The sequence below is a fragment of the Brevibacillus choshinensis genome (assembly GCF_016811915.1).
In the GTDB taxonomy this organism is placed as follows: Bacteria; Bacillota; Bacilli; order Brevibacillales; family Brevibacillaceae; genus Brevibacillus; species Brevibacillus choshinensis_A.
The window spans coordinates 3639401-3754743 of the sequence record NZ_CP069127.1; the positions used below are offsets into that span (position 1 = coordinate 3639401).

The window sequence follows — 115343 nt, forward strand, 5'->3', positions numbered from 1 at the left end:
ACTTCCGCCACTGTCCTGTTGATGTCTTCCGGCCTTGCTCACATCACACTCCAGTGCCAAGTTTCTGACTCCCATTTCCTCTAGCTCCGTGGCGATCTGCTGGCAGTTATCCAGCTTGTGTGAACAGACTACGACCTCAGCACCGGCTTCGGCAAACGCTTTTGCGATATGCTCGCCTAGCCCTCTTCCTCCGCCAGTAACCAACGCTACTTTTCCTTTCAGGCCAAAACTTTGATGGATATGCATCATGAAACCTCCTCATAATCAATGATTTGGGTAAGGTTTGACATGCGATTCCAGACTTGTTGTCCATTTTCCCTTTTATTTCATTATTATTATCAGAATTTTTGAACTATAATTCCGAGAGAATATACTCTAGAAGAGGCAAATTCTATGAATCTGATTGTTCATCATCCGTTATTTTCAACAAGACCTGGACACATAATCCTTGTTGCGAAGAAGGAATGACTGTGATGCTTCCATCATGGTCTTCAACTATCGCTTGAGCAATCGCTAATCCGATTCCATTCCCTCCCCTTTTTCGGGTACGTGATTTGTCTACTCGATAAAATCGTTTGAATAGATGGGGAATCTCCTTCTCTAAGATACCGATCCCTGTATCCTCTACATGAATGTGAACCCATCTGCCATCGCGGTAAGCACGGACCCTTACTTGCCCTTCATCTGTGTATTTACGAGCATTGTCCAATAAAATGTCTAATAGCTGGCGAATGCGCTCACGATCCATGAGCAAGGATAGTGATTCTTCCCACTCAAAAGACAGCTTAATTTGATCAGGGAAGATCGGGAGCCAGGCTTGTTTTACTTCGAGAAGGAGTGGCGTTAATGGCTGCACTACTTTCGCTGAACCAAGATAAGATGCGTCCTGCAATTTTGCAAGAGACAACAGGTCATCAATGAGTTTAAAAAGTCGTTTACACTCCTGACTCAAAGCAGCAAGCGCTTCCTCTCTTACCTCAGGCTTGTTCTTCCCCCACCTCTGCAGAAGATGCACATATCCTTCGATGATAGCAAGCGGGGTACGCAACTCGTGGGAGGCATCTGTCACGAACTGCTGCTGGGATACCAAAGCTTCTTCCATACGATCCAACAACAAGTTAAAAGCGTTGATTAATTCATTGATCTCACTCTCCACATGATGATGATGAATTCTCTGTGTTAATTGCTTCGGGAAAATGGAATGGATTTGTTGGATCAGTTGATCGAGAGGCTTCAATCCCCACTTGCTTAACAGATAACCACCAATCCCTGAGAGGAGCAGAGTAAAAAAGGATGAGAGAAGAATGATCGTAAGCAAAATAGAAAAATACCACTCTAACGCTTCAGTCGTTGTGGTAATTTGTACAAACAGAAGTTCCGAATCGAAAGGTAGCTGAACGGACTCTCTAGCTACCAGGGTTCTTTCATAAAAATCTTGGGGTTCTTTATTCCAATTGGCCCCTTGTATAGAAGCGAGCTGCTTGCCACTTTGATCAGTAAGGATAATAAATTGATTGACATCAGCGTAATTGGTCAATAACCGAGTCAAATAAGTAACCCTGAGTGATGCTTCCTCGTTAATTTCCGTTTCTAGATCGGATGCGATTGCAGTGGCTTTTTGATTAAGCAACTTCTGCTCATGTTGGTAAACCAGATTGGAGGTACTAAAAAATATAAAAATGGACAAAAAGAGAACCAAAACCAGCATACCGGAGCTAAATAACAGTGTGAGTCTCGACTTTAGCGAGTGTCTCCGATTTTTGCGCACTGTGATCACCCTAATTATCAGATTTTTTATTCTCGTAGCGTATACCCAATGCCTCGAACGGTATGAATCAGTTTTATCGATGCATCGGTTTCAATTTTGTTACGCAAATACCGGATATACACGTCCACAATGTTTGTGTTTCCCATAAAGTCAAATCCCCAAACGGAGGTTAAGATTTGTTCCCGCGAAAGGGCCTGCTCCTTGTGCTGCACCAGGTAATCAAGCAAATCAAATTCGCGTGGTGTTAACATGATTTCCTCTTCTGCAAGGTACACGCGCCGAGCTTTTGGCTGGATACGCAAATTGCCAACCAGAATCTCTTGGTTCGCTTTTGATTCCAAATGCCTCAATAATACCCTGATACGGGCAAACAGTTCTTCGATAGCAAAGGGCTTTGCGAGATAATCGTTAGCACCACTATCTAATCCCGTAACAATGTCAGGAACTTCACCACGAGCGGTAATCATAATAACTGGCACATCCTTGACTTCCCGGAGCCGTCGGCATATCTCTATCCCTGATAACTCGGGCAGCATGACATCCAAGAGGATTAGGTTATAATCATTCGCTAGGGCTTTTTCTAATCCAGTCGGCCCATCATACTCCACATCCATAGAAAACCCTTCGTTCTCTAGCTCTAGCTGTAAGTATCTTGCCAAGTTCCTTTCATCTTCAACTAGTAACAAGTAGCCTTTGCTAGCTTGCAACGACATGTGAATCATCTCCGTCAGAATATCTTACCAACAGTCTTCTCATGAAACTCTCATGATATTCTACTGGGACTCTTAGTTTTCTTCTATACGATAAAAATCGTGGATGAGAAACACACAACTAGACCACACATTCAGAAGGAGGAACATGATGACCAAGCGAAACTGGAAAGGTAAAACTAGCACGGTAGTAGCCCTTTTAATGGGAACTTCTCTTCTAATGGGCGGACAAGCCTATGCGGCTTCTGAGAAAATCCATCACTCCACTACGCAGCATAAACAGCAGAAACATTCCAAGACGCATCAGAAGAATCACCTAAAGAAGGACGTCAAACAATCAAATAACCAAGCTGAGCAAAACGTGGATGATGGTCAAGACAACGACCAGGCTAAGTATCAGGTCCATGATATCAACCATCTCGAGAAGAGGCAGAATAACAATCCAACAAACGATAATAGCAATACCGAGAAAAGGCAGAATGACAATCCAACAAACGATAATAGCAATACCGAAAAGATGCAGAATGACAATCCAACAAACGATAACAAAAATACACAGAATAATCAGAGCAAAAAAGGTGCAGCTCCATTGAATCTAGACACCAGCATCGCAAATAATGCAGATCAAGCGTCAGGTGCAATCGCAGATACTTCTATTCCAACAACTACAAAGAGCTTTGCTACGTCCACTGCCAGTTCTTCTTCCAAAACGGCCGACCAAGTGATCTCGGACGGACTGAAATACAAAGGCGTTCCCTATAAGTTCGGTTCTAGCAAAAATACAACGCGTTCATTCGATTGTTCTTCCTTTACTCAGCGTGTTTTTAAACAGGCAGGAATTAATCTACCACGAGATTCTCGCCAACAGTCTAAAGTAGGCAAGCAAGTATCGAAGAATCAGCTGCAAAAGGGAGATCTTATTTTCTTCCGCAGCTATGGGAGTTCTTCTTCCCGGATTACTCACGTTGCGATCTACGCAGGAAATAACACATTGCTTCACACTTATGGCAAAGGTGGAGTTACTACCTCAAAATTCGCAGGTACTTCCTGGGAGAAACGATTTGAGATTGCAAGACGCGTCATTTGATGATCATGATAGATACATGCAAAAAGGACAGCTGCAACGGCTGTCCTTTTGCGTATTTCGCTTCCTAACTCTTTTTTATCGTCCGATACTTTTGCGATAGCTTTCGCCAGGAAGTCCGCGTAATACTCAGAGCCCTCTGGATTGAGATGGACTCCGTCTTTATAAAAGAATGAATCCTCCAGTACTTGCTGCGTACCAGTCGAGCAAAATGGTTTGCGGGTAAGTGGCTGCCACCTGTGCCGTTGCGCCGGATTGGACGTACATCAGGAAACCATTGTAGCTTGTATGATGTATGAACCGTTGGATAAAAGGGCCAAAAAGGAAATTCGGACATTCGGTACAACAACAAAGGAACTTCTTCAACTGCAAGACTGGCTGACAGAATACAATTGCTCGGATATCGCTATGGAAAGTACAGGAGTCTACTGGAAGCCGATATGGAATATCCTCGAGGGTTCTTTTCATCTTTGGCTTGCCAATCCTCAGCGCATCAAAAACGTTCCCTGTCGTAAGACAGACATGAAGGATGCCGTTTGGATTGCCCAGTTACTTCGTTGTGGATTAATAGAAGCTAGCTTCGTTCCACCAGAAGACATTCGGGATCTACGAGATCTTACTCGGTATCGACGTAAATTGTTGGGCGACGCCACCGCAGAGAAAAATCGGGTTCATCGCATCCTTCAGGATGCGAATATTAAGCTAACTACGTACGTTTCCGATGTTTTTGGTATATCTGGACGAGCCCTGCTCGACTCCCTCGTCAACGGAGAAGTACTTGATCCTCAGCAAGTTGAACAAAAGGTAAAGACTAGTTTAAAAAAGAAAGTCCCCCAATTGATCGAAGCACTGAATGGTCGTATACGACTCCATCATCGCAAGATGATACAAAAACATCTCAATCACCTCGCATACTTGGAGAAAGAAATCGAAGTATTAGAGTCAGATATCGCACAACTTCTTTCTCCCTTACAAGAGGCTTTCGATCTATTAGTAACCATTCCCGGCATTCAAAAAGATGCAGCGGCGGGCATCCTTGCTGAAATCGGTTGCGATATGTCAATGTTTCCTTCGGAAGGGCATTTAACTTCATGGGCAGGAGTGAGTCCTGGAAATAACGAAAGTGCGGGCAAAAAGAAAAGTACCCGCACACGAAGTGGGAACAAGGGACTGAAGTCCAATCTTTGCCAAGCAGCGTGGGTCGCATCAAAAGCAAAAGGCTCGCGACTCTCCTCCTTTTACCATCGCTTAGTCAAACGACGAGGCCCTAAGAATGCCAACATGGTTGTATCCCATTTACTTTTAAGGATCATTTATCAAATGCTACTCCGTAACGAACCTTACAGTGAGTTGGGTTGGGATTACCTTCCGCAGAAAGAAAAGAGTGTGGACTACTGGGTTCAACGCATCAAAACTTTAGGTTATAGCCTGAGTCTTCAAATCGAAACTGCTTAAAAAATGCCTTGCGATTCGATTTTTCTCTCGAAATAGGAGAGCTTTTTTGCTGTGCCTATTTCCGGATATTCATTTTCGTATAAAACTTTATTTTCTCCGAACAACTACCCCATTAGGGAGATCCTTACTTGGAACCCGGTACAAATTTGGAGCAAAACCTTATCCCCGTACCCATCGATTTGATTGTTCGTCTGTATCCAATATATTTTCGGCCAAAACGGGGTTCATCTGCCTAGAACAAGTAGAGCACAAGCAAGAATTGGCAGGTTAATCAGACAAAATCAAATGAACCTGGTGATCTCCTCTTTTTTAGACGGGACAGGTATTCTGGCAATCGTATTGGTCATGTTGGAATGGATATAGGCAATGGTAGAATGTTAAATACCTACAAGTCACCACCTGGAGTCACTATTTCTAGATGGAGCAGTCCATATTGGCAGAGAAGATACGCGAGGGCAAGCGAAGTTCTATAAAAACGAATAAGCAGAGCCCGTTTCAAAGAGCTCTGCTTTCCTTTTCGTCCCCGTGCTGAAAATGAAGAAACACACTCGTTCCCTTATGCTCTTTGCTCTCCAAATGAATGGTTCCCTTCACAGCCTCCATCAATCGTTTTGCGATCGATAAACCCAGACCGTTCCCACCCTCAGACGGCTCCTCGCCTTGTCCACGCGATAAAAGCGATCAAATACATGCGAGATTTCAGCAGCCGGTATTCCCTCTCCGTAATCGCTAATGATAATGAGCACTTCGGATTCCGTCAGCTTTCCCTTGATCTCAACTACTTTATTATCACATGAGTATTTGATTGCATTATCAATAACAATAGACAGCACCTGCTCCAGATGATTGGGATTGATGTTGATCTGAACATTCCTGATGCTTTCAATCTCCACATCGAAAGTATACTCAGGATAGAGCAACATGAAATTTTGAATCGTATGGGAAATCACCGAACCGGGATAGATGCGTGCTACCTGTTTTGCACCAAAATCTCCATCTGTTCGACTGAGCTCCAGCAATTCTTTGACCAATGCTTTTAGGCGCCTGCTTTCCGTGAGGGCAGCATTTATTGATTCGTCTAATATTTTCGGGTCGTTTTTCCCCCAACGCTGCAAGAGAGAAAGATGGCCTTCAATCACGGCCAGAGGGGTCCGCAATTCATGTGAGGCATCCTCTACAAACTGGTTTTGCTGCTTGAATGACAATTCCAGCCGATTCATCATTTCGTTGAAGATGGTGGCCAGCTGCGACAGTTCATCCCCGTTATCCGTAAACTCAACTCGGTGAGTATGTCCTGTCTTTCTTACGATGTTCATCGTCTCAGCCAGGGACTGCACTGGCTTAATAACCTGTCGTGCAATGAGAAAGCCTCCTGCTGCACTAAGTACGATCGATCCGCTCCCTGCAAATAACATCGTCAACAGCAAGAGATTATTCAGTGAATCGAAGCTCTCCAGGTTGCGAACAATTTCAATCGTTCCTTGAAATGGACTTGATCCGAATGGACAGCGAATGACAAGCAACTTATCCTCTCCGTAACGGATTAGTTCAAAGGTTTGCGTAACCACTGTCCGGGGAGCTACCCAATTGGCAGGAACGTTTTGACTTAGCGTGATTAGGGGCTGACCTGTGTGATCGAGGATCCGGATCAGCTGGTTTTCTTCATTCAGCCTTTCGAGAAATGAGGTGGTCTTTTGAAGCTGGGAGGGTGACAAGGAATATGCTTGATCATCCATGTAACCTACGATTTCAACAGCCAGCTTTCGTATATTTTTTTCCTCGAGATTATTCACCCATACATTCGTGACGATATACTGAATCCCGCTGTAAAAAAGAAAAAGCGAAAATAGAATCAAGGAGCTTCCTATTGTGATTTTCCACTTTAATGGCATTTGCATGAATTTGAAAAGTGCCTTTTTCATTGTCTCATTACATACCCTGTTCCACGTACTGTCTGAATGATGCTTTCCTCTTCGGGAAGGTCCAGTTTGTGCCGTAGATAACGTACATAGACATCCACTACATTGGTTTCGACCTGAGTTACATACCCCCAGACCTGCTCCAGCAAAATCTCTCTTGTCAGAACGCGGTTGATATTTTTAAGAAATACCAACAACAGTTCATATTCCCTCTTCGTCAGCTCGACTGCCTCATCATTTCGCTTGATGATTCTCGCATCCATATCGATGATCAGATGCTTGTACAATAAAACGGCCTGTTCGTGACGATTCTCTGTGCCCAACCGACGAAATAGGGAGCGGATACGAGCAAACAGTTCCTCGATCGCAAATGGTTTGGATATATAATCATCTGCGCCGCTATCAAGACCGGAAACGAGATCCATAACGTTATCCCGTGCTGTCAAAATAATAATAGGCGTTTTTTTATTGGAACGAATGCGCCGACAAATCTCCATTCCGTTTAAACCAGGCAGCATGAGATCAAGCAAAATAAGATCCCATTCCTCCTGCAGCGCCTTGTCCAATCCCTCCCGACCATCGTGGACGACTGTTACCTTATAGCCTTCATGATTGAGCTCCAGCTCGATAAACCGGGCAATGTTCAGTTCGTCTTCGATTACTAATACCTTTTTCCTGTCTACCATTTCCACTCCTCCCCTTCACTCGGTCAAGCCATGTATAGCTTCACCGGATACAGAAACTGGAATACAAAAAGGCCAAAAGCAAGAAAAACATCTCCGGGACTTGTTCTCAGTCCCCGGAGATGTTTGCCCACGACTCAATTAGTCTTGATCTTCCTGTTCCTCATTTTCACCCTTGTCATCCTGCTTGTCTTGCTCTACCTTGAGAATTGCTCCCGAATTGGCATCTACTTTTACTTCGTACTCTTGTTTGTTGTCAGTGAACACAGCAACGGTATAAACAATGGTTCCATCTTCGTCTTCCAGCTCAATAGAGTCCAACGTACCTGGTTGTTTCTTCATGGCAGCATCGATTGCCTGCTGGAGGGTAAGCTTTGCAGCCTGAACGACTTGCAGACGTTCTGTGTTGTCATCCACTTCTTGATCGTTGTCTTTTGAGTCTGTCGCTTTGTCGTCCTTGATGACCTGTTCATCATCATGGTCGGTTTCCGCCAGACCGATGTTCACGATCAAATCGGTTTCCACATCTACATCTACCTCATAGGCTTGACCATTTTGAGCCGTAATTTCTACGCGATACACTGGCAAATCTCCCAGATCGCCTTTTCCAATAGCACCCTCAAAAGAGGCGGAAGCTATTTTTTGCGCTTCTTCTAGGGAAATAGCCGCTTCCTGATCATCGTCAGCTTCTAGTTGATCCGTTTCGCCCATGTCATCATTGGTTTCAGTATCCACGTCAGCTTGCGCCTTCAGGACCTTTCCCTTTTTGGCATCAACTTGAACCTCGTATTTTTTTCCAGCTACATCCACTGCGTCCAAATGGTAGGTCGGGATATGTTCCAGCTCAGCACCGGTTACGGTCCCATTTAACAGCTTTGAAGCAACCTCAATTCCGTGCTGCAGATCACTCGCCGCTTTCTCCTCTGCAAAAGCATTGTTCAGGGCAGCCCCACCAATGCCGCCGCCAGCAACCACTGCGGTTGCTAACGCGGTAACAAGCCATTTCTTATTCATGTTTCTTCCTCCTCCATTTCTGTAGAAAGGTTTTTTCCTACAAGTCATAGAGTACATGCCCAAAATGAATCTATAAGGAAAAACAGATTAGAATTCAATGAGAAATGAAATATTACTGTTCAAGTCGCCAATAAAATAATAGAGCTTTTTTGCTGTGCCTATTTCCGGATATTCATTTTCGTATAAATACTTATTTTTAGAAGACTGGCAATTTTCAATCTCATAAACCGCGTTATATCAAGCACCTCAGTCTAAAACTTTATTTTCACTGGACAATTACCACATTAGAATCATTGCAGCAGTTGAACCAAGTTTAGCAATAAAGCAGATTAACACCTTAGCGTGGTAAAAACTGGATTTATCGTATGGCTATACCCCCTTGTGTCAGCAAATCTACGTTATGTTGGCCGTACAATTCCATTTTATCGGGCTCGTATCAGTTGCCAAGTTACCCCCATTTGCATCTTATATATCAAATAGAGCAAAGTGAGGTGATTAAAATGGCTCGAATTGCAACTGACATTGTAGTAATCGAGTTTACCCGTAGTACTGTGAATGGGCGACGGGTACGGACTATCTCGGCAGTTTGTATCATCGGTACTGCTTCACCGTGTAGGGTAGTAGTCGGTCGAGGTGTGGGCCCTGTTCGTCGTTGTTTGTTAAGGAACGGATTCCGTATTGTAGCAACGCATCGAAATGCGCTGGTCTTTGAACGTAGGAACTAAAATACAACGGTATCCCCACCGGTGTACCGTTGTACTCGAGTTTATGAGGTAGTTCGATTAAAACAAGGCGATCTTTCTGGTTCCTGACGATATCATTAAACATAAATTGAGAATGGAACAAGTTTGTCGTTCCATTTACTCTAACCCTATTTTAGTCCCTTCATAATGAAGGGACTATTTCGTTTGAATTAGACTTTATACATTGAAAACAATTTCTACACAAGCACCTATTGTAACGGTGAACATATAGTGTGAGTAGGAGTGCTGCCTATCCAATCCAAGTGAAAATGCCGATGACTTGGGTCCCTTCTGTGTAGAAGGGTTTTTTTTGCCTTCTCGAGTAAATGATACACAAAAGCGCCTACAGGGGTAACGACAACAAAACGCGAATTTCGAGCGATAAGGACTCGAACCACTAATAAACTTGGTTATTACATCGCCAAGACAAATCCGCTAATTGTATTAGGAGACATTAATAAGATTTAAAGTCAAACATGGATGTTCGACAAATGTAAATAAAGGCGAGGCAATGAACGCTCTTGCCAGAGCACTCTTTTTTGGCAAACGGAGAATTGTCAACATCAGTTTAAATTTCCCCAAATACATCAATTCAATTTTCCCCACTAGAGGGGACCGACAGGTCCCTAATCTAGAGATTGATCTTTTTCCCCAGGTATTTCTGATCTGAAGAATCATGCTTTCTTTTTTTCCTTGATCCGATAACTTTCTCCCTTTATATTGACCGTAATGATCAAGAGATCAGGCTTTGTAAAGAGACTTAGCTTGCGGCGAATCGTATTGGTTCGGTGTGCTTCTTGTAAGCTTTGTACCAAGTCATGAGCTGTAATAAAGTAAACGGAATATCGTTTCGAAATGGCTTCCATCGCTAAGACGACAGCTAAATGAGTTTTCCCAACGCCTGGCGGTCCCAAAAGGACAATGTTTTCTTGGTGTTCGATAAACTGCAGCGTAGCAAAGTCACGTATTCTTCTCTCATCAATGGATGGTTGGAACGAGAATTCAAACTGTGAAAGCGTCTTATGATACGGGAGTCGAGCTAAACGTGTTCGAGTGCGTATATACCGATCATTTTTGGCGAAGATTTCTTCCTGTAGTAGTTTGTCTAGGAATTCTAAATAGGATATATTTTGTTTTAGAAGCCTCTTCTGCATGTTGGTGGAGTACGTCTGGTACACGTACCCATCCGAGCTGCTGAAAGGCTAGTTGAAGTCGTTCTTGGAGGATCATTGAAGCTTCACCTCCTCGTCCGTCAATGCTTCATACACGGATAAAGAACGCTGAATCACTTCGGGTGTTGAATCGGAAACGAGACGGGGGAGAGGTTTGGGAACCATTTGACCGTTCGTTTTTCGAATCCCCTCGAAGTGTTTATTATTAACCGCTACGTGATACAGACCATCGCTTGCTTTTACATGTTCAGTGATGAGAGTGTTATCGTAAAAGAACCGTAAAACGCCATTTTTCTCATCTTGAATATGAACAAGGTACCCAATGTATTGAAACGGCACAGAGTAACGGTTTCCTTGATAAGAAACCAGGGAATCATTCGAAACCTTACGAGTATGTCTTTCGACATATTCATAGGGAATAGGATTTGCCCTTTTTAGTGTTTCCTTTCGAAGACGCTTCGATGGCATTTCATGTGTTGTGCCATGCATGCGTACATTTGTGACCGTATCAAGCCAGTGACGGACTTGCTGATTTAGGTCATTCAAGCCGTTGAATGTTCGGATACGTGGCCAAAAATTTTTTCTTATGTATGCGACACCATTCTCGACTTTTCCCTTCGTCCGAGCACGGTAGGGTCTGCAACGCTGCAAGATAAATCCATGATGGGTAGCAAGCCGAGCAAAGCGTTCATTCCAAATCACTTGCCCTCGCTCATCCTGGCCGATTACAACTGTCTTCATGTTGTCACATAAGCAAGTTTCCGTTATTCCCTCGAAGTATTCCATTGCTCGGGTATGGCATCCCATCAGCGTCTCCAGTTTCTCATTCTCTGTAAATTCGACGTACATCATACGAGAGTATCCAAGGACCATTACAAAAGCGTAGATCCGCTTTTTCTGTCCCATCCAATCAACACGGAATGTTCCCCAGTCTACTTGGGCTTGTTTACCTGGTGGTGTTTCAAAACGCTCAGTTGCCTTGGAAACGACCGTAGGTCGAATGGGATTCATGAACAGACCTAGAGTGGTTATTCCTCCCGAACACCCTTGCTCCTTGATTTCATCCAATAACACGATTGCGTTCAGACAACCTTCCTGCATTCTTTGGCGAATATAGGTCTTGAAAGGGTCTAGTATGCATCTATTCGATGGTTTTCGCTTGTAGATCTTTGCCTCTGATTCCTTCAGCCATTTACGGATTGTCTTTCGGTCTCTCCCTAACTCGTTAGAAATCTGAGTGATCGTCATTCCTCTCTGTTTCATATCCTTAATCACAAAAAACTCCCCATTCTTGACCAAGTTTCTCTCTCCTCTCGGAGAGATTGTCTGATGTAAGTGGGGAATTTTCAAATGATTATATTGAGGATTTTACAACTGATGTTCACAGAATTACGTGAGCGTGCCCTACAAGATCAGATTCACCGGGCAAGTGCGTTGAATTTTCTTAGCAATGCAATTCGCGTCTGGAATACGATTTATCTTATAGAAGCATCGAATGTGCTGAAGCAAAAGGGATCACTTCTGGAAAATCTGTTAAGCCACATTTCGCCTTTAGGATGGGAACATATCAACTTTCTTGGTGAGTACACATTTGATCAAAAGCGAAATGCTGACCTAAACTCATTCGAACCGCTCATACCAGTAAAAATCGAAGCCGGTAATCCTTGACGTACAGGATTCCGGCGTTTTTTCCGTCAAACATGGCTTAGCATACAAGATCCGCACTTATGCTGTACCCCCTCTTACCCTTTTAAATCGCCCTGGTGACGTACTCGTGGCGGCGGCCAAAGAGGAACACAGTAAGTAGTTTAGAAGGAGGAAATTATGTTCATTAGGTTAAGTGATACAGAACGAATGAACACATATCTAAGAGCAAAGGAGATAAGTTGTGACTCCCCCTTTAATTCTTAATTGTGGGAAGAACTTATACAAAGCAAAGGGAACTTTTCTTGAAAATGGGCTAAGAAAGCCATTTACTAAAGTTAAGTAATTGGCTTAATTATTTGTTTATAGAAAGGAGACGCTGCTTATGCGCCTACTGCGCTGCCATCTTCCTCACAAAACTTCTCTGGCGGTGACATACTTTCCCAACCAATAAGGACTTCTCCACCTTGTTATCGTTACGCCTGGCGGCGATTTGTAGGTATTTAACATTCTGCCATTTCCAATATCCATTCCCACGTGACCGATCCGATTATCGGAATATCTATTCCTTCTAAAAAAAATTAAATCACCTGGTTCTATGTCACGTTGCCTTCTAAATATACCAATTCGAGCTTGTGCTCTGCTCGTTCTGGGTAATGCCTCTCCATTTCGACCATAAATATATTGCATGTACGAAGAACAGTCGAATACTCCGGTCTTTCTATATGGTCCTGCTCCAAATTTATAACGAGTACCTTTCAAGGTTTTACCTAAATTGATAATCGGCCCTGCTTCAACATGAAATGTTATCTTACCTTTTTTAGGCTTAGATCGATTCATCTTTTGCATCCCTGTCCTAAAGGGAGTTGTAGGAATAGTCACCCGAATTCCTGATGATATCGGTTCTCTCAAATTTTTGTTAACAGAAAGAAGCCTCTTTACGGACGTATTTAATAAAGCGGCAATACTCCTGAGATCATCGCCCTTTAAAGTTACAAAAAAGCGTCCGGGCTGTCTAATGAAGACAGTTTTGTTGCGAATGTTTACTATTAAATCTACATCGAATAAGCGATTAACGGATCGAAGACTGATGAACTGTCTATTGTTGACATGAATAATCGTATCAATTGGAAAATGTATTCCTTCTCTTCTGGCAACTGGTCCTTTTTTAGGGATCGTTACAAACTCTGATCCATCTGTTACTGTAAAATTGTTTCTTGTACGATTTTTAATATCATATTCCAATATTTCCAAAACAGCATTCACTGGCAAATAATTGAGATTATTCCTTCTGACTAAATTAATGTTGCTAAATACCCTTCTTCGCCTTGTGAAATAATCCCTTTGAAATAATATTATTTTGATGTTTAACCGCCGTGTAAACGCCACCAGTACCCCTCCCCTGATAAAGTTCGCTCCATTTTATGAACAGAAGAACAAGTTCTCCACAGTATTATGGATATTTGGGTCGATTGACCGAGCCTCTTTCTAAGGAATGAGAAGACTTATGACCTGTAGAGGTTAGGGGAGAATAACCACCTAGGATAGGAGGGGAATAAATGCAGGGACGAAATAAATTACAGTATGTTGGGGTAGAGTTGTACCTTCCAAACGAGTCAATTAATAGGGTATAAAAATGCCCCTTCCTCAAAGAAGGGGCTTGGGGTGAATGGAATGAAACAGTAGAAGCACTGTTCCTCTTGCATGATATGAAGAAGGAATTAATAAAGAAACTGATCAATTGCCCAATTTATTGAAGTGAATATTTAAACTTCCGCTGAGCAGCGGAAGTAATGGAAAAGAGCAACGGACAGATAAAACCTTGTTTTGTAATCTGATCTGTAGGTTTTATACGGATTGTGGATTGACTTACCTTGTTTGCGCAGTACCAGTGTAGCCAAGGCTGAGGGCAAAGTATTTTGATGTGCTATGATATAAAAATGCTCCAAGTTTGTTTTTGGAATCATTTCAACATGCCAAATCCCCAAGCCATTAGATGGAAACAGCATTGTGACGCTTGATTTTGTTCCGAGACTCACACTTTGCAGACTTTTAGCATCGATTTTCTAATTTTTTACAGACGTTTGCGGATGGTAACAGCGAAGCAGGTATCACCCCGAAAACTCAGAAAGTGCACACTTCATAATCAACAATCAAAATCGACACGGAATGATAGTGGAGGGCCATCGATAAAGAAAAAACAATAGATTCAAAATATGTTCAGCAACATCTTACTTATGAACGTACATATCTTGCTAGGGTTCGGACCAGCATTACAATGGTTGGATTAGGATTCTTAGCTGCAGGAGTCGTGTTTCGTTCCAGTCCTTATACTCATTGGGGACATCTTCTTGCCGCTATCATTGGAATTGGATCTGTGATTTGTGGAAGTTTGCTTACGATTTTAGCTACTAAAGATTATTTCAAGAAGAGAGCTGGAATCAATCAAGAATCGTTTCGTTCCATTAAATTTACTGTCGTTATCGTTTCGATTGGGTTAACCCTTATTAATCTATTACTAATCGTACTGGTTATAATTCTCTAGTTATACTAACTATAAAGAAAGAAGTTAATTGGTTTGCATCAATACATTACATATCTAGGTACTTTCCCCATCCGTTTGTGCAGCATCCTTTTTGTTTTAGCGATTATTCTGAGTGTTGGGGCTACTCTCACTTTAGCCAAACTGCAGAAAAAAAGATCATCTGGCCGATCATCTGATGAACTTAATTGTCCCGATGATGATTGGAGCTATAATTGGTTCAAGATTTTGGGCTGTTTCTTCTTCGATTGGGAGTTTTATTCCAAGCATCCTGAGGAGATTATCGCCGTTTGGCATGGAGGATTATCTATTCAGGGGGGAATTGTGGAAGCGATTTTAGTAGGGATCTGGTATGTTAGAAAACACAAAATATCGTTTTGGAAACTGGCTGATTTATGTGCGCCAGGTCTCATCCTTGCCCAAAGTATTGGTCGTGATGCGAATCTAATAAATGGAGATGCTTTTGGAGATCCAACAGGAAGTAATTTTGGTATTTTGTATCCTGAAGGAACAAACTCCAGAACAACTTACGTAGATAAACCATTATGGCCAGCAGAAGTATGGGAAGGACAGATGGATATCATTATTTTCGCTCTTCTGATGATTCTTTTGCGAAAAAAATTAAAGTAAGGTTATTAATTCCTTGCTTACAATATCTTATATAACATTAGATGCTTTTTGTTAGAGATGTTGCATGGAGACTCTCCACGATACTTATTTCAGTGGACAGCAGCACAATGGACGTCAGTGTCTATCATCGTCGTTTCATTAGTGGCAGGCGCTTATCTTCATTTACGACTATCAAAACCTAAAGAAAGTGCTTCATAGCCATTTTACCTCAGCCGGTATTCCTTATCGAATAGGATGCCGGCTATTTGGGGGGAGAATGTGGGTTAGCGTACAAAATCCAAGTTTTTGTTGGCGGTACCCCCTATTAAACTTTGGCGCTACAAAAGTCGAAAATGCAAAATGAGAGTTGGTTTCCATGACGGTGAAAATAAAAACCGTTGCCCCGACTATGGTGACGACGGTTACTTTATGTTTACGTCATGTTCGTTTCTTTAGAGACTTTTCTTTTATATACGAGAAAGCCTCTAGGTAATCCCCTAAGCTAGTCAAGCTTTGCTTCCTTCTATTCAATCCCGCACTGCTCTTTCCTACGTGAATCTCATCTATAATGCTATGTGAGTTACCGATTCGCAATTCCTGTTCAAGAGCGATCGCATGCGCTAATGGAGGGATGTGTAAATGATGGAAACCGATCGTGGCAGCCGCTGGCTGCTTGATCGCGAAAGGAAGATCGTTCATCGATGAGACTCCTAGCTCATGGCGGTCGAATAAGCTATTGAGATACCTCCTGGCCAGTACTAAAGTAGAGATCTCCCTGGTTTCAGATAGGGGGATTTTGTTGGTCTTTCGCAATGCAACATCAACATCGCGATAACAAGCACTGGCAAAAGGCTGCAGCTCCTCCGCGCGTATCACCTTGTCTCCACATAGAAACAGCAAGACATCTCCGGTAGCCTCCTGTGCTCCGATCGCCCTCCACATATCTTGGCCTAATGGAAAGGGGTAAACGTAGGTCGTCATCGAATAAAAAGAATGGTTTAAGATGATATCTAAGGAACGGTCGTGACAGCCATTGACTACAAACAAAATTTCTTTCGGATATAGTCGCTTCGCCTGTTGGAGAACTCTTTTGATGGTGGCTTCATCCTGTTGAACAGAAATGATGACGCTAAGCCTGGTGCGATTTTCGATTTTTTGAGAGGAAGTGATTCGCTTCTTGTTATTTCTTATTGCCGGTTCGTGTCCGTTTCGCTTGGTATTTGCTCCCCCTCTCCCTCCCATTCATTCGGTTCCTGAAGGTAAACCGACCGTAAATGAAGTGACCCGGGCACTTTCAACATATTTCTGTAGCGTTCACCATCCAGCAATCCGCCTCGGGAGCCCTTGCCATTCGTCAGAAGGGCGATCGCCTCCATGTGATCAGCTAAGATTCTACTGGTGTTTTTTATCATGGTCTGGACAGGAGCCTGATTCCAAACCAAGGGGCAGCTTGGCTGGATCCATTTGACGGAAAGGTTACGAACGATTGCCTTCACTTGCGCAAGAGGTGGAACGGCCAACGATTCATACCCAACCTGCTCGAATGCCTTCCTATTTAGTGCGTAGGGAATCTTGTACATCGATCCGGTTCTCATATCCGCATTTCCTGTCAAGTGGTTTAACAGCTGGAACGCCAGTTTCTCCGGCGTACGTTTCTCTTGAGAACAAGGACAGGAATCCGAGGTTATGACCACGTCCCAGCCCTGTTTGATTGCCTTTACATATTTTCTCAAGACTTGCAACGGTACGGACAGCCTCTCGTCCAGAAAGAGCAGTTCGTCTCCTCTGGCGTGATACCCACCGATGGCTCTCCCTTCGTCATAGGTGAAGTGTGAACCTACATGAATGACCCGTGCTCCAGAGCCATGTGCCAACAAAGACGTAATAGGTGCATCACCCGTGCAAACCACGATCACTTCAATAGAAGTAGATAGTTTTTTTACCAAATTGATCAAATGTGGTATCTTAACTGCCTCGTCGCTCGCTGGGATGATAACGGACAGTTCAGGTCTTTCGGTTTCAACGTTTTCCATCTCGTCTCCCCCGGCAATGAAATGGATTTCTCCTCCTACTGTACGCGCATGGCACCTAGTTGGACACGGCACCTATCCTCTTATTGACGTGTGTAGGGGAAAAAAACCGTCATGGCACCCTGTTGTAAACGGTATATAATGCTGCTACTCTGGCAGATGTATCCGGGAGACGAATCACATCATCCTTCAGCGTGAATTTTACAGATGTTACTCTGGAAGCCCATTTTACAGTAAGTTCTGACTGCTCCCTTAGATATATCAGGGATGTGATGTAGATATAGCCGCAAAAGGTTGGTTACGGTGGGATAATGCAGAGTTATTCATAAGAAATCAAGGAAAGGATTTATTTTGTCAAAGCAAATTCGAAGAATTAGTTAATCACGAGAAGTCACTTTACAAAAGAGCAGGAGAAATTAGTCCCTTTCAATACCAAATTAGTATTGAAAAAAGGAAACTTGAAGGTTCGAAGGAAACGGATAAACTCTGGTTTGATTTACTTGTAATTATTTTCTCTTCCTCAGTTGGCGTAATTTGGCCGGTAACGTTACTTCCATATAGTCTTAAAGTGCATAATAATGTGATTACAAATTGGCTCGCAATCGGGTGTTTTATTTATGTACTGGTAGCTTTATTTACTTTTCTTATCTGGTCTTCCTGTCAGTGCCACGAAGATGATTAGTCTCATTAACTATATGTCCACCGTTGGATTCAAAACCCTAATATGCACCTATTCTCGATTGAGAAACATCGGATGCCCTTTAAATTATGATGAACAACAATCGATAAGTAAAAATCCCTTCGTATACAGAAGAGACTTTTACAAGAGGTGGATGGAATGGAACAGTGGAACTGTGTTCCTAAATCAATATATGAAACCCGTAGCTTGATGGACTGGATAAAATGACCATGACCATTTATTACATTAAGCTGACGAAAGGCTACCCAGTTCTCATTCGGCTAGGAGTGGGCAAAATAAATTTGGAACAACGCTAAATCGTGGTAGTTACGATCGGTGTTGCTGAGATGCTATTATCAAACTACTTTGCGCTGGGTGTCAGCTACGGTGGTACTTGGCCACTTAGAAAAAATGCCCCCTCGATAACAAAGGGAGCAAATACGGGAAAGTTCCAAAAAGACCATCATCATAACAATATGAAAATAGATTGCTTTCTGTGTGTGAATAAAAAATTTTTCCAAGCTAAGTATTTGAGTAAATAAACTTTAGCTTCAAGGGATCGATGGCAGGCACGGGGATGCTCCTTGCGGTGGATACCATCATAAGGTGCTTGCTGATGGCCAGGGAGCGCGATCAGAACCGAAGCACAACCCGGAAGAACGATGTCTTGCAAGCACCATCCACCGCCCTATCTGTGATTCTATCCACTGGCATTCCCCGTCGTTCACTAGTTTGATAGGTCGGCCATTCTGAACCATTTCCTTAATGTTGATACAAAGCATGTTATAACGATTGCAATGGTCTTAGGCTGCCAAAAGACCGTAGTCTTTCTTAATGACCAAATACCGGCGCAACACCGAGTTAATACAAACTTGTGAACTTTTACCGGTACGTGATCGACATTTTCTGTTAGTCAAATCACAAGTTGAAATAGCTTGGCAGGTCACAATCACGCCTGTAATTACATGTGTATTATGATTTTCGAAGAATAAATGTTAAATTAAATAAGATAATGAACATATTTATAAACACATATAAACACCTTATAAACCGTCCAAGATGACAGAAACGCCATGGAAATAACTGGAAATATCAGCGATTTCCGGGTAATGAAGCGTGCGCTCGTTCTGCTTGCGGTTGAACAGCCTCACTTCCTGTCCGTCGTAATACGTCAAGACGCGTACGCCGTCCCACTTTACTTGCGCGACCCACTGCGTGCCTTCTGGAAACACATCCGTACTGATTGGTTCAAACGGGAACACCGGGGTTAAATCCATCGCTGCCATTCCTTTATTGTATTTTTGAGAACTGCTTCTTACGCTCGACTGACAGGTGTTCCAGGCTACTGGCGGAACGATCCGGAGGCTTTCCCTTTTCCTAGCTTCTGCTTGCCGTGATTCAATGCTTGCATCTCCGCATAGCTGGCTAACAGAGTAATGAAAAAGAAAATGATAAATGCCACCGCAGTAACGATTCCTCCCATCTCAGACTTATTTAAAAATACATCCCCCAACAGAATGGTTACTATGCTGGCTCCCAGCGAAATCGCCCCCAGCCAAACACAGAACCTGTAAAAACGGAAAAGCTTGGTCCCCTCAGGAATGCTCACTTGCACTTCCACTTTTCGATTGGATCGAGCCTTGATATACAAGATAGACAACAACGGAATCTGGACGATCATTGCAAGTAACGGCAAGCTGTAGCTGAGGAATGCATCCAGATCCGGAATCCTCTGAAAAACCAGCAACGAAGTGACGGCAATAAGCCAGCCTGTAGGGAAATTGTAAACAGGATAGTGATCCTGCCCGCCAAAAGAGCCTAACCCGACTAAAAGTGCCAGGTAAGCGACGATAACTTTGATCGTAAAGGCCGGGAACCACAGGCTGAACAGCACGATTTCTACCCTGTCCAAGAAGTCTGTGACATGGATTTGCTGAACCAAAATGAACATCGGGAAATTGAGCCGACTCGCAATCGTATATCCCATGACCCCCAGCAAGATGAACAAGAGAAGCGTGGCGGAAAATCCAACGATGAAAATGCCGTGTTTCATAGCCGCAAAAAACAGTCGCGGATGAGTGGATGCGTGGAGGAAGGCGCCGAACAACAGAATGTCTCCATAGATTCCGATAGGCACGAAGTTGCTGACGATAATCCGATTCAAATTGGTGCTCAGGATCGGTTCGAGTCGTTCAATGCTGTACTCGTTGGTCAATAAAAAGTACATCCCAATCGACATAAGAAAAAAAGCAGGAAAATAAATTTCATTGACCCTCGCCGCTACTTCCAGGCTGGTTCTTCCGTAATACATGATCAGCAGAACAAACACGATCAGTATGATTTCCAACGGTGTCTGTGGGAGCAGCGTGGCATGAAAGAACTTGCAGGCACCTTTGACATCGAGGCAAATGATGAGCCAGATATACAGGAGCAGAATGATGTTGACGAAGCCGCCAACCCATTTCCCAAACACAATGAAGACAATCTCAAAGATGTTTTTTCCCGGGTAAGCTCTGGTCAACTCAGCGAGAACGAAAGCGATCACGATCGCAAAACAGACCGGAATGATCTGGGAGAACCAAGCATCCATCCTTCCAATTGCCGCCAATGTCCGGAAAAACGAAATCATCATTCCTGTCAGCAATACGGTTCCCACCAGCCAAGCCACTTGCCGGTGGTTGATCACTTGTTTGTGAATCATTCGTGCCCTCCTTTACAACAACTGATCTACCCACCCTTTAATTCGTGGGGATAGGATGTTTAGAAAATGGCCAATGGGAAGCAGTTGCGTTTGTTGAAATTGAAGAATCACAAAAAAGAAGATCGTGAAACCGTATAAGATGAAAATAACCGCCTGCTGTTTTGCTGGCATTTGTTTTCTTTTCCGGAGAAAAAGGAACAGCTTTACAACCAGAATGCTGCAAAAAAACAACATGAACAGTCGATTCATCAAGGATCTTCCTTTGTAATGTTCGTTGTGGTTTGCCCTACGTTGGAGATTTGAACCTGAGTCTTTACGCTGTAAGTAATCCGAGGCAATTCATCGTGCCATACTTCGCGGTATTTTGATTTCCAGAGATCCGGATAATTACGTGCAAGGACGATCCCGAGCCCGATGGTATCCGCCTTCGTCTTTTTCGTTCTTTCCAGAATCGTGACGATTCCCTTCGTGACTTCTTTCGCCAGATGATTTTCAAGCATGGTGTTTATTTTTCTTTCTTCCAGATCGAGATCGCTCATATTTTCAACGATGCCCGCAGTGGTGTACACCCGAATGTCAAAATGAATCTTTCCATTTTTCAACACAGGCTTGATATCGGCCTTACCCTTTTGTAAATAGAGACTAAACCGTCCCTTTTTCCCCAGATCCAAGATGACGCTAAAGGGATCAAATGTGCGTTGAAACCAACGAAGCCCTTTGGCTTCTTCCGCCGTGTATGTGGTGACGAGCCTTTCTCCCCGGAAAGCAGCGATTCCGGTGGATTGAATCTCTTTTGACTTTCCCTTAGGCTGCGAGTTTACGGCTTCAAAAATCGGCAGAAATGGATCCACACCCGGCGTGTTCAGCATTTGGGAGACGTCCTTGATCGTCACCGGAATCGCGACCGCCTTTACGAGCTCCCGAATGGCTTCCCCTGAAAAGCGTTCAAATTGGGGCTGCGCTTCCAAGAGGCTGATCGCCTTTCCTTTTGTCGCAACAATATAGGCTGTCAGGCGATTTTCTGGAAATCGGGAAATGATATCGAGCGATTCGCGAAACCCGTCTTTTGCCAGGCTCTCTCCGATTACGACGATTCGATGGTGCGCGTAGTAGATATGCCTCGACATCCTGGACTGCATTTTGTTATGAGCATCACGCATGGTTTTGCCGACGGCTGAGTCCACATAATAGCTCTTCTCACCGCTTGTCCCACCGCCACCACCCGATGTTCCCCCCATATGACTGACAAGGGGAACCTGTACGGATAGGCGGACGCCCTCCGCCTCTTTGTCAACCGCCATCGCAATGACGATCGCAATGTCATTGACTTCACGGCGGTCCCAACAACCAGAGACTGTCAGCATGCACAGTACGATCGTGAGAAGCAGTGCCATGCGCTTCACGATTTCCCCTCCTCGTTCGAATGACTGTTGCCCTTGATCCCCTCCTGCCCTTTGTCTTGATTAATGGAAGCTACGAATCCGGCATCCATTCTCCTCGCATTTTGAATCCCCATAAAGCTTGGTCGCTTTTCGAGCTGCGACCACGGAGAGCGCAGGAAGACATCCTTTAGATCCCCGACTGACATGGGTGCGATAGGAGAGAGATAGGGAACGCCAAACGATCGCAGGTTCGCCATATGTCCCACAATAATGAGGAGTACGACCAATATTCCGTAGATACCCAAGATGGAAGCAGCGATCATGATCGGAAACCGCAGCATGCGCAGGGCGATCGCAGCGTTGAAATGAGGAATCGTAAAGGAGGCGATCCCAGTGATGGATACCACAATAACCATAGGGGCCGAGACGATCCCCGCTTGTACTGCTGCTTGACCTACAACGAGGGCACCCAATATACTGACAGCTTGGCCGACCGTCTTGGGAAGGCGAATGCCTGCTTCGCGCAACGCTTCAAAGGCAATCTCCATGAGAAGGGCCTCGACAATAGCAGGAAAAGGAATGGCCTCGCGAGCGGCGGCAATGCTGAGCAGCAGCGTCGTCGGAAGCATTTGTTGATGAAAGGTGGTGATCGCCACGTAGACCCCAGGTGTTAGGAGGGATACAAACAGGAACAAATAGCGCAGCCAGCGAACCAACGTCGCCATTTGGAAACGCTCGAAGTAGTCCTCGTTCGCTTGCAGCATCATCCAAAATGTAGTCGGCACCAGAAGCACCATGGGTGTACCATCTACAAAAATGGCAACCCTCCCTTCCAGAAGAGCGCCAGCTACCGTATCGGGGCGTTCCGAATACATAACCTGCGGAAACGGGGAATAGGTACTGTCTTGAATAAATTCTTCGATATATCCGCTTTCCAGTACGGCATCGATATCAATCTTCCCGATACGCTGAGAAACCTCATCCACGATTTGCGGATCGGTGATTCCTTCCAGGAACGACACTACGATATTTGTGTTTGACTCTCGACCGACCACCAGTGATTTCATCTTCAGTCGAGGGGTTTTCAGCTTCCTGCGCAGCATGGACGTATTCGTACGGATGTTTTCGATAAAGCCTTCCCGCGGCCCGCGGATGACTGCCTCTCCCTCTGGTTCATTCACAGAGCGCATTTCTGCTCCGCGGATCCCCAACGTGAGTGCCTCCGTATTGCCCTGAATCAGAATACCCGTATCCCCACTGAGCACGGCCTGCAGCAGCTTTTTATAATCCCTGACCTTGGATATCTGCGAGACGGGCAATAGCGCTTCCTCTATCACTTGAATATCGTCGTCGCCATCTTCCAAGACCATCAACGCTTTCAATGCCTGATTGACTTCTTTGGTGTCAATCAGGCCATCCACAAAAACGGCAACCGCGTGCACGCTGTTTCTTTGCTTGAACTCGCGAATGACGAAATCGGAGCAATCGGAGAACAAATTTTTCAGAAAGGAAATGTTATCTTCCAGCTCTTCAAAAAGCGGAATGCCTTCCAGCTCTGTCAAGCTGCAGGCATCGATCGTGTCAATGAGTTCTTGTGTCCTGTCTCTTTCTTTTCTCGGAAACTTCATCCCTTCACCAACCACTGGCAAGATATCCGTATTATGGATAACATCGCCCCATCCTATGCAGGCAGCCATTTCCTCGCATAAGGTACGCGCCAGTGGAGAAAGTAGGGGCAAGTAGACGACTGGGAAGAAGGTGCCTGTTTGCCAACCGCAGCCAAAGAGTACGAGCTGACCCTCGACGGCCACACGATGATGATTACGAACCCGTATAAACCGCTTTGGCCTGAGGCGAATGTCACCAAACTGGACTACATCCGGTATTTGCTGCTTGTCTCCTCCCCCCTTCTCGCCTATGCGAAGAACAGGCTTCTGACTGTCATTCGTTATCCGCACGGAATCCATGACAAGCATTTTTACCAAAAGAATGCTCCCGAGTACTCCCCGCCGTGGCTTATGACGAGTGTCTGGGAAAATACGCGCTACGTGCTGTGCAATGACCAAGCCACACTCATCTGGATGGCCAACCAAGCAGCACTGGAATGGCATGTTTCCTTTCACCACGCGCAGGATGAGATGCCTACCGAGCTGGTATTCGACTTGGATCCTTCTACAGATGATTTCTCCGTGGTAATCGAAGCGGCCCTGCTTCTAAAAGAGCTGCTCGACGAACTGCAGCTGCCGTCCATCGTAAAAACGTCGGGAGCGAGCGGTCTGCAAATCTACATTCCGATCGAGCTTCGCTATTCATTTGAGCAGACTCGGGAGGTCGGACAGTTCATCGCTTCTTATCTGGTGAGTAAACACCCGAAGCTGGTCACGATTGAAAGATTGATCAAAAATCGCGGAACGAAATTGTACATCGACTACCTGCAGCATTGGCGGGGAAAAACATTACCCGCTCCCTACTCGACGCGGGCAAAAATGCATGCAACGGTATCGACTCCTTTGCATTGGCGTGAAGTACCCCATATTCATCCGACTGATTTCACCGTACACAATGTGCCAGATCGACTAAAAAAAGAGGGAGATCTGTTTGCCGCCGTGTCTTTCCCCTCCCAACGAGCTTCGTTGGATGCGATCCTCTCGATCTTGCACCAGAGATGACGGTGATTTTTGAATCCTTGCTTCGGTTTATGCTATACTGTGCAGAGACGTTTAGAGGCAAGGAGGAACATTCATGATTGATCCGATAGCAATTGCACTCGGGCCCTTGAAGATTCACTGGTACGGCATCATTATGGGACTTGCATTTTTCCTAGGCACTTATCTCGCCCGGTACAATTCCAAACGTTCAGGCATCGATGCAGATCACATCCTGAACATGGTCGTATTGATCATACCTGCTGCGATTATTTGTGCCCGCCTTTACTATGTGATCTTTGAGTGGGATCAATATAAAAACAATTTGATGGACATTTTCGCGGTATGGAAAGGCGGACTTGCCATTCACGGCGGTCTGATCGGAGGCGTGCTGGCTGGGACCTGGTATATCCGCAAGCACAACTTGCCATTCCTCAAATTGGCGGACGTGATGATGCCGAGTGTCATTTTAGGGCAAGCCATCGGCCGTTGGGGCAACTTCATTAACCAGGAAGCGCATGGCGGTCCTGCAAGCGCGGAGTTCATGGCGAAATTCCCTGCCTTTATCCGCGATCAGATGTACATCGGCGGTCAATACTACCACCCGACCTTCTTGTATGAGTCGTTGTGGAACCTCGTTGTTTTTGGCATCCTGATCCTCATGCTTTACCGCTTCAAGAAATTCGATGGGCAAATCTTGTTCAGCTATATGATTTTGTACTCTATCGGTCGCTTCTTCATCGAAGGAATGCGTACAGACAGCTTGCTGATTGCGGACACGCTGCGTGTAGCCCAGCTGGTCAGCCTGAGCCTCATCGCTTTTGGACTGATCCTGATGCTCATCTTCGCTAGAAAAAGCAAGCAATCAGGTCAATCCCACAATTCCGTAGAATGACCAACGAAAACGTGCTCCCTTTCTGTTGAGAGGGGCACTTTTTTTGTTTCGCTTGTCTGAATTGTCACAAAGCCGGATATGATGGGAAGAAGAGATGGTAAACGGAAAGGAGAATGTGCGATGGATGAAGAAATGCTGGAAGAGTTTCTCGATCGTTCGGTTCGCATCCACTTTGCCCCGGATATGATAGGTCCTGGACTCTCTCCGCATGTGGACGGCAAACTGTATGACTACAGTGCAAATGGCATTATGCTGCAAGAAGCAGACGGCTCATTGGATTACATCCCCCTGTCATCGATACGGCTCGTACAGATCAAACCGAAGCCAGGTCTCTGGGAGAGATTGATTGGTTCTGCCTAGTGATCCTGCCATCAAAAAAAGACACCTTGCACCGGCTTGTCCACCGATGTCAGGTGTCTTTCTCATGTAACCAAAGCTTGCCCTACACCGTCCTTACAGGAACACGTCAAACACGACATAACAGGCTGCTGCGAGCAATGCGGTAACAGGCAGGGTAATGACCCATGTTACCAGAATGCGTCCAGCCAATCCCCATTTGACGGCGTTCAGCTTTTGGGATGCCCCTACCCCAAGGATCGCGGAAGTAATGACGTGTGTAGTACTCACTGGTAGCTTAAGCGTAGTAAAGATCGTAATGATCAGCGCAGAAGACAGGTCAGCCGAGAAACCGCTGATTGGCTTGATTTTCATAATCTTGCCACCCATTGTCTTGATGATGCGCCAGCCGCCAACCGAAGTACCGAGGGCCATAGCGATTGCAGCCGATAATTTCACCCAAAGCGGAATGGTAAACTCACCTGGCGCTTGATGCAAAAATCCTCCGGAAAGCAGGGCCAGCGTGATTACACCCATCGTTTTCTGAGCATCGTTCGCACCGTGGCTAAAGGATTGCCAGGAAGCGGACAGCACTTGCAGGGCACGGAAGTTGCGGTTTGTCCGATGATAGGCCGTATTGGCTACGATCGCAGACACGATCTTGATAACAATGAAACCGACAACGAAGGCCACGATCGGAGAAATAATCAGAGCTTTTACGATGTCAAGGAACCCTTCCATATTAATGGAGCCAAATCCTGCAGCACCTACCGCAGCACCGGCTACACCGCCGATAATAGCATGAGAGGAAGAGCTGGGAATCCCAAACCACCACGTGATCAGATTCCACAGGATTGCGGCGGTAAGTGCTGCAAGAACGACGAGCAATCCATTTTCTAATTTGAATGGATCTGTAATTTTTCCACCGATCGTCTTCGCTACCCCTGTATAGGTGAGGGCGCCAACCAGATTACATACAGATGCGATGATGATTGCCGTGCGAGGACTGAGCGCTCGTGTCGAAACAGATGTCGCGATTGCATTGGCCGTGTCGTGAAAGCCATTGATAAAGTCAAAGCTAAGCGCCATGATGACGACAAGTATGAGAATAATCACATCTGGCGAAAGATCAGGCATTCTTTAACACGATCCCTTCTACCAGGTTGGAAACGTCCTCTGCAAAGTCCGCACAGTCTTCAAGCTTGTCGTAAATCTCCTTCAGCTTGATCGCTTCAATCGGATTCGCATCAGGTGCGTTCAGCAGATCGGATACCATTTTCCGATAGTTCGAATCGGATTCATGTTCCAAGTCCTTGATTTCACGTGCGATTTTGGAAACGACCTGGTGATCCAGCTTGCGAAGAGTCCGGATCAGTTCGATTAGTTTCGCTGAGCATTTAACCAGAATATTAGCCTGAGCGAGGACGCGCGGATCCGGCTGTTTTACTTGGTAGAGATACATGCGATCTGCTACACCATCGATGTAATCGATCATCGAGTCCATCGTATGAGCCAATTGATGAATATCTTCGCGCTCAAGCGGAGTGATAAAAGTGGAGTTCAGCTCGTTCATGATGCGACGAACAATTTCATCCCCTTCTTTTTCCACAGCTTTGATTGCCTTGACCTTCGCTTCCAAATCCTGATAGTTTCCTATCATCTCATAGAACAGATGCGTTCCTTTGTGGACAGTGGCAATTTGCTGTTCGAACAGATCGAAGAAGATATACTTGTTAGATTTTAACATACGTTCCCTAGTCACTCCTTTGGAAAAATCACACCTAGATGATTATAACGAACATTAATGTGAACGTAAATTTAAAAACAAGGGAAAGTGTATGTATTTTTCTTTAACGTATTGTTAAGTTTTTGTAAATGCCCTTTACATGGCCACACAAAAACACTCGCATCCGCAAAAAGGTACGAGTGTCAGTGGCTTTCTTGTTTAATTCGTTGCGGCCAGCATGCAATCTTTCTGTTTCTTGGCTTCATACATGAGCGTGTCGGCTTTTTCCGTCAGCTGCATCGCATCCGCAGCATGAAGGGGAAACGATGCAACACCGATGCTTACCGTAACCCCATCGAGCTCTTCGCGGACTTGTTTTTGGATTCGCTCCCCGATCGCAAGCCCTCTATTCGTATCCGTATGAGGAAGGAGGACGACAAATTCTTCTCCCCCCCACCTGCCGACGGCATCTTGCCTACGTACGCAGGCTTGCAAAACCGTCGCAAATTGACATAATAGTCTGTCACCTTCCAAGTGTCCATGCCGGTCGTTGTATTTTTTGAAATTGTCTAAATCAATGAACAAAAGAGTCACTGGGTATTTCGATCTACGTGCTGTTTCTACTTCTTGATTCAATCTGCTGACAAAACGACGATTGACCAGGACTCCTGTGAGTGAATCATGGTATGCCATCTGCTGTAAGGAATGGACGTACTTGCCAACGTAATACCCGACTGCCAGCTGGACTGCTGCAGCCCATATAAACCAGCCCGTTTCATGATCATCTGCGGGTGCTCCAAAGGCAAGAAGCCACATTCCGATCATCAGACAGGATGCTCCCATGCTGATCCAGCGTGAATCCAAAGAAATCCCCCTCCGGTCCATGCAAACAACACGCGCCCTTCGTGATACATAAGACCTATCTCTATTATACAAAATTAGGACTTAATTCGTAATGATAGGAATATTTTACCTATCTTTTTTCTTGAGTTCAAGATAATTTCTCATGTTCATAGACCCAATTTTCACTCACTTGAAAGAATCCCTCCAAAAAACTTACTATTCACATTTATCCCAACCCTCTTTCTTTTTTTATGTCGCACCTTTATACTTACAAAAATATCCTTTATCGATAAGGAGGATTCTCCAAATGGTTTGGCTGTACAATCTCATCGCGCGTTATGACAGAGCCATCTGGATCCGCGTCATCGGGACCATTCTCACGACCTTCGCTGGTTTTATGCTCCGGCCGTTCCTCGCTTTCTACCTGTACGACCGGATGGATGGCAACCTCTTGCTAGCCGCGATGGTGACCAGCTTGCAACCGCTCACGAGCATCATTTCAGGTTACTTTGCGGGAAGCTTATCTGATCGTTATGGAAGAAAACCGTTGATGGTCGCAGCTCTCTTGATCGAATCGATTTCGATGATGGGCTACATCTGGGCCGATTCCATCTACACGTTTGCCTGTCTTACCATCCTCAACGGAATCGGTGCGTCCCTGTTTTGGCCAGCGGCCAGCGCACAGGTGACTGACATCGTCCCAGAGGAGAAGCGAAGCGAGGTTTTCGCATTGCTCCATACAGCTCTGAATCTGGGAGCGGCATCTGGCCCCTTAATCGGGGTTGCGCTGTATAAGATCAACCCTGGCATCGCATTCGGTATCTGCTCACTCGCACTCTTCATTTACTGCTTACTCATCGCTTGGCAGATACCGGAAACATTGCCTCAGGAAAAGCGGATTCAAGCCAGGAAGGGTGATGGCGAGAGTTCGGCGGGCCGGATGAAGCTTTTTGAACACAAGACCTTGATCTGGATGACACTCGCTGCTATCCCGGTGTCATTCCTCTATTCACAGGTTGAAATCATCCTGCCCCAGCACCTGCGTACCAAATACGATGACTTCCTCACCATCTTCGCCACCTTAATGACCATTAACGGAATCCTCGTCGTATGCTGTCAGATCGCTATCGCCAAATTCGCCGAACGCTTCCCAGCCCATCGCGTCATCCTGACGGCGTATTTATTCCTCGCGTGTGTCGGCTTCGGTTACGGCTGGGCACCAGGCCTGCTTGCTCTCATCCTCGCAGAGACACTGTTCACCATCGGGGAAATGCTGTACGGCCCCCAAATCCAGAAAGCCATTTCAGTCATGGCTCCTGAAGAATTCCGCGGGCGCTACTTCGCCATTTTTGGCGCTAACTGGGGAATTACCGGTACGATTGGCCCATCCGTCGGTGCCATCGCGTTTCGCGGCATAGGCGGCGCCTACTGGTTCTCTGTGTTAGGATTGCTGCTGCTCATCGGCGGACTCTTCCAATACCGTTTTGTCAAAAAAGCGATGCTCCGCCAAGCACCACCGTCCACTCAGCCCGAGCAGCAGGCTGTTTCCCCGTCCCTCTGACCGATCGCCCGTTCCTCGCAACAAAAGCCTGATGCGCACTTCTCGCACATCAGGCTTTCTTTTTGTCATTCACACTATTTCTATGGGATCACGAATTGGAACGAAATGGTAAGGGAAAACTGATGAGTACCTACTGAAAGACGGGAGTGAGAGACTGGATGCCCCGGATTGAAGCTGTTGCTACTGCAGTACCTCCCTATGTAATTACCCAAGAAGATTCGATGAAATTGGCGCGTCGCTTTTTTCAAGACGCTTTCCCTGATATTGACCGACTCCTGGGCGTATTCGGAAACAGTCAGATCCACAAGCGCCATCTTTGCATGCCATTGGATTGGTATGAAAGTGAACGGCATTTTGCTGAAAAGAACAAGCTGTACGTGGCTAACGCAGAAGAGCTGGCAGCCCAGGCAGCGCGCAATTGCTTGGGAAAAGCAAAGCTCTCCGCTGACTCTATCGACTGCCTGATGTTTGTATCCAGCACCGGAATCGCTACGCCCAGTCTGGATTCGCGCTTGGTCAACCGGTTAGGGATGCGCTCGGACGTCACCCGCGTACCTCTTTGGGGTCTCGGATGTGCAGGCGGTGCCATGGGACTCTCTCGTGCTTGCGAGTACGCTCGCGCTTATCCAGAACGCCGTGTGCTACTCGTCAGCGTCGAGCTGTGCGGCTTGACCTTTATCCGACAAGATATGTCCAAAAGCAATCTGGTCGCGACCTGTCTGTTTGGGGACGGCGCTGCTGCTGTTCTCATCGAAGGCGACCATGCAGGCTCGCAAGAACAAAGCTCCCCGCGGCCGTATTTCCGCGGTGCACGGACTACGACATGGCCTGATACGTTGGACGTCATGGGTTGGGAGGTGACAGAGCCTGGCCTCAAGGTCGTCTTTTCCCGCGACATTCCCAGCCTCATCCATCAATCCATGCGAGAAAATGTCGATACCTTTTTAACCCCTCATGACACCTCAGTCGACCGCTTGCGGCATTTCATTTTTCATCCGGGAGGAGCCAAGGTGCTGACTGCCTACCAGCGTTCATTGGGATTGTCAGCCGAAGCTACGCGTCTTTCCTCAGAGGTACTGAGGGACTTTGGCAACATGTCCTCTCCGACCGTGCTTTTCGTGCTGGAGAAGAGCATGGAGCGGAATTGGGAGCCAGGCGATTTAGGACTGCTCGCGGCACTCGGTCCTGGATTCAGCTCAGAAATGCTGCTTCTGGAAGCGAGGTGACGCAGGTGCTATTTTTTTGGATCGTCCTTGGAGTCCTACTCATGCAGCGAGTGTCTGAGCTTTTCCTCGCAGCCAGAAATGCGCGGATCGCGCGAGAGATGGGCGGATATGAAGTCGGTGCCGAGCATTACGTGTACATCGTCGCTTTGCATGTTCTCTTTTTCCTGAGTCTGACTGTCGAAGTGATGATGTCCCAGCCTGTTTCTCTTCCCGTGTGGTGGAAGGTTTCGTTTACAGTGTTTCTCTGTGCCCAGGCCCTGCGCTATTGGTGCATCTGGAGTCTGGGGAGCCGCTGGAATACCCGGATCTTGATCGTGCCTGACTCTCCTCCCGTTTTGCGCGGCCCTTACCGCTTTCTGCGTCATCCCAATTACCTGGTGGTCGCAACCGAGCTTTTCGTATTGCCGATGACGTTTGGCGCTATCTTCACCGCTTTCACTTTCTCACTGCTGAATGCATGGATGCTGCTTCGCGTTCGGATTCCTCTGGAAAACAGTGCTGTTTACCCGACGAAAGAATAAAACATAGCAAAAAAGTCCCGGTCATCATTCGACGACGGAGACTTTTTACACAATTTTAGGTTTATCTTTCTTCGTCTGGAGGTAGAAGATAGAGTACCTATCTTACTCGCGAGGTGACACTCATGAATCGGACCAGCGTATTTGAGCCTCTGGAGACGAGAAAAATGATCGTCCGTGAATTCTTTGACTTGATCGATACCATCCCAAACTCGGATGCACAGGAAACGGTACAAAAGTTTCTCCGTTACCTGCAGGGAGTCCTGCGGATCAAGCAAGTCGTTCCCCCGACTGTAGAAATCATGACCGTCGTCAAACAGAGCAAACCGTTTCTCTATCACGCTGCCAGAAGAAGCGTGCTGCGGTCAAGCAATCTATACATGCTCTTTCAAGTGGAGATGGATCTCGAACTCGCGAAAGAGCGCTTGGAGCAGTATACGCAGCAATAAAAGACGCTACGCTTTCAAATTCTCTGGGTTGAGGCATTCCAGCTCAGGGATGACAAAGACACCGTCTTTGCGAATCAATACGCCATCGAACCAGATTTCTCCACCGCCCCAATCTGGGCGCTGGATGGATACCATATCCCAGTGAACGGAAGACTTGTTGCCATTGTATGCTTCGTCATAGCATTGGCCTGGGGTGAAGTGGAAGCTTCCGTCGATTTTTTCATCAAACAGAATGTCTTTCATCGGGTTGCGAATGAATGGGTTTACGCCAATTGCGAATTCACCGATGTAACGCGCTCCCTCATCCGTGTCTAGAATCTGGTTGATTCGATCTGTATCATTCGCAGTCGCTTTGACAATTTTTCCGTTTTCAAAAGTGAGCTGTACATTTTCAAACACAAAACCGTGGTACGGTGTCGGCGCATTGTGAGTGATGGTTCCATTGACCGAATCCTTTACGGGAGCCGTGTACACTTCACCGTCCGGAATATTGCGGAGTCCTGCACATTTCACGGCAGGAATGTCTTTAATGGAGAAAGTCAGATCGGTACCCGGACCAACCAGGCGCACTTCATCGGTGCGATTCATCAGGTCTACGAGGCTATCCATCGCTTTGTCCATTTTTGCGTAGTCCAGATTGCACACCTGGAAGTAAAAGTCTTCAAATGCTGCCGTCGACATATTCGCGAGCTGCGCCATTGAAGCGTTCGGATAGCGAAGAACGACCCATTTGGTATGAGGTACGCGGACGTTCATCACGGGAAGCTCATACAGGCGGGAATACATGCCCAATTTGTCACCTGGCACATCTGCCATTTCATTGATGTTGCTTCCCGCACGAATCCCTATGTAACCGTCCATTTTTTCCATGAGCTTCACTTCATGCTCTACCATGACGGCCAGTTGTTCTTCATTGCAATTCATCGCCAATTCACGGCTCACTGCCGGATTGATCAGCTGAACGAAAGGATTCCCTTTTGCCTTGTAGATTTCACGCACCAGCGCCGCTACCAGATCTGGTGTCTCTCCTTTGGCATTTATCAGGATGTTTTCACCTGGCTGCACTCGTACGGAATAGTTAACGAGATTGTAAGCCAATTGCTCAAGACGCGGATCTCTCATGAATCACTCACCCTTTCCCAATTTTCTGATTCCTCTTGTATTTTTAACGATAAATCGCAATAAGTCAATAAAATATATTTTATCAATTGGATATAGGGAAGCACCAGCTCGTCTTGCAGCTGGACTCCCCTTTTGTGTCACTGCCTGTTTCCTCTGTCCTCGATCGTCCCCATCTTGTACATGTCGCTCACCTGTTCTTGGGTCGTCGCCATTCCATCTGCAAATTCATTTGTCCCTGACATCTCAGCGGCTTCTGCAGCTCCACCTTGCTCTGCCCATTCTTGTCTGCCCTGTTGTTGCTGAGTCATTCGTACTCCTCCTTTCCGGATTTCCGCTATAGTTTTTACCGGGAACTCCCTGTTTACCCATTCGCTTGCATCCGGATTGAAAAAGCACAAAGACGCTTTGCTCACTCTGAGCAAAGCGTCTCCTTCTATTTTTCCTTTATTTGTCGCTGTCTGACTCTGGTGCAGTCCAAGACCAGCCGCTGCCGCTTCCGGTATTTTGGAATGCGTCGGCATTGATGACAATCGTTTCATCCTCTACTGGACCAGTTACCCAGCCGCTTACTGTAGGAGCTGCCGATGCTGCTGCAGGATTCACCACGATGTATTGACCCTCTACAGGAGCTGCTACCCAGCCAGCGGAAGGCGCATTTACAGGAACCTGTTGGTTTTGGATAACGAATTGATCTTCTACAGGAGCTGCTACCCAGCCGCTTGCGGCATTGGTTGCTGCTGCTTGATCACCATTTACAATCACGAACTGATCTTCTACAGGACTGTTCGCCCATCCGGCAGATTTGGAAGTCACTTGCTCTTTTTGCGGGAGAACGTATTGATCTTCCACTGGCATGTTGACCCATCCCGCTTGACCGGAGGTTGTCGCTTGTGGTGCTGCAATCGGGGTTGCTGTTGGTGCAATCGGGGTTGCTGTTGGTGCAACCGGAGCTGCTGTTGGTGCGGCTGTGGCAGCAGGCTCCTCCGCACAGGCTGCTTGCGCAAACAGCGCTGCTCCCAGAATCATGCTTCCCATCATCCATGTGCTGCTTTTTCTCATCTTGTGTACACTCCCCATTGGTTGTACACACTGTCATCAGAAATGTCCCCCACCCGCTAACCTGACGGCTTGCTACAAACACTGCTTCATTTTCACCAGAAAATATGTAAACTGTGCAATCTCTTCGTCGCTCAGGTTTTCCAACAGCTTACTTAGTAGCACACACCGACGAGACAAAAGACTCTCAATCAATGGGATTGCTTTTTCGGATAAAGTAACCCATACGACACGACGGTCCTGTTCGTCTCGGATCCGATCAATGTAACCAGCTTTCACTAGCCTATTGAGCGCAATCGTTGTAGCGCTATTGGACTGCTTCAGTATATTCGCCAGCTCGGATACCGTACTTCGTCCACGTTCATGAAGCACTCGCAGCAAAATGAATTGCTTTGGGCTGATCTGCTCTTCTTCCTCCAGCCAATGGCTGATAAAATAGCGAGCCATCTCGACAAATACGCGATCCAATTCTTCGATTTTACTGGTGCGGGACATTTCGCTCACATCATCACCTGTTTTCAGAAATTTTTTACGATACTTTTACTATAAAACTATATAGTGTAAGTACGGGAAGAGCAAGTCTTACCCTTCAAAATCATTTTTCTGAGATACAGGTGCGTGAACTGTGACAATGTGTTTACGATTTAATATTTTTACTGTAAAAGTTATTTGCAACATCATCTTACCTCAAACAGGAAAAACTGACAATACCCGAAAATGGCAAAATCGTGACATGGATTTTACTCGCCAACTTTTTTCGCTCTCCCAACCTTTTCCTTGAATCTTCTTCCGTATTCAAACGTAAAGCATGTATAATGAAAGGGCAGGTTTTGACCAGAGTACTAGAAAAACCAATTACATAGGAGATCAGATCTATGGAACAAACGAATAGTGCAACCAAATGGAAAGTAGAACTGTTTGATTGGTTAAAATCGTTCTTACTGATTGGCGGATTGACCGTCTTTATCTACGTATTTGTGATGGCCCCATACGTGGTTCAAGGAAGATCGATGGAGAGCACGCTGCACGACCGCGAGCGCGTGATCGTAAACAAAGCCATCTATTATTTGAAAGACCCCCAACCAGGCGACATTGTGATCATTCATCCTGACGCCAGCGGAGACAACTGGATCAAACGCGTAGTCGCGAAAGCCGGAGATACCGTGGAAGCGAAGAATGATCAGCTGTATGTCAATGGACAACCACTGAGTGAAGAGTATTTGACGAACAATAAGTTGAAAGCTTCTGCAGCGGGTGTCACTCTAACCGAAGACTTCGGTCCGGTTACGATCCCTGAGGGCAGTGTTTTCGTGATGGGAGACAACCGCAACAACAGTATGGACAGCCGTGTCATCGGACCGGTAAAGCTGGACCATGTCGTAGGACGCGCAGAAGCCGTTTATTGGCCGCTCGCCGACATCCGTCTTCCCCGTTAAGCGAATAGCAAAAAGCCGCTCCTTATGAGCGGCTTTCTTTTTTGCAACGATTATTGCTTTTGAACGGATCCGGATTGGTCGAAATAATCCTCCAGGGTAATGCCTTTTTTCATGATCTCTTCTGCGATCTCTTTCCCCACATACCGCAAATGCCAAGGCTCGTAGGCATAACCTGTAATGTCTTCTTTCCCTTTTACATAGCGGATGATAAATCCGAATTCTGCACAGTTGGCCGCGAGCCACTGTCCTTCCGGCGTATCTGCGAATGACTCTTCCAATCGGGTCTTCGCGTCTACCCCGGATACATCCATCGCAAGGCCAGTCTGATGCTCACTTTTCCCAGGAACCGCGCTATAGGCAGCGGCGTGCTCTGCACCTTGCGTCTTCACATACGTATCAAACAACGATTTTTGTGTTCGGTAGGAACGATAGCCCGAGACGGCATACAGCTCGATCCCTTGCTCTTTCGCCTTTGCAAACAGTTTTTCAAGTGCACCCGCGGCTTCCGCGCGCATCATCCGTTTCTCTACTTTCTCATCGAATGGGAAGGGCACGTTCGGCTCTACCAGATCAGCAGGAACATAATCCGCCGGCAATGCACGCTGTTTATTTACGACTACTGTCATTTCCGTTGCATTGGTCACCGTAGGCACGCCATCCACCATTTGTATGGTCTCTTCCAAAGAAGGCCTATTATTTTGTACAGGGCTTGCCTCTTGCTGCGAAGGTGCGCCCGTCTGCCCCGGAGCCGGCTCTGTCGAAGCTTGCTGTTTTTCTCCTGACAGCAATTTTCCGAGCGATGGAGCTTCACATCCACCTAAAAGTGCTGCTGATAATGCTGCGACAATAGCAAGACCAGTAGTGTGTTTTCTTTTCATGTCTTGTCCTCCTGATTCCATGCAGACACATACGTTCTGCTCTACCTTACCACGGAGTTAGACAGAAAAAAAGCGTAGATTGTCACACTTTTGGCGTTGAAAGTTTTGTTGAAATCGTCTGAATAAGCTCGGGAAGCCACTCGTCCAGCTCCCGGAATGTGAACCCGGCTGCTTGGGCTTTTTGGTTATCCATATAGAAAGAAGCCGGAAACGCAAAGGGAGAAAAGTCAGCTGCATCCTGTTCAGCCACCAGCTCCACTGGCTTGCCGACGATCTGTGCGATGTTCTCCATTAAGCTCTGCTGGCGGATGGTTCCGTTGGAGCAAGCATTGATGGGGCCTGTCAAGGATGAAGTGCCTACCCAATGCAAAAACTCAGCTGCTTCTTGCGCATGAATGAAACACATGATGGCCTGGGGATTCGCGATGCCGATCGGGCGCTCCTGTTGAATGTGCTCGACGTGGAAATGCAGTCTCTGGGTATAGTCATCCTCTGCCAGAACGATCGGGAAACGAACTGCCGCAACCGGAAAGTCGCTTTGCTGGAAGAAGACTGCCTCTGCCTGACGCTTTCCCTCCTGATAGGTGACTTTCTCTCTTGTGGCGGGCAAAATCTCGTAGTGGAACGGGTCGAATGCCTCCTCTTTCAGACTCTCATCGGAAAAATCATAGACGGAGAGCGTGGAGGTCAACACATATTTCCCCACTTTCCCGCGAAACACGTCGCACGCATCCAGTGCATTTTGAGAGGAATAGCAGATGTTATCATAAACGATATCCCACGATTGCTCACCCGCAGCAGACAGGGATTCCCGATCATCGCGGTCCAAGGTCAATCGCTTGACCCCAGGCGGCAGCTCGACTTCGGCCAGTCCCCTTGTCGCCACCGTCACGTCCGCTCCTGCCTCAACCAGCCCATGCACCAATCTCTTTCCGAAAAAACGGGTTCCACCGAGTACGAGTACTTTCTTCAAGACGAGCACCTCTTCTCCCATTATTTTTGCAATTGCAGCGTGCGATCTGCTGCATTCCATTCCACGGTATATCCCAATGCCTCCGCCACCTTTTTGACAGGCAAAAAGCCTTTGCCGTCAATCGCCACTGCCTTATTTTTGAAGGTCGCAAAATCGGTGCCTAATCCAAGCACCAGCTTCTCTGCCTCAATATAAGCGGTTCCATTCACCACTCTCATCTGATCGGCCCTGTATGGATAGACGATGCCGTTCACTTTCAATTCAAATGGGCCAGAGGGCTGCACAGCCTGCTGCTCGGGCTCCGCCGTGGTGTACGCAACGGCATCGACACCCAGAACCGTTCCTTGGCGAGTGTTATCAGCTCCACCGTACATCTTTCCGTTCTCCAGATCATATACGACAGCTTGCACGTTCCCGATGTTTGTCGGTTTTTCGGCAAAGCCGTGTCCTTTGGCCAGAAGCTGCAGGATGACATCCTGATCAAAGCCGTTTTCCCATGTCACCGCCGGGTACGCACTTGAAAAGATTCGCGGAGCCTCGATCGCCTCCTGAACGTTCATGCCGTGATCAATGACATTTAGAATCGTTTGCGAGACAGACGCGATAATGGTCGACCCGCCCGGTGATCCGACTGCCAAAAACGGCTTTCCATCTTTCAAGACGATCGTCGGCGTCATGCTTGAACGCGGTCTTTTGCCAGGCTCGGCCTGGTTGACACCGCCTGGCATGGCATCGAAGTCAGTAAGCTCGTTATTCAGCATGAATCCGTAGCCCGGCACCATGATCCCGCTGCCAAAGACATCCTCGATCGTGGTCGTGTACGAGACGAGATTCCCCCATTGATCCATGACCGAGAAATGGGTGGTTTGCTTCACGGGAGAAGGATCGCGGAAGTTCATCGCAACGACCGGTTTTTTGCCCGGATCATATCTCCACGGATCTCCCGCCTGCACCTTGGAATTGACCGAATCATCCTTGATCAGCGCTCTCCTCTCCTGAATGTACCTGTCGTCGATCAAGCCTTGCTTAGGCACCGGATACACATCTTCATCCGCCATGTAGGCTGCCCGATCCGCATAGGCAAGGTGGTTGGCTTCGATCAAATGGTGCAGGTAGATGGCGGATCCAAAGCCGTCCTTTTGATTGTCGTAGCCCTCCATCAGCTTCAGGATTTGCAGCAAGGTCAATCCTCCAGAGCTCGGGGGCCCCATCGTCACCACCTCATACCCTCGGAAGGTGCCCCGAACAGGCTCTCTCTCCTTGACCGTATACGCTTTCAAATCTTCCAAGGTCATGGTTCCGCCTGTCCGTTGTACCGTACTCACAAGCGCTTGCCCAATTTCCCCTTTGTAAAAAACGTTCGTTCCTTTGTCGTGAATCAGCTGAAGGGTCTTCGCCAAATCCGGTTGAACCAGCAAATCTCCTTCCAGCAGCGGTACGCCTTGCGGGGCGAATACTTGTGCCGCTGTGACGTGCTTCCTCAGTTTGTCGAGTGAATTCTTGATGTTGTCTGCCGTTACCCAGTTTACCCGAACCCCTTCGGAAGCGAGCTCGATCGCGGGTTCGATGACCTCTGGCAGCTTCATGGTCCCATAGCTTTTCAAAGCCTTTTCTACACCGAGCAAAGTGCCGGGGATTCCCACAGCCTGGCCGTTTGTGTGCCGTTCTTCAAAGGGGATCGGCTGGCCATCCTCCTGCAGGAACATTTCCGGCCTGGCTCCAGCAGGCGCTACCTCCCTGCTGTCAATGACCGTGACCTTGTTTTGGTCCTTGAGGTAAATCATCATGAACCCGCCGCCGCCCATACCCGACATGTACGGCTCTGCTACGTTCAAGGCAAGCTGAATCGCTGCAGCTGCATCCACTGCATTCCCGCCCTTCGCCAGGATGTCCTTGCCTACCTGGGCTGCCGCCGGATGGGATACGGCCACGATGCCTTTTGTCGCGCCGTCTACACCTTCAGGAACACCGGGAACTTTGGCCTGTACGGGCATTGCGAAGGTGGCTGCAGTGAGAAGCGAAAGGGCAAATAGCCTTGCCTTTTTCATACGATCCCCCCTGACATTATTTTCTTGTTTCTTCTATTATTATAATTTTCAGGTTTTTTATCGGTCAACATGTCTATGGTCCTTTTGAAAAATTACTCGAAAAAAAAACACCTTTCCCGGTGAAATCTACCAGAAAAGGTGTATGTGCAGCTCTACGGCATAATGACCAAATTGCTTACAACGGGGCGCTCTTTGCCGCCAGATGGTTTATTCATCAATTTGCCTTTGTAATAAAATGCGCTCGAACCTCCACCATCGAGATTGTACGCGTCTACGACGTGGAACTCCTGCAGTTTCCGCTGAGCTTCTTCCAGCGTGACTCCATTGCTCCAACCTTCCCGTCTACCGTCAATCACGATCACCAGCAAATCTCCGTTGTCAAAGTGACCGATCAACGTACGCGGCTGACGAGCATTCGCCCACTCGCGAGGAATCGCCAAGCGCTTGCCATCCTGCAAAAGGCGCGGCAGAAAGCTTGCACCCTGCAAGATGCCTTGCTGCGTAATTTGCTGTTGAGTCGTTATTTTGGTGCCGACCAGATGACCCTTGCTGTTAAATCCGACAAAGCTCAGCTTTGAGTTGTTGGAAAACGTGCGAATCTTTCCGTCCACCACCGTGATCCCCAAAGGAGTGACATATCCGCTCTTGTCGGTCATGAATCCGCCGGCATTGATAGCCAGGACCGCTCCCGTGCGTTTTCCTGCGTGGCTGGTCGTCTCCCCCTTGCTCTTGACCGAGTTGTTCGCGAGGACCATCTTCAGAGCCTGAGGATTGTTCAAGCGTACTTTGGCCATATAACCACGGTATCCGGCCTCCTCCAGCGAGTACACTTTCACTGTAGAGTTTTTGCCGAACGATTGTCCGATGGGATTCCCGAGCATATTGGACAGGATCGTATCCAGGACGCCTGCCGATTTTTGCGTTTGCGATTTACTCGCAGCCAGCAGGTTGTCGATGTGCTCATTTTGCTTTTCAAAATCTTTTTTCTCTTTTTCCGTACGGTCCCGGATATCATCGATGAGTTCTTCGGCATGATCGATCTGCTCACGGGTCTCATCCAGTTTTTCGCGAAGCGCTGTCGCCTGCGCATGAGACTGCTCGGCTGGCAGCTTCAATGCCTCTACCTGGAGCTTGTCCACCGGATTGGCCCAGGAAAAGGCAACGAGAAAGCCGAGAGCAGGCGCCAGCAAAAACGCAAAAAACCGGTTCACTTTACCAAGCACGCGCTGCATCCTCCAGTTTTTTCAACGAGGCTTTCAAATCGACGAGCTGCTTGTTCAACTGGTCAATCCGATCCTGGAGTGCTTCTTTCGTCTTATTGGTGCCGCCAATCGTCTCCCCTGTCAATTGCAAATCTTCTTCCAAATTGGACAGGCCGTCTTGTACGGTTTTCATTTCATCCTGTACTTGCGTCAGCTGTTCTCCTAGCGCAATCATTTGCTTCTGATTTTCTTCCTGTACCTGTTCGAAGCGTTCATTGACATATTGCTGCTGCTTGTCCAAGGTGTGGACAGCGAAGGCATATCCTGCATAGGCGAGGCCTACCCAAATGACGATGGTCGCAATTAGCGGCCACGGGGATTTCCTGCCTTCCGTCTGGGAGGGAACCAACGTCTGGAACAAACTCCGAAACAGTCCGGTTCTTTTGCGTCTCCCCTCCTGCGCTCCATTGGCGGGGAGCTGCAGTGTGGATGACGTGGTCGATTGAGCTCGTACAAATTTATCGCTCATCGGCTACCCCCTCCTTTCTTTTGACAAAGAGTGAGGTTTTATTATAACATGAAACATTTTTCGGCAAGCCTTTTGCGAAAAATTGTAAAAATTTAATCTCCTTCCCAAATGAAAGAGCTCCCTCAGAGAAAGAATCCCCCAGGAAGCTCTCGGTTCACTTCGACTTGGCCCTAACCATTCCGACTATCTCTCGGCAATCGCAGCTTTCATTTTCTCATCGAGCACACGGAAGGCATGCTGCAACACTTCTTTTGGAACGCCTCCATAATTATCCCCTACACTGACTTCGAAATAGCTGTTTTCCTCGTCGACGACCAGAATGGATGCGGTGAGACCGACGCCTGTTTCTTCGCAAACCGACAGAAAAACGGACTCCAGCTTTTCTTTTGACAGAGGCATGTGAACGTGGAACATGTTGGAGACAGGCACTTATGGACGCGTTTTGATTCCATGGCATTCATTGTAGAAGGCTGCCAGTTCTTTTGCCTGCTCATGATAAACAGGAAAGCGATCCTTCCTCAGCTCAAAGTAATAATCAGCGCTGAGAATGTACGGATACAGACTGATCAAATCTCCTCCATGGCGACGCTTCCAGACCTTCGCTTCTTTTGTAAATTCCTCATCCCCGGCCAGGATCGAGCCTGCGAGGCCGCCAATGCCTTTGTAAAAAGAGATGTACACGCTATCGAACAGCTCGCAGACTTCAGCTGCTGTTTTTTGGTAATACGGAAGAATTTCAAAGAGCCGCGCCCCATCCAGCTGCAGCTTGATCCCTTTTTCGCGGCAGTATTGGGAGATGGCGACCAGCTCCTCGTAATCGGGCAATTCTCCGCCAATCTCCCGCTGCGGAAGCTCCAGCAAAAGACATGCTACTTCATGATCCATGTTTTGCACGTCTTCGAGCCGAATCAACCTGTCTTTGTCAGCGAACAAGACGGATTCGATCAGATGCAGCTTTTTCAAGCCGTCCTCCTCATGAATCTCCAAGTGAGACAAGGGATGATAAGCCACCTTCTTCAACGATTTCTGATCACACCAGATGCGAAGCGCAATCTGTTGGGCCATCGTACCGCTGGGAAAGAACACCGCTGTCTCTTTTCCCAGAACAGCTGCCAGCTTTTTTTCAAACTCCTCAATGATGGTGCCCTTTCCATATATGTCACTTTCCAGGCTTCCATCCAGCTCTGCTAGTGCCCTTTGCAATACCTGAATATTTCGCGGGCCATGTCCCGGAATCTGGTAATTGCTTTGCTTGTACGCTTCTGTCAGCTGTTTTGCCATGCTCATCTCATCCCATTCCCTTCTGCTTCCATACCTCTTCGGGCATCCATTTTTCGAAACCACTCAATACTCTGACTATACACCTTTGTGGCTACCCGTACCTAGAAAAAAAACCGCCGTATCGGGCGGTTTTCGATCCTACGATCCCAGCTTCCAGTCTTTTTGCAAGTTCGCGTGCAATTGCTGCAAAAAGACAAGCGGATCTCCATTGACCACCGGTTCTTCCGGCAACCCCAGCTTTTTAGCCAACAGTCCTGCCAATTGGGTGGCGAGCTCCTTTCTTTTCTCTGGAGACAGAGAAGCTTGCCGCTGAATAAAAGAAGAAAGAAGCTGCCAATCTTCACGGGTGATCAAGCCCTTCTGCCTCTCATCCAGATCGAGCGCTCGCCCCTCTCCCATGATTGGCAATGCTTGCTGCTGCCCTTTTTTACGAGAGGGCCCTGTACTGGAGCTTTCAGCTACGACAATGGTGCCTGCTACGAGATCCCCCAGCCGTTTGTCCTGCGGATGAAAAAAGGAGATGATCGCGCCGAGGAAATACCCCATCGGCAGTCCATCCAAAATGCGAAACAGATTCCGAATCGCAGCCGCAATAAATGTAATCGGCTGGCCATTGTCCCGCATGACGCGCAGACTCATCATGCGCTTTCCGATCGTCTGACCGCGCCAGAAGGCCTCCAGAAGCAAAAAGTAGCCAAAATTGAATGCAAAGGCTAGCAGGATTACGATGGCGATCGCCAAATTTTCCGTTTCCAGGAAAAAATCATGATCTTTTCCAAATATGACTAGGCCGATCACGATGAATACAGTAAGATTAACCAAGAACAGAATGACGGTGTCGATCATCAGCGCAGCTGCCCGACTCCCCAAACCCGCTGTCTGAAAGCGGAGAAGCACATGCTCAGGAGTCACGACTGAAGCGCCACGCTCATGCTGATGTTGCGTCGGTTCATACATGTTCGTTTCATTCCCCCTCTTCATAACCTGTTGGACGGAGGCGTCATTCATGGATATTACCTCATTTTGGCATAGACACAAATCGGCTTGGGCTGAGCTGGAGCAATTGGTGGAACGCTTCACACGCCAGCCGCGGAAAATCAATGCGGATGAGATCAATCGTCTGACCCTGCTGTATAAAAAGACGTCGGCGCATCTCGCCTATATCCGCACCTTTCACCCGACCGATGAAGTGACTCTGTACCTGAACCTGCTTGTATCCCGCGCCCACAACCTGACATACAGGCAACAAGGGAGCAGCTGGTACCAGCTCAAGCATTTCTTTGGCCACCATCTCGTGCAGCTGGTGCAACAGCGAATGGGCTTCGTTGCAGTTGCTGCCTTGTTGTTCCTCATCGGCGGAGCTGCTGGCTTTGCCGCCGTCCTGGTGGACCCATTGAATGTGTATTACGTTTTGCCGCAAGGAATGGCCGAGCAAATCAACCCTGCACAGCTGGGAGAAGGGCACGAGTCTGTGAATAGCCCCGTCCTATCTACCATGATCATGACCAACAACATCAAAGTCGCCATGCTGGCTTTCGTCGGCGGGATTACCCTCGGGATCTTGCCCATTTACTTGCTGTTGTTCAACGGGCTGTTGGTAGGCGCACTCGCTGGGGTGTACGCGCTAGCCGGCAGCAGCTACGCATTCTGGGCCTACATTCTTCCCCATGGCGTCATCGAGCTGACCGCGATCTTTCTAGCAGGGGGAGCAGGTCTCCACATGGGATACCGCCTGCTCGTGCCAGGCCGGTATAACCGCAAGCATCAGTTTCTCATTGCTGCCAAACAGTCCGCTCAGCTGCTGCTCGCGACCCTGCCCCTGTTCGTCGTCGCAGGTCTCATTGAGGGGTACATCACGCCATCCAAGCTATCCTTGGAAACAAAGTATGGGGTAGCCCTCCTGACCTTGGTGATCCTTGCCGCCTGGTACTCATGGGGCCTAGCGCGACTGCGCCGCACTCACAATGCATCTCTCGACTTGATTTCCAAGTAAGTATTGACCAGCGTCACTGTCAGCTGATCGGCCGGTACGTCCAGCACCTGGATGCCCGCGCCGATCATTTTTTGTTGAAACGCCCGGCGATCCAGCTGGAATCGTTGGGCCAATGCTTTTACGAAAGCATTCTGGCTGCTCATTGTCGGCCCTTTGCTCCATCCATGGAGCAGGGGATCCGAGAGGCTCAGCAGCAGCAGCAAATGAGAACGCCGCAGTCTCCATAGATGCCCTCCCAATTGATCCTCCACCAGGTAGTTTTCCATATCGGAAAAGAGAACCATCAGACTTCTCTTCTTCTGCTGACGATGCAGGAATTCCAACGCTTTGGCTGGGTCCGATTCGACGAAGTCGCTGCGCAAATCGTACGTCGCCTCGAGCAGCACATGCAGGTGCCGCAGACCTTTCCCGGGCGGTATGTACGTTTTGATCACATTGGAGTAGACGAGCAGTGCGACCTGATCTCCCTGGCGCAATGCGACGGCAGCCAATGTCATGGCGGCTTCCAAGGTGGAATCCAGGCGCGTTCGACCGTTCCATTCCACTCCCATCAGCCTTCCGCAGTCAAGCAGGATCGTCACCACTTTTCCTTGCTCTGGACGGTATTGGTTGCTCATCAATCGCCGCGTCCGAGCAGAGGCAGACCAGTTGATCGTTCTCGGATCATCGTCATACCCGTATTCGCGGATGGCATGAAATTCAGAGCCTGCCCGGGTTCTTCTCAAGATTTTTTTCCCGTCGACGATCAGGCTGTCTTGAAGAGATGCCAAATAGCCTCGCACAGCGGACAAATCCGGGTAGACGCGGATGGCCTGTTCGGCCGAAAAGCGGCTTTGTCTCCACCACAGCCCTACCCTGCCCTGCCAACGCATGTACAACCAGCGAAACGTATACTCCCCCCGCTCAGTGGCACGCGTGGAATACAGAACCCCTCCCTCGGTGCTCTCCAATTTCCCGGCCAGCGGGCCTGCTTCCTCAAAGGAGAGGGGCAGGTCATCCCGAATGACATACGCCACTGCCTGGCCGCTGTTATTCTGCAATCGGATCTCAATGTGAAAGGACTGTCCGAGGTCCGTCTGCTCTGGCATCGTTCTATGCAGAGTCAAGTCCGCCTTTCGCGGAAGCGTAAACCAGTCGATCAAGCTGGCTAGAAAAATCAAGCCGTTATACATCCAAAACCCTAGATATCCCGTACCCAGCAAATGCCCTGCAACGGCAATCGGCGTACCTACTAACACCAATAGCAGGAGACGTTTCGACGGCAAGAGAAAACGATCTTGCAGGACATCAGCGAGGTACTGGAATAGCGGCCAGCGTCTCATCGATGATTTGGTCACTGGTACCTCCCTCCAACTCCACATGCGGCGACAGGATCAGCCGATGCCGCAGGGCAGGACGCGCCACTGTTTTCACATCGTCCGGCGTCACATACATCCGATTATCCAGGAGCGCCCATGCCTTACTCGCCTGCAGTACGGCAATACCGGCACGTGAGCTCGCCCCGAGCTGAAGACGGGTCGTTTCCCGCGTTTTGCGGATGAGTGTGGTGATGTAATCAAAAATGGATTCGGCTACCACGACTTCCTTCAGCTTTTTTCTTTCCTGCAACAGATCGGCTACAGAAAGGATCGGAGCAGGCAGCACCTCTTCCGCTTCTAACTGTACCGCATGCTGCTGAAGGATTTGCCTTTCATGCTCGTAAGACGGATACTGCATGTTGAGCTTGAACAAAAAGCGGTCCAGCTGGGCTTCCGGTAATACGTACGTCCCCTCGTACTCCACCGGATTCTGCGTGGCCACCACGAAGAACGGCTCCGGAAGCGGGTAGGTGGTACCCTGAATGGTCACTTGGTGTTCCTCCATGGCTTCAAGCAATGCCGCTTGTGTTTTGGGCGCTGTCCGATTAATTTCATCCGCCAAGAGCAACTGGGTGAAAACCGGTCCTTTGACAGTCTCGAACTGGTTGAGCTGCATGTTGAATACGACATGTCCGATAATGTCGCTAGGCATCATGTCCGGTGTAAACTGGACCCTTTTGCTCTCCCCTCCGATCAGCCGAGAGAGGGTACGTACCATCTTGGTCTTCCCGATGCCGGGAACTCCTTCCAGAAGCACATGCCCGCCGGCCAACAAAGCTGCCACCAGCAAGCGGACGTTTTGCCGTTGCCCGATCAGCTCTTTTTCCATATGTGCTAGCAATTGCTCCATCTCGTTTTCACTCCTTCTCCAAGCGCATGGTGATGTCGTCGATCAATAGACTGTCTTTGAGCAACTGCTTGGATGTGTATCGTTTCTCTGCCTTAGCCCATTCGATCCGTTCCAACAGGTTTGCGAGCTTCTCTACGTCAGGGCTGCTCCATTTGGTTCTTGCCAGACGAATGATCTCTGCCCGATCTGCCCGGCGGTGGACACCCCAGTGATCAAACAACAGCTGCCGCAGGAAGGCTTCCCTGTGCAAAAGAGCATCTTTGGCGAGGCTGCGTCTTTCGTACCAGCTTGACACGGCAAGCAGCGTCTCATCTCCTCGGCGTACCGTCCACTCCCGCAAGGTATAGACGGGACCGAATCGCTTCCCCTTCCACCAAATCCACAGCAAAAGCAGGATTCCTGCTTGCATGCAGCCTGCGATCAGCCACCCTGGATAAACAGCCAGCAAACCCGGATTCTGCTGCATGCCGTGGTGATATTCATCCATCCACAAAACGGACCATTTCTTTTGAAAATACGGCCAGATCGCCTCGAAATGGTTGTGCTTCAGGATGGTCTGGTTGGTCAACCACTCTGGCACGAGGAACAGCATCACGCTTCCCTCACCAGCCTGGATGCGACCTGCCAGAATACCGCGATCGTCGTACAGAAGCACTTCCAGAGCAGAGGAGGAATTGATCCGGTATGACGTCCGAGCTATTCCATATTGCCCATCTACGAGCTGCTGCCCCTTGATGTTCTTCTCCTGCGTGTTTTCATCGTCTTCCCATTCGGTCGTGGAAAACTGGAACGACTCCCACCCCTCGGGCTCATCTTCAAACACAATCAAGTCATTGCCTTCTTTTACCCAAGCGAACAGCTCTTCCTGCTCGCTGCCTGTCAAAGTGAGGGGTTCAACCATCACGAGCGCCTGACCTTCGCCTCTTGGCAGTGCACGCATCGGTTGTTTCCACTCCTTTACACGGTTCCCCTTCTCCTGGAGCAAGGTGGTCCATGCCTTTAGGCCATCAGGCTTTGCTGACGTCGAGACAAACGGTGGAGCATCTGGACCGTGCGGCTCGACCAATAACCACCCGCAAACAAGCAGGAGTAGAATGGCAATGGCGATTCCCACGCGATACGTGCGCAAGCTATCCATCCAGCCCCTCCTCTTCGCAGAACGTCTCCAGGTGCTTCAGCCGCTCCCAGAACCCTCGCTCATTCACTGCCTCTTTTCCGTACCACACCTGTTCGAAGATGCGGGCATTCATGCGAAACAGCTCTTCTGCCTGCGGCTGATTCAACTGGATTTCTTCTGCGTACTCCCAATTCGTTTTCCATGGCTCTACGCGAATCCATGCTCTTCGTTGCAGATAGATCAGAAGTGCGAGAAACAAAGAGCGTTCTCCATCACGCCATTCGTGGCGATTGCCAAAATCGCGTGCCTCTCGCAAATAATCGGAATAGGTACGGATTTTTTCTCCTTTGGTGAGGAAGGGCTGCCTGCGACGCTGTTCGTGGACCATCCTGCTCGACAACCAATACAAAAAGAATAGCAGGCCGATCACAAAAACCACGAGCACCACAGTCGATATGGTGCTTGCCGTCCCTTTTGGAAGCTGCCCCAGCTCGAACATTCGGGAGATCGCCTCTAGCAACGGCTTCAGCAGCTGGTACAGCCAATTCTCCTGACTGCCGTCGTGATGAGCGTATTCCTCTCGTGACAGGATCTCAGCCAGCCTTTCCTTGTCTTCCGTCCAAGGAAGTCCACTATTCATGGGAGGTCTCCGGGCTTTGGGCGGGTTCGGGAGCGATCGCTTGCTCTTTATCCATCTGCTGGTGAAGCATCGAGAACAAATCCGTTCCTTCTTTTCTTACACGAAGATCGAAGTAAGCGAGTGAGTAGACGATCAACATCCATGGCGTTAACAGGCAGGAGGCAACGAGCAGGATGAGTTGACTGATGACCGACACCCCCATCGAGGCAGTAATGACTGCCTGCAGACCGCCTGACAATACGGAGTACAGCACGATGAGCACCAAGTAAAGGCCGAAGAGTCGCCAAAAGTTGCCTTGGGTCAAACGCCAGCTCTTCCCGATCGCCACTCCGTCTCCTTCCAGCAGCGTATAAGGCAAGTAAAAGCCCCATCGGAGCATGAAAAAGCCAGGCACGACCATGATCACCAGTAAAAACAACACGTAGGCTATTACGAAAAAAATGGCAAATACGATCGGACCCACGCCGCTGTCTCCCTCAAACAGAGAGTCTAGCGTCGCCCCGGATACGAGCGTGAACAGGAAAAAGAACAGCGCGCAGACGAGCATGAATCCGAGGACAATCCCGATTATGACCAGCCCATATACTATGGTGGCACCTACTAACGGCCAAAAACGGCGAAACGATTGCTTCAACGCATCTCTGATGCCGAGTTCTTTTCCTTCGATGGCGGCTTTGGTCAATAAAATGACCCCCGACAGCAATTGCGGGTACGCGCCGAATGACATCAGCGGCAATACGACCAGCAAGTACAGCAGCAGGAAGCCGATTTGATCTGTTGCAACGGCTTCTTCTGCTGCGAACCGGCTGGCCATCGATTCCCAAAAATCAGAACCGTCCGTATCCTGTACGAAGAAAGACATGCTGCCTAGATCAAAAATGAGGATATCCTGCAAAAGCAAAAACGGACCGAACAGCATCAGGGTCATCAGAAAAAAAGCGCCAAAATGCTGACGATACACTTCAAAGCTGCGGTCCAACAGCTTCCCTACTCCCATGGGAGCGAGCGGCGTTTGATTCATGCCGAAACCTCCATGTTTCTTTTTTTGAGATTACCTGAATCATTATACATGATTTTCCATTTGTTTTTAGGAAAACTTGGGATATCTTCAGATCAAACGTGATTTTTCCTGCCCCATTTTCTCCTGCCCGGGTATTTGTCCATGACAGTCCCTCCTGCGCTGAATATGATAATACATGTCTAGAGGGAGGTGTCTTTTGCAAATGGCCAGAGCAGCTCGAAATAGAACACGTGCCAAGGCTACGAGAGCCAGTGCCCGCAGACTCGGCCTTTCGAGAAGAAGCCTGAGACAATTGCTTCGGTTCATCGTGCGTGCTCCAAAGGTTCACGTCTCCACACCGGCTCCCCAGGTTTCGGTTTCGTCACCCGTTCCCCAGGTACAAGTAGAAGCACCGTCCGTGAATATTCAGGCTCCCAAACCGATCGTGATTCCTGCACCGATCGTTCAAGTGGAAGTGGAAGCCGAAGAGCGCGCAGAGGAAGCCAGCATGAATGGTCTTCGCAAAGAACTGAAAAAATGTATGAAACAAAACCAGACCATCGAACTCCTTCTCGAATCAGACTGGGGACCCGATAACCGCAAATACCGGATAGGAAGTCTTGTCCGAGTCGAGGAAGGCATGGTTGAACTGCGTACGAGCGCTTCCCTCGACATGAGCGGAAGCAGCATCTTGATCCCTCTCAACCGGATTGTGGCCGTCATACCCAACCTGCAGCTTTCTGTAGAAGGACTGGAATCAAACGAGGCCGAGGAGGACATGGAGCAAACCCTTTCTCTGCATTGGCCATCCGATGCTGAAGAATCCTTGGATCGCCGTCTTGCATCAGGTTAAAGCTTTTTTGGCTCGGGGGCGTGGTCGTGAGGGAACCGCCCCCTCATCCAATACCGAGGGCTTTTCCTAGGCGCGGACAAGCCCTCACCGCTATCGTCCTGCTTGTCCCTTTCGTGTCATAAAAAGATTGTCTCGCTGTAGTCAGCCAGACAACCCCCATTGACCATTCGACTCCTTGCTGAATTACTCTTGAGCCTGAATCCCTTTCCAAACCTCCAATACTTCACTGGCGACCCGATTCCAGGTGAATCGATCCTCCGCCAACTTCCTTCCGACACTTCCCATTTTCCTTTGCAGATCACGGCTCGCGAGCAGTTTGCCCAGCTGGTCAGCAAAGGCACGTGGATTCTCCGGTTCTTCCACCAGAAAGCCGTTTCCTCCAATGATGACCTCTGCATTGCCTCCCCGCTTGGTCGTCACAAATGGCAGTCCTGCCGCCATCGCTTCGTAATGGACCCTTGCCAAAGGCTCCTCCCATTGGGAAGGACACACGAAGATATCCCCCGTCCAAAACCATTGGTGAATCTGCTCGGCATTGACATATCCTGTAGTGATGACCGGAATGGGTGATCGATCGGCAAGAGACCGCACATAAGCGACATAGTCGCTTATTTTATCGACACCGTACCAGGCTCCGCCCACGAGGACGAGAGCAATATCGGAATGCTGGGCATGCAGTTCATTCATCGCCCTCACCAAGATGTCTGCCCCTTTTTTCGGAGTCAGTCTCCCTACAAACAAGATCACCTGTCTGTTTCCGAGATTGTGCATGGCCCTTAGCTCTTGCCTGACCTGCCGGGCTGATTGGGATTTTTCCCATGGCACGAACGTTTGCAAATCGACTCCCGAATAAATGGTGCGGAGCTTGCCGGCAGATTCAGGATAAAGCGACTGAATGACTCGCCCTACGTAATCGCTGATGGTGATGATCCGATCCGTCATCGCGACCGTTTTGGCTGCATCCTGCGGGTCGATCTTCGCATGATCGAACATATCGTTGTGCATGCTGAGGACGATTCTTGCATTCGGGCAGACTTCCTTTATGAGCGGCACCAATTTCGGCCGGTTAAACACGTGGATGAGATCGTAGGATTGGGTGCGTAAAAACTGGATGACTTGTTCTGCATATGTCTCAAAAACGCCTTGCCCGTCAACCCTCACATACCGTACGTTGCGCACTCTCTCATCTGTCGCAAGGGAAGGGTCGGTCGTTCCGAGTACAGTCAAGTCATGATGTTGACCCAAAACATCGACGATTCCCGCTATATAGGTCTGGATGGCGCCGCCGCGGACGGGAGGGACGGGCAATTTTTCCGTACAGATCATGACTACCTTCATCCGAATTCTCCTTTCCTCGTACGGCTCATCGCACGCCTCTTGACTTTACCCCTTTTTTCGCACTCGAACTATACGCTGCCTGTTTGCTCATTTTCCTACTTGGTGCAGCGACCTTGGTGAACGTGCGCTTGATGCTTGACGAAGCCGCTTGATTCGTTTTATTTCCGCTAGTTGTTGTTCGTCTGACGGAATTCGCAGCCTGTTTTGCAGTCGATTTGTTCCCCTCTTTTGCTGCCTGCTTTGTCTGCTTGGCTTTTCGCTGCTGATAAGTTGTGAGTTTAGCCGAAGCGTTCTTCCTTTTCTTTTGTGCTTCCTGTTTGATTTGCGCAAGAGTTGTCGTTTTTTTCCTGGCGGTGGAAGTTCTCGCACTCGTTGTTTTCTTCCGTACCGCCTTCTTTTTCACAGAGGTCTGTTTGGCAAGATGAGGGGCGAGATCAATGACATTTTGGGAAGACGTCCTGCGAGTTTTCGTCGTGCTTTCTTCCGAGTAATGGTTCACTTGCTGGTCGGTTGATCCAGCCGTAGTTTTGCTCTTTCCGGCCTTTTGAGGATCGATTGTCACGAGCTTTGCTTTTCGAGCTGTAGATTTGGATTCGTCTTTGGCTGTTTTTGCCTCTGTAGCTGCTTTTGCTTCTTTGGCTGACTTTTCATCTTTGACAGACTTCGCTACTTTTTCTGCCTTTGCATTTTTGGCTGACTTTCCTTTATATGCAATGGAATTGGATTCATTTGCTTCGTGTCCAGATGATTTCGCGTCTTTTTGTCCTTTACTTGTTTTGTTATCGGATGCCCCGGAATTGGCCAGAGAGCCTTTGGCATCTGCATCCGCAGCTATGATGCGATCATCTGCAACCGATTTCGATAGCTTTTTCTTTTTGACTGTGACTTTTTCCGTTCTTTTTTCTCTCGATACGGACGTTTCCTCAGATGTGGCTGCCTTTTGCGGTTGCAGGCCCCAACTGGTTTCATCCCACTTGCTGCTCTCGGAAGGCACTCGCTGCGGTTCCACTGCTGCGGCCAGCTGCTCGTAATTGCTTGCCTTGTATTTCCCCTTGTCAGCAGCAAGCTCTGCCAGGGCTTGGGCTTTTGATTGGTCAGTCGCGACCACCCGCTGCAGAATGTCCTCTGCTTCCGTATTCAAGAAGGTGAGGGGGTCGAAAAACATTTCCTTCAAGTGCTTGTAAAATTCATTCGGGACCGCCATATCGATCAGGAGGACCTCGTAGGACTCGGCATCGAGAGGATTCGCTTGATGATACGCATCGATCATGCCGCGCATCCATGTCAAATCCCAGACCCCCATATCGTCCATCGTGCTCGTGATCAATTTGCGCAGATCCCGAAACGGCAAGTCGTATGATACACCGTCCAAATCGATTACCCACAGCCCGCCGGGACCATTCTGTCCGTTTGACCATCCGTAATCCTGGTGCACAAGCCCCCAATGAGGTTCACCCATTGCAACCATTCGCGGGTATGCGGAAGCATTCAACCGATTCAATGCCTCCACTGCCTGCTGTTCGTACTGATCGACGACGGCGAGGATGGATGGACTAGCGACAGTATCGGTGTACGCCTTGGCCATCTCTCTCATCCAACCGATCTTCTTAGCAATCTTTTGATAATAGTTGGGCCATCGATACAATCGGGAGGAGTTTTTCGCGCCAAACGGAGGCACGTACCCTTTGGTGTGCCGGTGGAATTCACCGAGCCCGTAGCACAACTCCTGTGCGCCTATCAAATCCACCTTCGTGGCAGGCGTAAGATCGATCCAGTCCGTAACAATCCAAAGCTTACCGCCCATTTCCACGAATAGCTTGCCGTCTTTCGCCGGAATCAAAGCAGGCACCCGTGCGCCTTGCCGAACCACATACTCTTGCAGTCCCACACTGAACAAGCTGCGCTCTGGATTGCGATGCAGGAGTTTGAGACTGCGAGGCCCTTTATCTGTCTCGATCCGCCAGATGGCTCCACCTTTATCTGGCTTGGAAGTAATCAGCGTACGAGAAGTAACGGTCATATCGTATTGCTTGATGACCTGCTCCGCTATCGCATCTACTTCTGGCGGCACCGTCAAATCCCAATCCAAAGGAGTCGGCTCAGAACCTATGCGAGTATCCCACGGTGTAATCAGAAACTGTTCCATTCCATTCCCCCCGCGGTCCAATTTCAAAATTCCTTACGAATTCTTAATAAACTATTCGTTCTATTTTGAACAGGAAACGGACAAATATCCATACGAGATAAGTCAAATAAAAGGGGGGCTTGGGCTGTATCGACATACAGACCAAGCCCCCTTGCCAGAGCTTCCTTCTTTTTCAAAGCATCAAGAGCTCTCTAATCTCTTGTTCCGTCAAACTGGACAACGCTTCTTGTCCTGGTTGGATCACTTCCTGGATGAGGTTCTTCTTTTTTTGTTGAAGCTCAAACATTTTCTCTTCCACAGTGCCTTCTGCGACGAGCCGGATGACTTGCACCACATTTTTTTGCCCGATGCGGTGCGCCCGGTCTGCTGCCTGCTCCTCGACCGCAGGATTCCACCACAGATCGTACAGAATGACCGTGTCCGCCCCCGTCAGATTCAATCCCGTACCGCCTGCCTTGAGTGAGGCGAGAAACAGATCCCTCTCCCCTTCATTAAACCGATTGCACAGCTCCACCCTCGTCGCTGCCGGAGTGTCTCCATCCAGATAGAAAAACGGAACTCCGCTGTAGCCCACCTCCCGCCCGATCCGTTCGAGCATTTTTGTAAATTGCGAGAATAACAATACACGTCTGCCGGAGTTTCGGCATTCCTCCAAGATTTCCATCAATTGCTCGAATTTGGCCGAGCCCCCTTCATAGTCATCCACAAAGAGCGCTGGATGGCAGCATAGCTGGCGGAGCCTCGTCAAGCCGGCTAGGATCTTGATTCGGTTTTGGTGAAAGGTTTCTTTATCCAGATGCTTCAATGTTTCCTGCTGCAGCTTTGCCAAATAGGCCACATAGAGCTTTTTCTGTTCCGGCAGGAGCGCGCTGGCCTGAAGGGTCTCAATCTTTTCGGGAAGCTCCCGCAAGACATCGGTCTTTACTCTTCTCAGCAAGAAGGGGCGTACCCTTTTGGCCACCGCTTCTCTGGAGAGCTCGTGAAAGGCTTTTCGGGCAGGAAAAAGACCCGGGAATACCGCATCGTAAATGGACCACAGCTCGTCCAAACCATTTTCTACAGGTGTACCTGTGAGGGCAAATCGATATCCTGCAGGAATCCCTTTTACCGCATGTGCGGTCTGAGTCGTGTGGTTCTTGAAAGCCTGCGCCTCGTCCAAAATGAGCGTATGAAAGGAACTCTCTTCATAAGCACCGAAATCTCTGCGCAGCAAGGGGTAGGACGTGATCACGACGTCAACCTCTGACACCTTCTTTAGGATCTCTAACCGTTCGTCTTTGGTGCCGTCCGCGATGACTGCTCGGACGTCGGGAGCAAACTTCTTCAGTTCATTGCGCCAGTTGTACACGAGAGAAGCCGGCGAGACAATCAAGGCAGGCTGCTTGCGCTCTCTGATTTCAGGCAGGACGGACACGAGAAAGGCGATGCTCTGGACGGTTTTTCCAAGCCCCATATCATCAGCCAGCACTCCGCCGAAATGGTAGTGGGCGAGCGTCTTCAGCCATTGATACCCGTACACCTGATAGTCGCGCAGGACATTTTCCAAGCTCTTGGGTACCGGAAAGTCCAGGTTATCCGGATTGCGCATGTTATCGAGGAGTCTGCGAAACGCTTTTCCCACAGTGATTGCAGTACCTCTGCTATCGGTATCCATCATCGTAAGTCCACGAACGACAGGCAGGCGCAGCTCCGCACCTTGGACATCCTTCCCGCGTATCCCCATCTCATTCATGAAGCGTCGGATATCCTCGAAACCCGTGCCTTCGAGTGGGAGCATCGCACCGTTCGGGAGTCGGTAGTACGTTCTCTTTTCCTCCAGGGATCGAAGCACCCCTCGAATCTCCGACTCCGGTATTCCATCTATATCGAATTTGCATTCCAGCCAATTCATTTGCTCGTCGATATCCACCCTGATCTTCGGCGGACTGGCAGCCGGCTCCAATCTGACTTTGACTGCCGTGGTTGCATAGACCTTTACCAGCTTTTCCAGCTGAGGCACCATCCGATACAGAAAGTCGAATTCCGCTTCTTCATCTTCCATGTAATAACCTGATTCCGTACGGGTAAAGGCACTCCTCTCCATCAGCTCCAGGATTTGCCGCTCCCGCTCTCCCTCCCGCATGATAATCAAGTCCGTACCACGGGCCTGTGAGGCATCCTCCAGCGGATTCAAAACGATATCGCCGTATTGGAATTCGAGACCAGCCAGCAGTCGATCCCTGATTCGGTCCAAATACAGTCTTGCCTGAAGCTGTGTTCGGACCAAACGGGAGGATACAGATGGAGTGATGTCCACATTTCCGACTTTCATCAGCTCAGGAACAACTTGCACCATAAAAGGTTCCATCTGCTCCTGCGAGATTTGAAGGTCGTTTTTGCGTGATACGGACAACATGCTTTTTAGCTGAGAGAGGCGATGGCTCATCACAGGCGACAGCTTGTGCAATTTCCCTGCAGCAACGGCTACGCCGTAAGACTCCATAACGGTCACGTGCTCCAGGCCCTCTATTGCCATTTGGTAGTGGTCGTCGGAACGTCCTTTGTCAAACGAAAAATGCAGCGGCAAAGGCTCGTCTGAATAAGTGATCCCTTCGTGTGCCTCCTCAAAGCTCACATAGCGCGCATGCTGCAGGGACTGCTGCAGCTTTTCCCACGAGACAGGAGGTACGAGCAGGGTCCGCGTCTCATGATCGCGATTTGGAATGGACGAGCGCGAAGAAGTCTCCCGGTACATTTTTTCGTTCTGATAAATGTCCATCAGCATTCTCAGAGCTTCCTCGTCTTCCTTGGCGAAGCAATGGATCGCGGGATCGTACGTAAAATGGCTGGAGAACTCATAGGGCTTTCCCCGCTCGATCCCCTCCAGAAAATCTTTTATTTTCTTCACAATGTACCGTCGCTTCAAGCCTATCCGAAGCTCGATTCCAAACATGTGCTTGTGGTAGCCATATGTGACCACTTTGCATACGAACTCTGCTTCCAGAGGCGTTCTGGTGTCAAAACGGGTTCGCAAGGGTTTGATCGACGGTGCTGCAAACAGCCCTAGCACATCGCTCGTCAATTGTTTATCGAATGCGGAATGGACACGATCACCTCTGCCTGTCTCGTCAGATCCCGCTAAAACTGGAGTCCTGCCATCCAGATCAAGCTCGTGTATGGCAATGAGAACGGCAGCGATATGCTGACAATCCTGATGGTAGGAATTCAGCGTCGGGCACGTGCAAGTCGCTTCCATCCCATCTTCATCCCAATCGATGGTGACGTGATGACTGACATGGGCACTTCCTTTGACAGTCGCTTCATAGCTCGGGCGATACGGATTGTAATCCGTGAAACTCACTTTTCTGGCACGATGGTACGCCTTTCCTTTTTCATAGGAAATTTTGCCGCATCGCTGCAAAATGATGCGGTGGGTCAATTGAACGTTCATGGAAATTTCCTTTCTTTTTCAAACGGGTGCCGAGTTTACTCATTTCTTCTATGATAACAGATCACGTCCATCTCCCACTATGTAATAAAGAAAGGAATGCGTCATAAACGCATCCCTTCCCTTCTTAGTAAGAGCTTCACCGATTACTGATCTTCGTCTTCCAAGCCTTCGTCCTCTGAAGATTCGTCTTCGTCCTCTTCATCCTCTTCATCTTCTCCGTCTTCAAAAATAGGCTCATTATCTCCAACAAAGATCCATTTCTTCTTGGTTCCGTCTTCATACTCGATTTTGACCTCAATCTCTTCGATACCTTCGTCATTACCGACTTCATCTCTCAAATACTTCAACCACTGCAGCCCCATGACTGACACCTCCTGGTACTGGATGATCTCACATTTGAATCGTCAGCGATGTCACCGTTGACTTTGATATGGTATGACGGATGTCTTCTGGTTGTATGTGCAGCTGTCCCACCTTCCCATTTGATTTACACCCAACTTCTTGTTTGAAGCGCTCGCTTCTGCGTTACATAAATGGAAAGAGACTGGACAAACTTTCATGGACAACGTAAGTTAGCACAAGAAAAGGACGTGAAGTATGATGGACAAGCTGATTGCAAAGCTGCCAAAGCAAAAGCATCGGATATCTCGCTGGCAACTGATTGGCATATGCCTGATGCTGTTGGTGCTCTCACCGATTCACTCCGCCCTCGCCGTATCGGATCATCCCTATCACTTTGGTTTCAAGAAAAGCAAAAACGGACAGCTGCCCTCCATCAGCGAAGAAGGATTCAAAGGCATTGTGGATCGGCATGGCGCTGTCTTTTTAGGGGACACGACAAAAAAGGAATTGTACTTAACCTTTGACAATGGCTACGAAAATGGCTATACCGGTGCGATCTTAGACACCCTTCTCTTGCGAAAGGTGCCTGCTATCTTTTTTGTCACAGGCCATTATGTGAAGGATCAGCCTGAACTGCTGAAGCGAATGGCTGCTGAAGGGCATTTGATCGGGAATCACTCTTGGAGCCATCCGGATATGACCACGATTCCAAATGCGAAAGTCAAAGAGGAGCTCACGAAAGTAAAAGATGCCGTGGCGCAAGTGGCCGGTCAAAAGGAGATGCGCTATTTGCGTCCTCCTCGCGGCATCTTCAGTGATCGCACCTTGGCTGCCTCCAAGGAATTGGGCTACACCAACGTCTTTTGGTCCGTGGCCTATCGCGATTGGGATACCAAGGTGCAGCACGGCTGGAAGTACGCCTACGACAACGTCATGTCGCAATTGCATCCGGGGGCCGTCATCTTGCTGCATTCCGTCTCCAAGGACAATGCGGATGCGCTCGGGGCCATCATCGACGAAGCACGCAAGCAGGGCTACGAATTTAAATCGCTGGATCAGCTCCCTCCCCGCTGAGCCCGGACAGCAAAAAACTCCCGCTCAACCAACGCAGTCGTGGTCGCGGGAGTTTTTTTCAACCGTCCATGGGTCAGTTCTTATTCTCTGTCCAGCAAGGACGCTCCGGCAATGCCTGGATGTGTCATTTCAAACGGATCGAGAATCAGATCCAGTTCTTCTTCTGTCAAAACGTTGTACTGGAGGCACAATTCCCGTACAGATTTGCCAGTCAAAATCGCTTCACGCGCGATACGAGCAGCTGTTTCATACCCCAGATGCGGGTTCACTGCCGTAATGACACCTACGCTCTTTTCTACATATTCTTTCATTCGCTCGCGGTTGGCTTCGATGCCTGACAAGCAGTGCTGGGTGAAGACGCGGAACGCATTATCCATGATGCTGATCGATTGCAGCAGATTGAAGACCAGTACCGGCTCCATTACGTTCAATTCCAGCTGGCCTGCCTCGGAAGCCAGACAAATGGTGTGGTCATTTCCGATTACTTGGAACGCAACTTGGTTAATGACTTCTGCCATCACCGGATTGACCTTACCTGGCATGATCGAAGAACCAGGCTGACGTGCTGGCAAGGAAATCTCACCGAGCCCGGCACGTGGACCGGATGCCATCAGACGCAAATCGTTTGCCACTTTGGACATGTTCATCATGCAAACCTTCAGCGCAGCGGATACCTCTGTATATGCGTCCGTGTTTTGCGTCGCATCCACCAGGTGTTCTGCCCCTGTCAGAGGGAAGCCTGTGATGTCTGCCAATTGCTGCACAACGGTCGTGATGTAGCGCGGATCGGCATTCAATCCAGTACCGACTGCCGTAGCTCCCATGTTCACTTCGTAGAGATGCTGGCGGGACTGCTTGATGCGCTTGATGTCGCGCTCCAGCACCCGACGATAGGCTTCGAATTCTTGTCCCAGACGAATCGGCACCGCGTCCTGAAGGTGGGTACGGCCCATTTTGATCACATCGTCAAATTCGTGTGCTTTTTGACCGAAGACATCATGCATGTCCTCCATGGTCACCAGAAGTTTTTCCAAAAGATCCAGGGTGGCGATATGGATCGCTGTCGGGAATGCATCGTTTGTAGATTGAGACATATTGACATGGGTATTTGGGCTGAGGTGGAAGTAATCCCCTTTTTTCTCCCCCAAAATTTCCAACCCACGATTTGCGATCACTTCGTTGGCATTCATGTTGATGGATGTACCTGCTCCGCCCTGAATCGGGTCAACGATGAACTGATCATGCCATTTTCCTTCGATGATTTCCTGTGCAGCGCTTACAATTGCGTTACCCAAGCGTGGATTCAGCCTGGAAACTTCCATGTTGGCGATTGCTGCCGCTTTTTTTACCATCGCCATGGCGTTGATCAGGGATGAGTGCAGACGGTAGCCCGTAATCGGAAAGTTCTCCGTTGCACGCATAGTTTGAACACCGTAATAGGCATGTACAGGAATTTCTTTTTCACCGAGAAAATCCTTTTCAATTCGATACGTTTGTTCTGACATTCTTTTTCGACCAGCTTTCTGCGATTAGTGGATGAAGCTACGTCTCCATTCTAACATAGAAATGTCGTTGTGAACGCCTTTGGAACACTATCGCTTGTTTTCGCGTCTTAGTAAGTAAGAAAACTGCTGATCAACTCGACAGAAAAGAGGGATTTCATGAAAAAGGTTTCGATGCTTTTACTAACGGTCTTCTTGCTGCAAGGATGCACCAGCCAAAGCTCACCCACGCCTCCTGCCGATACTGAAAAACCGCCGGTTGCCGCACCACCGCAGACGCCCACACCCGCTCCCCAGCAGCCGCCGGCCACGACACAGCCCGAGCCAGCTCCGGAGCAGAAGCCCGGCGATCAACAACCACCGGACTCCTACTCCAACGATATTTTCAAAGATGTGACCGTGAAAAAAACCGGCACAGACACATTTGAAGTCACAGGCAAGGCGCAAGTATTCGAAGGAGTCGTAAGCTATGTCGTTGAGGATGGCCACAATGAGCTCACCAAAGGATCCTTTCAGACTTCCGCCGGGGCACCGGCCTGGGGCGACTTTTCTCATACGATCAACGTGAAAAAAGCGGAAGCCAACAGCACACTCACTCTGATCCTGTTTGAAACGAGCATGAAAGACGGAAGCAGACGGATGGAGCTGATCGTTCCACTGCCTGAGAAGTAAATTACCTCTCCTAATAAGAACCCCCTGACCTACCATTTGGATGGCATGATCAGGGGGTCTTTTTACGCGTTTATTTTCTCGCCCGTTTGCTGCACCTGTTTCTTTTTCGCGATCTGATTCGCTGCCAGCGTGATGAGGAGCGAGCATAGCAAGCCGCTTGCCATCGCTGCGATAAAGCCCAGCATGTTGTTGGACAGAAGCGGAGCCATGACCGATGGTACGTAAGCGGTTCCCCGAACATCGAAGACGCCCACCATCATCCCTGCAATCCCAGATGACACTATGGCACCCGCGAACACCAACTTATTGGAGAACATAAAGGGATAGGCCGCTTCCACAAACGTCCCAAAGCCCATATTGATGAGAAAGCCAGGTGTCGCGACAGTCGCTTCACTCTTTTCGCGCGGTGATATGATATTCGCCAGGGTGATCCCTGCCGATACCATGACCAACCCCACCATGTCGACCGCCCCTAAGAAGCTGTTCCCTGTCTTCTCCATTTCCAGCAAGACAATGGGGAGAATGGCTGCATGATAGACTCCCCCGATGATCGCCGGCCAAATGAGCAAGCCTGCGATCAAGCCCGCCAGAGCTGGGCTGTAGGAGACTGCCCCTTCGATGAGCACTTTGACCCACTCCCCCGCCTGGAGGGCAATCGGCGCCAGCAGGTAGTACACGATCAAGCCTGCTGCCAAACCGGATACGCCACCTGCAATGATATTGACCGTGGTAGTCGGGAATTTCCACTCAATGCATTTGCGAAAGAGCACGTTGACGAGCAGCCCTGCTCCGATCCCGCCAATCATTCCCCCGATGATTCCGCCATCTGTGGACAAAATGCCTGCCAGCACACCCGCTACGACCGACACTTCCTCCATGTCTGACACCTGCTTGGCCGCAATCGCTGCAATCACAACCGGCAAGGCTTTGATCAACACATCGAAGACTCCGCTGAGCATGTCCAGCCCCGGAATTTTGCTGAGGGCCAGGACTAACGCCAAGGCAATGAACCCCGGAAGCGAGGACATCATGATTCCGCGAATGTTGATCCGTTTCCACGGCTTGTCAGATGCGGCTCCTGCTTGCGCGGCATCTCCAATCATCGGGCGGTAGGTTATTCCCCAATGCTTGGCAAAAGCGGTGACAAAGCTGATTGCACGCGTCCGGTTGGTTGTACCCGTCGTGCCCGAAGTCAATAGGACATGAGCTCCTTTGGCACTGATGAGCGCCATTGAAGTCCCGCCCGTCCCTACGATGGGCACTTTCTTCTCGACCGCCGCATTCACGACTTTTTCATTGGCCCCATTCGGATCTGCACTCATGCTGATCATCCCGTCTATCTGGCCGTTTTGCAGCGCAAGTGCCAGTGCCTCATCCGTGCCCCGGACCCACTCGTTGCATGCCTCCAGAGTACCCGTATAGGATACAACGGGTGTCCCGGATTCCGCATCCAAGCAATACACTTCTGCATGTGTCCCTTTTCCTGCCGTATCCATGGAGCCTCGCGCTGCAATAAATTGGATCCCGGCGATTTCCACCCCAGCTGCTTTTGCCTGCGTTCGTATTTCACCCAACAGCTTTTGCGGGTCTTTCCCTCCTAAATTGTACAGGTTTCCCCCACTGCTCCCAATGATGATGATCCGTCTCATATGAATTCGTTCCCTTCTTTACGCTACGGTAAAGCGTTACCTTGATAATTGATTATAACTTTACTTTAGTGAAGCGAGAAGGGAAATTCAATACTTTCTGTCTATTTCTTTTCAAAAACACCCCATTCCCTCGTACGTAATTCTACATTGTGGTATTCATGGTATAATTTAGTCGGTTATTCTTTTGGGTCATTTTCTGAAAAGCCGTACCCCTCTCCGCATGCGAAGAGGGGTACGTGAGAATCCTTATTCTGAAATGGTGCGGGGCTGCCTGGTGCCCTTCCTCATGTTGTTACTTTTGATCGGCTTGTTCTTCTTTGTAGCATTCGATGCAAAGAGCACCGTTGTTCTCAATTTCGTACTCCGTCAAGCGGGCTTGGCACGATTTACATTGTTTTTCCGTTAATACCAAGTTCAAGACTATATCTCCTCTCATTGATGTACATTGGTCTAGTCTCATTATAACGCACCGATTCAATGGAACCAGTAGCTTTGTGTTAAAATTTCGTGAATTCTTTTAATAAACGCTCAATTCCCAAATGGAGGATACGATGACCTCACCGAATTTCGCCTATACGATTACCACTGCTCCTTTTCAATTATTTTCAGCCAGTCACCTGATCAGCCTGCTCGTTTTCTTTGCGCTTCTCGGGCTTCTTTGTGTGCTCCGCCAAAAGCTTCGGGCTCCCATCGTCGACCCAATCGCACGATGGAGCCTCGCAGGTGTACTCGCCCTGTCTGAAATCAGCTTTCACTGGTGGCATCTTGCCATGGGCACGTGGTCCCTGCGCGAGTCATTGCCCTTGCAGCTTTGCAGTGTCACACTGATTTTGTCCATTTTCATGCTGGCGACCAGCAGCTACCGTCTTTTCGAGATCACTTTTTTTGCCGGGATCGCTGGTGCTGGGATTGCGCTTCTAACTCCAGAGCTGTTTTACCCGTTCCCGCATTTTCGTTTCTTTCACTTTTTTGTGGCTCATGAAGGAATCGTCCTGGCTTGCCTATACATGTCTTGGGTCAAAGGATATCGTCCCACCTTTTCATCCGTATGGAAATCGATGCTGACCCTCAACGCTTTATTGCTGATTGCCCTTCCCGTCAATCGCTGGACGGGGGGAAATTACCTCTTTGTCTCACACAAACCGCAGCAGGCGGGATTGATGGATTTTCTGGGACCATACCCCTGGTACATCCTCTCCCTTGAGGGCGTGGCCTTTCTCTTTTTCACCCTCCTTTACTTGCCGTTTTGGTACGGGAACCGCGTCAGCGCGCACCGTCAATCACTGGATGCCTGAAAGAAGGTGGAACTTTGCCCCTCACCTCCATTGAACTAGGCGAATATCATGGCGATATCGAGTGATCAATGGAGGGATTGGTTTTGTACCCGATTTACCCCTATTACGGTTTTCGAACCAAGTGTGAAGAGCAGCCCATCTCCTTTCCTGCCCAGCATCAGGACCGACAGCCTGGCATGGAATATTTGATGGTGCCGCGTCCGATATACGACAATCCTGGCTATGCGGGCAGCGGAAAGCTGAAAGGCAAAGTGGCGATCATTACGGGAGGTGACAGCGGGATTGGTCGTGCAGTCGCCGTCGCCTTTGCCAAAGAAGGCGCAGACGTCGCGATTCCCTATCTCGATGAGCACATCGATGCAGAAGAAACCAGGCAAGTAGTGGAAGGGTACGGAGCACGCTGCCTGCTTTTGCCAGGCGATTTGCGGGATGATGAATGGTGTCGCGTGGTCGTGGCAAGAACGATCGCCGCTTACGGAAAAGTAGATGTGCTCGTCATCAATCAGGGCGTACAGTTTCCGCAAACGAGCATTCTTTCAATCAGCCGCCAGCAGCTGGAGGATACGTTTCGGACGAATATCTACCCCCACTTTTTCCTTACGCAGGCAGCGCTCCCCTATTTGCAATGCGGCAGCTCCATCATCAGCACCACGTCGGTAACGGCTTACGCGGGACATTCACTGCTTGTCGACTATTCGGCTACCAAAGGAGCCATCGTTTCTTTCACCCGTTCCCTGTCGCTTCAGCTTGTCGATTCCGGGATCCGAGTCAATGCAGTTGCACCTGGGCCTATCTGGACACCTTTGCAAGTCTCCAGCTACACCGCAGAGTACATCACGACGCTTGGGACAGATACACCCATGCGCCGTGCAGGCCAGCCTTTCGAATTAGCTCCGACCTATGTATACCTGGCTTCGGACGATTCCGGATATGTGACAGGCCAAGTGCTCCATGTGAACGGAGGAACGATGACGGAGACTTAGAAAAACGAACACCTCACCCGCTTACTGTGGTGAGGTGTTTTCACGTACCCAGGTGGTGACGCAATCGAAAAATCTGCGCGATGCGGGCGATAAGTGTGCCATCGAAGGAACAGCAACCCCGAGGGAGCGGAAATGATCACCCTCGAGCGGGACCGCTCGGATGTTCGGCGGCAGGCGAAACAGGATCATCTCCGGCAGAATGCTAATGCCAAGGCCGCTCTGCACCATGGCAATGATGGCGTGATCGTCCCCCAGCTCATACTTGACCTTTGGAGCAAATCTGGCTTTTCGGAAGATGCGCTGAATATCATTGTCACAGCCGGTCTTTGGCATGATGAAGGTTTCCTGCTGAAGCTGGCTGATCGGCACCGATTCTTTGAGGGAAACAGGATGATCGTCCGTCACGATTACCATCATCCGGTCCTGATGCAGCGGTGCCGCCTCCAGCGTCTCGGAAGTCGGCAGCGAAACAAAGCCCATATCTACCGCGCCTGACACGATCCAGCTCTCGATATCGTCGTAGTAACCCTCCAGCAGCTTGATCTCGATGGCGGGATACTGGTCCTGGAACTGCTTGAGGATTCCCGGGAGCCATTGTGTCGACACACTCGTAAACGTTCCGATGCGCACCGTTCCCACTTCGATTCCGTTGATTGCCGAGACCTCCTGCATCATTTGCTCGTGTTTGCGCAGCATTTCTCTCATGTATTTGAGCAAGTGCTCCCCGTTGCTCGTCAGACTGATCCCGGATCTCCCCCTCGTCAGGATCGAAAATCCGTATTCTCTCTCCAGGCTTGCGATCGCATGGCTGACCGCTGATTGCGTCAATCCGAGCAGCTCACCCGCCCTCGTCAAACTCCCTGACTCGATGACGGTGACGAAGACTTCAAATTTGTTGAGGCTCACAACTTCCACTCCCTCTTTGCACAAATTCTTTTCATGCAAATAATGATAAACATTCATTTTTATTATTTATAAGATACGCTTATACTTGAGTCGACACAATATCCGGTACAGAGAAAAATGCTGCCCGGTCCTAGGGGGACTCTCGTCATGAAACCGCAGCTTAAAGCCGATCTCGCCATGCTGCTCGTTACTCTTTTTTGGGGATCGTCGTACCTGTTCATGCAAATGGGTCTGACGGATCTCGAGACTTTCAATCTGATTGGCCTTCGGTTTGGAATTGCCTTTTTGATTGCCGCCACTTTCTTCCATAAACGAATGCTGCGGACCAATCGTAAAACAGTGCTCCACGCCTTCATCTTGGGGGCCATTCTGTTCGGGGTGTTCGCTACCGTTACAGAAGGCGTGAAGACCACGACGGCTTCTCAGGCAGGCTTTCTCGTTAGTTTAACGGTTATTTTCGTTCCCCTGCTCTCCATTTTGCTGAAAAACAGGCCTGAAAATCGTGTATTCTTCGGGGCAGGACTCGCCTTAGTCGGAATTGGCCTCTTGACTCTGACAGAGGAGCTTCAGATCAGCAAAGGCGATGCGCTGTGCATCGGAACGGCCTTGTTTTACGCCACCCACATTATCGTCACGGGCAGGCTGGCTCCGAAGTCCGACGCGATTCAGCTCGGCGTCTACCAGCTTGGGTTTGCCGCTCTTTTTGGACTCATCTTTTCCCTTTTCATTGAGTCTCCCAGACTCCCACACACGCCCAATGCCTGGCTCGCCGTCCTCGTGCTCAGCATTTTGTGCAGCGCCATCGGTTTTGTCGTCCAAACTGTCGCCCAGCAGCATACGACACCCACGCACACGGGCTTGATCTTTTCGCTGGAGCCCGTATTTGCCGCCATTTTCGCCTTTCTGCTGAACGGGGAGATCCTGAGCGCACGCGGTTATATCGGTGCCTCCCTTGTATTAGTGAGCGTATTGATCGCGGAAATTGACCCCAGCCGATTCCTGCGCAAAAAAAAGCAGGAGGTTCCTTCGCTTCCCGAGCGCAACCTCCCGCTGTAGCTCTCCTTCTTCCAAAGCAGGCGCACACTCCATTTCATAATCTCACCAGCAACGGGAATACTTCTGATGGCTTCTTTCTACGATAACAAGCGATCTTCGGAGGTATTTTCCGTGAATCCATATGTTCTTTCCTTTCAAGAAACCAGTAAAGTATCGATCGCTCTCGTCGGAGGAAAAGGCGCGAATCTGGGTGAATTGACGAGAGCTGGCGTCCAGGCTCCCGATTGTGCCATCCGCTATGCCATATGATTACATGGGTGACGCATACAACGGTTGAAAGATCCGGCTATCTCGAATAGCAGACCTTTCCTCCGATGACGGTCATCACGACCTTGGTCGACAGCAGCTCATCCGGATCCATCGAGAATAGATCATGAGAATACACCGTCATATCGGCAAATTTTCCACGCGACAAGGTTCCTTTCATCTGTTCTTCATTGGTGACCGTGGCACTTCCCAGCGTGAACAGGTGAATGGCTTCCTGCATGGTCAGCTTTTCATTCGGGAGATAGCCATCGTGCATTTCGCCCGGTGCTTTTCGGGTAACCGCAGCATGAATCCCCAGCAATGGATTGATGGGCTCCACGGGCGTATCCGATCCTGCTGCGCAAATGATCCCCCGCTCCAGCATCGTTTTCCAGATATACGAGTGTTGGATGCGATCCTCTCCGACGCGGTCGATCACCCAAGGGAAATCGCCAGCCAAAAATCGTGGCTGGATATCCGCGATACGGTTCGGATGCTTCAAACGCTCCAGCAGATCCGGCCGAAGGATTTGCGTATGAATCAAACGATCTCGATACGCCACAGGTGCAAACTGGTCCAGACTGTCCAGAACCATCTCCAGCGCCTTGTCTCCGATGGTGTGTACGGCGATTGGCATTTGCAGCTCTCGCGCCTGGCGAACGAGCTCCGTCAACGCCTCCTGTTCGTGAACGGGATAACCGCTCGTCGAAGGATCATCCGCGTACGGTGCAGACAGATATGCCGTTCGACGGCCCAACGCGCCGTCTGCAAAGATTTTCACTGCACCAATATTCACATGACTGTTCCCGTAGCCTGCATACATCTTCAGGTCGCGAAGCTCGTGCATGCTCGGGTAATACACCAGCAGGTTGCAGCGAAGCGCCAGTTCTTCTCCATTGATCAGCTCGTCATAGAGTCGATAGGTTTGACCCAGCCCTTGCAGTTCCCGGCAGTCCTCGGTATGCGCCCCAGTCAGGCCGTGCTCCATCGCATAGCGGATAGAGCTGCGCAGCGCTTGCTTCAACGAATCATAGCTGGGCTTCTGAATGTGCGGCGTAATCAGATTGGAAGCCGTTTCGAGCAGCATACCGGTTGGTTTTCCCGTGACAGGATCATGTACGATCACTCCTCCTGCCGGAACCTCCATATCCGGATGATAGTGGCTTTGTTCCAATGCCTTGCTGTTCACGAGATTGGCATGGCCGCATATGCGGGACAAAAGGATCGGGCAATGAGGCGCAACCTGGTCCAACTCCTCCAGGGTAGGTATGCCGCCCCCGCCGACAAACAGGTTCTCGTCCCAGCCAAAGCCTTGAATCCATTGATGAGGAGCTGTCTGTTCGGCCTTTTGTTTAATCAAGAAAAGCATTTCGTCTTTGGAAGTCGCCTTGCTCAAATCCAATTGGAGAAAGGTCAATCCCAGCCAGCCCAAATGAAGATGGCTGTCGATCAGGCCTGGCGTTGCTGTGCAGCCCCCAAGATCGATGATTGTCGCATCTCCTCTGCCCCATTGCAAAGTCATATCCGCATCTGTCCCCAGGTCGTGGACCAGTCCATCCTTGACGACCATCGCTTGTACGAATAAGTGCCGGGGATCTCCTGTATAGATACGTCCATTGGTAAAAATTACGGTACTCATTTCACTACCCCTTTGCGTCAGCTTACCTGCTCTCTCCTTATTTGGGTACCTGGCGGCGTATTTCCTTCCAAACTCTCGAAAGTTTTTGTTTTTTTCCAACGAATGGAGCAAAGGGAATTACTGTTTGATCGTCTATTCCCTCTTCCAATCGGGCACGTTATGAACGGGGCCACCTCAATTCATAAAATGGAAAGGGGCAGACACATGCACCACAAGACGAAGACCGGCTTCCCCGCCATTCTCCACAATCTGCGCCAATCGGGAAAGAATCGGGTTCATCCGAATGAAAAAGTGCACAAACGCGGACACGGCCAGCTCGATGCCCAAGCCAAGCTGCTGCTGTTCGTCAACCTGTTATTCATCACCGCAGGCGCCTTATCCGGCACCTTCGTGAACGTCTACTTGTGGAAAGTGAAAAGCCAGTTCGCCCCGATCGCTTGGTTTACTTTTGCCACGTATCTCGCCAGTGCGCTTACCTTTTGGCTTGCTGGCGCCTGGGTCAAGCGTTTCAACAAAATGAACGTCTTGCGGGCAGGCATGGCGGTTTCAGCCCTTTTCTACCTGCTGGTGCTGATGCTGGGAACCAAAGTCGTTGCGTATTCCGCTCTGCTGGGGCTGGTACAAGGGATGGCGAACGGTTTTTTCTGGCTTTCCTTTAACGTCGTGTACTTTGAAATCACGGAGCGGGACAATCGGGATCGGTTCAATGGCTGGGCTGGATTGCTCGCTTCCGGTGGCGGAATGCTGGCTCCCTGGATATCTGGCTATCTCATTTCCCGCATGACAGATGTCAGAGGGTATACTTTGATCTTTACGATTTCTCTCGTCTTGTTTGTCGTGGGTGTCGTCATCAGCTTTTTTCTGAAAAAGCGTCAGTCACAGGGCGATTACGCCTGGTCTTTTGCCATCCATAGCTTGCGTGAAGATACGAACTGGCGCTGGGCGTTTGGGGCTTTGGCAGGTCAGGGCCTGCGAGAAGGCGTCTTCGGTTTTGTCATTGGTCTTCTGGTCTATATCGCAACAAAAAGCGAGATGACCTTGGGCAATTACTGGCTGATCACGTCCGCCGTCGGCCTCGGCAGCTATTACATCGTAGGAAAATGGTTAAAGCCGCACTACCGCAAATGGGGCATGTTTTGCGGAGCCTTGGTTATGAGCGCTGTCGTCTCCCTCTTTTTCTGGAAAGTCAGCTATGTGACCTTGCTCATTTTCGGCGTGGCTGTCAGTCTGGCCTATCCCTTATTCTCCGTTCCCATTATTTCTACGGTGTTCGATCTGATTGGAACCAATGAAGAGAGTGCGAAGAATCGAGTGGAGTATGTCGTGCTGAGGGAATTTGGGCTGGACGCCGGGCGCCTGACAGGGATTCTCATTTTCCTCGTGGTGACATCCTTCAGCACCTCTCCCTCCACTTTAAACTGGCTGATTCTCTTGATTGGCACGGGGCCATTGATTGCTTGGTTTTGCATGAAGAGACTGTTCTCGCGAGTCAGTCCTCCCCCTGCGAGTGAGAAGAATTAAAACCTCCCTTCTGATTTTCCAGACGGGAGGTTTTTTTGGACATTAAGAAAGGGAGGCACGGTAAATTGGAATTTATTAGAACTTTTCCAATTAAGCATTTTGCCCGATGCATCCTGCGTGACAGTTGGTATAATTAGCTAGGTATTTTCCCATTTTGAACATGACCCAAGGAGAGCAGCCGTGCAGAAAAAAATCATCCTCTTCATCGTCGCCCTACTGTTTGCGATCGGCTCCTATTTTTTCGAGCAGCATGCCCCGCAGACGCAGACCAACAGCGCCGAAGCAGACTACGTGCTGGAGTTCCCCAGCAGCAAATATCCTCAGACTGCCGAGCATATACGCTCTGCCATCGCCAAAGGTCAACCCGCCGTTTGTACCATCGACCGCAAAGGTGCGGATGAAAACCGCGAGCAATCCCTCAAAGGTGTGCCCACTAAGCCACGCTACGATCGAGATGAATGGCCGATGGCGATGTGCAAGGAAGGCGGTACTGGCGCGGATATCGCCTATATTTCCCCCTCGGATAATCGGGGCGCAGGTTCATGGATTGCCAATCAAGTGGACGAATACCCTGATGGGACGCGCGTAAAGATTGTCGTGAAATAACCTGACTTGTGACCCGCCGCGCAAACAAAAACCCGCCGGGGCTTTTCCTGCCAGGCGGGTCATTCAAACCTCGTGGGAGGCTTGCTCATTTTTTCTCCACTTCTATCCCTCGAAACACAATTTCTACTCCCTCTCGCAGCATCGCTTCCAGAGATGGCCCCTGAACATTTCGCGACCAAGCAAGGTAGGATTCCAGATAGTACGACCACAACACTCTGGCCACGACACGAGTCGGTACGTCCGCCCGAAGCTCGCCGTTTTGTCTCCCCCGCTCCAGCGTCTGGAAAAAGATCTCGATCGAAGGAGCTTCCTCTCTAAACAAGTCCCCTGAGCCCATAAATTCTTGCAGAGCAATTTCTGACAAGGGTCGATCATTCTCAATCGTTTGGCAAAGGATATTCATCATATGGCTGATTTGCATTTTGGTTGAAAGATGCTTGATCTTCTCATCCTTCGACGCTGCCCAGAGCTTTTCCCTGCGCTGGTTGAGGACTTCCTCGATGAGCTCATACTTTTTCGGAAAATGCTTGAAAAACGTCGCCTTGGCCACGTCCGCCTCGTTCGCGATTTCTTCTACTGTCGTAGCATGATAGCCCTTTTCCCGAAACAGGTTGATGGCTGTATCATATATGTTTTGGCGCGTCGCCAGTCTCTTCCGTTCTTGTCTTCCTACTGCATCCATTTTATCACTCGCTTTCCCCCTCAATCCGCCAGACATGGATTGAAGTATAGCTTCTCCAGGGTTTCAGTATAAGGGAATCATTCCCTGTGCGCCACCAAAAAGGAAATATTCAGCCGATTGCACAGACTGGCCCGCCCCTTTTTTCCCCCAGTACATAGCGCCTCTGCCGCCCGTATAGCTGCCCCGCTTTTCCTTCCTGAATGGCCTCCCATTCAACTGGTTACCTTATCTACGAAACATGAACACCCGGAACAAATCCATCAGAAACGGAGGATCTCGCATGGAGCTGAGAGGAAAAAACGCCTTGATCACAGGGGCGGGAAAAGGGATTGGACGCGCGATTGCTCTGGCTCTCGCAAAGGAAGGCGTGCGTGTCGGCCTCGTCGCCCGCTCGACTGCTGATCTCGAGCAGATCGCTTCCACCATATCCAGCCAGCATCAAACGAAGACCGCTTTTGCTTCCGCTGACGTGTCCAAGAGAAGCGAGGCAGAAGCCGCTTACAACCAGATCAAGCACGATCTCGGGCCAATCGATATTTTGGTCAACAACGCAGGCGTCGCGAGCTTTGGCACCGTCACAGAAATGCCGCCTGAAGAGTGGGAACGAATGATTCAGGTAAACTTGTTCGGAACCTACTACATGACCTACTATGCCCTGCCGGACATGATGGACCGCAGCAGCGGTTCCATCCTGAATATCGTTTCAACAGCCGGAGAACGCGGCTTCGCTACAGGATCTGCCTATTGTGCTTCCAAATTTGCTGTGCTGGGTTTTACCGAATCCGTGCTCCAAGAGGTTCGCAAACACAATATCCGGGTGACGGCTCTCACGCCCAGCACTGTAAATACCGAATTGGCAGCAAAGGCCGGCTTGAAGATCGGGGAAGAGCATCGGATGCTGCAGCCCGAGGATGTCGCACAGCTCGCTCTCGCCACCCTGCTTTTGCCGGATCGCGTTTTTGTCAAAACAGCAGGCATCTGGACGACCAATCCGCAATAACACGAAAGGCGTGCTGCCCGATGCGGTGGTGCGCCTTCCTGGTTTGCACCTACGCGGTAGTCAACATATTGACGATTTGCCGAATCCCTTTTACAATTCTTTTACTCGTTACGATAGTCCATATGTTGACCATTTCAAAGGAGAACCTGCTGTGGATGGAAAAGTGCGCATTATCCTAAACTTGCTTCGCCTCTCAGCCCTCATCAACCGATTGGGGGTAAAACTGGTGGATGGAACGGGATTATCGAGTGTCCAGCAATGGCAGCTGCTCGGTATTATCTCTCGGAATGAAGGCATTACCCTAAGCAAGCTGAGTGAAGAAATTCTCGTCACCAAGCAAAATATGACGGGGCTCATCGAACGGTTGGGCAAAGGCGGCTGGGTCACGACCTGGAGTGATCCGGATGACAAACGCCTGACTCGGGTGCGGATTACGGAGAAAGGGACAAAAACACTGGAAATGATGCAGCCACGGACGAAGGAAAGCAACGACATCACCTTTCAAGCCTTTCACAAGGAGGAACTGGAAGTCATGAACGAGATGCTCGAACGGCTATCCCGTACCCTGCGCATGCAAATCAATGGGAGGGAGTAACTATTGAACGCCTATCAGAAAAAAATCACCATCGCGCTCATGATCGCCACCTTTCTTTCCGCGATCGAAGCGACGATCGTGAGTACGGCCATGCCGACAATCGTCAATAAACTCGGGGGCTTGGAGCTCATCAGCTGGGTATACGCCGTCTACTTGCTGACCTCTGCCGTAACGACTCCGATATTCGGCAAGATCGCCGACTTGTTCGGGCGGAAGAAGGTCTTCCTGGTCGGATGCTCCATCTTTTTGATCGGGTCCATGTTGTGCGGCCTTTCGCAGAGCATGGAGCAGCTGATCCTTTTCCGAGCCATTCAAGGAATCGGAGCAGGTGCCGTCGTCCCGATCACCTTTACGATCATCGGCGACATTTTTACCTTTGAAGAAAGGGCACGGGTGCAAGGTCTCTTTGCTTCCATTTGGGGAGTCGCAGGAATCTTCGGCCCGCTCGTCGGCGGATTTTTTGTGGATTATGTCAGCTGGCATTGGATCTTTTACATCAATATTCCGTTCGGTTTGCTTTCTATCTGGCTGATCACCAAAAATCTGCATGAGAATCTGGAAAAACGAAAACGGAAAATCGACTACGGCGGAGCGGTTACTTTTACGATCGGTACCACGGCCCTGCTGTACGCACTGCTTTCGGGCGGCAATGAGCACGCTTGGAATTCCACTGTCATCTACACGCTCTTCCTAGTGACCGTCGTATTTTTAGGCGCATTTTTTGCGATTCAGAGACGTCATCCGGAGCCGATGATTCCCATCCAGCTGTTTCGCATTCGCGAAGTCTCGATTCCGAATCTCATTTCTTTTCTATTGAGTGCCATCCTCATCGGCATCACCGCTTATCTTCCCTTGTGGATCCAGGGCGTTTTGGAAAAAGGAGCGATCTATTCAGGATTGATCCTGATGCCGATGTCCATCGGATGGCCGATCGGCTCGACGGTCGGTGGACGGCTGCTCGTACGATACGGCGCCAAGCGGATTTCCGTACTGGGCATTCTCTTTCTAGTAATCGGGACCTTCTGCTTGACTTTCCTCACGATGTCGACTGCTCCTTGGTTCATTTTAGGGATAATTTTTGTCATGGGACTCGGATTTGGGTTAACCATCACCATCTTTACGATCGTCGTGCAATCCGCTGTAGACTGGAGTTTGCGGGGAGTTGCCACCTCGTCCAATACCTTTTTGCGGACATTGGGACAAACCTTAGGTGTCGCGGTGCTGGGAACCATTTTAAATCAGCAGATTACGAGCCATTCCGAGGCAGGGGCACAGGTTCCGCCGGCTGTCCTCGCTTCTGGCATCCATCAAAACTTCGTCATCGTCGCTGTCATCGCCCTCGCTTGCCTGGTCTTCACCTTTTGGCTTCCGAAGAAAAAGCCCCAACCAGCCAACAGTCAAACATAAACGCTGCACACAAAAAACGGCTCCTTCGCTTGCCATTGCGAGGGGCCGTTTTTCTTGGCACTGCCGATTACCCTATCCCTTTAAAATTACCCTTCTCTAACTCTTGTACCGATTTTTCCTTCCTTCGCAAAAATGGGGTAAATAGCAGCGTAGAAACCGATACGGCAAGACCTACAGCTCCCGCGATCAACGCGATCCGCATTCCAAACGCATTGCCAAGATAACCGCCCACGAGTGATCCAAGGGGATAGGCTCCCCAAGAGACGAAGCGGACGGTGGCGTTCACGCGCCCTTGCAGATGTGCGGGTACGATAGTCTGTCGCAGGCTGAGCGTGCTGATACTCCACATCGATATGCCAAGTCCAAAGAAGAACTGACCCACCGAAAGTATCAAGGCAGTCATTCCGTCTGAGCCCACTGCCAGCGGAGCGAACGGCCCCCCGCAAGCAGCGATGGCTGCAGAACCTACAACGACCGGCCCCATTCCAAATTTCCTAATGGCTTTGTGGACGAGTGAAGCCCCTAGGAAGAAGCCCACCCCCATTCCTCCGTAGACAAATCCCAACCAGCCTGAGGACAATTGGAGTTCCTCAATCGCATAAAGCACGTAGACACTGAACATGACACTCCATGAGAAATTGAAAATGCCCGAACAGCGGATCACACCGAAGAGTAACGGTTCGGAAAACGATAGACGCAATCCCTCGCGAATATCCTCCCATAACCCTCTCTTTGCGCCGGGACTGGAAGAAACCTCTTCATCTCGTTTGATGAACAAGAGTGAAAATGCTGAGATAAGAAAGGCTAGCGATGTGGTCAACATTGCGACAGGTGCCGCAGTGAATTGGACAATGGCCCCTGCTAAACCTGGGCCGGACATTTGCGCTGCTGATCGGCTCCCTTCCAGCAGGCTGTTTCCTTTTACGAGCTGCTCCTTGTTTACCAATGCAGGCAAGTACGACTGGTAGGCGATGTCAAAAAAGACAGTGCCAATGCCGGTCAAAAAAGCGATGATGTACAGCCACCCCATGCTCAGGACTCCCGCAAAAGAAGCTATGGGAATCAGTGCCAACAATAAAGCACGTCCAACGTTGGAAAGAATCAGCTGGGGGCGTCTGGGAAACCGATCTACCCACACCCCGGCAAACAGACCAATGAACAAAAACGGAGCGTACTCCAGGGCACCGAGTATGCCCATTTCCATAGGCGTTGCCGAAAGCGTGAGGGATGCGACTAGTGGCAGTCCCAAGAAGGCCACCTGGCTCCCGAATTGGGTAGCGGTATGACTGAGCCAAAACGTGCGAAAACCTTTGTTGCCCATCATCCTTTCCTGATTTTGGTTTATGCTGGTATCCATCCTTATTCCCCCATATTGGACATCATTTAGGATATAGAAAGGGACATCCTTCATCGACAGCCCGCTTTCCTATCTTGTTATGATTGTAAGGGAACCTTCTTTTCTGAATCTTGCTCTTTCATCCGGTTTTTCTACTGGAAGGCGGCTTGGTGCACTCTGCTCCTGTTTCATTCTGAAGCAAAATCTTACGGCACCATCTAATTTTTCTGTTGCTATCGGATACACTCTGGTATGGTTATATAGGTAATTATTGCATGACGAAAGGTTAGGATCGGGCTCCCAATTCGCCTGATCTACGTAGAGGAAGGAAGGGATTTTCTTGCATCAATATCTCGCACATATCGGCTCATTCCCCATTCGCTCGTACAGCCTAATCTTTGTGCTGGCGATCGCCCTGGGTGTCGGGGTGACCCTGACGTTGGCCAAGCTGCAAAAGAAAGAGGAATTGGGCAATCACCTCATGAATATGCTCGTTCCCATGATGATCGGTGCGATTATCGGTTCTCGCTTTTGGGCAGTCTTTTTCTTCGACTGGGATTTTTACTCCAAGCATCCAGAGGAAATCATCGCGATTTGGCATGGCGGGCTATCTATTCAGGGTGGAATCGTAGGTGCCATTCTCGTTAGCATTTGGTATGTCCGCAAGCACAAGCTCTCGTTTTGGGAGCTGGCTGATTTATGCGCGCCTGGGCTGATTTTAGGTCAAAGCATTGGTCGCGATGCCAATCTGATGAACGGTGATGCCTTCGGTGACCCGACCGGAAGCAACTTTGGCATCCTTTACCCGGAAGGAACCAATGCCCGCGCGACCTTTGGCGATCAGCCTTTGTGGCCTGCCGAAGTATGGGAAGGACAAATGGACGTCATTATCTTTGCGCTGCTCCTCATCCTCATGCGCAAGCCGCTCAAGCGAGGCTACTTGTTCCTCGCCTGCAACATTTTCTACAACCTGGGCCGTTTCCTGCTGGAGCTGCTGCGTGGCGACTCGCCCCGCTACCTGTTTCACTGGACAGCGGCTCAATGGACATCCGTCTCGGTGATCGCACTCGCATTGGCTGCTGGACTCTATCTTTATGTCCGCTCGCCTCACTCGCCAGATACTCCAGCCTAAACAACTGCAAAAATGCCGGCACGCCTGATTTTGGACAGGCTGTCGGCATTTTTTGGTTTCCTGCTCCTTTGAAGCTTATATTTCCTCATACTGGTCTAAGGTAGCTTAAATGACACGTCCAAATGCATGATGAGTTCTTCCCCATGTGTACCTGCAAATCTAAGTCCTTTGTCGACGAATCCCGCTTTCCGATACAGTTGGATCGCCGGTGTATTCGTATGGTGAACCGTCAAAATGATTTCGCCGTGATTCGGATACGACTGCTTCGCTATCTCAGCCAGTGATCGCAGCGCCTCATAGGCGTACCCTTTCTTTTGATGGCGGGAGTCAATGGAAAAGGATTTAAAGAGAAGGGCGCGCTGATTGCTTGTGTACGGGTTCCCCGTTGGATCGTGGTAGAGGACAAAACAGCCGACCAGCTGATCATCTGCCTTCACAACGTATGGCTGATTGTACGGATTCTCTTGAGACGTTCTAATGATGTCTGCCGGCATCGATGTATAAATGGCCTGCTCTTGAGGCAAACAGTATCGGCGAATGGCTTCTTCGTCGTCATTCCTGTAAGGTCGGATCGTGATCCCCTTCTCGCAGCTCATCGTTTGGTCATTCCTTTTCATGGTATCGGCGCCATGTCGGACGCCCGAGCATTCTCTCATCAGGATACCATGATTTCACAAGACCACCTAGAACCTTTCGATTCATTGTGATTGATTAATCACTAACTCACGCACAGCTTACGAGCTTCGCTCCCGCTGGCTTTGCAGAGCATGGATCGTCGCGTTAATCCCTTCCTCAAACGGTGTTGCTTTTATGGGACCAATCTCCCGCTTGTATTTTTCTGCACTCAAAAGCAGCGGCTCCTCCGTCAAATAGAGCATCTCGATTACTTCTTTCATCACGGGTACGAACCGTCCCAGTATCGACAGCCCGACTCTTCCAAGCGGGATGACGGGCTTCGTTTTCCCACTGGCCTTCCGGGCGATCCGAACGATCTCCTTGCCCGAAATCGTCCCTGCTCCCGGAATGTTCCAGTTTTGACCATAGGCATGATCCCTGCATGCCAGCTCGACTACCATCGCTGCTGCATCCGGCAAGTATACGTACTCGCGCGGAACGACCATGTTCCCGATGAAAAAGGCTGGCTTCCCTTGCGCTATGGCCTCCAGTGTCGATCCTAAATACGAGGCTTGGTTGGCCGTGGGTCCATAGTAATCCGGCAAGCGTACGACCATGGTCTGTACCTCTGTCCAGCGATCGCTGAAAAGCATCTGCTCGAATGCCAGCCGGACTTTTCCTTTCTTGGTGTGCGGCTGCTTCGGATGATTCTCTGTCACTTTATCCATCTGTCTTCTGCCATATGGATAAATACCGTCGATCGCGACGACCTTCAAGTGTTTTTGATTGGCTGCTTCCATGACCGCTTCTCCCAGCGGGATGAGTTTGTCAGCCATCTCATGGTACGGCACATTCGCGCAATGAAAGAGTACATCCACTCCGTCCGCCGCAGCGAGTATGTCTTTCGATCGGAAGGCATCGCCGACAGCCAGTGAGAGATGTGCCGGGCTGCCCAATTCTACCGCTAAGTCCTTCAGCTTTTGCAAAGACCGTCCGAATGCAATGACAGGAATTCCCCGTTTGACCAGTTCCGCTGTAATCGCTGCCCCTGTGCCACCTGTTGCTCCCACTACGATTGCTCGATTCATTTGAGATCATCTCCCATTTCGTTTTCGTTTTAGTGATTGATCAATCACTAACTTGTTTAGAGAATATACCACTGTTAGTGATTAGTCAATAACTATTTTTGATGGCTTGTTCGCCACCTTACACCTCCATTAATTCAGGCATGTTCAATGCCATCGAGATATTGCACAGCATTCCTCTTGCCAGAAAAAGCAGCGTTCTTTCCTCCGGATGGGGAATCCCCGCTTTCTGAAAGGCTTCCAGCACGATCTGGCGGACTTCCCTCATACCGTCCCGCATCGCTGTCCGGATCGATTCTTCCTGGATGGTTTGAGCCTGCATCTGCAGCAGTGTCTCACTGCGATGGTCCTCCAATATCCGCTCATAGGCCTTGATCAGATCGGCCTCAAGCTGGTTCGCTGTGGAAGAGGCAACCACCGCACGGAAAGAGTCGATAATCCTCGTCCAGGATACTTCCAAAGCCGTCAGCAGCAGGGCTTCCTTGGTGGAAAAAAATCGGAACACATATGGCTGGGAGATTTTTGCGCGCTCTGCTACCTGTGCGGTTGTGGCTCGGTAATATCCGCTCTCTGCAAACACTTCGATCGCAGCTGATATGATTTCTGCCTTGCGATTAACGGATGTCGCCTCGTTTTTCGGCATGACACTCTCCCCTTTGCTTGATTAGTGATTCATCAATTCCCTATGAGTGTATCTCATTTAGGCCGGCATTGTAAATTGGCTCAGGGAAAACCCGTCTCCTCTAGCAGACAAGGGACGGGTTTTCTTTACTGCCGCCCCATTTGGGCCTTCACTTGCAGTTTTCTAGCCCGCAGCCCCTCTTCTCCGCATCCCCTCATCCGCAGCTTGTCTACGCATGCCGTGCCATGATTCCCCTACGATCCCGGCTTCGGCTCTTCAGACTGGCTGTTATCGTCTGGTCCCGTTTCTTTTTCTGTCGTGATTCCCTCTTTGGACTCATCCTTCTCTGGCGTATGCAGCCATTGAAATAGCGTCCCTGTCTGCAGCGCTTCGGAAAGCCTGAACTGCTGGATGTACGGATCCGGCGGAAACGGATATATTGGGGCGATGGGATGGTGGTCCGTTGCCTTTCGGTTCGTCGGCCGCAGTCCACGTACGCTGGCTTGCTTTCCATTCAGAGGGAGCCGGCTCACGGGAGGCCACAGATAGCCATGTCGCGGGTCGAATGGGTCCTGTCTTCTCCTGTTCATATATCGTCATCCCCTTTCTTTGCCTTGTTCGCACGGTTTTCTTCTTCCAGCATGAAAAGGGCTTCGCGAAAGCGCTGGGAGTGTACAATCTCTCGTCCGCGCAAATACTTCAGGACCTGGCCCACTTCCGGATCATCCGTGAGATTGATCAGCCACTGATAGGTCGCCCTTGATTTCTCCTCTGCCGCGATATTGTCAGCCAGGTCTGCAATCGGATCTCCCTTGGTCTGAATGTACGCAGCCGTCCACGGTACGCCATTGGCATCCGTGTAGAACAACGCTTTGTCATGATCGGCATAGTGCGCTCCCAGCCCTGCCTCCCGCATCTGCACGGGGGTAGCGTCCTTAAGCAGCTTGTATACGAGTGTCGCTATCACTTCCATGTGTCCCAGCTCTTCCGTCCCAATGTCTGTCAACAACGCCTTGATTCGCTTGTTTGGCATGGTGTAGCGCTGATTCAGATACCGCAGCGCGGCAGAAAGTTCTCCGTCCGGCCCTCCGTATTGCGTAATGAGGAATTTCGCCATTTGCAGATCAGGCTTGCTCACCCGTACCGGGATTTCCAATGTCTTCTCATAGATCCACATACCGTTGTCACCTATCCTCAATACTCAATTTCCCATGGCCAGGGCGTCTTGTGCCATGCCCAGCGATCGGGGGACGATGAGTTGCCGTACTGCATCAGCGGGCCGCGTTCCTTTTCGTACGCTTTCTTCAGCTGAGCCAGCTGCTCGGACAGCTCTTTGTACTGCTTCACGGCACGCTGGTCATCCGGATTCATGTCCAAATAGAGCTGCAGCTCCACGAGTGCAAACTGGACTTCCTGCAATCGTCTCAGCGCATTGCCGTCTGCCATAGCGGTTGTCCCCTCCTGTTTTTCTGTTTGCCGTGCACACATGGACGAGCAAACAGACACACTCTTCTGCTATCACCGTATGCAGATGGGCATTTGTCGGTCCCTCTTTCACGGATCATTTCAATCCCCGGATTTTTTGAAACAAAAAGCCTTTCCTCACGGGATAATCGTTCCCGCTCGGAAAGGCTGCTTTTGTTCTCCTATGGTCCGTTATTGGTTCACGGCTTTGTCTTTGCTTTTCGTGACGATGTGGTGACCGATCGGCAAGCCGCGTTGTTCCAGCTCAGCTGCGGTCAGAATATGGAGCGTCTCACTCTTACACGGCATTGGCATCAACCCGCCCAAAGGACTCATCACTCTTCCGATGGTATCCGTTTCGATGACCACGTACAGTCCTTTTTCCTCCAGTTGTTGAATAAATTCACCCCAACGCTTGGAAGTAATCTGATCCGCGTGCTTGGTGAACATGACACCCATTTCTTGTGCTAACATTTCCAGTCCCCTTTGTTCTGTCCCTCAGATATCTGCTTCAAAAGATATCCTAACAATACAGGGAAACCTCCCGTTCTGGCAAAATCCATGGCAGCCAAAAAAACGCGAAAAACGGTTGTTTTTGACCGCATTTCGTTTCAGGAATCACGCCTCGTCATCACGCACGCCATTTGTTCATTCAGACTCGTTTTTTTGCAGCTTGCGTTTTCAGGAGCAGCCCAAGTTTGTCGATTTCTTGAATGATGGGAAAAGAAATTGCTGGCAGACAGCTCAAAAACCGGAAGCGACCTCCACATGCAGCAGCCGGGCAAACGAAATCCAATGGACATCGGTGCCGGCGCGCAGCTTGATCCGCCGTTTTTCCCGATCGATGTGAACGACGTGAGCAGACAGGAGGCGCGGCTGCTGTCCGTCGTAATAGGTCAAAGTCAGGCCGCTGCCCGTCTGATACGCCTGCCATACCCGCTCGCTCATCTCTCCCAGCTGTTCCTGGTCCAGCTGCGGAGGTACATAGCGGCGCTCCTCCTCCTTGATCCGCGCGTACAACTCCCGATGCTCAGGTAGCACGAACCGGCTGGATGCAAACAGATTATCTTTTTTGGACACACGTGTCTCCCTCATGGCGTGTTCTCTCCTCGCTGATAGTGTGCGATCCATTGACCGACGAGCTCCTGGCACTCGGCACGCAAGATTTCGATCGAATAAATCGCTTCCCGCAAATACCCGCGCTGCCGATAGTGCACGACGTAGACATGCCCCTGCCGGCGGTAGCTGACCACTACGCATCCCCGCTGGCGCAGCAGGCGTCGAAGCTGGTGGTGCTGACGCTCTGCCCAGCGGGAAATCTCCAGGAACAGCCAATCAAAAACCGCCTGATAGGACAGCTTCAGCGGTACGATCCGCACCTGCCCCAGATCCACCATGACGGCCCGAAACAAGATGCCATGCAAAATGTACAGGCGCATCATCTCCTGCTCTCCTTCTGGCGATCCCACCTGCTGCTCGGTCACTTGTAATGCCCCCCGATCTTGCGGGCTCGCTCTTTCGCCTGACCTGCTCCGAGCAGAGAAGCTGCCCGCAGGATGGCATCCTGACCGTAGCGGGTGCGGATGTCATCCATCGCATGGGCGAGCGAACGGCGCTTGTGATGATCCGTGAACAGATTGAGCTGCAGGACATTGTCGGGCACCAGCTGTCCCAGCGTGACGCCGATGCTGCGCACGGGGGTCTCCTGCCAATGCCGGTCAAAAAGGCAGCAGGCCGCTTCATACAGCGTCATGGCATCATTCGTCTGCTCCTCCAGCTTCATCTGCCGCCCAAAGCCTGTCATCACATCGAAATCGGCTCCGCGGCAGCCGACAGAAAGTACAGAACCCATCAGCTCCTTGCTCCGCGCCCGCCGGCACACCTCTTCACACAGCTCCAGCAGCACGACCTTGATTTCGGCGCCCGTGTGGTAATCCCGGGGGAGCGTCATGTGGTGACCGATCCCTTTTTGGGTATCGTACGTATTCAGCGAGACCGGCGAGTCATCCAGGCCCCGGGCGGTGCGCCACAGCACCTCGCCATTCACTCCAAAGCGGCGGGTGAGCACATTCGGTGCCAGCTCCGCCAGCTGCCTGATCTGATAGACCCCCATGCGGTGAAAGTGACGCTTCATCCGAGACCCTACGCCAAACAGCTTTTCAATCGGCAGTTTCCAGAGGGTCTCAGCCAGCTCCTCCCGCTTGAGCCAAAAAACGCCTTCCTCCCGCTTCTTGGCAAAGTTGTCACAAGCCATTTTGGCCAGCACTTTATTCTCTCCGATTCCCACCCGGCAGTTGATCCCGGTCTCCAGCCAGACGCGCCGCCGGATTTGCGCTGCCATCTGCAGGGGATCCCCTCCAAACAGGTGGACACTGCCCGTCACATCGAGAAACTGTTCGTCAATCGAGTACGGCTCCACCTTATCCGTGAACGCCTCAAAAATTTGGGTAATCTGCATCGAGATGCGGATGTACATCTCCATCCGCGGACGAACCACCACGAGGTTGCGGCACTTTTGCTGAGCCTGCCACAGTGCCTCCGCCGTAACCACGCCGTACGATTTGGCAATCGGGCATGCCGCCAGGACCACCCCGCTGCGCCGCTCCGGGTCTCCCGCCACGACGATTGGTTGATTCCGCAGCTGTGGGTTGGCCGCTTTCTCGATACTGGCATAAAAACTCTGCATATCGACCAAAAAAACGATCCGTTTGTTCGCATTGGCCATATTGCCATCCCCTTAGTAATTAGAAAACTGAATGTGATAATCCCTATTTGCAGAACAAGCGTTCGCAAATCCTTTTGTTCTTAGTATAGCAAACAAACGTTCGCTTTTATACCCCTTCCCTCTAAAAATGTGCTGGTAATTTTTTCTCCAAGAAAGCAGGGATTCCAAGCACATGGCAGAATCCTGTACAAAAAAGCAGGTGCGCTGTGTGGCGACCTCTAGAAAAGAAGGTGAGTTCCATGGAATCCTCCCCTCTGCAGACAGAAATTGGCGCAGTATTCGTGCCTGTTCGGCACATCGAAGAAGCCCGCGACTGGTATTGCCGGCTGCTCGGCATACCTGCTGATCAAGACATCTTGTTCGGCCATCTCTACTGCATTCCGATGCAAAAGGGCCCCACGCTCATCCTGGACAGCAAAATTTTCCCAAAAAGCTCACCCAGTGACGCTCCGCTGTTTCATTTCAACACGCAGGACATCGAGGCAGCTTACCGCTACCTGCAAGAGATGGGCGTTACGCTCGTGAGCCCCATCGAAAGCGGGCACTGGTTTACGTTCCGCGACCCAGACGGCAACCTGCTGATGGTCTGCAAATGCTAGACGGTCTCACCATCTTGCGACAAGTCAAAAAGTGGGCGTTCGCAGATCGGAACGCCCACCGCCTATGGCTGGATGTCAAAGAGACGAAAAAGTGCGCCCTGCAGCTGTACCTGTCCGAGGGCTTTTGCATGGAGGGCACGCTTCGCGAAGGCCTGCGGACAGGCGATGAGTACGAATCATTGATCGTCCTGTCCATGCTCAGACGCGAGTACACAGGCAGCTAATCCGTCAGATCCTGCTCACTTTGCACGAGCAGCCATTTGCCATCGCTGCTCGCCCCGATCACCCCAACATCATGGGGCAATCCTTCCAGAATCACCCGCTCCCGGCGCTGGTCGGCGTCATAAAGGCGAAGCGACTCTGTGGACGGCTTGCCCTCCTTCCCATCCTCCCACTTGGCATACACCAGCAGGTGCGTCCCCGGCACCCACATTCCCGAGCGCTCCAATTCGGTGATCAGCTTAGCGCCCTGGTAGAGTCCGCCATTATAGTACATCTGGTACTTCCCGTCATCGGACTGGGAATAGCCTGACCATACATCTTGGGCAACAGGGGGATTCCAGCTGATCACTTTCTCGGTTTTCCAATCGTAGCGCTGGCGAACCTCGGTGAGGCTGTCCGCGTTCTCCCGCATGATGAACGTCGCGTAGCGCCCGGCATCGTCGAAGGTCACAGGCAGGATCGAACCGTCCGCCTCGCTCGTCGGGATCGTACCTTTCACTGCTCCAGGAAGTCGCTGCTCTCCTCCCGTTTCGAGATCGCGAATGACGAGATCGAGATCGTCTTTCTGCTCGGCAGCACCCACTGCCATCAGCACGTACCGACGATTATGACTGAAGCTCGCTCCGTGCACGAAGCCCTTCACGTTGACGGGAGTCGCCCATTCGCTTTCCGGCACTTGCCCCTCCCCTTCAGGCTTGGCGTAGAAGAAGCCGCGTCGATCCGCGACAAAATCACCGTTTCCCCGGTAGTTGACGGTCAGCGGTACGGGATAGCGGGTCAGCTCCTTTTGATTCACATCGTAAATGGCATACAGCGGGATGTGGGGCGCATCGCACTCACAAAATTCCCGATAGCGGTATGCGAGCAAGAATCTGTTTTCCCTGTCCAGTGCACGCGAAACAAAATAAGGAGCGGTTAATGCGGAGATCCTTTCTTTCCGAGTCCCATCGAGTGATACCCGCCAAATTTGTCCAGCTGGGATGGCAACGGCACGAAACGCTAGGCCCTCCCCGATTTCTTTTCCTTTGAGAGCCTTGGCTCCCCCAGCATCCAATACGTACTCTGGCCCAGCACGATCGACATCGGGCAGCTTGGACAGCGTCGCCAATACGTGCAGCTGCCGGTCATGGACCCAGTGAAACGCAAGGAGAGGCTCTACATAATGAGGCTGGGAGGTATCTTTGGCATGAAAACGAATCGCCTCCTCTACACTGGGGCGATCCATCGGTTCCCGAAAAAAGAGCGTGTAGGCCTGCGGAGCAGCTCCGACAACCGTGCGTATGGGGGACTGAAGCCGCGGCTCCGTGTCCAGCTGGATTCTCACATCTTCCTTCATCGCATCATAGTCGAACGGAATTTCCTCTCTCCGCCACTCAGAAGGGGGCGAAGAGGATGGGGGCACCGCAGCAGGATCATCTGCCGTGGCAATCTTCTCAGGAGGTGGAGCCGGAGGCCGTGAAGCCACTTCTGTGCCGCCAGACCCGCTGCTCGCCGGATTGCTGCCAAAGCTGCACCCGGAAATAGACAAACCAATTGCCAGAAACAACAGCCCCCACTGAACAAGGCGAAGCAAACGCATAAAGAAACGCCCCTTTATCTCATCTGGAAATTTTTCCTAATGCTGATATTGACGTTGCTACTGCCTGATTCGTTTCGGTGGATACTCAAAATCCGGGCGGCGTCTGTACGAGAAAAAGCCTCCTCTGTTCGTATCAGAGAAGGCTTTACCCTAGCTATGTCGCAGTATTTCGTTTCTAGTCAAAGACGATTCCATCCAGTACGCCTTCACGCTTCAAGTAATCGCGCAGCCAGCGGTACTGATCATCGCGCCAAAAGGCAGAGTCCGCCACGAGCTTGGCAGTCTCCTGGCGAGCCACCTCCAGCGCCTTGTAGTCGCTCAAGAGATCCGCCACTTTAAATTCGGGGAGACCGCTCTGCTTGGTGCCGAAGAAATCGCCAGGCCCGCGAAGCTCGAGATCGCGCTGGGACAGCTCGAAACCGTCCGTCGTCTCGCACATGACACGCATCCGCTCTTTTCCGATTTCCGACTTGGGATCGGCAATCAGCACGCAATAGGACTGCTCAGAGCCGCGGCCTACACGTCCGCGCAATTGGTGCAGCTGCGCGAGGCCAAATCGCTCCGCGTCATAGATGACCATGTAGGTGGCATTCGGCACGTTTACCCCGACCTCGACGACCGTAGTGGAAACAAGTACAGCGTGCTCCCCGGCGAGAAAGGCCTGCATGACCGCATCCTTTTCCTTGGCAGGCAGACGTCCGTGCATCAGACCTACGCCAAACTCGGGAAAAACGTGCGTGAGCTGTGCATGGACGTCAATCGCATTTTGCACGTCCAGCTTTTCGGACTCTTCGATCAACGGACAGATGACGTATGCCTGACGCCCTTTTCGCAGCTCGTCACGCATCTGCTCCAGAACGGCCGGGAACTGATCGTGCTTTTTCCACGTCGTCTCGATCGGCTTGCGACCCGCCGGCATCTGATCGATCGTGGAGACATCCATATCGCCAAACGCGGTAATTGCCAGCGTCCGGGGAATGGGGGTCGCTGTCATGAATAAAACGTCAGGTGACAGCCCCTTGCTGCGCAAAATCCGCCGCTGCTCCACCCCAAAGCGGTGCTGCTCGTCGGTGATGACCAGACCCAGGCGCGAAAAGAAGACATCCTCCTGGATCAAAGCATGCGTCCCGACGATGACATCAATGAGCCCCATCTGCAAGGACCCGATGACCTCACGCCTGCGTTTGGCCGTGAGCGATCCGGACAAAAGCGCCACCTCGATGCCGTACGGAGACAACAGATTGGTCAGGGACTGGACGTGCTGTTCGGCCAAAATTTCCGTCGGCACCATCAGCGCTCCCTGGAATCCCGCTTTGACAGCGGCAATCAGCGCGATGGCGGCGACGACCGTTTTCCCCGAGCCTACGTCCCCTTGCAGCAAGCGATTCATCGCGTGCGGCGCGCGCATATCGTCTAGAATTTCCTTCACGACCCGCTTTTGTGCATCCGTGAGCGGAAACGGCAAAGAAGCAACAAATTGGCGGACCTCCTCCATCGGGATGGACAAGGCCATTCCAGCTGTCTGCTCCCGATTCACACGGCGCAGCGTCTGCATCTTCAGCTGGAATAGGAACAGCTCTTCGAACATGATCCGCCGCCGCGCCTGTCTCCCCACTTCCGCATTGGCCGGAAAATGGATGGTATGAAAAGCCTCGACCCGCGGCATCAGTCGATAGCGCTCCACGATATCGGGAGGCAAAATTTCCGGTATCTCCTGACCGTATTGTCGCAGCGCCAGCTGGATGGTTTTGCGCAGCAGATTGTGCGTGACGTCGCCGCCAAGCGGATAGACGGGTGCCAGCTCGCCGCGTTTGGCGGCCCGCTCCGAATCCACCTCGGTCATTTCATTGACCGTGACCTGCAGCTTGTGCTTGTCCCACTTTCCCGTGAGGAGGATTTCCTTGCCTGGCGACAATCTCGTCTTCACGAACGTCTGATTGAACCAGACCGCAGTGACGACCACCCGATCCATGACTACCTTGACGGAAATGCGAGATTTGCCTTTTCCATAAAAACGAACAGAGGGTTCGCCGTAGACAGTACCTGCCAGCGTGACCCTCTCTCCGTCTTTTACCTCTGTCAAATCACGCACGCGGTAGTCTTCGTACCGAGTCGGGAAGTACTCCAGCAGATCACCTACGCTGTGAATCCCGAGCCCGGCAAAAGCCTTCGCCCGCTCTTCTCCTACCCCGTGCAGCTTGGAGACGGGCGCTTGATAAGCCGTGGTCATTACTTGTCCAACCGAACGCCGAAAATCTTGGCCTCGATTTGGCGCCCTGTCTGAGTCGCGGCCAGTCCGCCCTGAGCCGTCTCCTTCAGCGTCGTAGGCATCGCGCATCCGATCCGGTACATCGCCTCGATGACTTCATCCGTCGGAATGACGCTCTTGATTCCTGCCAAAGCCATGTCAGCCGCAACGGTCGCGATGGCAGCTCCCATCGCATTGCGCTTGACACAAGGCACCTCCACCAGTCCGGCTACGGGGTCACAGACCAGACCGAGCATGTTTTTCAGCGCGATCGCTACCGCTTGCGCCGATTCCTCCGGCGTACCGCCCGCCATTTCTACGATCGCCGCTGCCGCCATCGCAGTCGCCGAACCGACTTCCGCCTGACAGCCTCCTGCCGCGCCGGAAATAAACGCATTGTTGGCGATGCAGTAGCCGATTGCCCCAGCTGCAAACAGGTAGTTCACCATGTCCTCTCGGGACGGCTGCAGCTTGTCAGATACCGCAAACAGCGTTCCCGGAACAATCCCGCAAGCACCTGCCGTCGGCGTCGCCACGATGGTCCCCATCGCTGCATTGACTTCATTCACCGCCACCGACATCGAGACGGCATTGAGGAGCGTCGGTCCCGACAAAAAGGGCTTGTTCTTCATATAATCCTGCAGTTTCTTCGCGTCCCCGCCCGTGAGTCCACTGTGTGAGCGAATGTCTTCCGTCAGACCACGGCGAACCGCTTTTTCCATGACATCCAGATTGGCGTACATTTCCTCCATGATGGCTTCTCGCGTGCGCTGGGATACTTCCATCTCTGCTTCGATCATCACTTGGGAGATTTTCTTTCCCTGTGACTGTGCCAATTCAACCAATTCGGCTACATTGCGAAACATCTCATTGATTCACTCCTCTACTCCCGCTTTTTCGTTTGGGCCATTTCGTCATTCGCTAGTTCAACGAAAGCAAGGATACGTTAAATATATAAGGAATCTGCCGGATCTCTTCCAGCACTTCTGCGGAAACAGGCGCGTCTGTCTCGATTGCCATCAGCGCACGAGATCCTTTGTCGTGACGGGAGACCTCCATCAGCCCCACGTTGATCCGATGCTGGGTCAACACCTTGGCCACAGCAGCGATCATGCCGAAGCGATCCTCGTGCAGCACCAGCATGGTGGGACTGTCAAAGCCCAGCTGCAAGGTGAAGCCATCGATCTCCAACACTTCGATCTTGCCACCGCCGATGGAAACGCCTACTATCTCGATCGATGCTTGATCGTCGGACAGCTTGATGCGGGATGTATTGGGATGCTCGGTCAGGACCTCCGACGTGGTCAAATTCACTTCCATCCCTGCCTTTTCCGCAATGACGAGTGAATTTTTCAACCGCAAATCGGACGTGTCAAAATCCAGAATGCCCGCCACTGTAGCTACGTCAGAGCCATGCCCTTGATACGTCTTTGCAAATGATCCGTAAAAAGTGATCTCCGCTCGCTTTGGCTGTTTGCCGAACAGCTTGCGGGCCACCCTGCCGATGCGCGCAGCACCCGCTGTATGGGAACTGGACGGGCCAACCATGATTGGACCGATAATATCAAATACGCTTTTGTACTTCAACCGTCCTCTCCTCCTGGTACACAAGGGGTTCAACAAGATTCACTCTCATTGTATCCTACCGTCTCTGAAAGCGCTATAGGTTTCCCTTCTAGGCAGACAGTTCGCACAAATCAAAGAAAAACGGGTTGAACTTAGGAGAACGTAAAAACTATAATGATGGGACGCTTCTCTCAATACTTTCAATTTTATACAATTGAAACGGGGTATCGCATGATGTTCATGGACAAGCAAGCGTTTGCGGTAAAGGGACTCGATTATACGATTCGTTCGGCTGTGGAAAAAGATGCAGAAGAATTGTCTGCACTGCGGCTGGTAATTGATGGAGAGACAGAGAATCTGGACAGGGAAAAAGGCGAGGCATTCATCGATCCAGCAGGCTTCGCGAAGCTCATTTCGGAAGATACAGAGAATCCACGGAACCTGTTTTTAGTCGCCGTCGCAAACGATCGGATCGTCGGTTTTTCCCGCTGTGAAGGAAATCAGTTAAGGCGCTCCTCCCATAAAGTCGAATTCGGGGTATGCGTCTTGAAGGAATTCTGGGGCTACGGGATCGGAAAACAGCTATTGCAGCAATCGATTTCCTGGGCGGACGAAAATGGCATCCGAAAAATGACCCTGCATGTGCTGGAAACCAACGAGCCTGCGATTGCCCTCTATCAAAAGCTGGGGTTTGAAATCGAAGGCATTTTAAAACAGGACAAGCTTCTCGCAGACGGCACCTACTATAACACCATCGTGATGGGACGGTTCCATGAGAGTACCTAGCAGCCAGCAAAAAAAGACACTTACCCGCGAGAAGGGAAGTGTCTTTTTTCCTATTCAGCCCTCACCATTAAAACTCCGATAAGGCCAGGTCCCGCGTGTGTTCCAATTACCGGTCCGATCTCCTCCAGGTGAAAGTCGGCAACCTGAAATTCCTGCTTGATGCGCTCCAATATTTCGGCAGCCTGATCGGGAACCGAACTGTGCAGCACTCCGACCTTGACGGGCTTGCCCTGCGCGTACTCCTGGAACGTTTCCAGAACGCGATTGAGTGCCTTTTTGGTGCCCCTCACCTTGTCGAAAGCAGAGACGTAGCCCGCGGGATCCAGAGTCAGGATCGGCTTGATGTTTAGCAGTGAGCCGATGACCGCTGCTGCTCGGCCGATCCGCCCGCCTTTTTGCAGGAATTCGAGCGTATCGACGATGAAGTACACTTGTACCTCATCCAGATAGCGATCGATCATGTCGAGAATCTGCTGCTTGCTTTTGCCTTCCTTGGCAGCCTTTGCGGCATCCACACAGATCATCCCGTGGACATACGAAGCCTTGCGGGAATCGATCACGGTGATGTCGATGCTCTCTTCCAGCATGGACTTGGCGATCATCGCGGATTGATACGTACCGGACAACGAAGCGGACAGCATGATGGCGATGATCTGCACATCTTTCCCATGCTCCTCATAAATCGCCTTGTACGCTTCCGCAAACTCCAGGGGAGAAGGCTGAGAGGTCGTCGGCAGCACGCTCGATTGCTTCAGCTTGTCAAAAAAAGCGGTGGATGTGATAGTGACTCCGTCCAGATAGGTTTCCGATCCAAACATCACCTTCAGCGGCACTGCCACGATCCCCAAAGATTGCCGTACAGACGCATCGATATCAGATGCACTGTCAGTAAGAATCACGATAGGCATTCACGAGCACTCCTCTACACCATTACTCAACCGAAAAGATGAACGGATAAAGCGGCTGACCGCCATCCTGGATTTCCACTTCGACATCCGGATACTTGTCCGCGAGTGCCGCTTCAAGAGCCTCTGCCTGCTCTTCCGTCGCCCCTTCCCCGAGGAACATGGTGACGATCTCAGCGTCCTCGTCCACCATTTCCAAAAGAAGAGCCTGTGCACTTTCCATCAGATCTGGAACAGCGGTGACGATTTCTTTTTCGAAAATCCCGATGTAGTCGCCCTCTTTGATCTCCACATCACCCATGCGCGTATCGCGTACGGCGTGTGTGACCATGCCCGTCTTGACGGAGGCGATGGCTCTCTTCATCGCGCCCTCATTCGCTTCTACCTCTGCAGCCCCATTGAAAGCGACCAACGCGGCCATCCCTTGAGGAATGCTCTTGGTGGGAATGACGGTTACAGAGCCCTCAGCCAACTCGGCGGCCTGCTGAGCAGCCATGACGATATTGCTGTTGTTTGGCAGAATGAAAATTTCGTTTGCATGCAGACCTTCGATGGCCTTCATGAAATCCTCCGTGCTCGGATTCATCGTTTGTCCGCCTTCTACGACTACATGCACGCCCATGCTTCGCAAAATCTTGGCGATACCCTCACCCGCAGCGACCGCGATCAAGCCGTAAGAAAGCGCTTCAGCTTGCGTAGACACAGCGGCAGCCTGATGCGACTTATTCTCTTCCGCTTTGAGAATATTGGCATGCTGTTCGCGCATGTTTTCAATTTTTAGGCGATGAAGGCTTCCGAATTGCTGTGCGTATTGCAGCACGTTGCCCGGATGCTCTGCGTGAATATGTACCTTTACAACCTCATCGTCAGACACGACCAGGAGAGAATCCCCCATCTGGTCCAATTGACTGCGGAAGAGTCCTTCAGAGAACGGCTTTTTATTAGGCTCGGTGCTGTTGGCGATATGTACCATGAACTCCGTGCAATAGCCGAAAGTGATGTCTTCTGTTTTCATATGGATTTGCGCGTGCTGCTCGTGAACGAGTTTGTCCAGATCCGCCTCTTTCATCACTACCTTCGGCTTTTGCTGGATGTCCCCCAGAGACTCACCTCGCAGGGCTCGCAAAAATCCTTCATAGATGAACAACAGTCCTTGTCCACCTGAATCGACGACGCCCACTTCTTTTAGTACAGGGAGCATCTCAGGTGTGCGCAGCAGGGTAGCCTGCGCCTGTTCATACGTTTTTTCCATGACGACGACAATATCCTCCGTCGTGCGAGCGGCACGGACAGCCAGGTCGGCTGCCTCTCGGGCAACAGTGAGAATCGTCCCCTCGACCGGTTTCATGACTGCTTGATAGGCTGAGTCCACCCCGGATTTTAATGCCTCGGCAAACTGGCGAGCGTTGATCAGCTCCTTCCCGTTTACTGCTTTGCTAAAGCCGCGGAACAATTGGGATAAAATGACTCCAGAGTTGCCTCGTGCTCCCATCAATAAGCCCTTGGCAAGTGCAGAAGCCGCTTCTGTGATGCGAGGAGACTCCCTGCGGGAAAGCTCCTCCACACCTGATGTAAGTGTCAAATTCATATTTGTCCCAGTATCTCCATCTGGTACGGGAAAGACGTTCAACCCATCGACCACTTTGACGTTTTCAGACAAAAGGTTTGCCCCCAGGTAAACCATCCGGCTAAAAAGCACGCCATCAAGACGCGTATGTACCAACTGATGTTCCTCCTTAATTATGTATCCCTGTCTGTACGAACTCCCTGCACGAAAATATTCACGGCAGTGACATCGATTCCTACAGTTTGCTCCAAGGTATAACGAACGCGACGCTGTACATTACCCGCGACCTCAGAAATTTTAACGCCATAACTGACGATGATATGCATGTCCAATGTCACTTCACCGTTCTGGTTGTGAACGACGACCCCTTTGCTCAGGTTATCTCGTCCCAGCAGCTCGGCGATTCCATCCTTAAGCGCTTTTCGCGGAGACATACCTACGAGTCCGAAGACTTCCATAGCGGCGCCTCCCGCAATCCGAGCGATCACTTCTTCTGTTACATCTATTTTCCCCAGAGATGTGCTCATTTCCACTGTCATACAAGGACTCCTCCTCTATTCAACAGCTTGATCGCTTTGATAAGCGTAAACATGCTTCATATAATTTTACACTAACATATTGAAGAAATGAAGCGTTTTGTCGAATGACAGAGGAAAGAAGGAAGATAGGGCTTTTCCTCATGTCAAGTATTGCAATTGACAGCATTCGTGTGCTACTATGGTTGAGTATTTGTGTTCCCTTTATCGGGAATTCCGTTTAGATGCAACAAGGAGGTGGATCGTAATGGCACGTCGTTGCTTTGTAACTGGTAAATCTGCTAAAGCAGGAAACGCTCGCTCCCACTCCATGCGCGCAACTCGCCGCACTTGGGGTGTTAACGTACAAAAAGTGCGCATTCTGGTAAATGGTAAACCAAAGCGCGTTTATGTAAGTACACGAGCACTGAAATCCGGACTCGTAACTCGCGTGTAGTATTTTACTACAAAGCGAAAAAAAGCACCCTCGAGGTGCTTTTTTGCATTTCCGACGTTCCATCTTTCCCTCAGGAGGCCGAGGCCGAGGCTACGCCGTCATTTTTTCTTGTTGAATGCCTCTATGATGCCGCGAATCATGCCACCTAGGAACTTCGGCAACTTGATGGTGTAAAACCGCATGCTACCCCTCCTCACCGAAATTACTTCACATGATACAAATACCAGCCCGCCCCCATGAGTGCCAACGATAACAGGCTATACCAAACCCACGGAGGTGCCATGTACAGGAAAATGGTGATACCTCCGACAGCCAACGCAACCCCGAGAACACGTCGCAAGGCGCCCCCCTGTCGCAGGCGATAGGAGCGCAATCCCATTCATACTGCACCTCCTTCAGGTGTTCTCCCAAACGTGCATATTACATCATATTCTGCTGTCGGATAAACATGTATCCTGCCATGCGAAAAAGTAAAAACGAACGACAGAATAGTGCGAGCCCGTACGAATCCCAAGAAAATGGCGTAAAAAAAATCAGGCAACCATTTGCTGCCTGATTACATTATGCACGTTCTCTCGACATTATGCGTGTCCTCTATGCAAGACGGTCACGAGCTGGAAACAGCAGCGAGGATGCGCTGGTGAGCACGACCGTAAGCACCGCTCCCGCAATCACCATCTCGGGCAGCAGGTAGGTGATGTTGTACACGAAGGAATACAAAGCGACAGGCGTCCCCTCCGGTGCATACTGACCAAACCAGACGATTCCGGAGATAAAATGACAGACGAACCTTCCCAGAACCCCGATCAACAGCCCGCTCCACAAGACCATGATACGGCTGGATTTTGATTCAAACCCGGACAAGCGAACAAGCCCCGAAAGGCCCAATGCGGCAAATGCGAGCGGATAATCCAGCAGCAATTGGACTGGGTTCACTACCGTACTGCCAAACAGCAGCTGCAAGATCCCGACTACCAGCCCTGTGACAATCCCGGCAAACAGGCCTCGGCGCACGGCGATCAGGGCGATCGGTACCATCACCAGCGATACAGAGCCTCCCTGCGGCATATCAAACACCTTGATCTGACTGAAAACGAGCGCCAATGCCGCCATCATGGCCATCTCCAGCCATGTCAACAATCGCATTCGATCCAAAACATTCACTCCTTCTATAAAAAATAACAGGTAAATAAAAGCAAGCCCTGCACGGCTGTTATTGATTCTAGCCCAAGCGCAGAAGGCTGTCAAAAAGAAAAGTCGCGACCGCTCATGCAGCCGCGACTCCTTTTTATCGAACTTTCTCCAAAAACTGTTTTGCCCGGTCGCTTTTCGGATTCTGAAAGAACTCCTTCGGCGGAGTCTCTTCGATGATTTGGCCGTGGTCAATGAACAGAATGCGATCAGAGACCTCCTCGGCAAATCTCATTTCATGAGTCACGATGGCCATGGTCATGCCTGTATGAGCCAAGCCCTTCATGACCTCCAGCACTTCCTTGACCATCTCCGGGTCGAGAGCGGACGTGGGCTCGTCGAAGAGCATGATTTCCGGCTCCATGACGAGCGAGCGCGCGATGGCGACCCGCTGCTTTTGGCCGCCGGACAGACGCGACGGATACACATCAGCCTTGTCGGACAGGCCTACACGATTCAGAAGCTCCCTCGCCTTGCTCTCGGCCTGTGCCCTAGACATCCCTTTGACCTTGATCGGGGCATACGTCAAATTGTTCAAGACCGTCATATGCGGAAAGAGATGAAAGTGCTGAAAGACCATCCCGATCTTTTGGCGGATTTTCATGACGTCTGCTTTCGGCGCCGTAATTTCCTGGCCAGCAATGAAGATCGAGCCCGTCGTCGGGATCTCGAGCAAGTTCATGCACCGCAAAAGGGTCGACTTCCCCGAGCCGGACGGTCCGATAATCGCGACCACTTCCCCTTTTGCGATCTCGGTCGACATTCCCTTTAACACTTCGAGCTGGCCAAATGTCTTGGTAATGTTGTCAATCTTAATCACTGCGTCTCATCCTCCTCTCCAGCACACGCGCAAACCATGTCAGGATCATGACCATGACGTAGTAGAGGACCCCGGCAATGATATACGGTTCAAAGTACCGGAAGATCGTTCCCTTCACCACATTCGCGTTTTGCAGAATGTCTGCGAGACCGATCGTGGACACGAGAGCAGATTCTTTCAAGAGTGCGATTGTTTCATTCACCAGCGCAGGCAAGATATTCTTGACGCCCTGCGGCAAAATGATGTCCAGCATCATGCGGCGATACGGAACACCCAGCGCTTTGGCCGCCTCCCACTGCCCTTTGTCCACCGCGAGAATCCCGCCACGGATGGTCTCGGAGATGTACGCACCCGAGTTCAGCGTAAACGTCAAGACTGCCGCCTCCAGCTGGGAGATGTTGTATCCCGTGAGCTGCGGTGTCGCGAAGTAGACAAACGTCAGCTGCAAAATCAGCGGGGTCCCGCGAAAGACGGACGTATACGCAACCGCCAGCCAATTGAGAGGACCGAATTTGGAAATTTTAATGAGTGCCAAAATGGAACCCCAGATGAATCCTAATACTACCGAGAGCAACGTGACGAGTAATGTGACCTTTATCCCCTGCAAAATAAAAGGGATATAGGGCACAATCTGCGGAAAATCCAAATTCATGCCCTTTCCCACCCCTTGCTACCAATCATTGAAAATACATGCGGACACACGGGCCGGGTTACTGTCCGAACCATTTTTTGATCAGCTTGTCCATCTCGCCGTTTTCCTGCATCTTTTTGATCACGTCGTTGAATTCCTTCACATGTGTGGAGCCTTTCGGGAAGGCAACCGCAGAACCGTTTTTCTCATTTGATTCGATGGTAGTGTATTGGAGGCCTGGGTTGCTTTCCACAAAGCCTTTTGCGACGGTATCCTCGAGAATCGCCGCATCCACGCGTCCCGTTTTCACTTCTTCAACGATCTCACCGGTTTTATTCAGCGAGGTGATTTGCAGGCCGGTCGCTGTTTTCGCCAGTTCTTTTGCTGCGGATTCCTGAATGGAGCCGAGCTGTACGGCCACTTTTTTGCCAGCCAATTGGTCCGGCTTCGTCAGATTGCTTTCTTTCTTGGACACGATCGTATTTTTCGCGTCGTAGTAGATCTCGGAGAAATCAACGTTCTTTTGACGTTCTGGAGTCGGGGTCATCCCTGCCATTACGAAGTCTGCACGGTTGGTTTGCAGAGCAGGCACCAAACCGTCAAAGTTCATATCATTGATCTGCACCTCGTATCCGAGCTCTTTTGCAATGTACTTCGCAATATCTACGTCAAAGCCGACGATCTCGTCCTTGCCGCTGGTCAAATCGTGAAACTCGTAGGGCTTGTAGTCAGCAGATGTCGCCATCGTCAGCGTCTTTTTCTCGCCGCTCGGCTGTTCTTGCCCTGCTTGTGGCTGTGCAGGCGCTTGCCCCGCTCCCGATTGATTGCCGGTACCGCAGCCAGCGATCACGGCCGCAGCCAAAAGGGATGTTAGTGCAATCGAAAAGATCGACGTTTGTTTTTTCATTCGTGGTACCCCCATTTAGGATTGTGATGGAATTCAGGTAGAAAATATAGATGCCAAGCCAGAGAGAATTTATATTACTCGACAACTTATATTTATACAGGATAATGATTATTTTAAACAATAGATGAACAATTTCAATCTTTTTTTATCCCAAATTTAAATACCCAATTTACAGAATTTTGTTTACAAATCATTTTACGCATTTTCCCCATCTCTCCCCCTCGCTCCTTTTGTAGTATGTCCCATTTTTAAAAATTGCACTTTTCTCTGGCATAAATTCAGGTAAAGAATTATAGTGCATATGAAATCAACTCGGAGGAGGATACAATGATGGCTGCCACTTGGACATCCCATTTTCAAGATAAGCTCCCTGATATTCTTGCGGAGCTGCGCACCTATGTCGAGATGGAAACACCTACACACGACAAAGAAGCCGTGGATCGACTGGGTGAATATATCGCCGGTCGCTTCCGCTCGCTCGGTTGCAAGGTCGATGTCATCCCGCAAACTACCTACGGAAATCAGCTGCGTGTCGAATACGGAGAAGGCGATGAACAGATCATGGTGCTCGGGCACTTTGACACCGTAAAGGAAGTGGGCACGCTCAAGTCCGAGCCATGGAAGATCGAGGATGGCCGAGTCTACGGACCAGGGACCTATGACATGAAAGCAGGGATTGTCTTCTGCTACTACGCCCTGAAGACGATCGTCGAGCAAAACATTCCTCTGAAGAGCAAGCTCGTCTTTTTCTGGAACACGGATGAGGAGATCGGCAGTGAATCGTCCGAGAAGTGGATTCGCGAGGAAGCGAGGCGGAGTACATGCGCGCTCGTGATCGAGCCTGCCGCAGGAGACGGCTCATTGAAAACAAGCCGCAAAGGCGGCGGCGAGTTCGTATTGAAAGTAACCGGACGTGCCGCCCATGCAGGAAATGATCACGCACTCGGGGTGAACGCGATCGAAGAGATTGCCCACCATGTGCTAGCCATTCAGTCTTTTACCGACTATGAGGCTGGTACGACTCTCTCCGTCGGCACGATTCGTGGCGGCAGCGTCTCCAACGTCGTTCCCGATTATGCAGAAGCGGATATCGATGTCCGCATTAGCACCAGTGAGGAAGCAGAGAGAATCACGACTCTCATGAACCAGCTCACTCCCATTCTGCCCGGCGCCCAGCTGACCGTAGAAGGAGGCATCACCAAGCCGCCTATGGAGAGAACGGCCGGGACAGAGCAGCTGTTTTTGCACGCACAGGCACAGGCGCAGCTGGAAGGCTTCAACCTGACCGAGCGTGGGGTCGGCGGTACCAGTGACGGCAATTTTGCCGCTGACGAAGGGACTTTGACTCTCGATGGATTAGGTCCGGTAGGCGATGGAGCCCACGCCTCCCATGAGCACGTGGTCATCGATGCCATACCGGGCAGAATTGCTGTCCTTCTTCGTTTGTTCAGCAGTCTCTGACCTGCCCGAAAGCTCCACTCCGTCCATGAAGGGCGGAGTTTTCTTTTGCTCTACTTTTGGCAAGCTAGACATAAACTAACCCTATCAAAAGGGAAGGAGCGATAGACACGTGGAGAACGCAAATTCGGCACCAAGCCATGCAGTAGGATTTTGGCGTCGCTTAGGGGCAAGCTTGCTGGATGGCTTGATTATCGGAATCCCTCTCGCCCTCATCTCTTACTTGTTGACTGGCGACACAAAGGGAAATCTGTTTACCAATGTCGTTTCCCTGCTCTACAGCCTGCTCTTACCTGTATTTTGGTACGGGTACACGGTCGGGAAACGAATCATGGGCGTGCGCATCGTCAAACTCGATGGAGAACCGGTGGGATTCGGTACCATGCTGCTGCGTGTGGTCGTCGGCATGTGGCTCATTTATACAGTCACGCTGGGCATCGGAGCCATCATCAGTGCCATCATGGTCGGTGTCCGTGAAGATAAACGGGCGATACACGATCTGGTGGCAGGTACGTACGTCACTTCCAACCAGCCGTAAATGGAGCCAAACAAAAAGGCCACCCCGAGGAAAAAGGGATGGCTTTCGTTATTCCTATCCGCGAATGGCGGCAATCGCCTGAGCACGGTCCTTTTGATTGAAAACAGCGCTGCCCGCAACGAGGACAGTCGCCCCGGCTTCTTCGCACAAACGAGCGGTTTCGGCATTCACTCCGCCGTCAATCTCGATTTCGACGTGACCGAGGCCGCGCTCGTCCAGCATGCGGCGAAGCTCTTTGATCTTTGGAACTACGTTATGGATGAATTTCTGTCCACCAAAGCCCGGGTTGACGGTCATCAGGAGAACCATGTCCAAATCGGTGAGAACATGCTCGAGCGTCGCCAATGGAGTAGCTGGATTCAATACCACGCCCGCTTTGACCCCTTGCTCCTTGATCAGATGAAGCGTACGGTGCAGATGCGGGCACGCCTCCTGGTGCACGGTGATCCAGTCCGCTCCGCTTTTGGCGAACTCGGGAATGTACCGATCCGGATTCTCGATCATCAGATGCACATCGAGCGGCAATTTGGTCACAGGGCGGATGGCATCCACGATGAGCGGCCCAATCGTGATGTTCGGCACGAAATGCCCGTCCATCACATCGACGTGAATCCAATCAGCTCCTCCCCGTTCGACATCCAGTATCTCTTCTCCCAATCTGGCAAAGTCTGCAGACAGGATCGAAGGTGCGATTTTTACCATGGTTTATTCCTCCGTTGATATTCTTTCAGCTCTTCTCGGAATTGCAAGTAGTTCTCGTACCGTTCTTTGCTCACTTCTCCCGTCTCCACTGCTTCCTGAACGGCGCAGGAAGGCTCCGTGACGTGCAAACAACCGCGGAACTTGCAGTCTGCAGCGCGATCTGCGAAGTCACGGAACGCTTCAGCCAAATCCAGTTCCGTCAAATCCATGAATTCCAAGGAGCTAAAGCCCGGCGTATCCGCTACATACCCCCCACCGTCCAGTGGAATGAGCTCAACGTGACGTGTCGTATGCTTACCGCGCCCCAGCTTTTCACTGACATCGCCGGTTTGCAGGCTGGCGCCCGGAAACAGCGCATTGATTAAGGAGGACTTCCCGACTCCGGACTGTCCGGCGAAGACAGAGATCCGATCGTGCAAAATGTCGCGGACCTCTTGAAGCCCCGTTTGCTGCTTCGTCGATGTCGGGATGACGGTATACCCGATCGCCTCGTATTTTCGGGCGATTTCCGCCACCTCTTCTTCGGATACTTGATCCGATTTTGACAGGATGATCACCGAATCGATACCTGCATTTTCGGTATGCACCAGAAACTTGTCCAGCAGCAGCGAGCTAAAGGCTGGCTTGTACATGGAAAAGACGAGCACGGCCTGATCCACATTGGAAATGGGCGGACGAACCAGCTCGCTGGTCCTCTCACCCACCTCCATGACATATCCTTCTTCTTCACTGATGGCATCGTAGACTACCCAGTCGCCTACGAGCGGATTTACTTTTGCTCCCTTTTTCTTGAAAAGCCCACGTGCGCGACAACTGAAAACACGCCCTTCATCGGCGACGTAGTAGAACCCGCTCAAGGCTTTCACAATCCGTCCTTCTGGCATTCATGTCCCTCCACATGCTTATGGCAAGCTGCTGTACGAAATCGGAATGGTCTGGTATTCCACATACTCATTTTTCGTCGGATCTTTCTTAAACACCTTGATCACGGCATCCTTCTGCGGTGACAAGACGACCGGAACATCGTATTCCTTGCTTTCCGTAATCGTCTCTTTGTACATGACTTGGGCATCTCCACGAGAATCATTCACTTCGATTTTGATCTCCGCCGTCTCTCCTGGAACGACCTCTACATATACAGGTGCATTGGCGAGCTTCGCGTCTTGCGGGTATTGACCGTTGCTTACGGTAAGCGGAACCGCGACCCCTTTTTGGACGTTCATGCCCGGATCGTAAGGATGAGTCGAGAGGACTACCCCTGGCTTGTCGTACTTAAAGCTCGGTTCTTCTTTGATCTCCCCGATAGCCAAGCCGAGCTTGAACAACTCCACACGCGCTTGCTCCATTGATTTTCCGGTGACGTCAGGCATTTTCACATAGCCTTTCCCTTTGCTTACTGTTACGCGTACCGCATCTTTTGTCGGATACACCTTTGAATTTGCATCTGGTGACTGGCCGATGACCTCGCCCGCTTCGGCTTTGTCATCCTCGACTTCTTCAAAGGTAATATTCTCTGTCTTGAAGCCCAGTTGCTTCAGCGTCTGCTCCGCGACTGTGCGAGACAGTGACACGAGATTCGGCATGTCGATTGCCTGCTGCCCCTTGCTTACGTACAACGTCACGATCGCATTTTCCTTTAGTCGCATGGGCGGTGCCGGATCCTGCCTGATCACCATTCCCTTTTCGATCGTGTCGTTCGCTTCCTCGACGATTTTTGCTACCAGATTGGCATCCTCGATCTTTTTCTGCGCCAAGCTGACCTCTGTTCCTTCCACATAAGGAACCTGAACCTCCGGCACCGACGGGAACACATTCAGCAGGAAGTTGAACCCAAAGAACGCCAGCACGAGAAACAGGCCGATACCCGCTACCCAAAGAAGCGTCTTCACCCACCACTTTTTCTGTGGCTTTTGCTCCTCCTCTTCTTCCCGCGGCTGCTCGTAGCGGCTTCTCGTTCCGCCCCCCGTGCGGCCATTCCCGTGATTATCGAGCATATCCTGCGTAATGATCGGCACCACGCGAGTCATTTCTTCATCCTCAGGGAATGTCAGCTTTTCTTCGTTCAGGCGCTCTGGAAACAGGCATGTCTCCAAATCTTCGAGCATTTCACGCGCAGACGAATAGCGAAGGAACGGGTCCTTTACCAAGGCCTTGAGAATAACGTTTTCCACACTTTGCGGGATCGCCGGATTCACTTGCCGAGGCTCCGGAAGCGGCTCCTGCAAATGCTTGAGAGCTACTGAAATAGGTGAATCGCCTGAAAACGGCAATTCGCCTGTCACCATTTCATAGAGTACGATCCCCAGCGAGTAGATATCCGACTTCTCGCCGGTAATGCCGCCTCTCGCCTGTTCTGGAGAGAAGTAATGAACAGAGCCGAGCATGGCATTGGTATGTGTAATGGTCGTCGAAGTCACTGCACGGGCGATCCCGAAATCGGTTACCTTTACCCGTCCGTTCTTCCCAATCATGATGTTGTGCGGTTTTATATCCCTGTGAATGATCTGATTTTGATGGGCATGGTCAAGCGCATCGCAAATTTGCTGCGCAATCCTCACCGCTTCTTCTACAGGCAGCGCTCCCCGCTGGATAATGACTTCCTTCAGCGTGTAGCCTTCTATGTACTCCATCACCATGTAATGGGTATCGCCTTCTTGTCCGACATCGTAAACCCCGACCACATTGGGGTGAGACAGGCTTGCAACCGCCTGCGCTTCCCGTCTGAAACGGTTCACGAAGTCTTCATCGCCTCCGAATTGGGAACGCAATACTTTCACCGCTACGGGACGATTCAAAATCAAATCCCTGGCCTTGTATACGATAGCCATACCGCCCCCGCCTACACGGGCTTCCAACTGGTACCGTCCTCCAAGCCGTTGACCTTCCATCTCTCTCACCCCTCTTTCTCACTGGAGTCGGGCACGTTACGGACAGCTACCAGCGTAATATTGTCCTGCCCACCAGCGGCTAGTGCCTCTTGCACCAAGCCGTCTACCTTCTCCTGCAGAGTTATCTTTTTATGTAACCAATCTTCCATAACCGAAGGAGGAACTTTATCGCTCAGTCCATCGGAGCAGATCAAAATGACATCGTCCGGTTCCCATTCAAACTGGTCCAGGTCCACGAGCACATCCGGCTCCGTCCCGAGCGATCGCATGATGACATTGCGATGCGGATGCACGGCGGCTTCCTCCGGTGTGATTTGTCCGCTTTTGACCAGCTCGTTGACCAAAGAATGGTCTTCCGTTTTCATCACCAGACCGTCTGTACCAAATTTGTACAAGCGGCTGTCTCCGATGTGCGCCGTCATGACCGTACTCGGTCCGAACAGGGCAGCAATCGTCGTGGTCCCCATGCCGCTGCACTCCGGGTGTTCCAAGGCGTACTCGTACACTTCCTTGTTGGCAAGGAGGACCGCGTTCATCAGCTGTTCGCGAACGTCCTCCCCATCCAACCCGATATCGATATGACGCAGTTCTTTTACTATTCGCTCAACAGCGAGGCGGCTGGCGATCTCGCCCGCCTCATGCCCGCCCATTCCGTCAGCCAAAACGGCGAGGGCGTGTCCGTTCGCGTCTGCCTCACAGGCATAGTAGTCCTCATTGACGGAACGGACGTGGCCCACATGGGATTTCATTGCAATTTCCATGGTATCACCCCACGGTTTCTTTAGCGTGTTGTGCTCTCAGCTGACCGCATGCAGCAGCAATGTCACTGCCGTGCTCCCGTCTGATCGTCACATTGATTCCCTTGTCCTCTAAAATGCGCTTGAATTGGAAAATCTCATTTCGCGGGGTACGGACGTAATCTCGCTCCGGCACGTAGTTCACCGGGATCAGATTGACGTGGCAGAGCATATCTCCAATCAGCGCTGCCAGCTCCTCCGCATGCTCTGGCTGATCGTTCTTGCCGCCGAACAGACCGTATTCGAAGCTGATCCGACGACCGGTTTTGTTGATATAGTGACGGCATGCCTCCATCAGCTGAACAAGAGGGAAGCCGCGGTTGATCGGCATCAGCTGCGTTCTCAGCTCGGTGTTTGGAGCATGCAGAGAAATGGCCAGGTTCACTTGCCCGCCTCGCTCAGCGAACTCATAGATTTTCGGCACGATCCCACTGGTGGAGACGGTGATATGTCTTGCACCGATGTTCAAGCCGCGATTGTCGTTGATGACGGATAGGAAGGCCATGAGGCTCTCGAAGTTCTCAAATGGCTCCCCGATTCCCATTACGACCACATGGCTGACGCGTTCTCCCTCTGCATCGAGCTTGCGCTGCGCCATCAATACTTGGGATACGATTTCACCCGCATCCAAGTTACGCTTCAGACCACCCAGAGTGGATGCGCAAAATGTGCATCCGATCCGGCAGCCTACCTGCGTCGTCACGCAAATGCTGTTGCCGTAGCTGTGACGCATGATGACCGTCTCGATGGCGTGTCCATCCACCAGCTGGAACAAAAACTTGATGGTCCCGTCCTGGGATTCCTGGTGGGTAATTTCTTTCAGCGGATCCATTCGAAACGTATCCGCGAGCTTTTGGCGCAATTCTTTGGACAGGTTGCTCATCTCTTCAAAAGAAGTCACGCGCTTCACATACAGCCAGTCAAAAATCTGCTGCGCCCGAAATGCTTTATCTCCTGCTTCTACAAGCCATTGTTTCATTTCGTCTTGGGTCAAACTGTAAATAAGCGGCTTGGCGCTCGTAAATGTCGTAAGTGGCATTGCTGTCTTCACATCCTCAAATTCATTGCTAACAACTTTCGGTCATTCTATCATTGTACCTTGCAATGCGCCTCGCTTCAAACGGTTTTGGCATCTATCCTAGAAATGCGTCACTTTTCCTAGTGTAAACAAATCCGAACGAGTGCAAACAACGAGAAAGGAGCAGCGTCATCCCGCAAAGGCGCGCCACTCCTTTTTTTCTCAGCCGATACGTCGCAGTCGTGCAATAAAGAAACCGTCACTGTCAAAATGATGCGGTAAAATCTGCACAAAGGCCCCCGATTCGTCTGCCTTGTCCCTGACAGCCTCAGGCAAATCATCCCTCAGCGTCGCATCCAGCACAAACTCCGGATGCTTGTCTACAAAGCGACGAACCATATCCTGATTTTCCATCGGTTCAATGGTACACGTACTGTACACCAATGTCCCTCCAGGAGCCACCATTGCGGAGAGGCTCACCAGCAGCTGATATTGCAATTGGGCAATCGAGCGAACGTCTTCCGGCGACTTGTTCCACTTCAAGTCAGGCTTGCGGCGAATGACCCCAAAGCCTGTGCAAGGAGCATCCAGCAAAATCCGATCAAAGGTGCCCAGCCCTTTGTCAGGGAGATCAAGCGCATCGCCGACAACAGGCTCGATGATGGAAATTCCCAGGCGCTTCGCCGTGCTGGTGATCAGCTCCCGCTTGTGGGGATGAACATCATTGGCGATAATTTCACCGCGATTGCCCATCACCTCAGCCAGATGCGTCGTCTTGCCGCCAGGGGCTGCACAGGCATCCAGCACACGCATTCCCGGCTCAGGGGCTACGGCAGACGCCACGAGCATGGAGCTTTCATCCTGCAGCGTGCAGTAGCCTTCCTTAAACCAGCGCGTACCTGCTGCATGTCCACCATTCATAAGAAGAATGCCTTGGTCGCTTAGCGCAGAAGGCTTTGCATCCATTCCTTCTTCCTGTAGTTTTGCAGCTAGCTCAGCCTTCGAGATTTTTAACGTGTTTACACGTACAGACGTATGCGGAGCCCTGTTGTTCGCTTCGCAAATCGCCTTTGTCTCCTCTTCACCGTAGAGCTTGACCCACTGGCGAACGAGCCATTCCGGATGAGAATGGGTGACGGCGATTTGCTTTGCCTTATCGCCTTTTGGCACCCGATCCCACACGTCAGGCTGACGCAAAGCATTGCGCAGCACGCCATTCACCATCGAAGCGATCCCTTGATGTCCTCTTCGCTTGGCGATTTCTACCGCTTCATGCACAGCGGCGCGCTCAGGGATTCGATCGAGATAACGGATTTGGTACAGGCTGAGCAGCAAGAGATTGCGCACCCAGGTCTGGACTTTTTTTCCGCCCACAAACTGCGACAAGACAAAATCAAGCGTCAGTTTGCGCTGAATCGTACCGTAGACGAGCTCGGTTACCAAGCCAGCATCAACGGAACTGATGTCAGAGCGATCCAGAACGTTCCTGAGCTCGAGATTGCTATACGATTTATGTTCCTCGACCCGATTCAGTACATCCAGGGCGAGATCACGAGCACCTTTTTTTGCCACGGGCTACTCTCCTACCTTTGTGCCGATTTCAATGCTGTTGCCCGCTCCGCGTAAAAAGTCGAGAGCGCTCATTCGTTTTTTCCCCTCTGGCTGCAGCTCGGTGATTTTGACGGACCCAATGCCGCATGCTACGACCAAGCCATCTTCTTCCTTGGCGAGGATCGTACCTGGCTCTTTCCCGGTGCTGTCAGCAGATTGCTTTTCCACCCACCAGACTTTCCAGACCTTACCGCCGTGAGTGGTAAAGGCTACAGGCCAAGGATTGAGGCCGCGCACCTGGTTGTAGATTTGTTCTGCGCTGCGTGCCCAGTCGATCCGCTCATCCGTACGCTTGATGTTGGGAGCAAAGGTAGCTGCCGCATGGTCTTGCGCTTCTGCTGCAAGCTCACCCGCGAGCAAACGCGGAACGGTATCGATCAGCAGGGCTGATCCAGCCGCCGCCAGCTTGTCATGCAGCGTCCCGACCGTGTCGCGCTCCTCGATGGGAACGACGACCTTGGAGAGCATGTCCCCGGCATCAAGCGCCTCCACCATGTACATGATGGTCACACCGGATTCCTTTTCGCCTTCCACGATCGATTTGTGAATCGGTGCGCCGCCGCGGTATTTCGGCAGCAGCGAGGCGTGCACATTGATGCATCCAAAGCGTGGTGCATCGATCAGACGCTTGGGCAGGATTTGTCCATAAGCTGCCGTCACGATCAGATCCGGTGCGAGGGCGATCACCTCGTCCAAGGCAGCTTCCTGTTTGATTTTTTCCGGTTGCAGGACCAAAAGACCATGACGCAAAGCCGCCTCCTTGACGGGCGGCGGCGTCATGACTTGCTTGCGTCCTACCGGGCGATCGGGCTGGGTAACCACACCGACCACATTGTAGCCTTCCTTCAGCAGTGCCTCCAGGCTGGAAACAGCGAAGTCAGGCGTACCCATGAATAAAACGCGTGCATCTTTCAAAATGGATTATTCCCCTTCCTCATCCGGGCTTACTTGATACACCTTGTCTGCCACATCGATGAACAGAACGCCGTTCAGGTGATCAATTTCATGCTGGGAGCAGCGGGAGAGCAAATCATCTGCTTCCAGCTCGATTTCATTGCCAAAGCGGTCTTGACCGCGCAGCTTGATCCATTTGTGACGGCGCACATCCCCGCGCAGGCCCGGGATGCTCAGGCATCCTTCTGGATAGTCAAATTGCTCGCCTTTGAAGTCCACGATTTCCGGATTGACGATCTCGATCAGGCCATCTCCGCAATCCATGACAATCACGCGTTTGGAAATGCCTACCTGCGGTGCTGCAAGGCCTACCCCGTCAGCATCGTACATGGTATCAGCCATATCATCCAGCAGCTTGTGCAGGTTGGAATTGAATTTGGTGACCACGATCGCTTTTTCACGCAGGATCGGATCTGGATGTTTCACGATTGTGCGAATTGCCATTTGATTAGTATCCTCCCTAAAGCAGTACGTACGGATCAACGTCAATCGTCATGAGTACTTTCTGCTGTTTGTTCCATTCTTCAAACGCCGCTGTAGCCTGTGCAAGCAAGGCAGACAGCTTAGGTTCATCCCGATATTTTAGCATGATCTGAAAACGAAATCTATCCTTCACCCTCGCAATGGGCGAAGCGACCGGGCCCAGCAATATCGTCGTCTCCGCCAGACGCTGGCGCAAGTAATCGGCCATCGTGTGGGCTCCCCGGACGACAACCGGTACGTCCTCGTGGCTGAAGGTGATCAGGACCAGGCGGAAATAAGGCGGATAACCGGTTCTTCTGCGCTGGAGCATCTCATCCTGGTAAAATGCCGGATAATCATGCCGCGTCGCGTGCACGATGCTGTAGTGCTCGGGCGTGTAGGTCTGGATGACCACATCCCCTTCCAGCTCGTGCCTGCCCGCCCGTCCGCCGACCTGTGTCAACAGCTGAAACGTTTTTTCTGCCGCACGAAAATCGGGTAAATGGAGCGATGTGTCTGCGGCAATGATCCCCGCTAGCGTCACACGTGGGAAATCCAGCCCTTTTGCAATCATCTGTGTCCCCAGCAGAACATCACCCTGTCCCGCCCGGAATTTATTTAGCAGCTCTTCATGGGCGCCTTTTCGGGAAGTCGTGTCCACATCCATGCGTATGACGCGAATCCCCGGGAACAGCTTCGCCAGCTCTGCCTCCACCTTTTGCGTGCCTGTCCCAAAGAATCGGATGTGCTCGCTTTGGCACTCCGGACAATGGGCCGGCTGGGCGATCGTGTACCCGCAGTAATGACAGCGGGCAGTGTGGTTCGTCTTGTGGTACGTAAGGGAAATATCGCAATGAATGCAGCGCATGGTATAACCGCAAGAACGGCACATGACAAAGGTAGAGAAGCCCCGGCGGTTGAGGAAAATGACCATCTGCTCCTGTTTGACAAGCCGATCCTCGATCATCTCATGGAGCTTTCTACTAAACATCGAGCGATTTTCGGACTGGAGCTCTTCTCTCATGTCAACCACGTGGACACTCGGCATCGGTCGGTTTCCTACACGCTCTGGCATCTCCAACAGCGTGTAGCGCCCTCTCGTAGCCAAAGCGTACGTTTCCAGTGCAGGAGTGGCGCTTCCCATAAGCAGGACGGCATGATTGCGCTTCGCCCGCCACAACGCCACTTCACGTGCATGGTAGCGAGGGGTTTCCTCCTGTTTGTACGAGGTTTCATGCTCTTCGTCAATGACGATCAGCCCGATATTTTGGAATGGGGCGAAGATCGCCGACCGGGCACCGACAACCACTTTTACCTGCTTGCGGATAATTTTACGCCATTCGTCGAACTTCTCTCCCTGGGACAGGGCACTGTGCAAGACGGCTACATCGGCTCCGAATCGTCCTTTGAAGCGTTCGACCATCTGCGGTGTCAAGGAAATCTCCGGAACGAGAAAAATGGCTTCCTGCCCCTTTGCCAGCGTCTGCTCGATCGCCTCCAGATACACTTCCGTCTTTCCGCTTCCGGTTACGCCATGCACCAGAAAGGACGCGTAGCTCTGGCTCTGAATGGCTTGCAGAATGGGTGAGAGAACCTGCTCTTGCATCGGAGTAAATACTGGTTTGGCTTTTTCCGCAAAGCGCCTGTTGGCGTAGGGATCGCGATATACCTCGACCTGCTCGATCGCCAGCCAGCCTTTCGCCTCCAGACTTTTGAGCGGAGAACGCGTAATGCCCCATTCGTCCTTCAGCATCTGGATGGAAAACGACTGACCTTCATGCTGCGAAAACAGCTCGAGCACACGGCGCATTTGTTCCGCCCGAGCAGGCAGGGACGCTGCGGCCTCTGCCAGCTGAGCCGGGCCAAGCAGACAGCGAACGAACGATTGCTGTTTGCGGGTAATGCGGTCTTTGACCTGATATTCCGTCGCCAAAAGCCCGCTGCGAATCCACCCCGGCACGAGCAGGAACTCCTCGGGAAACTGCTTCTCCACCTCTGCCAGCGGCAAATGCCGTTTGCGATGAAGCTCCCAGAGCAATCCTGACCCTCCGCACGTCTCTTCGTCCAGATCATCCGTTGCCGTCAGCCATTTTTCCGCCTTCCCTTTTAAGACAGCAGGCAGCATCGCCTGTACGGCTGTCACCCAAGGACACAAATACTGTTTGGACATCCACTCGCTCATGTCCAGAAGCTCCGGAGTCAGCGGCGGTGTATCATCCAGCACCTGTTCGACATCTTTCAAGCGATGGTTGTCCGCAAAATCGGCGTCATTTTCAGAAACGCCAACCACATACCCCTGAAGCTTGCGTGGACCAAACGGAACCACGACGCGGCTGCCTACCTGAATCAAAGGGCACAGCCACGCAGGCACCCGGTAATCGAAGGGCCGGTTCGTTCGATTTACCGGCACGTCCACGATGATTTGCGCGATCATGACAGCTCGGACAGCGGACGCTTGGCCAGCTTCAGCAGTACCGCATCAAACAGCTTATCCGCTACGTCGCGCTTGCTCAATTTCTCGAGGTCAACCTGTTCTTTGGCCCTTGTCAGGAGGGTGACGATATTCGTATCGCTGCCCATTCCCGCGCCCTCTGTCAACACGTTGTTCGCCACGATCATGTCGAGATTTTTTCTCTCCAGCTTGTCCTGTGCATGCTTGATCACGTCCTGTGTCTCAGCTGCAAATCCGACCACAAACTGCTTGGTTTTTCTCTCCCCGATCGTCCTCAGAATGTCCGGCGCTTTATCCAGCTCCAGGACCAGCGGCCCATCGCCCTTTTTCATCTTGTGTTCCTGCACGGTTTTCGGTCGGTAATCGGATACTGCTGCGGACTTCACGACAATGTCGCTGGCTGGCAAATGCTCCATCACCGCATCGAACATCTCCTGAACCGATTCCACGGCTACAAACTGGACACCAGCCGGTTTCGGCAAAGCAGTCGGACCACTCACCAGCACCACCTGTGCCCCTCGGTCTCTCGCCGCCTCTGCGATGGCGTACCCCATCTTCCCTGATGCATGGTTGGTGATGTAGCGAACCGGGTCGATTTTCTCGCGAGTCGGCCCCGCTGTGACCAGGACCCGTTTGCCCTGCAAATCTTGCGTCCGTGACTCTGCAAAAAAGGCAGCCACAGCCTCCACGATCTCCTCCGGCTCCACCAGTCGCCCTTTGCCGATCCAGCCACAAGCCAAAAGGCCGACTCCTGGTTCCACAAAGCGATAGCCGTATTCCGCAAGCCTTTCCATATTCGCACGCACCGCTGGGTGATCGTACATGTTGACGTTCATCGCGGGAGCCACCATGACAGGCGCTTTTGTCGCGAGCAAAATCGTCGTGAGCATTTCATCCGCGATGCCGTTTGCCATTTTTCCGATGATGTTGGCAGTTGCAGGCGCGACCAAAACCAGATCGGCCTTGTCCGCCAATTCGATATGGCTGATGACATGCGGATCCGGTTCCTGAAAGGTATTTGTATAGACGTGTTGATGAGACAGGGCTTGAAATGTAGCTGGCTGCACAAACTGGAGCGCATTTTGAGTCAGTACGGCATTCACGATGGCGCCGGCCTGTGTCAGCTTGCTCGTGAGCGCCGCAGCTTTATACGCTGCAATGCCTCCTGAAATGCCTAGCACAATTCGTTTTCCTGCGAGCGATTGCATTCGCTTCTCTCCTCTCTTCCCTTTCGTAGAAAACTAGGCTGCGCAAAAGGCGGAGCCATAGCTGCTCTTATGCTGGATAGGATTATTATAAATTCCTATCTGTGCGAAAAAAACAACCTGCATGAGGTTGTTTTTTAGGGTGACATCCTTATTTGCGAGCGTCCAAAAATTCGTGAACCAACTCATCGGAGATAAATTCCTCCAGAGCTTGCCCCACAAACTTTTTGGATTTCGGTCTTACCACTTGCAACTCGCTGTTTTCTCGAAGCTGGCGTGCACGCTTGGACGCCACCGTTACGAGGATGTATTTGCTGTCTGCCTTTTTGGTCAATTCATCAATGGATGGGTACAACATGAATTATTCGACCTCCTTTAACCATTTGCGATACTTGTGAACCTGACGCTCTTTTTTCAGATGCTCCGCCGTAATAATCGCCTGAATCCGATCGCACGCCGATTCGATGACGTCGTTGACGACAACATAATCGTAGTGATCCATCAGCTCAATCTCGGCACGGGCGACTTCCATCCGTTTGCGAATGACTTCTTCGGTCTCTGTGCCTCGTCCGACAATACGGTTCTCCAATTCATTCAGATCAGGAGGAGCGAGGAACAGAAACGTCCCTTGGGGAAAACGTTCCTTGACCTGCAAAGCACCCTGAACTTCAATCTCCAGAATAACATCTTTTCCAAGAGAAAGCATTTCATCTACAAACTGACGGGGGGTTCCGTAATAATTCCCTACGTATTCCGCCCATTCCAGCAGCTCGTCGTGCTCAATCATCTGACGAAACTCTTCCTTGGATTTAAAAAAGTAATTAACTCCCTCCACTTCTCCTGGACGCGGAGCACGAGTGGTGGCAGAAACGGAGTAAATCAGCTCAGGCATACGTTCCCGAAGCGCTTTGCACACCGTTCCTTTCCCCACTCCTGCAGGTCCAGAGAGAATCAGAAGGAGACCGCGATCAACCATGGTCATGATTCCACTCCTACATTTATTCGTCCGATTCGTCATCTTTGGTCGTCAGTCGCTGTGCCACTGTCTCTGGCTGGACTGCAGACAAAATCACGTGATCGCTGTCAGTAATGATAACCGCACGTGTCCGTCTTCCATAGGTAGCATCTACGAGCATATTGCGGTCGCGCGCTTCCTGAATGATCCGTTTGATCGGAGCTGATTCCGGACTTACGATAGAGATGATGCGGTTTGCATTCACAATGTTCCCAAATCCAATATTGATTAGCTTGATTGCCATGACGGCCCAGCCCATCCTTTCATCCTACTCAACATTCTGCACTTGCTCTCTCATCTTCTCCAGCTCAGTCTTGATTTCGACCGCCAGATGCTGAATGCGCAAATGATTGGCCTTGGAAGCGATCGTATTCGCCTCTCGATTCATTTCCTGCAACAGGAAGTCCAGCTTGCGTCCTACCGCCTCATCTTTTTCAAGCTGTTGGCTGAATTGATGGCAGTGGCTCGCAAGCCTCGTGATTTCTTCACTGATGTCACTTTTCTCCGCGAAGAAAACCACTTCTTGGGCCAAGCGCTGCTGATCCAGCTCGAAAGGAGCTTGCGTCGCCCATTCGTTTAGACGCTGCTGCAGACGACTATGATATTCCTTTGTGCAAGAAGGTGCCAACTGGCGGATTTCCTCCAGCCACGTGTTGACGGAAAGCAGCCTGTGGACCAAATCAGCTTGAAGCCCTTCGCCCTCGACTGTTTTCATGGACAGCAGATCTTCCGCCGCTGCGTTGACCACGCTTTGCACCCATTCAGCTACTTCATCTCGATCTGTTTCCTGTGTATCATTGGTATGTATCACGCCAGGGAAAAGCAACAAATCCTTAGCGGAGAGTGGCGTTTCCAGTGAAAAGCGCTGGTCCATCTCGCGCGACAGCTGCAGGAATTGTTCGGCTACGTCCCAATTGATGGCCACCGCCGATGAGATCGCATCATTTTCCTCAAGGGAAATCGTCACATCCACACGCCCGCGCCGTACGTATCTGGCGACCTGCTTGCGGATTCGATCTTCCAGCATGTTCCAGTTCTTGGGCAGCCGCACCAGGATCTCTTGAAACCGGTGATTGACAGCACGAAGCTCCACCGCGAGCCGCATAGAGCCCTTCATTTCATCGACTCGTCCATACCCTGTCATACTTCGAACCATCATTTTCACTTCCACAGAGGTAAAATCAATTAATTAATTATAGGAGACAACTCTTGGCAGTGTCAACCGAGTAGGCCTTGTAAGCCTGCGCGTGATGAGACAACGAAGTTCCTCCCCGGTTGCCTTTATGCTACACTGTGACTGGCAGCAACTCTCATGCTGGCCGAGATTTAGCATTCATTTTTTCTTAGATTGAGGTGAACAATCGTGGCTTTTGACGGCGTAGTTACCCGTGCAGTCGTGCGGGAGTTACATAAACTTGTGGGCGGACGCATCTCCAAGATTCATCAGCCCCATCATACGGATATTGTCATGCAGGTACGGACTCAAGGGGAAAACGTAAAGCTGCTCCTCTCCGCCAACCCGACCTATCCGCGCATTCATACGACCACGGAGGAGTTTACCAATCCTCTGGAAGCTCCGATGTTTTGCATGCTGCTGCGTAAGCATTGCGAAGGCGGGATGATCGAGTCGATCCAACAGGTGGGGATGGAACGTGTGATCCACATCGATGTACGTACCCGAGACGAGCTCGGGGATACGGTTACCAGACGGATCATCATGGAAATCATGGGCAAGCACAGCAACATCATTCTCATGGAGCCAGAATCGGGCATGATCCTCGACAGCGCACTGCACGTGACCATGGCGATCAGCCAATACCGACAGGTCGTTCCGGGCAAGAGCTATGTCGCTCCCCCAAGCCAGGACAAGCAAGACCCCCTTTCCGTGACAGAGCCAGCCTTTCTTTCTTCGATCGATTGGAACAGCGGCAGACTGGACAAGCAAATGGTCGATGCCTTTACGGGGATCAGCCCTCTCTTGGCGAAGGAAATCGTCTACCGGGCAGGACTGGCAAACCGAGAGTCGCTGTGGAGCTCATTTGCGGGAATCATGCACGCGATCAGGGAGCATGAATACGCTCCCGTTATTGTAGAAACCAAGGACAAAGCGAACTTCCATGTCGTAGCCCTGACGCATTTGACCGAAGAGGCTTCTGTCAAGCCTTTCTCTACCGTCCAGCAGTGCCTCCAAGCGTTTTATGAAGGAAAAGCCCTGCGCGACACAGTCAAACAGAGAGCTCACGACTTGATCCGCTTTGTCACAGGAGAGCGGAACAAGAATGAGAAAAAGATCGAAAAGCTGGAATCCACGCTGCAAGAAGCGAGGGACGCCGATCAGTTTCGCCTCTACGGCGAGCTCATCACCGCGAATATGCACCAAATGAAACGAGGCGACACCCAGCTCGTCACCGTCAATTGGTACGATGAAGCCGGAGGGACCATCACGATCCCGCTTGATCCGCTGAAGACTCCCTCGGAGAATTTGCAGTCGTACTACAAACGCTATAACAAA

Annotated in this window: 112 protein-coding genes and 5 pseudogenes (2 of these 117 running past the window's edge); 35 read left to right on the forward strand and 82 right to left on the reverse strand. The window is 50.5% G+C overall.

All coding sequences use genetic code 11. The annotated features are described in order from the left end of the window. The 3 genes from JNE38_RS18340 to JNE38_RS18350 all read right to left on the reverse strand — a co-directional run. Positions 1-246, reverse strand: partial view of an SDR family NAD(P)-dependent oxidoreductase gene (locus JNE38_RS18340; protein ID WP_238933366.1) — the 5' portion only. Its footprint begins 42 nt before the window's first position; 246 of the gene's 288 nt are visible here — the first part of the coding sequence; it begins with the start codon at positions 244-246; its stop codon lies beyond the left edge, outside the window. Between the two features lie 145 nt (positions 247-391). Next, positions 392-1768 (reverse strand): sensor histidine kinase, encoded by a 1377-nt coding sequence (locus JNE38_RS18345; RefSeq protein ID WP_203255080.1) that lies wholly within the window; start codon positions 1766-1768, stop codon positions 392-394. A 26-nt stretch (positions 1769-1794) separates the two neighbouring features. Next, positions 1795-2481 carry a response regulator transcription factor gene (locus tag JNE38_RS18350; RefSeq protein ID WP_203255081.1) on the reverse strand — a complete coding sequence of 229 codons (687 nt, stop codon included), beginning with the start codon at positions 2479-2481 and terminating at the stop codon, positions 1795-1797. 145 nt (positions 2482-2626) lie between these two features. Between JNE38_RS18350 and JNE38_RS30715 the strand changes: the two genes are divergently transcribed. From JNE38_RS30715 to JNE38_RS30720, 3 genes and pseudogenes are all read left to right on the forward strand, one after another. Then, positions 2627-3565, forward strand: coding sequence for a C40 family peptidase (locus JNE38_RS30715; RefSeq protein ID WP_238933367.1), 939 nt, complete (start codon positions 2627-2629; stop codon positions 3563-3565). Positions 3566-3799: 234 nt separating this feature from the next. Next, on the forward strand, positions 3800-5017 hold the full coding sequence (locus tag JNE38_RS18365; protein ID WP_203357630.1) for an IS110 family RNA-guided transposase: 1218 nt from the start codon (positions 3800-3802) through the stop codon (positions 5015-5017). 332 nt (positions 5018-5349) lie between these two features. Further along, positions 5350-5490: pseudogene (locus tag JNE38_RS30720) on the forward strand (NlpC/P60 family protein); the annotation flags it as partial. 22 nt (positions 5491-5512) lie between these two features. On the opposite strand, the pseudogene JNE38_RS18380 reads toward JNE38_RS30720, so the two are convergent. The 5 genes and pseudogenes from JNE38_RS18380 to istA all read right to left on the reverse strand — a co-directional run bounded on the left by JNE38_RS18380 (position 5513) and on the right by istA (position 11847). Beyond that, positions 5513-6939: pseudogene (locus JNE38_RS18380) on the reverse strand (HAMP domain-containing sensor histidine kinase). Then, positions 6936-7622 carry a response regulator transcription factor gene (locus JNE38_RS18385; protein WP_203255083.1) on the reverse strand — a complete coding sequence of 229 codons (687 nt, stop codon included), beginning with the start codon at positions 7620-7622 and terminating at the stop codon, positions 6936-6938. The pseudogene JNE38_RS18380 and the gene JNE38_RS18385 overlap by 4 nt, the downstream one beginning before the upstream one ends. Before the next feature lie 138 nt (positions 7623-7760). After that, a complete protein-coding gene (locus JNE38_RS18390) occupies positions 7761-8633 on the reverse strand; it encodes a PepSY domain-containing protein (protein ID WP_203255084.1) in 873 nt (290 codons plus the stop codon). Positions 8634-10050: 1417 nt separating this feature from the next. Further along, positions 10051-10554, reverse strand: a complete 504-nt coding sequence (locus JNE38_RS18395; protein WP_238933369.1) for an ATP-binding protein — start codon at positions 10552-10554, stop codon at positions 10051-10053. A gap of 48 nt (positions 10555-10602) precedes the next feature. Then, on the reverse strand, positions 10603-11847 hold the full coding sequence (istA, locus tag JNE38_RS18400) for an IS21 family transposase (RefSeq protein ID WP_203255085.1): 1245 nt from the start codon (positions 11845-11847) through the stop codon (positions 10603-10605). 87 nt (positions 11848-11934) lie between these two features. On the opposite strand from istA, the pseudogene JNE38_RS18405 reads away from it, so the two are divergent. Beyond that, positions 11935-12216: pseudogene (locus JNE38_RS18405) on the forward strand (Tn3 family transposase); the annotation flags it as partial. Between the two features lie 387 nt (positions 12217-12603). Here the strand turns inward: JNE38_RS18405 and JNE38_RS18410 are convergent. Then, positions 12604-13581 carry a C40 family peptidase gene (locus tag JNE38_RS18410; protein ID WP_203255086.1) on the reverse strand — a complete coding sequence of 326 codons (978 nt, stop codon included), beginning with the start codon at positions 13579-13581 and terminating at the stop codon, positions 12604-12606. Between the two features lie 814 nt (positions 13582-14395). On the opposite strand from JNE38_RS18410, the gene JNE38_RS18415 reads away from it, so the two are divergent. Beyond that, complete coding sequence (locus JNE38_RS18415; protein WP_275296724.1) at positions 14396-14737, forward strand: YidH family protein; 342 nt, start codon at positions 14396-14398, stop codon at positions 14735-14737. A gap of 33 nt (positions 14738-14770) precedes the next feature. Continuing rightward, positions 14771-15364: a prolipoprotein diacylglyceryl transferase gene (locus JNE38_RS18420; protein ID WP_203255087.1), complete on the forward strand. Its 594-nt coding sequence runs from the start codon at positions 14771-14773 to the stop codon at positions 15362-15364. A 417-nt stretch (positions 15365-15781) separates the two neighbouring features. On the opposite strand, the gene JNE38_RS18425 is transcribed toward JNE38_RS18420, so the two are convergent. From JNE38_RS18425 to JNE38_RS18450, 6 genes and pseudogenes are all read right to left on the reverse strand, one after another. Then, positions 15782-16585: a glycosyltransferase family A protein gene (locus tag JNE38_RS18425; protein WP_203255088.1), complete on the reverse strand. Its 804-nt coding sequence runs from the start codon at positions 16583-16585 to the stop codon at positions 15782-15784. Beyond that, positions 16531-17376: a glycosyltransferase gene (locus tag JNE38_RS18430; protein WP_203255089.1), complete on the reverse strand. Its 846-nt coding sequence runs from the start codon at positions 17374-17376 to the stop codon at positions 16531-16533. Before JNE38_RS18430 ends, JNE38_RS18425 begins: the two co-directional genes overlap by 55 nt. Before the next feature lie 1725 nt (positions 17377-19101). Further along, positions 19102-19329: pseudogene (locus JNE38_RS18435) on the reverse strand (DNA ligase); the annotation flags it as partial. A 65-nt stretch (positions 19330-19394) separates the two neighbouring features. Then, complete coding sequence (locus tag JNE38_RS18440) at positions 19395-20753, reverse strand: GerAB/ArcD/ProY family transporter (protein WP_203255091.1); 1359 nt, start codon at positions 20751-20753, stop codon at positions 19395-19397. Between the two features lie 248 nt (positions 20754-21001). Next, the gene (locus tag JNE38_RS18445) at positions 21002-22147 is read right to left on the reverse strand and encodes a Ger(x)C family spore germination protein (protein ID WP_238933739.1); all 1146 of its coding nucleotides are present in this window, start codon (positions 22145-22147) and stop codon (positions 21002-21004) included. A gap of 5 nt (positions 22148-22152) precedes the next feature. Beyond that, positions 22153-23763 carry a spore germination protein gene (locus JNE38_RS18450; RefSeq protein ID WP_203255093.1) on the reverse strand — a complete coding sequence of 537 codons (1611 nt, stop codon included), beginning with the start codon at positions 23761-23763 and terminating at the stop codon, positions 22153-22155. 138 nt (positions 23764-23901) lie between these two features. Between JNE38_RS18450 and ligD the strand changes: the two genes are divergently transcribed. From ligD to JNE38_RS18465, 3 genes are all read left to right on the forward strand, one after another. Further along, complete coding sequence (gene ligD, locus JNE38_RS18455; protein ID WP_203255094.1) at positions 23902-24804, forward strand: non-homologous end-joining DNA ligase; 903 nt, start codon at positions 23902-23904, stop codon at positions 24802-24804. A 73-nt stretch (positions 24805-24877) separates the two neighbouring features. Further along, positions 24878-25675 carry a prolipoprotein diacylglyceryl transferase gene (gene lgt, locus JNE38_RS18460; protein ID WP_203255095.1) on the forward strand — a complete coding sequence of 266 codons (798 nt, stop codon included), beginning with the start codon at positions 24878-24880 and terminating at the stop codon, positions 25673-25675. 120 nt (positions 25676-25795) lie between these two features. Next, positions 25796-26035, forward strand: coding sequence for a hypothetical protein (locus JNE38_RS18465; protein WP_203255096.1), 240 nt, complete (start codon positions 25796-25798; stop codon positions 26033-26035). Positions 26036-26128: 93 nt separating this feature from the next. Here the strand turns inward: JNE38_RS18465 and JNE38_RS18470 are convergent, their stop codons facing one another. From JNE38_RS18470 to JNE38_RS18480, 3 genes are all read right to left on the reverse strand, one after another. Further along, positions 26129-27148, reverse strand: coding sequence for an inorganic phosphate transporter (locus JNE38_RS18470; protein WP_203255097.1), 1020 nt, complete (start codon positions 27146-27148; stop codon positions 26129-26131). Beyond that, positions 27141-27758, reverse strand: a complete 618-nt coding sequence (locus JNE38_RS18475; protein WP_203255098.1) for a DUF47 domain-containing protein — start codon at positions 27756-27758, stop codon at positions 27141-27143. Before JNE38_RS18475 ends, JNE38_RS18470 begins: the two co-directional genes overlap by 8 nt. A gap of 198 nt (positions 27759-27956) precedes the next feature. After that, positions 27957-28601: a GGDEF domain-containing protein gene (locus JNE38_RS18480; RefSeq protein WP_203255099.1), complete on the reverse strand. Its 645-nt coding sequence runs from the start codon at positions 28599-28601 to the stop codon at positions 27957-27959. 286 nt (positions 28602-28887) lie between these two features. Between JNE38_RS18480 and JNE38_RS18485 the strand changes: the two genes are divergently transcribed. The 4 genes from JNE38_RS18485 (at position 28888) to JNE38_RS18500 (ending at position 32334) form a co-directional block, all read left to right on the forward strand. After that, positions 28888-30141: an MDR family MFS transporter gene (locus JNE38_RS18485; protein WP_203255100.1), complete on the forward strand. Its 1254-nt coding sequence runs from the start codon at positions 28888-28890 to the stop codon at positions 30139-30141. Positions 30142-30299: 158 nt separating this feature from the next. Beyond that, positions 30300-31367, forward strand: a complete 1068-nt coding sequence (locus JNE38_RS18490) for a type III polyketide synthase (RefSeq protein WP_203255101.1) — start codon at positions 30300-30302, stop codon at positions 31365-31367. A gap of 41 nt (positions 31368-31408) precedes the next feature. Beyond that, entirely contained in the window at positions 31409-31888 is a 480-nt protein-coding gene (locus JNE38_RS18495; protein WP_203255102.1) for an isoprenylcysteine carboxyl methyltransferase family protein, read from the forward strand. A gap of 122 nt (positions 31889-32010) precedes the next feature. Beyond that, positions 32011-32334 (forward strand): hypothetical protein, encoded by a 324-nt coding sequence (locus JNE38_RS18500; protein ID WP_203255103.1) that lies wholly within the window; start codon positions 32011-32013, stop codon positions 32332-32334. A gap of 6 nt (positions 32335-32340) precedes the next feature. Here the strand turns inward: JNE38_RS18500 and JNE38_RS18505 are convergent, their stop codons facing one another. The 4 genes from JNE38_RS18505 to JNE38_RS18520 form a co-directional block, all read right to left on the reverse strand. Next, the gene (locus JNE38_RS18505) at positions 32341-33456 is read right to left on the reverse strand and encodes an aminopeptidase (protein ID WP_203255104.1); all 1116 of its coding nucleotides are present in this window, start codon (positions 33454-33456) and stop codon (positions 32341-32343) included. Between the two features lie 137 nt (positions 33457-33593). Further along, positions 33594-33764 (reverse strand): DUF4025 domain-containing protein, encoded by a 171-nt coding sequence (locus JNE38_RS18510; RefSeq protein WP_203255105.1) that lies wholly within the window; start codon positions 33762-33764, stop codon positions 33594-33596. 136 nt (positions 33765-33900) lie between these two features. Beyond that, positions 33901-34515, reverse strand: coding sequence for a hypothetical protein (locus JNE38_RS18515; RefSeq protein WP_203255106.1), 615 nt, complete (start codon positions 34513-34515; stop codon positions 33901-33903). 72 nt (positions 34516-34587) lie between these two features. Continuing rightward, the gene (locus tag JNE38_RS18520; RefSeq protein WP_203357633.1) at positions 34588-35007 is read right to left on the reverse strand and encodes a MarR family winged helix-turn-helix transcriptional regulator; all 420 of its coding nucleotides are present in this window, start codon (positions 35005-35007) and stop codon (positions 34588-34590) included. 380 nt (positions 35008-35387) lie between these two features. Between JNE38_RS18520 and lepB the strand changes: the two genes are divergently transcribed. Next, positions 35388-35948, forward strand: coding sequence for a signal peptidase I (lepB, locus tag JNE38_RS18525; protein WP_203255107.1), 561 nt, complete (start codon positions 35388-35390; stop codon positions 35946-35948). A gap of 50 nt (positions 35949-35998) precedes the next feature. Here lepB and JNE38_RS18530 read toward each other — a convergent pair whose 3' ends face one another. The 7 genes and pseudogenes from JNE38_RS18530 to JNE38_RS18560 form a co-directional block, all read right to left on the reverse strand. Beyond that, positions 35999-36826: a M15 family metallopeptidase gene (locus tag JNE38_RS18530; RefSeq protein WP_203255108.1), complete on the reverse strand. Its 828-nt coding sequence runs from the start codon at positions 36824-36826 to the stop codon at positions 35999-36001. An 82-nt stretch (positions 36827-36908) separates the two neighbouring features. Further along, positions 36909-37799: a Rossmann-fold NAD(P)-binding domain-containing protein gene (locus JNE38_RS18535; protein ID WP_203255109.1), complete on the reverse strand. Its 891-nt coding sequence runs from the start codon at positions 37797-37799 to the stop codon at positions 36909-36911. Between the two features lie 20 nt (positions 37800-37819). After that, positions 37820-39847, reverse strand: coding sequence for a gamma-glutamyltransferase (gene ggt / locus JNE38_RS18540; protein WP_203255110.1), 2028 nt, complete (start codon positions 39845-39847; stop codon positions 37820-37822). A 152-nt stretch (positions 39848-39999) separates the two neighbouring features. Continuing rightward, positions 40000-41079, reverse strand: coding sequence for a phosphodiester glycosidase family protein (locus tag JNE38_RS18545; RefSeq protein ID WP_203255111.1), 1080 nt, complete (start codon positions 41077-41079; stop codon positions 40000-40002). Then, a complete protein-coding gene (locus JNE38_RS18550) occupies positions 41060-41578 on the reverse strand; it encodes a hypothetical protein (protein ID WP_203255112.1) in 519 nt (172 codons plus the stop codon). The genes JNE38_RS18545 and JNE38_RS18550 overlap by 20 nt, the downstream gene beginning before the upstream one ends. Before the next feature lie 183 nt (positions 41579-41761). Then, positions 41762-42865 (reverse strand): annotated as a pseudogene (locus JNE38_RS18555) (threonine aldolase family protein). Between the two features lie 132 nt (positions 42866-42997). Beyond that, entirely contained in the window at positions 42998-43867 is an 870-nt protein-coding gene (locus JNE38_RS18560) for an RDD family protein (RefSeq protein WP_238933371.1), read from the reverse strand. On the opposite strand from JNE38_RS18560, the gene JNE38_RS18565 reads away from it, so the two are divergent. After that, positions 43866-44852, forward strand: a complete 987-nt coding sequence (locus JNE38_RS18565; RefSeq protein WP_203255113.1) for a stage II sporulation protein M — start codon at positions 43866-43868, stop codon at positions 44850-44852. The genes JNE38_RS18560 and JNE38_RS18565 overlap by 2 nt on opposite strands. On the opposite strand, the gene JNE38_RS18570 is transcribed toward JNE38_RS18565, so the two are convergent. From JNE38_RS18570 to JNE38_RS18590, 5 genes are read right to left on the reverse strand one after another with little or no spacing between them, the layout of a single operon-like run. Continuing rightward, entirely contained in the window at positions 44819-46189 is a 1371-nt protein-coding gene (locus JNE38_RS18570) for a DUF58 domain-containing protein (protein WP_203255114.1), read from the reverse strand. The genes JNE38_RS18565 and JNE38_RS18570 overlap by 34 nt on opposite strands. Next, the gene (locus JNE38_RS18575; protein ID WP_203255115.1) at positions 46140-47060 is read right to left on the reverse strand and encodes an AAA family ATPase; all 921 of its coding nucleotides are present in this window, start codon (positions 47058-47060) and stop codon (positions 46140-46142) included. Before JNE38_RS18575 ends, JNE38_RS18570 begins: the two co-directional genes overlap by 50 nt. Before the next feature lie 7 nt (positions 47061-47067). Continuing rightward, the gene (locus JNE38_RS18580) at positions 47068-48198 is read right to left on the reverse strand and encodes a DUF4350 domain-containing protein (RefSeq protein WP_203255116.1); all 1131 of its coding nucleotides are present in this window, start codon (positions 48196-48198) and stop codon (positions 47068-47070) included. Then, positions 48191-48817 (reverse strand): DUF4129 domain-containing protein, encoded by a 627-nt coding sequence (locus JNE38_RS18585; protein ID WP_203255117.1) that lies wholly within the window; start codon positions 48815-48817, stop codon positions 48191-48193. Before JNE38_RS18585 ends, JNE38_RS18580 begins: the two co-directional genes overlap by 8 nt. Beyond that, positions 48810-49838 carry a DUF7847 domain-containing protein gene (locus JNE38_RS18590; protein ID WP_203255118.1) on the reverse strand — a complete coding sequence of 343 codons (1029 nt, stop codon included), beginning with the start codon at positions 49836-49838 and terminating at the stop codon, positions 48810-48812. Before JNE38_RS18590 ends, JNE38_RS18585 begins: the two co-directional genes overlap by 8 nt. Positions 49839-50040: 202 nt before the next feature. On the opposite strand from JNE38_RS18590, the gene JNE38_RS18595 reads away from it, so the two are divergent. Next, positions 50041-50670 (forward strand): hypothetical protein, encoded by a 630-nt coding sequence (locus tag JNE38_RS18595; protein WP_203255119.1) that lies wholly within the window; start codon positions 50041-50043, stop codon positions 50668-50670. 183 nt (positions 50671-50853) lie between these two features. Here JNE38_RS18595 and JNE38_RS18600 read toward each other — a convergent pair whose 3' ends face one another. From JNE38_RS18600 to JNE38_RS18615, 4 genes are all read right to left on the reverse strand, one after another. Then, positions 50854-52008 (reverse strand): glycosyltransferase family 4 protein, encoded by a 1155-nt coding sequence (locus JNE38_RS18600; RefSeq protein WP_203255120.1) that lies wholly within the window; start codon positions 52006-52008, stop codon positions 50854-50856. Between the two features lie 25 nt (positions 52009-52033). Next, positions 52034-54154, reverse strand: coding sequence for a CotS family spore coat protein (locus tag JNE38_RS31090; protein ID WP_343071255.1), 2121 nt, complete (start codon positions 54152-54154; stop codon positions 52034-52036). A gap of 172 nt (positions 54155-54326) precedes the next feature. After that, positions 54327-57584, reverse strand: coding sequence for a DEAD/DEAH box helicase (locus JNE38_RS18610; RefSeq protein WP_203255121.1), 3258 nt, complete (start codon positions 57582-57584; stop codon positions 54327-54329). A gap of 143 nt (positions 57585-57727) precedes the next feature. Then, positions 57728-57946 (reverse strand): DNA primase, encoded by a 219-nt coding sequence (locus tag JNE38_RS18615; RefSeq protein ID WP_203255122.1) that lies wholly within the window; start codon positions 57944-57946, stop codon positions 57728-57730. A 313-nt stretch (positions 57947-58259) separates the two neighbouring features. Here JNE38_RS18615 and pdaA point away from each other — a divergent pair, with 313 nt between their 5' ends. Continuing rightward, a complete protein-coding gene (pdaA, locus tag JNE38_RS18620; RefSeq protein WP_238933740.1) occupies positions 58260-59000 on the forward strand; it encodes a delta-lactam-biosynthetic de-N-acetylase in 741 nt (246 codons plus the stop codon). 80 nt (positions 59001-59080) lie between these two features. Here the strand turns inward: pdaA and aspA are convergent, their stop codons facing one another. After that, positions 59081-60505 carry an aspartate ammonia-lyase gene (aspA, locus tag JNE38_RS18625; protein WP_203255123.1) on the reverse strand — a complete coding sequence of 475 codons (1425 nt, stop codon included), beginning with the start codon at positions 60503-60505 and terminating at the stop codon, positions 59081-59083. Positions 60506-60661: 156 nt separating this feature from the next. Between aspA and JNE38_RS18630 the strand changes: the two genes are divergently transcribed. After that, entirely contained in the window at positions 60662-61174 is a 513-nt protein-coding gene (locus JNE38_RS18630) for a Gmad2 immunoglobulin-like domain-containing protein (RefSeq protein WP_203255124.1), read from the forward strand. Between the two features lie 62 nt (positions 61175-61236). On the opposite strand, the gene JNE38_RS18635 is transcribed toward JNE38_RS18630, so the two are convergent. After that, entirely contained in the window at positions 61237-62823 is a 1587-nt protein-coding gene (locus tag JNE38_RS18635) for a PTS sugar transporter (RefSeq protein WP_203255125.1), read from the reverse strand. Between the two features lie 292 nt (positions 62824-63115). Beyond that, positions 63116-63241, reverse strand: coding sequence for a hypothetical protein (locus JNE38_RS30975; RefSeq protein WP_275296586.1), 126 nt, complete (start codon positions 63239-63241; stop codon positions 63116-63118). A gap of 133 nt (positions 63242-63374) precedes the next feature. On the opposite strand from JNE38_RS30975, the gene JNE38_RS18640 reads away from it, so the two are divergent. After that, the gene (locus JNE38_RS18640) at positions 63375-64118 is read left to right on the forward strand and encodes a YwaF family protein (protein WP_203255126.1); all 744 of its coding nucleotides are present in this window, start codon (positions 63375-63377) and stop codon (positions 64116-64118) included. An 83-nt stretch (positions 64119-64201) separates the two neighbouring features. Then, positions 64202-65101 carry an SDR family oxidoreductase gene (locus JNE38_RS18645; protein ID WP_203255127.1) on the forward strand — a complete coding sequence of 300 codons (900 nt, stop codon included), beginning with the start codon at positions 64202-64204 and terminating at the stop codon, positions 65099-65101. 21 nt (positions 65102-65122) lie between these two features. Here the strand turns inward: JNE38_RS18645 and JNE38_RS18650 are convergent, their stop codons facing one another. After that, entirely contained in the window at positions 65123-66007 is an 885-nt protein-coding gene (locus JNE38_RS18650; protein WP_203255128.1) for a LysR family transcriptional regulator, read from the reverse strand. A 147-nt stretch (positions 66008-66154) separates the two neighbouring features. Here JNE38_RS18650 and JNE38_RS18655 point away from each other — a divergent pair, with 147 nt between their 5' ends. Together JNE38_RS18655 and JNE38_RS18660 are read left to right on the forward strand one after the other, a co-directional pair. After that, positions 66155-67063: a DMT family transporter gene (locus tag JNE38_RS18655; RefSeq protein ID WP_203255129.1), complete on the forward strand. Its 909-nt coding sequence runs from the start codon at positions 66155-66157 to the stop codon at positions 67061-67063. A 111-nt stretch (positions 67064-67174) separates the two neighbouring features. After that, complete coding sequence (locus JNE38_RS18660; protein WP_203255130.1) at positions 67175-67312, forward strand: hypothetical protein; 138 nt, start codon at positions 67175-67177, stop codon at positions 67310-67312. A gap of 37 nt (positions 67313-67349) precedes the next feature. Here the strand turns inward: JNE38_RS18660 and JNE38_RS18665 are convergent, their stop codons facing one another. Next, complete coding sequence (locus JNE38_RS18665; protein WP_203255131.1) at positions 67350-68948, reverse strand: amidohydrolase; 1599 nt, start codon at positions 68946-68948, stop codon at positions 67350-67352. 204 nt (positions 68949-69152) lie between these two features. On the opposite strand from JNE38_RS18665, the gene JNE38_RS18670 reads away from it, so the two are divergent. Both JNE38_RS18670 and JNE38_RS18675 read left to right on the forward strand, forming a co-directional pair. Next, positions 69153-70469 (forward strand): MFS transporter, encoded by a 1317-nt coding sequence (locus JNE38_RS18670; RefSeq protein WP_203255132.1) that lies wholly within the window; start codon positions 69153-69155, stop codon positions 70467-70469. A 180-nt stretch (positions 70470-70649) separates the two neighbouring features. After that, the gene (locus JNE38_RS18675; protein WP_203255133.1) at positions 70650-71075 is read left to right on the forward strand and encodes a NucA/NucB deoxyribonuclease domain-containing protein; all 426 of its coding nucleotides are present in this window, start codon (positions 70650-70652) and stop codon (positions 71073-71075) included. A gap of 85 nt (positions 71076-71160) precedes the next feature. On the opposite strand, the gene JNE38_RS18680 is transcribed toward JNE38_RS18675, so the two are convergent. After that, the gene (locus tag JNE38_RS18680; RefSeq protein ID WP_203255134.1) at positions 71161-71757 is read right to left on the reverse strand and encodes a TetR/AcrR family transcriptional regulator; all 597 of its coding nucleotides are present in this window, start codon (positions 71755-71757) and stop codon (positions 71161-71163) included. Between the two features lie 280 nt (positions 71758-72037). On the opposite strand from JNE38_RS18680, the gene JNE38_RS18685 reads away from it, so the two are divergent. From JNE38_RS18685 to JNE38_RS18695, 3 genes are all read left to right on the forward strand, one after another. Beyond that, entirely contained in the window at positions 72038-72757 is a 720-nt protein-coding gene (locus JNE38_RS18685; protein ID WP_203255135.1) for a 3-ketoacyl-ACP reductase, read from the forward strand. A gap of 151 nt (positions 72758-72908) precedes the next feature. Next, positions 72909-73352 (forward strand): MarR family winged helix-turn-helix transcriptional regulator, encoded by a 444-nt coding sequence (locus JNE38_RS18690; protein ID WP_203255136.1) that lies wholly within the window; start codon positions 72909-72911, stop codon positions 73350-73352. A gap of 3 nt (positions 73353-73355) precedes the next feature. Continuing rightward, positions 73356-74759 (forward strand): MDR family MFS transporter, encoded by a 1404-nt coding sequence (locus JNE38_RS18695; protein ID WP_203255137.1) that lies wholly within the window; start codon positions 73356-73358, stop codon positions 74757-74759. Positions 74760-74826: 67 nt separating this feature from the next. On the opposite strand, the gene JNE38_RS18700 is transcribed toward JNE38_RS18695, so the two are convergent. Then, on the reverse strand, positions 74827-76116 hold the full coding sequence (locus tag JNE38_RS18700; RefSeq protein ID WP_238933372.1) for an MFS transporter: 1290 nt from the start codon (positions 76114-76116) through the stop codon (positions 74827-74829). A gap of 319 nt (positions 76117-76435) precedes the next feature. On the opposite strand from JNE38_RS18700, the gene lgt (JNE38_RS18705) reads away from it, so the two are divergent. Continuing rightward, on the forward strand, positions 76436-77227 hold the full coding sequence (lgt, locus tag JNE38_RS18705) for a prolipoprotein diacylglyceryl transferase (protein WP_203255138.1): 792 nt from the start codon (positions 76436-76438) through the stop codon (positions 77225-77227). 95 nt (positions 77228-77322) lie between these two features. Here the strand turns inward: lgt (JNE38_RS18705) and JNE38_RS18710 are convergent, their stop codons facing one another. The 10 genes from JNE38_RS18710 to JNE38_RS18755 all read right to left on the reverse strand — a co-directional run bounded on the left by JNE38_RS18710 (position 77323) and on the right by JNE38_RS18755 (position 83738). Continuing rightward, positions 77323-77823: a GNAT family N-acetyltransferase gene (locus JNE38_RS18710; RefSeq protein ID WP_203255139.1), complete on the reverse strand. Its 501-nt coding sequence runs from the start codon at positions 77821-77823 to the stop codon at positions 77323-77325. Positions 77824-77961: 138 nt separating this feature from the next. Further along, on the reverse strand, positions 77962-78930 hold the full coding sequence (locus JNE38_RS18715; protein WP_203255140.1) for an NAD-dependent epimerase/dehydratase family protein: 969 nt from the start codon (positions 78928-78930) through the stop codon (positions 77962-77964). A gap of 118 nt (positions 78931-79048) precedes the next feature. Beyond that, positions 79049-79570 (reverse strand): TetR/AcrR family transcriptional regulator, encoded by a 522-nt coding sequence (locus tag JNE38_RS18720; RefSeq protein WP_203255141.1) that lies wholly within the window; start codon positions 79568-79570, stop codon positions 79049-79051. Positions 79571-79803: 233 nt separating this feature from the next. Continuing rightward, the gene (locus JNE38_RS18725) at positions 79804-80139 is read right to left on the reverse strand and encodes a hypothetical protein (protein ID WP_203255142.1); all 336 of its coding nucleotides are present in this window, start codon (positions 80137-80139) and stop codon (positions 79804-79806) included. Then, positions 80136-80726: a manganese catalase family protein gene (locus JNE38_RS18730; RefSeq protein WP_203255143.1), complete on the reverse strand. Its 591-nt coding sequence runs from the start codon at positions 80724-80726 to the stop codon at positions 80136-80138. Before JNE38_RS18730 ends, JNE38_RS18725 begins: the two co-directional genes overlap by 4 nt. Before the next feature lie 17 nt (positions 80727-80743). After that, positions 80744-80995 (reverse strand): spore coat protein CotJB, encoded by a 252-nt coding sequence (locus tag JNE38_RS18735; RefSeq protein WP_203255144.1) that lies wholly within the window; start codon positions 80993-80995, stop codon positions 80744-80746. Positions 80996-81205: 210 nt separating this feature from the next. Further along, positions 81206-81487: a hypothetical protein gene (locus tag JNE38_RS18740; protein ID WP_203255145.1), complete on the reverse strand. Its 282-nt coding sequence runs from the start codon at positions 81485-81487 to the stop codon at positions 81206-81208. Positions 81488-81757: 270 nt separating this feature from the next. Next, on the reverse strand, positions 81758-82108 hold the full coding sequence (locus tag JNE38_RS18745; protein ID WP_203255146.1) for a YolD-like family protein: 351 nt from the start codon (positions 82106-82108) through the stop codon (positions 81758-81760). Next, positions 82105-82497 (reverse strand): YhjD family protein, encoded by a 393-nt coding sequence (locus JNE38_RS18750; RefSeq protein ID WP_238933373.1) that lies wholly within the window; start codon positions 82495-82497, stop codon positions 82105-82107. Before JNE38_RS18750 ends, JNE38_RS18745 begins: the two co-directional genes overlap by 4 nt. After that, positions 82494-83738 carry a DNA polymerase IV gene (locus tag JNE38_RS18755; RefSeq protein WP_203255147.1) on the reverse strand — a complete coding sequence of 415 codons (1245 nt, stop codon included), beginning with the start codon at positions 83736-83738 and terminating at the stop codon, positions 82494-82496. Before JNE38_RS18755 ends, JNE38_RS18750 begins: the two co-directional genes overlap by 4 nt. Positions 83739-83977: 239 nt before the next feature. Here JNE38_RS18755 and JNE38_RS18760 point away from each other — a divergent pair, with 239 nt between their 5' ends. Further along, positions 83978-84337 (forward strand): VOC family protein, encoded by a 360-nt coding sequence (locus JNE38_RS18760; RefSeq protein ID WP_203255148.1) that lies wholly within the window; start codon positions 83978-83980, stop codon positions 84335-84337. Beyond that, positions 84331-84561 (forward strand): GNAT family N-acetyltransferase, encoded by a 231-nt coding sequence (locus tag JNE38_RS18765; protein ID WP_203255149.1) that lies wholly within the window; start codon positions 84331-84333, stop codon positions 84559-84561. The genes JNE38_RS18760 and JNE38_RS18765 overlap by 7 nt, the downstream gene beginning before the upstream one ends. Here the strand turns inward: JNE38_RS18765 and JNE38_RS18770 are convergent. The 4 genes from JNE38_RS18770 to sdaAB form a co-directional block, all read right to left on the reverse strand. After that, positions 84558-86138 carry a hypothetical protein gene (locus JNE38_RS18770; protein WP_203255150.1) on the reverse strand — a complete coding sequence of 527 codons (1581 nt, stop codon included), beginning with the start codon at positions 86136-86138 and terminating at the stop codon, positions 84558-84560. The two genes, JNE38_RS18765 and JNE38_RS18770, sit on opposite strands and share 4 nt — an antisense overlap. 175 nt (positions 86139-86313) lie before the next feature. Next, complete coding sequence (gene recG / locus JNE38_RS18775) at positions 86314-88368, reverse strand: ATP-dependent DNA helicase RecG (RefSeq protein WP_203255151.1); 2055 nt, start codon at positions 88366-88368, stop codon at positions 86314-86316. After that, entirely contained in the window at positions 88368-89252 is an 885-nt protein-coding gene (gene sdaAA, locus JNE38_RS18780) for an L-serine ammonia-lyase, iron-sulfur-dependent, subunit alpha (RefSeq protein WP_203255152.1), read from the reverse strand. The genes recG and sdaAA overlap by 1 nt, the downstream gene beginning before the upstream one ends. A 55-nt stretch (positions 89253-89307) precedes the next feature. Beyond that, positions 89308-89973: an L-serine ammonia-lyase, iron-sulfur-dependent subunit beta gene (gene sdaAB / locus JNE38_RS18785; RefSeq protein ID WP_203255153.1), complete on the reverse strand. Its 666-nt coding sequence runs from the start codon at positions 89971-89973 to the stop codon at positions 89308-89310. Positions 89974-90186: 213 nt separating this feature from the next. Between sdaAB and JNE38_RS18790 the strand changes: the two genes are divergently transcribed. After that, positions 90187-90738 (forward strand): GNAT family N-acetyltransferase, encoded by a 552-nt coding sequence (locus tag JNE38_RS18790; RefSeq protein ID WP_203357638.1) that lies wholly within the window; start codon positions 90187-90189, stop codon positions 90736-90738. Between the two features lie 50 nt (positions 90739-90788). Here JNE38_RS18790 and JNE38_RS18795 read toward each other — a convergent pair whose 3' ends face one another. The 3 genes from JNE38_RS18795 to JNE38_RS18805 are packed head-to-tail and all read right to left on the reverse strand — an operon-like array spanning position 90789 to position 93749. After that, complete coding sequence (locus JNE38_RS18795) at positions 90789-91646, reverse strand: DegV family protein (protein WP_203255154.1); 858 nt, start codon at positions 91644-91646, stop codon at positions 90789-90791. Positions 91647-91668: 22 nt separating this feature from the next. Further along, the gene (locus JNE38_RS18800) at positions 91669-93366 is read right to left on the reverse strand and encodes a DAK2 domain-containing protein (protein WP_203255155.1); all 1698 of its coding nucleotides are present in this window, start codon (positions 93364-93366) and stop codon (positions 91669-91671) included. A 17-nt stretch (positions 93367-93383) separates the two neighbouring features. Beyond that, positions 93384-93749, reverse strand: a complete 366-nt coding sequence (locus tag JNE38_RS18805) for an Asp23/Gls24 family envelope stress response protein (protein WP_203255156.1) — start codon at positions 93747-93749, stop codon at positions 93384-93386. A gap of 244 nt (positions 93750-93993) precedes the next feature. Here JNE38_RS18805 and rpmB point away from each other — a divergent pair, with 244 nt between their 5' ends. Then, a complete protein-coding gene (gene rpmB / locus JNE38_RS18810; RefSeq protein ID WP_005831020.1) occupies positions 93994-94182 on the forward strand; it encodes a 50S ribosomal protein L28 in 189 nt (62 codons plus the stop codon). 98 nt (positions 94183-94280) lie between these two features. On the opposite strand, the gene spoVM is transcribed toward rpmB, so the two are convergent. The 6 genes from spoVM to JNE38_RS18840 all read right to left on the reverse strand — a co-directional run bounded on the left by spoVM (position 94281) and on the right by JNE38_RS18840 (position 97731). Further along, on the reverse strand, positions 94281-94364 hold the full coding sequence (spoVM, locus tag JNE38_RS18815) for a stage V sporulation protein SpoVM (RefSeq protein WP_005831022.1): 84 nt from the start codon (positions 94362-94364) through the stop codon (positions 94281-94283). 20 nt (positions 94365-94384) lie between these two features. After that, complete coding sequence (locus JNE38_RS18820) at positions 94385-94561, reverse strand: hypothetical protein (RefSeq protein WP_203255157.1); 177 nt, start codon at positions 94559-94561, stop codon at positions 94385-94387. Positions 94562-94776: 215 nt separating this feature from the next. Next, complete coding sequence (thiT, locus tag JNE38_RS18825; protein ID WP_203255158.1) at positions 94777-95337, reverse strand: energy-coupled thiamine transporter ThiT; 561 nt, start codon at positions 95335-95337, stop codon at positions 94777-94779. A 133-nt stretch (positions 95338-95470) separates the two neighbouring features. Next, complete coding sequence (locus JNE38_RS18830; RefSeq protein ID WP_203255159.1) at positions 95471-96193, reverse strand: amino acid ABC transporter ATP-binding protein; 723 nt, start codon at positions 96191-96193, stop codon at positions 95471-95473. After that, the gene (locus tag JNE38_RS18835) at positions 96186-96845 is read right to left on the reverse strand and encodes an amino acid ABC transporter permease (protein WP_203255160.1); all 660 of its coding nucleotides are present in this window, start codon (positions 96843-96845) and stop codon (positions 96186-96188) included. The genes JNE38_RS18830 and JNE38_RS18835 overlap by 8 nt, the downstream gene beginning before the upstream one ends. Positions 96846-96903: 58 nt before the next feature. Further along, positions 96904-97731: a transporter substrate-binding domain-containing protein gene (locus JNE38_RS18840; protein WP_203255161.1), complete on the reverse strand. Its 828-nt coding sequence runs from the start codon at positions 97729-97731 to the stop codon at positions 96904-96906. A gap of 330 nt (positions 97732-98061) precedes the next feature. Here JNE38_RS18840 and JNE38_RS18845 point away from each other — a divergent pair, with 330 nt between their 5' ends. Together JNE38_RS18845 and JNE38_RS18850 are read left to right on the forward strand one after the other, a co-directional pair. After that, positions 98062-99192, forward strand: coding sequence for a M20 family metallopeptidase (locus JNE38_RS18845; protein ID WP_203357639.1), 1131 nt, complete (start codon positions 98062-98064; stop codon positions 99190-99192). A gap of 109 nt (positions 99193-99301) precedes the next feature. Then, positions 99302-99727, forward strand: a complete 426-nt coding sequence (locus JNE38_RS18850; RefSeq protein ID WP_203255162.1) for an RDD family protein — start codon at positions 99302-99304, stop codon at positions 99725-99727. A 54-nt stretch (positions 99728-99781) separates the two neighbouring features. On the opposite strand, the gene rpe is transcribed toward JNE38_RS18850, so the two are convergent. The 14 genes from rpe to JNE38_RS18920 form a co-directional block, all read right to left on the reverse strand. Beyond that, complete coding sequence (rpe, locus tag JNE38_RS18855) at positions 99782-100429, reverse strand: ribulose-phosphate 3-epimerase (protein WP_203255163.1); 648 nt, start codon at positions 100427-100429, stop codon at positions 99782-99784. Further along, a complete protein-coding gene (gene rsgA / locus JNE38_RS18860; RefSeq protein ID WP_203255164.1) occupies positions 100423-101313 on the reverse strand; it encodes a ribosome small subunit-dependent GTPase A in 891 nt (296 codons plus the stop codon). Before rsgA ends, rpe begins: the two co-directional genes overlap by 7 nt. Positions 101314-101331: 18 nt before the next feature. Beyond that, entirely contained in the window at positions 101332-103317 is a 1986-nt protein-coding gene (pknB, locus tag JNE38_RS18865; protein WP_203255165.1) for a Stk1 family PASTA domain-containing Ser/Thr kinase, read from the reverse strand. A 5-nt stretch (positions 103318-103322) separates the two neighbouring features. Beyond that, positions 103323-104078, reverse strand: a complete 756-nt coding sequence (locus tag JNE38_RS18870) for a Stp1/IreP family PP2C-type Ser/Thr phosphatase (RefSeq protein WP_203255166.1) — start codon at positions 104076-104078, stop codon at positions 103323-103325. A 4-nt stretch (positions 104079-104082) separates the two neighbouring features. Next, the gene (gene rlmN, locus JNE38_RS18875) at positions 104083-105153 is read right to left on the reverse strand and encodes a dual-specificity RNA methyltransferase RlmN (RefSeq protein ID WP_203255167.1); all 1071 of its coding nucleotides are present in this window, start codon (positions 105151-105153) and stop codon (positions 104083-104085) included. Between the two features lie 201 nt (positions 105154-105354). Beyond that, the gene (gene rsmB, locus JNE38_RS18880) at positions 105355-106704 is read right to left on the reverse strand and encodes a 16S rRNA (cytosine(967)-C(5))-methyltransferase RsmB (protein WP_203255168.1); all 1350 of its coding nucleotides are present in this window, start codon (positions 106702-106704) and stop codon (positions 105355-105357) included. 3 nt (positions 106705-106707) lie between these two features. After that, positions 106708-107658, reverse strand: a complete 951-nt coding sequence (gene fmt / locus JNE38_RS18885; RefSeq protein WP_203255169.1) for a methionyl-tRNA formyltransferase — start codon at positions 107656-107658, stop codon at positions 106708-106710. Positions 107659-107664: 6 nt separating this feature from the next. Then, on the reverse strand, positions 107665-108141 hold the full coding sequence (gene def / locus JNE38_RS18890) for a peptide deformylase (protein WP_203255170.1): 477 nt from the start codon (positions 108139-108141) through the stop codon (positions 107665-107667). A gap of 16 nt (positions 108142-108157) precedes the next feature. Further along, positions 108158-110593, reverse strand: coding sequence for a primosomal protein N' (gene priA, locus JNE38_RS18895; protein WP_203255171.1), 2436 nt, complete (start codon positions 110591-110593; stop codon positions 108158-108160). Beyond that, a complete protein-coding gene (coaBC, locus tag JNE38_RS18900) occupies positions 110590-111819 on the reverse strand; it encodes a bifunctional phosphopantothenoylcysteine decarboxylase/phosphopantothenate--cysteine ligase CoaBC (protein WP_203255172.1) in 1230 nt (409 codons plus the stop codon). The genes priA and coaBC overlap by 4 nt, the downstream gene beginning before the upstream one ends. A gap of 148 nt (positions 111820-111967) precedes the next feature. Further along, positions 111968-112174, reverse strand: a complete 207-nt coding sequence (gene rpoZ / locus JNE38_RS18905) for a DNA-directed RNA polymerase subunit omega (RefSeq protein ID WP_203255173.1) — start codon at positions 112172-112174, stop codon at positions 111968-111970. 3 nt (positions 112175-112177) lie between these two features. Next, positions 112178-112798, reverse strand: coding sequence for a guanylate kinase (gene gmk, locus JNE38_RS18910; RefSeq protein ID WP_203255174.1), 621 nt, complete (start codon positions 112796-112798; stop codon positions 112178-112180). A 16-nt stretch (positions 112799-112814) separates the two neighbouring features. Then, positions 112815-113075 carry an extracellular matrix/biofilm regulator RemA gene (gene remA / locus JNE38_RS18915; protein ID WP_015891999.1) on the reverse strand — a complete coding sequence of 87 codons (261 nt, stop codon included), beginning with the start codon at positions 113073-113075 and terminating at the stop codon, positions 112815-112817. Between the two features lie 24 nt (positions 113076-113099). Next, positions 113100-113987, reverse strand: a complete 888-nt coding sequence (locus JNE38_RS18920) for a YicC/YloC family endoribonuclease (protein WP_203357640.1) — start codon at positions 113985-113987, stop codon at positions 113100-113102. 207 nt (positions 113988-114194) lie between these two features. Here JNE38_RS18920 and JNE38_RS18925 point away from each other — a divergent pair, with 207 nt between their 5' ends. Then, positions 114195-115343 carry the 5' portion of an Rqc2 family fibronectin-binding protein gene (locus tag JNE38_RS18925; protein ID WP_203255175.1) on the forward strand. Its footprint extends 582 nt past the window's final position, so 1149 of the gene's 1731 nt are visible here — the first part of the coding sequence; the start codon lies at positions 114195-114197; its stop codon lies beyond the right edge, outside the window.

What these genes read in the sequence shown, in the direction of transcription:
- JNE38_RS18820 (WP_203255157.1), bottom strand. Translation starts at nt 94,561, where the DNA reads ATGGGATTGCGCTCCTATCGCCTGCGACAGGGGGGCGCCTTGCGACGT.
- JNE38_RS18575 (WP_203255115.1), bottom strand. Translation starts at nt 47,060, where the DNA reads ATGGAGCAATTGCTAGCACATATGGAAAAAGAGCTGATCGGGCAACGG.
- JNE38_RS18760 (WP_203255148.1), top strand. Translation starts at nt 83,978, where the DNA reads ATGGAATCCTCCCCTCTGCAGACAGAAATTGGCGCAGTATTCGTGCCT.
- JNE38_RS18715 (WP_203255140.1), bottom strand. Translation starts at nt 78,930, where the DNA reads ATGAATCGAGCAATCGTAGTGGGAGCAACAGGTGGCACAGGGGCAGCG.
- JNE38_RS30715 (WP_238933367.1), top strand. Translation starts at nt 2,627, where the DNA reads ATGATGACCAAGCGAAACTGGAAAGGTAAAACTAGCACGGTAGTAGCC.
- JNE38_RS18585 (WP_203255117.1), bottom strand. Translation starts at nt 48,817, where the DNA reads ATGAATAGTGGACTTCCTTGGACGGAAGACAAGGAAAGGCTGGCTGAG.
- JNE38_RS18495 (WP_203255102.1), top strand. Translation starts at nt 31,409, where the DNA reads ATGCAGCGAGTGTCTGAGCTTTTCCTCGCAGCCAGAAATGCGCGGATC.
- JNE38_RS18590 (WP_203255118.1), bottom strand. Translation starts at nt 49,838, where the DNA reads ATGAATCAAACGCCGCTCGCTCCCATGGGAGTAGGGAAGCTGTTGGAC.
- lgt (WP_203255095.1), top strand. Translation starts at nt 24,878, where the DNA reads ATGATTGATCCGATAGCAATTGCACTCGGGCCCTTGAAGATTCACTGG.
- JNE38_RS18475 (WP_203255098.1), bottom strand. Translation starts at nt 27,758, where the DNA reads ATGTTAAAATCTAACAAGTATATCTTCTTCGATCTGTTCGAACAGCAA.
- lepB (WP_203255107.1), top strand. Translation starts at nt 35,388, where the DNA reads ATGGAACAAACGAATAGTGCAACCAAATGGAAAGTAGAACTGTTTGAT.
- JNE38_RS18735 (WP_203255144.1), bottom strand. Translation starts at nt 80,995, where the DNA reads ATGGCAGACGGCAATGCGCTGAGACGATTGCAGGAAGTCCAGTTTGCA.
- JNE38_RS18470 (WP_203255097.1), bottom strand. Translation starts at nt 27,148, where the DNA reads ATGCCTGATCTTTCGCCAGATGTGATTATTCTCATACTTGTCGTCATC.
- JNE38_RS18770 (WP_203255150.1), bottom strand. Translation starts at nt 86,138, where the DNA reads ATGCGTTTGCTTCGCCTTGTTCAGTGGGGGCTGTTGTTTCTGGCAATT.
- JNE38_RS18350 (WP_203255081.1), bottom strand. Translation starts at nt 2,481, where the DNA reads ATGTCGTTGCAAGCTAGCAAAGGCTACTTGTTACTAGTTGAAGATGAA.
- JNE38_RS18835 (WP_203255160.1), bottom strand. Translation starts at nt 96,845, where the DNA reads ATGAATTTGGATTTTCCGCAGATTGTGCCCTATATCCCTTTTATTTTG.
- JNE38_RS18665 (WP_203255131.1), bottom strand. Translation starts at nt 68,948, where the DNA reads ATGAGTACCGTAATTTTTACCAATGGACGTATCTATACAGGAGATCCC.
- coaBC (WP_203255172.1), bottom strand. Translation starts at nt 111,819, where the DNA reads ATGCAATCGCTCGCAGGAAAACGAATTGTGCTAGGCATTTCAGGAGGC.
- JNE38_RS18600 (WP_203255120.1), bottom strand. Translation starts at nt 52,008, where the DNA reads ATGAAGGTAGTCATGATCTGTACGGAAAAATTGCCCGTCCCTCCCGTC.
- JNE38_RS18740 (WP_203255145.1), bottom strand. Translation starts at nt 81,487, where the DNA reads ATGTTAGCACAAGAAATGGGTGTCATGTTCACCAAGCACGCGGATCAG.
- gmk (WP_203255174.1), bottom strand. Translation starts at nt 112,798, where the DNA reads ATGACCATGGTTGATCGCGGTCTCCTTCTGATTCTCTCTGGACCTGCA.
- JNE38_RS18485 (WP_203255100.1), top strand. Translation starts at nt 28,888, where the DNA reads ATGGTTTGGCTGTACAATCTCATCGCGCGTTATGACAGAGCCATCTGG.
- remA (WP_015891999.1), bottom strand. Translation starts at nt 113,075, where the DNA reads ATGGCAATCAAGCTAATCAATATTGGATTTGGGAACATTGTGAATGCA.
- aspA (WP_203255123.1), bottom strand. Translation starts at nt 60,505, where the DNA reads ATGTCAGAACAAACGTATCGAATTGAAAAGGATTTTCTCGGTGAAAAA.
- recG (WP_203255151.1), bottom strand. Translation starts at nt 88,368, where the DNA reads ATGACCACGGCTTATCAAGCGCCCGTCTCCAAGCTGCACGGGGTAGGA.
- JNE38_RS18840 (WP_203255161.1), bottom strand. Translation starts at nt 97,731, where the DNA reads ATGAAAAAACAAACGTCGATCTTTTCGATTGCACTAACATCCCTTTTG.
- rsgA (WP_203255164.1), bottom strand. Translation starts at nt 101,313, where the DNA reads ATGCCAGAAGGACGGATTGTGAAAGCCTTGAGCGGGTTCTACTACGTC.
- JNE38_RS18720 (WP_203255141.1), bottom strand. Translation starts at nt 79,570, where the DNA reads ATGCCGAAAAACGAGGCGACATCCGTTAATCGCAAGGCAGAAATCATA.
- pknB (WP_203255165.1), bottom strand. Translation starts at nt 103,317, where the DNA reads ATGGAAGGTCAACGGCTTGGAGGACGGTACCAGTTGGAAGCCCGTGTA.
- JNE38_RS18425 (WP_203255088.1), bottom strand. Translation starts at nt 16,585, where the DNA reads ATGGGAGGGAGAGGGGGAGCAAATACCAAGCGAAACGGACACGAACCG.
- JNE38_RS18765 (WP_203255149.1), top strand. Translation starts at nt 84,331, where the DNA reads ATGCTAGACGGTCTCACCATCTTGCGACAAGTCAAAAAGTGGGCGTTC.
- JNE38_RS18795 (WP_203255154.1), bottom strand. Translation starts at nt 91,646, where the DNA reads ATGCCTATCGTGATTCTTACTGACAGTGCATCTGATATCGATGCGTCT.
- pdaA (WP_238933740.1), top strand. Translation starts at nt 58,260, where the DNA reads ATGCTGTTGGTGCTCTCACCGATTCACTCCGCCCTCGCCGTATCGGAT.
- JNE38_RS18565 (WP_203255113.1), top strand. Translation starts at nt 43,866, where the DNA reads ATGGATATTACCTCATTTTGGCATAGACACAAATCGGCTTGGGCTGAG.
- JNE38_RS18655 (WP_203255129.1), top strand. Translation starts at nt 66,155, where the DNA reads ATGAAACCGCAGCTTAAAGCCGATCTCGCCATGCTGCTCGTTACTCTT.
- JNE38_RS18430 (WP_203255089.1), bottom strand. Translation starts at nt 17,376, where the DNA reads ATGGAAAACGTTGAAACCGAAAGACCTGAACTGTCCGTTATCATCCCA.
- JNE38_RS18845 (WP_203357639.1), top strand. Translation starts at nt 98,062, where the DNA reads ATGGCTGCCACTTGGACATCCCATTTTCAAGATAAGCTCCCTGATATT.
- JNE38_RS18805 (WP_203255156.1), bottom strand. Translation starts at nt 93,749, where the DNA reads ATGACAGTGGAAATGAGCACATCTCTGGGGAAAATAGATGTAACAGAA.
- JNE38_RS18390 (WP_203255084.1), bottom strand. Translation starts at nt 8,633, where the DNA reads ATGAATAAGAAATGGCTTGTTACCGCGTTAGCAACCGCAGTGGTTGCT.
- rlmN (WP_203255167.1), bottom strand. Translation starts at nt 105,153, where the DNA reads ATGCCACTTACGACATTTACGAGCGCCAAGCCGCTTATTTACAGTTTG.
- JNE38_RS18595 (WP_203255119.1), top strand. Translation starts at nt 50,041, where the DNA reads ATGGCCAGAGCAGCTCGAAATAGAACACGTGCCAAGGCTACGAGAGCC.
- JNE38_RS18635 (WP_203255125.1), bottom strand. Translation starts at nt 62,823, where the DNA reads ATGAGACGGATCATCATCATTGGGAGCAGTGGGGGAAACCTGTACAAT.
- JNE38_RS18640 (WP_203255126.1), top strand. Translation starts at nt 63,375, where the DNA reads ATGACCTCACCGAATTTCGCCTATACGATTACCACTGCTCCTTTTCAA.
- JNE38_RS18615 (WP_203255122.1), bottom strand. Translation starts at nt 57,946, where the DNA reads ATGGGGCTGCAGTGGTTGAAGTATTTGAGAGATGAAGTCGGTAATGAC.
- JNE38_RS18745 (WP_203255146.1), bottom strand. Translation starts at nt 82,108, where the DNA reads ATGAGGGAGACACGTGTGTCCAAAAAAGATAATCTGTTTGCATCCAGC.
- JNE38_RS18685 (WP_203255135.1), top strand. Translation starts at nt 72,038, where the DNA reads ATGGAGCTGAGAGGAAAAAACGCCTTGATCACAGGGGCGGGAAAAGGG.
- JNE38_RS18680 (WP_203255134.1), bottom strand. Translation starts at nt 71,757, where the DNA reads ATGGATGCAGTAGGAAGACAAGAACGGAAGAGACTGGCGACGCGCCAA.
- JNE38_RS18710 (WP_203255139.1), bottom strand. Translation starts at nt 77,823, where the DNA reads ATGAGCTGCGAGAAGGGGATCACGATCCGACCTTACAGGAATGACGAC.
- JNE38_RS18755 (WP_203255147.1), bottom strand. Translation starts at nt 83,738, where the DNA reads ATGGCCAATGCGAACAAACGGATCGTTTTTTTGGTCGATATGCAGAGT.
- JNE38_RS18530 (WP_203255108.1), bottom strand. Translation starts at nt 36,826, where the DNA reads ATGAAAAGAAAACACACTACTGGTCTTGCTATTGTCGCAGCATTATCA.
- ggt (WP_203255110.1), bottom strand. Translation starts at nt 39,847, where the DNA reads ATGAAAAAGGCAAGGCTATTTGCCCTTTCGCTTCTCACTGCAGCCACC.
- JNE38_RS18545 (WP_203255111.1), bottom strand. Translation starts at nt 41,079, where the DNA reads ATGCAGCGCGTGCTTGGTAAAGTGAACCGGTTTTTTGCGTTTTTGCTG.
- priA (WP_203255171.1), bottom strand. Translation starts at nt 110,593, where the DNA reads ATGATCGCGCAAATCATCGTGGACGTGCCGGTAAATCGAACGAACCGG.
- JNE38_RS18560 (WP_238933371.1), bottom strand. Translation starts at nt 43,867, where the DNA reads ATGAATGACGCCTCCGTCCAACAGGTTATGAAGAGGGGGAATGAAACG.
- JNE38_RS18580 (WP_203255116.1), bottom strand. Translation starts at nt 48,198, where the DNA reads ATGGATAGCTTGCGCACGTATCGCGTGGGAATCGCCATTGCCATTCTA.
- JNE38_RS18700 (WP_238933372.1), bottom strand. Translation starts at nt 76,116, where the DNA reads ATGGATACCAGCATAAACCAAAATCAGGAAAGGATGATGGGCAACAAA.
- JNE38_RS18490 (WP_203255101.1), top strand. Translation starts at nt 30,300, where the DNA reads ATGCCCCGGATTGAAGCTGTTGCTACTGCAGTACCTCCCTATGTAATT.
- JNE38_RS18610 (WP_203255121.1), bottom strand. Translation starts at nt 57,584, where the DNA reads ATGAACGTTCAATTGACCCACCGCATCATTTTGCAGCGATGCGGCAAA.
- JNE38_RS18520 (WP_203357633.1), bottom strand. Translation starts at nt 35,007, where the DNA reads ATGTCCCGCACCAGTAAAATCGAAGAATTGGATCGCGTATTTGTCGAG.
- JNE38_RS18500 (WP_203255103.1), top strand. Translation starts at nt 32,011, where the DNA reads ATGAATCGGACCAGCGTATTTGAGCCTCTGGAGACGAGAAAAATGATC.
- def (WP_203255170.1), bottom strand. Translation starts at nt 108,141, where the DNA reads ATGGCAATTCGCACAATCGTGAAACATCCAGATCCGATCCTGCGTGAA.
- JNE38_RS18670 (WP_203255132.1), top strand. Translation starts at nt 69,153, where the DNA reads ATGCACCACAAGACGAAGACCGGCTTCCCCGCCATTCTCCACAATCTG.
- rpe (WP_203255163.1), bottom strand. Translation starts at nt 100,429, where the DNA reads ATGGTAAAAATCGCACCTTCGATCCTGTCTGCAGACTTTGCCAGATTG.
- JNE38_RS18385 (WP_203255083.1), bottom strand. Translation starts at nt 7,622, where the DNA reads ATGGTAGACAGGAAAAAGGTATTAGTAATCGAAGACGAACTGAACATT.
- rpmB (WP_005831020.1), top strand. Translation starts at nt 93,994, where the DNA reads ATGGCACGTCGTTGCTTTGTAACTGGTAAATCTGCTAAAGCAGGAAAC.
- JNE38_RS18510 (WP_203255105.1), bottom strand. Translation starts at nt 33,764, where the DNA reads ATGACTCAGCAACAACAGGGCAGACAAGAATGGGCAGAGCAAGGTGGA.
- spoVM (WP_005831022.1), bottom strand. Translation starts at nt 94,364, where the DNA reads ATGCGGTTTTACACCATCAAGTTGCCGAAGTTCCTAGGTGGCATGATT.
- JNE38_RS18550 (WP_203255112.1), bottom strand. Translation starts at nt 41,578, where the DNA reads ATGAGCGATAAATTTGTACGAGCTCAATCGACCACGTCATCCACACTG.
- JNE38_RS31090 (WP_343071255.1), bottom strand. Translation starts at nt 54,154, where the DNA reads ATGGAACAGTTTCTGATTACACCGTGGGATACTCGCATAGGTTCTGAG.
- JNE38_RS18920 (WP_203357640.1), bottom strand. Translation starts at nt 113,987, where the DNA reads ATGGTTCGAAGTATGACAGGGTATGGACGAGTCGATGAAATGAAGGGC.
- JNE38_RS18440 (WP_203255091.1), bottom strand. Translation starts at nt 20,753, where the DNA reads ATGATTCACAAACAAGTGATCAACCACCGGCAAGTGGCTTGGCTGGTG.
- rpoZ (WP_203255173.1), bottom strand. Translation starts at nt 112,174, where the DNA reads ATGTTGTACCCATCCATTGATGAATTGACCAAAAAGGCAGACAGCAAA.
- JNE38_RS18870 (WP_203255166.1), bottom strand. Translation starts at nt 104,078, where the DNA reads ATGGAAATTGCAATGAAATCCCATGTGGGCCACGTCCGTTCCGTCAAT.
- JNE38_RS18515 (WP_203255106.1), bottom strand. Translation starts at nt 34,515, where the DNA reads ATGAGAAAAAGCAGCACATGGATGATGGGAAGCATGATTCTGGGAGCA.
- JNE38_RS18790 (WP_203357638.1), top strand. Translation starts at nt 90,187, where the DNA reads ATGTTCATGGACAAGCAAGCGTTTGCGGTAAAGGGACTCGATTATACG.
- sdaAA (WP_203255152.1), bottom strand. Translation starts at nt 89,252, where the DNA reads ATGTTTCGCAATGTAGCCGAATTGGTTGAATTGGCACAGTCACAGGGA.
- JNE38_RS18450 (WP_203255093.1), bottom strand. Translation starts at nt 23,763, where the DNA reads ATGAAGTTTCCGAGAAAAGAAAGAGACAGGACACAAGAACTCATTGAC.
- JNE38_RS18505 (WP_203255104.1), bottom strand. Translation starts at nt 33,456, where the DNA reads ATGAGAGATCCGCGTCTTGAGCAATTGGCTTACAATCTCGTTAACTAT.
- JNE38_RS18725 (WP_203255142.1), bottom strand. Translation starts at nt 80,139, where the DNA reads ATGAACAGGAGAAGACAGGACCCATTCGACCCGCGACATGGCTATCTG.
- JNE38_RS18445 (WP_238933739.1), bottom strand. Translation starts at nt 22,147, where the DNA reads ATGGCACTGCTTCTCACGATCGTACTGTGCATGCTGACAGTCTCTGGT.
- JNE38_RS18465 (WP_203255096.1), top strand. Translation starts at nt 25,796, where the DNA reads ATGGATGAAGAAATGCTGGAAGAGTTTCTCGATCGTTCGGTTCGCATC.
- JNE38_RS18730 (WP_203255143.1), bottom strand. Translation starts at nt 80,726, where the DNA reads ATGTGGATCTATGAGAAGACATTGGAAATCCCGGTACGGGTGAGCAAG.
- JNE38_RS18630 (WP_203255124.1), top strand. Translation starts at nt 60,662, where the DNA reads ATGAAAAAGGTTTCGATGCTTTTACTAACGGTCTTCTTGCTGCAAGGA.